The 115,343-nt window shown below is 42.3% G+C and carries 96 protein-coding genes and 1 tRNA gene (2 of these 97 running past the window's edge); 41 read left to right on the top strand and 56 right to left on the bottom strand.

Annotated features, from left to right (window positions below; genetic code table 11):
* Positions 1 to 251 carry the 3' portion of a putative glycosyltransferase family protein gene (locus tag G7092_RS19545; protein ID WP_166091567.1) on the top strand. The gene continues 2,227 nt to the left of window position 1, outside the view, so the window shows 251 of its 2,478 coding nt (coding positions 2,228-2,478); its start codon lies beyond the left edge, outside the window; the stop codon is at positions 249 to 251.
* Between the two features lie 69 nt (positions 252 to 320).
* On the opposite strand, the gene G7092_RS19540 is transcribed toward G7092_RS19545, so the two are convergent.
* The 5 genes from G7092_RS19540 to G7092_RS19520 form a co-directional block, all read right to left on the bottom strand.
* On the bottom strand, positions 321 to 1,073 hold the full coding sequence (locus G7092_RS19540) for a glycosyltransferase family 2 protein (RefSeq protein WP_166091566.1): 753 nt from the start codon (positions 1,071 to 1,073) through the stop codon (positions 321 to 323).
* Positions 1,066 to 2,349, bottom strand: a complete 1,284-nt coding sequence (locus G7092_RS19535; protein WP_202985360.1) for a glycosyltransferase — start codon at positions 2,347 to 2,349, stop codon at positions 1,066 to 1,068. The genes G7092_RS19540 and G7092_RS19535 overlap by 8 nt, the downstream gene beginning before the upstream one ends.
* Before the next feature lie 541 nt (positions 2,350 to 2,890).
* Positions 2,891 to 3,811, bottom strand: a complete 921-nt coding sequence (locus tag G7092_RS19530; protein ID WP_317170007.1) for a glycosyltransferase family protein — start codon at positions 3,809 to 3,811, stop codon at positions 2,891 to 2,893.
* Positions 3,812 to 3,929: 118 nt separating this feature from the next.
* Positions 3,930 to 4,703, bottom strand: a complete 774-nt coding sequence (locus tag G7092_RS19525; protein ID WP_166091564.1) for a class I SAM-dependent methyltransferase — start codon at positions 4,701 to 4,703, stop codon at positions 3,930 to 3,932.
* A gap of 212 nt (positions 4,704 to 4,915) precedes the next feature.
* Positions 4,916 to 5,926: a glycosyltransferase gene (locus G7092_RS19520; RefSeq protein ID WP_166091563.1), complete on the bottom strand. Its 1,011-nt coding sequence runs from the start codon at positions 5,924 to 5,926 to the stop codon at positions 4,916 to 4,918.
* Between the two features lie 50 nt (positions 5,927 to 5,976).
* Here G7092_RS19520 and G7092_RS19515 point away from each other — a divergent pair, with 50 nt between their 5' ends.
* Complete coding sequence (locus tag G7092_RS19515) at positions 5,977 to 7,476, top strand: lipopolysaccharide biosynthesis protein (protein WP_166091561.1); 1,500 nt, start codon at positions 5,977 to 5,979, stop codon at positions 7,474 to 7,476.
* Positions 7,477 to 7,967: 491 nt separating this feature from the next.
* Here the strand turns inward: G7092_RS19515 and G7092_RS19510 are convergent, their stop codons facing one another.
* The 3 genes from G7092_RS19510 to G7092_RS19500 form a co-directional block, all read right to left on the bottom strand.
* Complete coding sequence (locus G7092_RS19510) at positions 7,968 to 8,951, bottom strand: PLL family lectin (RefSeq protein WP_166091560.1); 984 nt, start codon at positions 8,949 to 8,951, stop codon at positions 7,968 to 7,970.
* Positions 8,952 to 9,270: 319 nt separating this feature from the next.
* The gene (gene typA / locus G7092_RS19505) at positions 9,271 to 11,082 is read right to left on the bottom strand and encodes a translational GTPase TypA (RefSeq protein WP_166091559.1); all 1,812 of its coding nucleotides are present in this window, start codon (positions 11,080 to 11,082) and stop codon (positions 9,271 to 9,273) included.
* Between the two features lie 159 nt (positions 11,083 to 11,241).
* On the bottom strand, positions 11,242 to 12,030 hold the full coding sequence (locus G7092_RS19500) for an alpha/beta hydrolase (protein WP_235953897.1): 789 nt from the start codon (positions 12,028 to 12,030) through the stop codon (positions 11,242 to 11,244).
* Between the two features lie 158 nt (positions 12,031 to 12,188).
* On the opposite strand from G7092_RS19500, the gene G7092_RS19495 reads away from it, so the two are divergent.
* The 7 genes from G7092_RS19495 to G7092_RS19465 all read left to right on the top strand — a co-directional run bounded on the left by G7092_RS19495 (position 12,189) and on the right by G7092_RS19465 (position 18,807).
* Positions 12,189 to 12,896, top strand: a complete 708-nt coding sequence (locus tag G7092_RS19495; RefSeq protein ID WP_166091557.1) for an esterase family protein — start codon at positions 12,189 to 12,191, stop codon at positions 12,894 to 12,896.
* Between the two features lie 98 nt (positions 12,897 to 12,994).
* Positions 12,995 to 14,149, top strand: coding sequence for an ATP-grasp domain-containing protein (locus tag G7092_RS19490; RefSeq protein WP_166091556.1), 1,155 nt, complete (start codon positions 12,995 to 12,997; stop codon positions 14,147 to 14,149).
* A 239-nt stretch (positions 14,150 to 14,388) separates the two neighbouring features.
* On the top strand, positions 14,389 to 15,486 hold the full coding sequence (locus tag G7092_RS19485) for a carboxylate-amine ligase (protein ID WP_166091555.1): 1,098 nt from the start codon (positions 14,389 to 14,391) through the stop codon (positions 15,484 to 15,486).
* Positions 15,487 to 15,696: 210 nt separating this feature from the next.
* The gene (locus G7092_RS19480) at positions 15,697 to 16,533 is read left to right on the top strand and encodes a type 1 glutamine amidotransferase (RefSeq protein WP_166091554.1); all 837 of its coding nucleotides are present in this window, start codon (positions 15,697 to 15,699) and stop codon (positions 16,531 to 16,533) included.
* 360 nt (positions 16,534 to 16,893) lie between these two features.
* Positions 16,894 to 17,547: a FadR/GntR family transcriptional regulator gene (locus tag G7092_RS19475; RefSeq protein ID WP_166091553.1), complete on the top strand. Its 654-nt coding sequence runs from the start codon at positions 16,894 to 16,896 to the stop codon at positions 17,545 to 17,547.
* A gap of 12 nt (positions 17,548 to 17,559) precedes the next feature.
* Positions 17,560 to 18,393 carry a sulfite exporter TauE/SafE family protein gene (locus G7092_RS19470; protein WP_166091552.1) on the top strand — a complete coding sequence of 278 codons (834 nt, stop codon included), beginning with the start codon at positions 17,560 to 17,562 and terminating at the stop codon, positions 18,391 to 18,393.
* 12 nt (positions 18,394 to 18,405) lie between these two features.
* A complete protein-coding gene (locus G7092_RS19465) occupies positions 18,406 to 18,807 on the top strand; it encodes a DUF1634 domain-containing protein (protein ID WP_166091551.1) in 402 nt (133 codons plus the stop codon).
* 79 nt (positions 18,808 to 18,886) lie between these two features.
* Here the strand turns inward: G7092_RS19465 and G7092_RS19460 are convergent, their stop codons facing one another.
* On the bottom strand, positions 18,887 to 20,221 hold the full coding sequence (locus G7092_RS19460; protein WP_166091550.1) for an efflux RND transporter periplasmic adaptor subunit: 1,335 nt from the start codon (positions 20,219 to 20,221) through the stop codon (positions 18,887 to 18,889).
* 52 nt (positions 20,222 to 20,273) lie between these two features.
* On the bottom strand, positions 20,274 to 21,719 hold the full coding sequence (locus G7092_RS19455; RefSeq protein WP_166091549.1) for a TolC family protein: 1,446 nt from the start codon (positions 21,717 to 21,719) through the stop codon (positions 20,274 to 20,276).
* A gap of 96 nt (positions 21,720 to 21,815) precedes the next feature.
* Between G7092_RS19455 and G7092_RS19450 the strand changes: the two genes are divergently transcribed.
* Positions 21,816 to 22,439, top strand: coding sequence for a polysaccharide deacetylase family protein (locus G7092_RS19450; protein WP_166091548.1), 624 nt, complete (start codon positions 21,816 to 21,818; stop codon positions 22,437 to 22,439).
* Between the two features lie 43 nt (positions 22,440 to 22,482).
* On the opposite strand, the gene G7092_RS19445 is transcribed toward G7092_RS19450, so the two are convergent.
* Together G7092_RS19445 and G7092_RS19440 are read right to left on the bottom strand one after the other, a co-directional pair.
* Positions 22,483 to 23,076, bottom strand: a complete 594-nt coding sequence (locus G7092_RS19445; protein ID WP_166091547.1) for a GrpB family protein — start codon at positions 23,074 to 23,076, stop codon at positions 22,483 to 22,485.
* 1 nt (position 23,077) lies between these two features.
* Complete coding sequence (locus G7092_RS19440) at positions 23,078 to 23,524, bottom strand: GNAT family N-acetyltransferase (protein WP_166091545.1); 447 nt, start codon at positions 23,522 to 23,524, stop codon at positions 23,078 to 23,080.
* Positions 23,525 to 23,766: 242 nt separating this feature from the next.
* On the opposite strand from G7092_RS19440, the gene G7092_RS19435 reads away from it, so the two are divergent.
* Positions 23,767 to 26,034 carry an aconitate hydratase gene (locus G7092_RS19435; protein WP_166091544.1) on the top strand — a complete coding sequence of 756 codons (2,268 nt, stop codon included), beginning with the start codon at positions 23,767 to 23,769 and terminating at the stop codon, positions 26,032 to 26,034.
* 222 nt (positions 26,035 to 26,256) lie between these two features.
* Positions 26,257 to 26,619 carry a hypothetical protein gene (locus tag G7092_RS19430; protein ID WP_166091543.1) on the top strand — a complete coding sequence of 121 codons (363 nt, stop codon included), beginning with the start codon at positions 26,257 to 26,259 and terminating at the stop codon, positions 26,617 to 26,619.
* A gap of 99 nt (positions 26,620 to 26,718) precedes the next feature.
* Here G7092_RS19430 and G7092_RS19425 read toward each other — a convergent pair whose 3' ends face one another.
* The 7 genes from G7092_RS19425 to G7092_RS19395 form a co-directional block, all read right to left on the bottom strand.
* Positions 26,719 to 27,480 (bottom strand): 5'-methylthioadenosine/adenosylhomocysteine nucleosidase, encoded by a 762-nt coding sequence (locus G7092_RS19425; protein ID WP_166091542.1) that lies wholly within the window; start codon positions 27,478 to 27,480, stop codon positions 26,719 to 26,721.
* A gap of 34 nt (positions 27,481 to 27,514) precedes the next feature.
* Positions 27,515 to 28,003, bottom strand: coding sequence for a cupin domain-containing protein (locus G7092_RS19420; protein ID WP_166091540.1), 489 nt, complete (start codon positions 28,001 to 28,003; stop codon positions 27,515 to 27,517).
* 50 nt (positions 28,004 to 28,053) lie between these two features.
* A complete protein-coding gene (locus tag G7092_RS19415) occupies positions 28,054 to 29,622 on the bottom strand; it encodes an ABC transporter substrate-binding protein (protein ID WP_235953896.1) in 1,569 nt (522 codons plus the stop codon).
* Positions 29,623 to 29,971: 349 nt separating this feature from the next.
* The gene (recA, locus tag G7092_RS19410; RefSeq protein WP_166091538.1) at positions 29,972 to 30,979 is read right to left on the bottom strand and encodes a recombinase RecA; all 1,008 of its coding nucleotides are present in this window, start codon (positions 30,977 to 30,979) and stop codon (positions 29,972 to 29,974) included.
* Positions 30,980 to 31,185: 206 nt separating this feature from the next.
* A complete protein-coding gene (gene nth, locus G7092_RS19405; RefSeq protein WP_166091536.1) occupies positions 31,186 to 31,947 on the bottom strand; it encodes an endonuclease III in 762 nt (253 codons plus the stop codon).
* 195 nt (positions 31,948 to 32,142) lie between these two features.
* Positions 32,143 to 32,337, bottom strand: coding sequence for a hypothetical protein (locus tag G7092_RS19400; protein ID WP_076375556.1), 195 nt, complete (start codon positions 32,335 to 32,337; stop codon positions 32,143 to 32,145).
* A gap of 212 nt (positions 32,338 to 32,549) precedes the next feature.
* Positions 32,550 to 33,134 (bottom strand): RNA polymerase sigma factor, encoded by a 585-nt coding sequence (locus G7092_RS19395; protein ID WP_076375554.1) that lies wholly within the window; start codon positions 33,132 to 33,134, stop codon positions 32,550 to 32,552.
* 481 nt (positions 33,135 to 33,615) lie between these two features.
* Here G7092_RS19395 and uvrA point away from each other — a divergent pair, with 481 nt between their 5' ends.
* Positions 33,616 to 36,522 carry an excinuclease ABC subunit UvrA gene (uvrA, locus tag G7092_RS19390; RefSeq protein WP_166091535.1) on the top strand — a complete coding sequence of 969 codons (2,907 nt, stop codon included), beginning with the start codon at positions 33,616 to 33,618 and terminating at the stop codon, positions 36,520 to 36,522.
* A gap of 215 nt (positions 36,523 to 36,737) precedes the next feature.
* On the top strand, positions 36,738 to 38,804 hold the full coding sequence (locus G7092_RS19385) for an IPT/TIG domain-containing protein (protein WP_166091534.1): 2,067 nt from the start codon (positions 36,738 to 36,740) through the stop codon (positions 38,802 to 38,804).
* A gap of 63 nt (positions 38,805 to 38,867) precedes the next feature.
* Here the strand turns inward: G7092_RS19385 and G7092_RS19380 are convergent, their stop codons facing one another.
* From G7092_RS19380 to tsaD, 3 genes are all read right to left on the bottom strand, one after another.
* Positions 38,868 to 39,266 (bottom strand): contact-dependent growth inhibition system immunity protein, encoded by a 399-nt coding sequence (locus G7092_RS19380; RefSeq protein WP_166091533.1) that lies wholly within the window; start codon positions 39,264 to 39,266, stop codon positions 38,868 to 38,870.
* A gap of 44 nt (positions 39,267 to 39,310) precedes the next feature.
* Entirely contained in the window at positions 39,311 to 39,481 is a 171-nt protein-coding gene (locus G7092_RS19375; protein ID WP_166091532.1) for a hypothetical protein, read from the bottom strand.
* A gap of 114 nt (positions 39,482 to 39,595) precedes the next feature.
* On the bottom strand, positions 39,596 to 40,597 hold the full coding sequence (gene tsaD / locus G7092_RS19370; protein WP_166091531.1) for a tRNA (adenosine(37)-N6)-threonylcarbamoyltransferase complex transferase subunit TsaD: 1,002 nt from the start codon (positions 40,595 to 40,597) through the stop codon (positions 39,596 to 39,598).
* Positions 40,598 to 40,779: 182 nt separating this feature from the next.
* Between tsaD and G7092_RS19365 the strand changes: the two genes are divergently transcribed.
* The gene (locus G7092_RS19365; RefSeq protein ID WP_166091530.1) at positions 40,780 to 45,261 is read left to right on the top strand and encodes a translocation/assembly module TamB domain-containing protein; all 4,482 of its coding nucleotides are present in this window, start codon (positions 40,780 to 40,782) and stop codon (positions 45,259 to 45,261) included.
* On the opposite strand, the gene G7092_RS19360 is transcribed toward G7092_RS19365, so the two are convergent.
* From G7092_RS19360 to G7092_RS19350, 3 genes are all read right to left on the bottom strand, one after another.
* Entirely contained in the window at positions 45,258 to 46,463 is a 1,206-nt protein-coding gene (locus G7092_RS19360; RefSeq protein ID WP_166091528.1) for a bifunctional 3,4-dihydroxy-2-butanone-4-phosphate synthase/GTP cyclohydrolase II, read from the bottom strand. The genes G7092_RS19365 and G7092_RS19360 overlap by 4 nt on opposite strands.
* Positions 46,464 to 46,634: 171 nt before the next feature.
* Positions 46,635 to 48,056 (bottom strand): LptF/LptG family permease, encoded by a 1,422-nt coding sequence (locus G7092_RS19355; protein WP_166091527.1) that lies wholly within the window; start codon positions 48,054 to 48,056, stop codon positions 46,635 to 46,637.
* Between the two features lie 104 nt (positions 48,057 to 48,160).
* Positions 48,161 to 48,541: an START-like domain-containing protein gene (locus G7092_RS19350; protein WP_076375546.1), complete on the bottom strand. Its 381-nt coding sequence runs from the start codon at positions 48,539 to 48,541 to the stop codon at positions 48,161 to 48,163.
* Positions 48,542 to 48,701: 160 nt separating this feature from the next.
* On the opposite strand from G7092_RS19350, the gene G7092_RS19345 reads away from it, so the two are divergent.
* The 3 genes from G7092_RS19345 to G7092_RS19335 all read left to right on the top strand — a co-directional run bounded on the left by G7092_RS19345 (position 48,702) and on the right by G7092_RS19335 (position 50,538).
* Positions 48,702 to 48,775, top strand: a tRNA-Met gene (locus tag G7092_RS19345).
* A gap of 156 nt (positions 48,776 to 48,931) precedes the next feature.
* Positions 48,932 to 49,369: a hypothetical protein gene (locus tag G7092_RS19340; RefSeq protein WP_166091526.1), complete on the top strand. Its 438-nt coding sequence runs from the start codon at positions 48,932 to 48,934 to the stop codon at positions 49,367 to 49,369.
* Positions 49,370 to 49,377: 8 nt separating this feature from the next.
* Positions 49,378 to 50,538: a glutathionylspermidine synthase family protein gene (locus G7092_RS19335; protein ID WP_166091525.1), complete on the top strand. Its 1,161-nt coding sequence runs from the start codon at positions 49,378 to 49,380 to the stop codon at positions 50,536 to 50,538.
* A 176-nt stretch (positions 50,539 to 50,714) separates the two neighbouring features.
* Here the strand turns inward: G7092_RS19335 and G7092_RS19330 are convergent, their stop codons facing one another.
* Together G7092_RS19330 and G7092_RS19325 are read right to left on the bottom strand one after the other, a co-directional pair.
* Positions 50,715 to 51,425 (bottom strand): LytR/AlgR family response regulator transcription factor, encoded by a 711-nt coding sequence (locus G7092_RS19330; protein WP_166091524.1) that lies wholly within the window; start codon positions 51,423 to 51,425, stop codon positions 50,715 to 50,717.
* Positions 51,422 to 52,435 carry a sensor histidine kinase gene (locus tag G7092_RS19325; protein ID WP_166091523.1) on the bottom strand — a complete coding sequence of 338 codons (1,014 nt, stop codon included), beginning with the start codon at positions 52,433 to 52,435 and terminating at the stop codon, positions 51,422 to 51,424. The genes G7092_RS19330 and G7092_RS19325 overlap by 4 nt, the downstream gene beginning before the upstream one ends.
* Before the next feature lie 221 nt (positions 52,436 to 52,656).
* Here G7092_RS19325 and G7092_RS19320 point away from each other — a divergent pair, with 221 nt between their 5' ends.
* The 4 genes from G7092_RS19320 to G7092_RS19305 all read left to right on the top strand — a co-directional run bounded on the left by G7092_RS19320 (position 52,657) and on the right by G7092_RS19305 (position 56,765).
* Positions 52,657 to 53,172, top strand: a complete 516-nt coding sequence (locus G7092_RS19320; RefSeq protein WP_166091522.1) for a DUF2911 domain-containing protein — start codon at positions 52,657 to 52,659, stop codon at positions 53,170 to 53,172.
* A 57-nt stretch (positions 53,173 to 53,229) separates the two neighbouring features.
* Complete coding sequence (locus tag G7092_RS19315; RefSeq protein WP_166091521.1) at positions 53,230 to 53,769, top strand: hypothetical protein; 540 nt, start codon at positions 53,230 to 53,232, stop codon at positions 53,767 to 53,769.
* Positions 53,759 to 54,052: a hypothetical protein gene (locus tag G7092_RS19310; RefSeq protein WP_166091519.1), complete on the top strand. Its 294-nt coding sequence runs from the start codon at positions 53,759 to 53,761 to the stop codon at positions 54,050 to 54,052. The genes G7092_RS19315 and G7092_RS19310 overlap by 11 nt, the downstream gene beginning before the upstream one ends.
* A gap of 235 nt (positions 54,053 to 54,287) precedes the next feature.
* Positions 54,288 to 56,765, top strand: coding sequence for a TonB-dependent receptor (locus tag G7092_RS19305; RefSeq protein WP_166091518.1), 2,478 nt, complete (start codon positions 54,288 to 54,290; stop codon positions 56,763 to 56,765).
* Positions 56,766 to 56,890: 125 nt separating this feature from the next.
* Here the strand turns inward: G7092_RS19305 and G7092_RS19300 are convergent, their stop codons facing one another.
* The 3 genes from G7092_RS19300 to G7092_RS19290 all read right to left on the bottom strand — a co-directional run bounded on the left by G7092_RS19300 (position 56,891) and on the right by G7092_RS19290 (position 62,284).
* Positions 56,891 to 58,981 carry a tetratricopeptide repeat-containing sensor histidine kinase gene (locus G7092_RS19300; protein WP_166091517.1) on the bottom strand — a complete coding sequence of 697 codons (2,091 nt, stop codon included), beginning with the start codon at positions 58,979 to 58,981 and terminating at the stop codon, positions 56,891 to 56,893.
* Positions 58,982 to 59,183: 202 nt separating this feature from the next.
* Entirely contained in the window at positions 59,184 to 61,472 is a 2,289-nt protein-coding gene (locus G7092_RS19295; protein WP_166091516.1) for a glycosyl hydrolase family 95 catalytic domain-containing protein, read from the bottom strand.
* A 71-nt stretch (positions 61,473 to 61,543) separates the two neighbouring features.
* A complete protein-coding gene (locus G7092_RS19290) occupies positions 61,544 to 62,284 on the bottom strand; it encodes a M17 family peptidase N-terminal domain-containing protein (protein ID WP_166091514.1) in 741 nt (246 codons plus the stop codon).
* A gap of 107 nt (positions 62,285 to 62,391) precedes the next feature.
* Here G7092_RS19290 and G7092_RS19285 point away from each other — a divergent pair, with 107 nt between their 5' ends.
* Positions 62,392 to 63,018 (top strand): LysE family translocator, encoded by a 627-nt coding sequence (locus G7092_RS19285; protein WP_166091513.1) that lies wholly within the window; start codon positions 62,392 to 62,394, stop codon positions 63,016 to 63,018.
* A gap of 547 nt (positions 63,019 to 63,565) precedes the next feature.
* Positions 63,566 to 65,119 carry an alginate lyase family protein gene (locus G7092_RS19280; RefSeq protein WP_166091512.1) on the top strand — a complete coding sequence of 518 codons (1,554 nt, stop codon included), beginning with the start codon at positions 63,566 to 63,568 and terminating at the stop codon, positions 65,117 to 65,119.
* Between the two features lie 207 nt (positions 65,120 to 65,326).
* On the opposite strand, the gene G7092_RS19275 is transcribed toward G7092_RS19280, so the two are convergent.
* The 4 genes from G7092_RS19275 to G7092_RS19260 form a co-directional block, all read right to left on the bottom strand.
* Positions 65,327 to 65,965 carry a DUF4291 domain-containing protein gene (locus G7092_RS19275; protein WP_166091511.1) on the bottom strand — a complete coding sequence of 213 codons (639 nt, stop codon included), beginning with the start codon at positions 65,963 to 65,965 and terminating at the stop codon, positions 65,327 to 65,329.
* Positions 65,962 to 66,441: a hypothetical protein gene (locus tag G7092_RS19270; RefSeq protein WP_166091509.1), complete on the bottom strand. Its 480-nt coding sequence runs from the start codon at positions 66,439 to 66,441 to the stop codon at positions 65,962 to 65,964. The genes G7092_RS19275 and G7092_RS19270 overlap by 4 nt, the downstream gene beginning before the upstream one ends.
* 40 nt (positions 66,442 to 66,481) lie before the next feature.
* Positions 66,482 to 67,519: a DUF6807 domain-containing protein gene (locus G7092_RS19265; protein WP_166091508.1), complete on the bottom strand. Its 1,038-nt coding sequence runs from the start codon at positions 67,517 to 67,519 to the stop codon at positions 66,482 to 66,484.
* 177 nt (positions 67,520 to 67,696) lie between these two features.
* Positions 67,697 to 69,052 (bottom strand): Gfo/Idh/MocA family protein, encoded by a 1,356-nt coding sequence (locus G7092_RS19260; protein WP_166091507.1) that lies wholly within the window; start codon positions 69,050 to 69,052, stop codon positions 67,697 to 67,699.
* Between the two features lie 244 nt (positions 69,053 to 69,296).
* Between G7092_RS19260 and G7092_RS19255 the strand changes: the two genes are divergently transcribed.
* Both G7092_RS19255 and G7092_RS19250 read left to right on the top strand, forming a co-directional pair.
* Positions 69,297 to 69,893, top strand: coding sequence for a Crp/Fnr family transcriptional regulator (locus tag G7092_RS19255; RefSeq protein ID WP_166091505.1), 597 nt, complete (start codon positions 69,297 to 69,299; stop codon positions 69,891 to 69,893).
* Between the two features lie 97 nt (positions 69,894 to 69,990).
* Positions 69,991 to 70,743 (top strand): SDR family oxidoreductase, encoded by a 753-nt coding sequence (locus tag G7092_RS19250; protein ID WP_166091504.1) that lies wholly within the window; start codon positions 69,991 to 69,993, stop codon positions 70,741 to 70,743.
* A gap of 78 nt (positions 70,744 to 70,821) precedes the next feature.
* Here G7092_RS19250 and G7092_RS19245 read toward each other — a convergent pair whose 3' ends face one another.
* Positions 70,822 to 71,700 (bottom strand): OmpA/MotB family protein, encoded by an 879-nt coding sequence (locus G7092_RS19245; RefSeq protein ID WP_166091503.1) that lies wholly within the window; start codon positions 71,698 to 71,700, stop codon positions 70,822 to 70,824.
* A gap of 188 nt (positions 71,701 to 71,888) precedes the next feature.
* On the opposite strand from G7092_RS19245, the gene G7092_RS19240 reads away from it, so the two are divergent.
* The gene (locus G7092_RS19240) at positions 71,889 to 72,521 is read left to right on the top strand and encodes a DUF1349 domain-containing protein (RefSeq protein WP_202985359.1); all 633 of its coding nucleotides are present in this window, start codon (positions 71,889 to 71,891) and stop codon (positions 72,519 to 72,521) included.
* Between the two features lie 609 nt (positions 72,522 to 73,130).
* On the opposite strand, the gene G7092_RS19235 is transcribed toward G7092_RS19240, so the two are convergent.
* Positions 73,131 to 74,126, bottom strand: coding sequence for a DUF3078 domain-containing protein (locus tag G7092_RS19235; RefSeq protein WP_235953895.1), 996 nt, complete (start codon positions 74,124 to 74,126; stop codon positions 73,131 to 73,133).
* 119 nt (positions 74,127 to 74,245) lie between these two features.
* Positions 74,246 to 75,196, bottom strand: coding sequence for an NADP-dependent oxidoreductase (locus tag G7092_RS19230; RefSeq protein WP_166091502.1), 951 nt, complete (start codon positions 75,194 to 75,196; stop codon positions 74,246 to 74,248).
* A gap of 88 nt (positions 75,197 to 75,284) precedes the next feature.
* Between G7092_RS19230 and G7092_RS19225 the strand changes: the two genes are divergently transcribed.
* The 5 genes from G7092_RS19225 (at position 75,285) to purD (ending at position 80,458) form a co-directional block, all read left to right on the top strand.
* A complete protein-coding gene (locus tag G7092_RS19225; protein WP_166091500.1) occupies positions 75,285 to 76,166 on the top strand; it encodes an AraC family transcriptional regulator in 882 nt (293 codons plus the stop codon).
* Positions 76,167 to 76,182: 16 nt separating this feature from the next.
* A complete protein-coding gene (locus G7092_RS19220) occupies positions 76,183 to 77,034 on the top strand; it encodes a helix-turn-helix domain-containing protein (RefSeq protein WP_166091499.1) in 852 nt (283 codons plus the stop codon).
* A gap of 278 nt (positions 77,035 to 77,312) precedes the next feature.
* The gene (locus G7092_RS19215; RefSeq protein ID WP_166091498.1) at positions 77,313 to 78,347 is read left to right on the top strand and encodes an alpha/beta hydrolase; all 1,035 of its coding nucleotides are present in this window, start codon (positions 77,313 to 77,315) and stop codon (positions 78,345 to 78,347) included.
* Positions 78,348 to 78,444: 97 nt separating this feature from the next.
* The gene (locus G7092_RS19210; RefSeq protein ID WP_076375478.1) at positions 78,445 to 78,861 is read left to right on the top strand and encodes an acyl-CoA thioesterase; all 417 of its coding nucleotides are present in this window, start codon (positions 78,445 to 78,447) and stop codon (positions 78,859 to 78,861) included.
* A gap of 322 nt (positions 78,862 to 79,183) precedes the next feature.
* Complete coding sequence (gene purD, locus G7092_RS19205; RefSeq protein WP_166091496.1) at positions 79,184 to 80,458, top strand: phosphoribosylamine--glycine ligase; 1,275 nt, start codon at positions 79,184 to 79,186, stop codon at positions 80,456 to 80,458.
* Positions 80,459 to 80,575: 117 nt separating this feature from the next.
* On the opposite strand, the gene G7092_RS19200 is transcribed toward purD, so the two are convergent.
* The 3 genes from G7092_RS19200 to G7092_RS19190 all read right to left on the bottom strand — a co-directional run bounded on the left by G7092_RS19200 (position 80,576) and on the right by G7092_RS19190 (position 84,242).
* Positions 80,576 to 81,721 (bottom strand): TlpA disulfide reductase family protein, encoded by a 1,146-nt coding sequence (locus G7092_RS19200; RefSeq protein WP_166091495.1) that lies wholly within the window; start codon positions 81,719 to 81,721, stop codon positions 80,576 to 80,578.
* Positions 81,722 to 81,829: 108 nt separating this feature from the next.
* Entirely contained in the window at positions 81,830 to 83,002 is a 1,173-nt protein-coding gene (locus tag G7092_RS19195; RefSeq protein WP_166091493.1) for a TlpA disulfide reductase family protein, read from the bottom strand.
* 58 nt (positions 83,003 to 83,060) lie between these two features.
* Complete coding sequence (locus G7092_RS19190; protein WP_166091492.1) at positions 83,061 to 84,242, bottom strand: formimidoylglutamase; 1,182 nt, start codon at positions 84,240 to 84,242, stop codon at positions 83,061 to 83,063.
* 222 nt (positions 84,243 to 84,464) lie between these two features.
* Between G7092_RS19190 and G7092_RS19185 the strand changes: the two genes are divergently transcribed.
* The 3 genes from G7092_RS19185 (at position 84,465) to G7092_RS19175 (ending at position 87,859) form a co-directional block, all read left to right on the top strand.
* Entirely contained in the window at positions 84,465 to 85,430 is a 966-nt protein-coding gene (locus G7092_RS19185; protein WP_166091491.1) for an NAD-dependent epimerase/dehydratase family protein, read from the top strand.
* A 55-nt stretch (positions 85,431 to 85,485) separates the two neighbouring features.
* The gene (locus tag G7092_RS19180; RefSeq protein WP_166091489.1) at positions 85,486 to 86,478 is read left to right on the top strand and encodes an acyltransferase family protein; all 993 of its coding nucleotides are present in this window, start codon (positions 85,486 to 85,488) and stop codon (positions 86,476 to 86,478) included.
* Between the two features lie 91 nt (positions 86,479 to 86,569).
* Complete coding sequence (locus G7092_RS19175; protein ID WP_166091488.1) at positions 86,570 to 87,859, top strand: HAD-IB family phosphatase; 1,290 nt, start codon at positions 86,570 to 86,572, stop codon at positions 87,857 to 87,859.
* Positions 87,860 to 87,920: 61 nt separating this feature from the next.
* On the opposite strand, the gene G7092_RS19170 is transcribed toward G7092_RS19175, so the two are convergent.
* On the bottom strand, positions 87,921 to 88,391 hold the full coding sequence (locus tag G7092_RS19170; protein WP_166091487.1) for a universal stress protein: 471 nt from the start codon (positions 88,389 to 88,391) through the stop codon (positions 87,921 to 87,923).
* Positions 88,392 to 88,607: 216 nt separating this feature from the next.
* Between G7092_RS19170 and G7092_RS19165 the strand changes: the two genes are divergently transcribed.
* Entirely contained in the window at positions 88,608 to 89,558 is a 951-nt protein-coding gene (locus G7092_RS19165) for a tryptophan 2,3-dioxygenase family protein (protein WP_235953894.1), read from the top strand.
* A 101-nt stretch (positions 89,559 to 89,659) separates the two neighbouring features.
* Here G7092_RS19165 and G7092_RS19160 read toward each other — a convergent pair whose 3' ends face one another.
* The 4 genes from G7092_RS19160 to G7092_RS19145 all read right to left on the bottom strand — a co-directional run bounded on the left by G7092_RS19160 (position 89,660) and on the right by G7092_RS19145 (position 95,259).
* Complete coding sequence (locus G7092_RS19160; RefSeq protein WP_166091486.1) at positions 89,660 to 90,826, bottom strand: aminotransferase class V-fold PLP-dependent enzyme; 1,167 nt, start codon at positions 90,824 to 90,826, stop codon at positions 89,660 to 89,662.
* Positions 90,827 to 90,936: 110 nt separating this feature from the next.
* Positions 90,937 to 92,988, bottom strand: coding sequence for a M13 family metallopeptidase (locus G7092_RS19155; protein WP_166091484.1), 2,052 nt, complete (start codon positions 92,986 to 92,988; stop codon positions 90,937 to 90,939).
* Between the two features lie 84 nt (positions 92,989 to 93,072).
* Positions 93,073 to 94,395 (bottom strand): MFS transporter, encoded by a 1,323-nt coding sequence (locus G7092_RS19150; protein WP_317170006.1) that lies wholly within the window; start codon positions 94,393 to 94,395, stop codon positions 93,073 to 93,075.
* A 261-nt stretch (positions 94,396 to 94,656) separates the two neighbouring features.
* Entirely contained in the window at positions 94,657 to 95,259 is a 603-nt protein-coding gene (locus G7092_RS19145; RefSeq protein ID WP_166091483.1) for an FMN-dependent NADH-azoreductase, read from the bottom strand.
* Positions 95,260 to 95,372: 113 nt separating this feature from the next.
* Here G7092_RS19145 and G7092_RS19140 point away from each other — a divergent pair, with 113 nt between their 5' ends.
* On the top strand, positions 95,373 to 95,756 hold the full coding sequence (locus G7092_RS19140; protein WP_166091482.1) for a winged helix-turn-helix transcriptional regulator: 384 nt from the start codon (positions 95,373 to 95,375) through the stop codon (positions 95,754 to 95,756).
* Between the two features lie 69 nt (positions 95,757 to 95,825).
* Here G7092_RS19140 and G7092_RS19135 read toward each other — a convergent pair whose 3' ends face one another.
* The 8 genes from G7092_RS19135 to G7092_RS19100 form a co-directional block, all read right to left on the bottom strand.
* Positions 95,826 to 96,401: a hypothetical protein gene (locus G7092_RS19135; protein ID WP_166091481.1), complete on the bottom strand. Its 576-nt coding sequence runs from the start codon at positions 96,399 to 96,401 to the stop codon at positions 95,826 to 95,828.
* Between the two features lie 194 nt (positions 96,402 to 96,595).
* Entirely contained in the window at positions 96,596 to 97,975 is a 1,380-nt protein-coding gene (locus tag G7092_RS19130) for a M20/M25/M40 family metallo-hydrolase (protein WP_166091480.1), read from the bottom strand.
* Positions 97,976 to 98,187: 212 nt separating this feature from the next.
* Positions 98,188 to 100,287: an ATP-dependent DNA helicase RecG gene (gene recG / locus G7092_RS19125; protein WP_166091479.1), complete on the bottom strand. Its 2,100-nt coding sequence runs from the start codon at positions 100,285 to 100,287 to the stop codon at positions 98,188 to 98,190.
* A gap of 105 nt (positions 100,288 to 100,392) precedes the next feature.
* The gene (locus G7092_RS19120; RefSeq protein ID WP_166091478.1) at positions 100,393 to 100,770 is read right to left on the bottom strand and encodes a RidA family protein; all 378 of its coding nucleotides are present in this window, start codon (positions 100,768 to 100,770) and stop codon (positions 100,393 to 100,395) included.
* Positions 100,767 to 100,910, bottom strand: a complete 144-nt coding sequence (locus G7092_RS19115) for a DUF6728 family protein (RefSeq protein ID WP_166091477.1) — start codon at positions 100,908 to 100,910, stop codon at positions 100,767 to 100,769. Before G7092_RS19115 ends, G7092_RS19120 begins: the two co-directional genes overlap by 4 nt.
* A 671-nt stretch (positions 100,911 to 101,581) precedes the next feature.
* Positions 101,582 to 102,928, bottom strand: coding sequence for a M28 family peptidase (locus G7092_RS19110; protein WP_166091476.1), 1,347 nt, complete (start codon positions 102,926 to 102,928; stop codon positions 101,582 to 101,584).
* Positions 102,929 to 103,026: 98 nt separating this feature from the next.
* A complete protein-coding gene (locus tag G7092_RS19105) occupies positions 103,027 to 103,608 on the bottom strand; it encodes a transposase (RefSeq protein ID WP_166091475.1) in 582 nt (193 codons plus the stop codon).
* Between the two features lie 55 nt (positions 103,609 to 103,663).
* Positions 103,664 to 106,834 carry an ATP-dependent helicase gene (locus G7092_RS19100; protein ID WP_166091474.1) on the bottom strand — a complete coding sequence of 1,057 codons (3,171 nt, stop codon included), beginning with the start codon at positions 106,832 to 106,834 and terminating at the stop codon, positions 103,664 to 103,666.
* Between the two features lie 168 nt (positions 106,835 to 107,002).
* Here G7092_RS19100 and G7092_RS19095 point away from each other — a divergent pair, with 168 nt between their 5' ends.
* Positions 107,003 to 107,575, top strand: a complete 573-nt coding sequence (locus G7092_RS19095) for a hypothetical protein (protein WP_166091473.1) — start codon at positions 107,003 to 107,005, stop codon at positions 107,573 to 107,575.
* A gap of 12 nt (positions 107,576 to 107,587) precedes the next feature.
* On the opposite strand, the gene G7092_RS19090 is transcribed toward G7092_RS19095, so the two are convergent.
* On the bottom strand, positions 107,588 to 109,315 hold the full coding sequence (locus tag G7092_RS19090) for a glycoside hydrolase family 3 protein (RefSeq protein WP_166091472.1): 1,728 nt from the start codon (positions 109,313 to 109,315) through the stop codon (positions 107,588 to 107,590).
* Between the two features lie 232 nt (positions 109,316 to 109,547).
* On the opposite strand from G7092_RS19090, the gene G7092_RS19085 reads away from it, so the two are divergent.
* From G7092_RS19085 to G7092_RS19075, 3 genes are all read left to right on the top strand, one after another.
* Positions 109,548 to 110,210, top strand: a complete 663-nt coding sequence (locus tag G7092_RS19085) for a porin family protein (protein WP_166091471.1) — start codon at positions 109,548 to 109,550, stop codon at positions 110,208 to 110,210.
* A gap of 447 nt (positions 110,211 to 110,657) precedes the next feature.
* Positions 110,658 to 111,860 carry a glycosyltransferase family 2 protein gene (locus G7092_RS19080; RefSeq protein WP_166091470.1) on the top strand — a complete coding sequence of 401 codons (1,203 nt, stop codon included), beginning with the start codon at positions 110,658 to 110,660 and terminating at the stop codon, positions 111,858 to 111,860.
* Positions 111,841 to 112,488: a glycosyltransferase gene (locus G7092_RS19075; protein ID WP_166091469.1), complete on the top strand. Its 648-nt coding sequence runs from the start codon at positions 111,841 to 111,843 to the stop codon at positions 112,486 to 112,488. Before G7092_RS19080 ends, G7092_RS19075 begins: the two co-directional genes overlap by 20 nt.
* Positions 112,489 to 112,527: 39 nt before the next feature.
* Here the strand turns inward: G7092_RS19075 and G7092_RS19070 are convergent, their stop codons facing one another.
* Both G7092_RS19070 and G7092_RS19065 read right to left on the bottom strand, forming a co-directional pair.
* Positions 112,528 to 113,469 carry a hypothetical protein gene (locus G7092_RS19070; RefSeq protein ID WP_166091468.1) on the bottom strand — a complete coding sequence of 314 codons (942 nt, stop codon included), beginning with the start codon at positions 113,467 to 113,469 and terminating at the stop codon, positions 112,528 to 112,530.
* 205 nt (positions 113,470 to 113,674) lie between these two features.
* Positions 113,675 to 115,343 carry the 3' portion of an ABC transporter ATP-binding protein gene (locus G7092_RS19065; protein WP_166091467.1) on the bottom strand. It continues 170 nt past the right edge of the window, so only the last 1,669 of its 1,839 coding nucleotides appear in the window; the start codon falls outside the window, past its right edge; its stop codon occupies positions 113,675 to 113,677.

Below are 115,343 nucleotides of genomic sequence, written 5' to 3'. Positions count from 1 at the left end.
ATAACAAAGGATGGAAAATGCTGATTGATGGAGTTGAAAAACCATATTTCCGTGCAAATTACCTTTTACGTGCTGCGCAGATACCGGTTGGTAACCACAAGATCGAGTTTATATTTCACCCAACATCATACTATGCCGGTGAAAATATCTCTTTAGCTGGCTCTATCCTGTTAGTGCTGGCACTGGGCGGTGCAATTTACACCGAAACCAAAAAGAAACCTGCAGTTAAGCCAGCCGCCAAAAAGGCATAAGGCTTAACTATATTAGTTAAGAGCGATGGGTTTAAATCCATCGCTTTTTTTATATGTATGAAAAATAGATTAGTCGTTTGTACGCTTGTTTTTGAGCCAGTACCAGCCCAGGTTAAAGGCAATTACGACGTGATTAAAAATAGTCGGGATCAATCCGTAATACCGTTTCATAATCTCAAAACGCTCCTGTAAACTTTGGCGATGTCTTTTTTTCGACATCCCCCCTACCAGATATTTGGCTACATACCGGTTTACGTTTACTATTTTTTGGCTCTTTTTGGCTGCGCGGATGATCCAATCAATATCGGCACTAAGCTGATAACGATTGTCATAGGGCTCGGCTAAACTACGCCTGATATAGATAGCCTGATGACTAATGCTCATGCCATATTTAAAATCGCGCCAGGTAAATGTGACTGGGGCATGGTGTCTGCGTTGGCCAAGGTTTTGTCTGCTATCATCCATCATCTCTGTTTCACCATAGTAAATGTCGGCGTCCTCTGCCGATGCAAAAACAGCGATCACGGTGTCGGCATCGTAAAATTCATCGCCGGAGTTCATAAAGATCACATAATCACCGGTAGCCATGGCCAAGCCCTTGTTCATGGCATCATAAATGCCTTTGTCTTTTTCGCTGATCAGTTTACTGATACGGTCGCGGTATTTATCGATCACATCTAACGTGCCATCCGTTGATAAACCATCTACAATAATATATTCTATATTCTTATACGTTTGTCCTAAAACGGAAAGCATAGTACGTTCAACGTCACGTACATTATTATACACAATGGTAATCACACTCAATGTAGGCTCAAACATCAGCATCCTCCTTTTGCAACAGACTTTCGTAAAGCCGGATATGCTTTTGGGCAATAACCTCTTCCGAAAATGTGTCCATGATGATTTGCCGAGCCTGTTGCTGTATTAACTTTTGTTCTGGATGTTTGATGATCCATTCCATACCATCTGTAAAGCTATCTTCCGATTTATAAGTGGCCAGATAGCCATTGTATCCATGCTGCACCATATCAGGTATCCCCCCCGTTGTAAAGGCTATTACAGGCGTTCCGCAAGCCAGGCTTTCCATTACTGTGTAGGGCAGATTATCCTCCAGCGATGGTATCAAAAAAGCGTCTGCGGCGGCATAGCATTGAGCAAGTAGTTCATCGTTATTGATCGTACCCAAAAAGCTGGTTTTGAACGGAAAATCGGGCACGCCTTCCGTTCCGCGGTTACCAAATATCACCAGCTCTATTTTATCTGCATCCGCTCCCAGACGCTGTTTTAGCAGTTCCAGGCTATTCAGCAGATATTGGGTACCCTTATGCAGATCTTTCCGCGATGGCATAAAACCACTCAGGAAAATAAATTTATCTGTGGGCAGTCCGGCCTTCTGTTTGGCTTGCTTTTTATCAGCAGGCTTAAAAATGTCGGTTTCCAGCGTATTAGGGATATGATTTATCGCCTTCCCACGCATCAGGCTGCTGTTTTTTACAGATGCCTGCATCCAGGAACTTGGTGCAGCTACGGTAAAGTCGAGCAGATCATACGCCTTGCGCTTTTGTTGCCATATTTTGTGCGAAATATCATTGTCTCCCTCATGGATCAGCAGCGGGCAATTGCCGCATTCCCTCATATAATGATCGCAGGCATAGCGTACATGGCAGCCGCCGGTGAATGCATTACTATCATGAAAGGTCCATACCACAGGTTTGTTCAGTTTGGCTATCTGGGCTATATGCTTCGGATCCAGAAAACCATGATTTATCCAGTGTAAGTGTATAATATCGGCGTTTTTCACGTCTGGCTGGCGGATAACCGACCGCCCGAACCAGGTAAAAGAAAATGGGGTGCGCGATAAGGGTTTCAGGTACCTTTTGGCCAGGATCCGCTCCAGGATAATGGTGGCTGCGGCATAGGCTTTTTGCACCGGATTACGGTTAAAAGTGCCTATCTGTGGATTTTTCCCGAACTTATAGTGCACGATGACCTTTGAATCAACATTTTGGCTGAGTAGTGCCCGGTTTAGCCGCATACAGGCCCGGCCCGCGCCGCCATTGCCATCATAGGTATTCAGATGCACTACTTTTAACATGCTCCAAAAATACATTTATTCGGGCCGAACCCAAATACCGGCTGGTGCTAAAAACTCGTTTTGTTTTTTCGGAATCTTCGGCGACCAGCTTTTTAACAATCCAGTCTTGATTAGCCTCGGGAAAAACTTTTTAAACCTTAAATTTTAACACTTTTCTGCTCAAAAACAGGGTAAAAACAGCCCAAAACTCATTCAAAAACCCTCATTTTAACACTTTTTAACAAATTTCAAAGCAGTTTTAACGTGTTTTTAAAACTTTAAAAAGTATTAATTTATTGATTATCAAATAACAACACACCAAACGATCGTTTTTTATTCTCTTTTTTCCTTTAACAAAACAGCCCGGTTATCCTTTTTAATCGGATAACCGGGCCGTGGTATATACAAATATACTGATTTTTTTGGTGGGATAAAAGCCCAGCGGGGTAAAACCAGATATGTCATTGCGAGCGTAGCAATCTCGCAGTTGTGTTTATCGAAGAGAACGCGAGGAGATTGCTTCGTCGTTCCTCCTCGCAATGACATATATAAATTGGGGGCTTTACCCTACCCTCTGCTTCACAAACCTTACCATTCGCTTAAACAGGTTGCCTTTGCGGTGGGCCAGGAAATGTTTGATGGCCTGGTAGGCTTTTTCGTTTTCCTCAATTACATCGGGGAATTTTTTGACGGGCTGCTGCGAGATGTGCACATCGTACATGTTTTCGCGGTTGGAGTGTACGCCAGTACCATCGTGCCCGATATTGTTGATAAGCGAACGCGCCGGGTTAAGCGTAAGACCATCTTTTAAAAAGATGGAGGCATACCAGCGGATGGCCCAGGAATTGTTTTTCCCGGCTTTAAATTCCTGTATCTGCCGCCAAAAGTTCATCTTGCCTTCTATCGAAAAGCGGATGATGCTGAGCGTATCAAATTGAGCTATCAGCTTGTCAATATCGGGTTCAAAATGGTTCCAGGAGCGGGCCCAGGTTGCCCAACCCCAGCTGCTGGCCGCCCGGTAAAAGAACGACTCGGGCAGGTCCTTATCCTTCAGGTTATACATGTAGGCACCGATATGCATCACCTTTTCCTGGCTGGCATAATAGGTTAGTGCCTCATTAAAATACTCCAATGTATAGGGCGACGACAGCAGATCATCCTCAAAAACAATCACCTTGCCGTACTCATACACCAATTGCGTTACCCCGCTGATGATGGACTCGGCCAAACCCAGGTTATGATCGCGCTCTATAACCCTTACCGATTTAAAGCCGGTAGTTTCGCGGGCTATCTGCCTTACCTGCTCCACCTTATCGCGATCGGCATCGGTTTTGGCAGCATCGCAAAAAATGTACAGCCTCGATTCCTCTGCCAATACATTTTTTTGTAAGTGGATTAAGGTACGGCGCGTATGATCGGGCCGGTTGTATACAAATAGCGCTATAGGGGCAAGCTGTTGCATAGTTATTTTACTGTTGGGCATTTGTTGGGTATCAAGTAGCTAGTATCAAGTATCAAGACTTTTTAAAACATAAGAGCTCCGTCTTGTGTAGCTGTCTTGATACTTGATACTAACTACTTGATACTAAAACTTGATACTATTAGAATAATTCTGGTTGATTGCTGGCTTTCTTACACAAAACGGTATAAGCGTTGGCAAATTGTTCTGTTACTTTTTTTCCGAAAATTTTTCCAAGACCTTGCTTCACGGTAAACTCCGCCGCTATCTTCAGATTTTTCACAAAGCTCTTGTTCTTTTTCTGATTTACGTAAGCGTTAAAGCGGGTTACTTCGGGTTCAATCATCGATGTCAGATCTTTTTCAATCTCAAAACCTTCGGTGCGCAGCAGGTAACGCAGCGATGTTGGCGTGTACACATTGATGTGGCCATAAGCCAAAAAGTGTTTAATACGGGCATCCACTCCGGTTTTATAATCGCGGGGCACTTCAATAACGCATTGTTTGCCTACACGTTTTAATTCGCGCAGTAACAGGCGCTCGTGCTCCACATGTTCCAGCACGTGCGACAGGATGATCAGATCAAAGCTATCATCGCCAAAAGGCAGCTTATAACCATCAAATACCTGTGCCGATGCCAGATTTTTAATACCGCGCGATTGAATATACTCCACCCCACTGCCTGATATTTCGACAGCATGGTATTCGGCCGCGAAGTTATTATCCGACAATATTTTGAGGATACTGCCATCGCCCGCGCCAACTTCGAGCACTTTGGTAAAAGTGAGTCCACGGCAAACCTCGATGATATGCTGGGCCTTGTATTTGGCGCTGAGCATACGCCAGGCCTCGTCGTGCTGTTGATAAAACTGATCGTACGCGGTTTTGTAGTTACCGCCAATAATTGATTCCTGCATGAGTTTACGAATGTAAAACTATCACTTTAATGTTTATGTTTTTTAGCAGGTAAAATTTTTAATAACATGAGGGAGACGCATGTGATGCGTCTCTACATTTTATTTCCTTGTAGAGACACATTACATGTGTCTCTTATTATAGGCGATACTCATCCCCCCTCTCCCCCTATAGCAGCATTTTCCCCTCCTCGCAATGACGCACGTAGAAGGATTTACCATTTCCCTGGCTCGGCCTTACCCATTTTGCCATTCAGCCCGTCGTTAACAGCGGTCAAAAACTTCCGGTACTCCTGCTGTTTGGAGCTCAGGATACTTATCATCCATAGATAAAACAGATATAGACTTTTGTTGATCGAAAAAATAAAAGATGAATCCACCGCATTGCGTGCGTAAAAATACATCCGGTTCCTGACTGCGTAATAGGTACGGAAGCTCCATTGATCGAGCAGGTGCGAGTGAAAAGCTTTGGGCTGATAAGTTAAGCCTTGCGACTGATCGATATCAACTACCTTGCATTCCGGGATCAGCCATATCGTTCCGCCGTTTTTGGTGATGCGATAGGTGTATTCCGAATCATCTACATACAGATAAAACTGTTCGTCGGGGAAACCGATCAGCCCGATCATAGCGCGATGCATCAACAAGCCGCCGTAAGGCACATAAGGCATAGCAGCCTTTGGCAAATACGCCGATGCGCCAGAAAACTTGTCGCGTGCTTTAGATAAACGGTTTTTAAAGATGTGGAATATGCTGAAACCCATAAAATTATTGGGCACCAGGTAATATCTGCCCGGATTCTCGCCCCGGGCTATTTTTACATGGGGCGGCCTGTCTTCGCGCAGGCAATACAACGCTTTTTGATCGTCGGCACCCTCCGTTTGTTCCCAGTTGCTTAGCAGGATATCCAGTGCGCTTGCATCGGGCAAATTATCATCATCCAGCAGCCAAACCATATCGGCATCGGTTTGCTGGTAAGCGTATTCCAAAGCTTGTTTATAACCGCTTGCTGAGCCCAGGTTTTCGGCATTGTATAAAACCTTTACACGGCTGTCGTTCAAGTGGCCGGCATATTCTTCTACATTATAAAGCGCGGCATTATTCACTACTACCACTTGTGTTACCGGGGCAAATGACAGCACACGTTTTAGTACCTGTTCCAGAAATTGCCACCTATTTGCATAGGTAAGCGTTAACACACACACTTTATATTTTATATTTGCCATTTGCATTTCAAAATTATCATTTTAACCCGTAAACACGGCCAACTAACTGAATGGGCATCATAAAAAAACAAACCATTAAAGGCACCATATATTCCTATCTGGGGGTGCTTATCGGTTTTTTATCTATCAATTACCTGATGCCCCATTCCTTAACTCCGGCGGAATTTGGTTTGATAGCCATGTTGACGTCGGCTCCTTTGGTGTTCGCGCAATTCTCTATACTGGGTTTTAACGGTACTGCCCGGTATTTTCCTTACTTCCGCAATGATGAAAAAAAGCATCACGGTTACCTATTCCTGGCCTGCATGGTGTCATTGGTGGGTACTATTTTATTTGTGCTGATAGCCTGGTTGTTTAAAGACCAGATAGTGAGCCATAATACTGATGGGGGCTCAGCCAAATCATCGGCCCTGTTTAGTGTATATTATTGGTATCTGGTGCCCCTTACTGTTTTCACCTTGTTTTTTAATGTATTCGACCTGTATGCTCGCATGCTTTATAACATGACTACAGGTCTTATACTGCGTGAGTTTACCAAAAGGGTGTTTATACTGGTACCCATTATGCTCATCTATTTAAGGCTCATCAGCTTTGAGAATTTTATGTGGCTATGGCTGGTGGCCAACCTGATACCTACCTTTTTTATCATAGCCCGGATAGTACGCGATGGCCAATTTTCGCTTAAGCCAGACATGGCGTTTTTAACCCGCAATATGGTTAACAAGCTCATAGGCATTTGCTTTTTTACCATACTAACAGGAATGGCGCCTGTTATAATTCAAAATGTAGATAATTACCTCATTTTTAAAAAACTCGGCCTCAGCGCAACTGCTATATATTCACTGGCCTTTAACTTTGGCCTCATTATCTCCTTACCTACACGTTCGCTGTACAGCATTGCTTATACCGTTGTATCTGAATCATGGAAAAGCAAGGATATTAAAAATATCCGTACCGTGTATGAAAAAAGCTGTGTAACCCAACTTATCGCCTCCTTGTTCCTGTTTATATTGATGTGGGCAAGTATCGATAATATTTTGGGTATTACCCCGCCAATATACAGTACAGGTAAATACGCTATATTTTTTGTAAGCCTGGGTTTTTTGATCGAGGCATCAACAGGTATCAATGGGGTGATTATGGCCACATCAAAATATTTCAGGTATGAGGCGCTGTTTAACCTGTTGTTGGTGGTAATTATTATTGTGGCCAATCTGCTGCTGATCCCGCGTTATGGTATTACCGGATCGGCCATAGCCTCGGCTATAACTTATTTTATTTTTAACCTGTTCAGGTATATATTTATCTGGATCACGTTTGGCATGCAGCCATTCACCATTCAATGCGTGTTGGCACTGGCAGCCGGTATACTGGCTTATTATTTATCGGTTTGGATACTACCGTTACACATCGGTAATTATTATGTGGATACTATTGTACGCACCGCTTTTATCACCGCGCTTTATTTACCGGCCGTTTACTTTTTGAAGCTGTCTGAGGATATCAACAGCATTATTGATGGTGCTATTGCGAAGTTGAAGGGTAGATAACATTTTCAGCTAAAAATTAGCGTTATAAACGCTCGGCCATGTTAAGCACTCGTTGCAAACGAGGGCCGGCATCAAACTCCCCTCTTGAGAGGGGGCGCGTTGGCTTGTGTAATGGCAGGGGTGTGTTCATTAAGCAGAATAACACACCCCTCCACCCCTCTCAAGAGGGGAATCGCACAGCCTTCCGCTTTTTTTGTATCCCCAACACCTATCGCTACAAATGAGCCAAAGCATACACGGCAGCAGGGCTTTTTCACTAAAAAAGTGGGTTTACATGGTTTACATTTTTCATGGTTAATATTATTACATATAGCTTATAATCAATTACTTATATTAATTTTTAGTAATAAATCACATAAAACATGTAAACCCACTTTTTGGCATTTTTTGTCTTCCCAACATTTGTGATTCCATGCCGGCGCAAATGAGGCAACAAAAAAGGCGGTACTATAAAAGCACCGCCCCCGTTAATTGACCAGTTAATTTATTTCTTATTGAGGCATGTTAAACCAGTTAACCCAGCCACCGGCCGAGGTCCAATAAATCTGCATCAGATTGGTATTGTTTAAAGCAAACACGTTAATGTTATTGGCATCTCTTGCAACTGCTGCCGGAGCCGAAGTAATAGAGCCATTCAGATCAGTCCAGGCCGACCAGCCAGCGCTTGCAGTCCAGTAAATTTGTTTCAGGGTGTTTGATGTGCCTTTGGCATATACATTTAGGTCATTAGCCGAACGGGTTATAGCGCTGGGTGCAGATGAAATGGTACCGCCCAGATCGGTCCAGGATGACCAGCTGCCCGAAACTGAATAAATTTGCACCAGGTTGTTGTTGGTGCCTTTAGCATAAACATTGGTGGTTGATGAGCTTCTGGATACAGCAGCAGGAGCCGAAGTAATATTGCCGCCCAGGCTTGACCACGAGCCCCATCCCGATCCGGCGTTCCAGGTAAGCACAACCAGGTTGTTATTTGCACCTTTTGCAAAAACAGAAAGGTCATTAGCTGTTTGTGATGTAGATGAAGGCGCGGAAGTGATGTTACCCCCCAGGTCGATCCATGGCGACCAGCCCTGGCCATCTACATAGTAAATCTGCATGAGGTGACCGCTTGGCCCCTGTGCAAATACATTGATGGCGTTTGATTGTCTGGAAGAAGCGCAAGGTGCAGAAATGATGTTACCGCCCAGATCTTCCCAGGCAGTCCAGCCGCCGGCGCTTGTCCAGGTTTTGTGTAACAGGGTGTTGGTGGTGCTTCTGCCAAACAGATCAAGGGTACCGCTGCTTTTTTTGCTCACAGCACCAACTTCTACAGCGGTATCAGGACCAGTTACGCTGTTTACATTTTTGGTTGAAGCTGATACTTTTTTTGAAGCTGGGTCAACGAGTTTGTCGTTACCTTTTTGGCATGAGGCGAGCGCGCCTGTTAACAGCATGCCAACTACAGCATGTGCAAGATTTTTTGTGAAGGTTGTCATAATGGTTGTATAGGTTTTTATTAATGGCAATCTACAACTATTATGTTTAATTTATATATTATATATATTAAATATATACCCGTCCGCATAAATACATAAACAACTGTATATCAAAACATAAACATCAAAAACATATCTAACAGTATACAAAATCAATTATTAAATGACATTATTTTGATAATTAACACACCTTAAAGATCAAAAAAAGCTACAAAAGCATATTATTTATCCAAATTCCATAAATACATTTATTAAAAGCATAAAAAAAGCCTCCAGGAAAATCCTGAAGGCTTTTGTATCAATTAAAGTCTGAAATCAATTATTGATTTACAAACCTTTTAGCGTTAATTCTTCTTTCGTTTTCATTCAGGAATATTTTACGCAAACGGATGCTTTGTGGTGTTACCTCAATGTATTCATCAGCCTGGATATACTCCATTGATTCTTCTAACGAGAACTTGATAGCAGGTGCAATACGCACGTTGGTATCGCTACCAGATGCACGCATGTTGGTTAATTGCTTGCCTTTGGTTAAGTTGATCACCAAATCGTTATCGCGGATGTGCTCACCCAAAACCTGTCCTTCGTAAATATCAACACCCGGATCAATAAAGAAACGGCCGCGATCCTGTAATTTATCTATAGCGAAAGCGGTAGTTTTACCAGTATCCATAGATACCAATACCCCGTTTGAACGACCAGGAATTACACCTTTCCATGGCTCGTAAGCCTTAAAGCGGTGTGCCATGATCGCTTCACCTGCAGTAGCGGTTAACACGTTATTACGTAAACCGATGATACCGCGTGATGGGATCTCGAACTCCAAGTGCTGTAAGTCGCCTTTTGGCTCCATGATCAGGAGGTCGCCTTTGCGTTGTGTTACCAGCTCAATTACTTTACCGGCAACATCGCCCGGTACGTCAACAATCAGCGACTCCACCGGCTCGCATTTAACACCGTCAATTTCTTTAACGATAACCTGTGGCTGACCTACCTGCAATTCGTAACCCTCGCGACGCATAGTCTCGATCAGTACTGACAAGTGAAGGATACCGCGGCCATACACCAGGTATGAATCTGGCGATTCGGTTTCAACAACCTTCAATGCCAGGTTTTTCTCCATCTCTTTAAACAAACGGTCGCGCAGGTGGCGTGAAGTAACAAATTTACCTTCTTTACCAAAGAAAGGTGAAGTATTGATGGTGAACATCATGTTCATGGTAGGCTCATCAATTTTGATTACTTCCAGTTGTTCAGGGTTTTCAAAATCGGCAATGGTATCGCCAATATCAAAACCTTCAATACCAACAACCGCGCAGATATCACCAGATTTTACTTCGGTAGCTTTAACCTTACCTAAGCCTTCAAAAGTGTAAAGCTCTTTGATGCGCGATTTAACAATTTTGCCATCGCGTTTTACCAAGGATACCGGCTGGTTTTCTTTGATGGTACCGCGGGCCACACGACCGATAGCGATACGACCTACGAAAGAGGAGTAATCCAAAGAGGTGATCTGCATTTGCAAAGTACCTTCAGCAATAGGCGCCGCCGGAATGTTTTCCAGGATGGCATCCATTAACGGGAAGATATCTTCTGTTGGTTTTTTATAGTCGGTACTCATCCAACCTTGTTTTGACGAACCGTAGATAACCGGGAAATCCAGTTGTTCTTCGGTAGCTTCCAGGTTGAAGAATAATTCAAATATCTGTTCGTAAACTTCTTCCGGGCGACAGTTTTCTTTATCTACCTTGTTTACAACCACAATAGGTTTTAAGCCTAAAGCCAAAGCCTTTTGGGTTACAAAGCGGGTTTGAGGCATAGCGCCTTCAAAAGCATCACAAAGTAATAATACACCATCGGCCATTTTTAATACGCGTTCCACCTCGCCACCAAAGTCGGCGTGACCCGGGGTATCAATAATGTTGATCTTAACGTCTTTATATCTAACAGAAACGTTTTTTGATACGATGGTGATACCACGTTCACGTTCCAGATCGTTATTGTCCAGTATCAGTTCACCGGTTGATTCGTTGTCCCTGAATATTGAACAGCTGTGCAATATTTTGTCAACCAATGTGGTTTTACCGTGGTCAACGTGTGCGATAATCGCGATGTTTCTTATTTTTTGCATGAAAATGCTCCCTAAAATTTGGCGCAAAGGTAAGCTTAATATATGGCATTTTAAAGGATTGTCAATTTATACACAAACTTTTATACAATTAAATTACCAAAACAGCATAAACGCCGATTCTTTTAACCTACTGATTAACTAAATTTTACATAGCAATCGTTACCGTCCAAAAGCCCAGATCAAAAACTTAGGCAGTGCTTTGGCCCAGGTGGCCGTGTCATGGGTGCCGCCAACCAGCTCCACATATTGTATATCATTGGGACGGGTATAACCTTTGTTTTCCAGCTCTTTGATCAGATCGATGGTGTCGTCAATAGCATCGATGATGCCATTCTTGTTGCGGTCGGTAGTTTCATCTCTGGTACCGGTTTGCAGCCAGAATTGAAGATCGGGTTTACCGGTAGTGTTCCTGATAACTGAATGCATGATCCGGTCGGCATCGGTATAGCCTTTAGCCAGATCTTTGCTCCGCCACCAGAATGATCCGGAAAACACGCCTACTTTATCAAACTCTTCGCTATTGTTCCATCCAATATCAAAAGCCGAAAGGCCTCCTAAGGAAAATCCGGCGAAAGTCGTGGTTTCAAAATCACTGATACCGGTTTGTTCTTTAACCTGCGGCAGCAGTTCGGTTTTTATAAATTCAGTATAAACATCAGCTTTGGAGCCACGCTTTTTAAAATCAGGTTTACCGGCTACGCCATATTCCTGTATACGATCTTCACCTGCATGTATAGCTACCACCAGCGCGGGTTTGATGCGATTGGTGTTATACAATTGCTCCAGCGTTGTCAATAACTGTAGATTTTCCAGCTCCTGCCCGTCGTTCAATAACAACAGGTTCAGTGGCTCGGTGAGTTCCTGCTCATCGGGCATAACCAGCGTGCAGGTAACCTCGCGGTTAAGTAATGCAGAATTTATAGTGATATTTTTTTCAATGATCGTCATTTCCGTTTCAGCCCAGCCCCAATACATCTTTATCTAAATTTTAAGGGTGCAAAAGTAAAAATACTTTTTGTTTTTACCCCTAACCTTTAATTTATCAGACTGTTGCCTTTTTCAATCAAACCACTTAACTTACCTTCTGAAACCAAAAATCTATTATTTTGACCGAAAAATATCACCGCTGGCATTCGCCAAATTTAAGTGCCGATCTGGAAATGCTGGTATTCGGCGATCGTGGTTATCCCGTGATCCTGTTCCCTACAACCAGGGGCCGTTATTATCAGAATAAGGATTTTGGATTGATAGAAAGCGTAAGATGGTTTATTGATCAGGGCTTGGTCAAGATCTACTGTCCCGACACTATCGACGACCGCAGCTGGTACGACAAAGGCATCTCCCCTGCCGACCGCGCCCGTAACTATACCTGGTACGATAAAATGCTGGTTGATGAACTGGTGCCCTGGGCCATGCACGAAACCGGCGTGGGTAAAGTAGTTATGGCAGGCTGCAGCTTCGGTGGTTACCATGCGGCCAACTTCGCGTTTAAACACCCCGAAAAGGTAAGCAATCTGTTTACCATGGGCGGCGCATTTGATATTAAAATGTTCACGGATGGTTTTTATGATGATGATATATTTTACAACAATCCCGTTGATTTTTTACCGGGCGACAATGCCCCGGATCTATGGAACATGAACATCATTTTAGGAACATCGGAGTACGACATCTGTAAAGAGTATAACCTGCAGCTATCGAACATCCTAAATCAAAAAAACATTAAACATTGGCTGGATATCCGCCCTTTTGCCCATCATGATTGGCCCATCTGGCGCGAAATGTTCCCGCATTATTTATCAACGATAAGATAGAAGCAAGAAATCAAGAACCAGGAATCAAGACAAATCATTAATTACAAAAGGCAAGCATGCCAACTGCAAACCGTTAACTGCAAACTAAATCTACCCCCATGAAAAAAATAGGCATCTTATTCGGACAGGAAAATTCATTTCCACAGGCATTTGTTGATCGGATCAACCAAAAGGCCGAAAAAAATATTTCGGCAGAGTTTGTACGCATAGATAAAGTTTTACAGGCCGAACCATTGGATTACGCGGTGATCGTCGACCGGATATCGCAGGATGTGCCCTTTTACCGGGCCGCCCTCAAAAACGCGGCTATCTGCGGTACCGCGGTCATCAATAACCCCTTCTGGTGGAGCGCCGACGAAAAATTCTTTAACAACGCCCTGGCCGTAAAGCTGAGCGTGCCCGTGCCCAAAACGGTGATACTGCCCTCCAAAGAGCTGCCGGACGATACTACCGACCGGTCATTCCGCAACCTGGCCTATCCTTTGGATTGGGACGGCATTTTTAACTATGTAGGTTTCCCAGCCTATATGAAACCTTTTGACGGCGGCGGCTGGAAAGAGGTTTACCAACTGCAAAACAGGGAAGATTTTTTTAATAAGTACGATCAAACCAAACAATATGTGATGATGCTGCAGGAAGAGGTTGTATTTGAAGATTATTTCCGCTGCTACTGCATCGGTGGCAAGCATGTACGCATTATGCAATACGAGCCGCGCAACCCGCATCACCTGCGTTATGAACATGGTAAAGCCCCGGCAGCTAAAAAACTATTGGATACAGTTAAAGATTATGTGATTAAGCTGAACCAATATTTGGGTTACGATTTTAACACGGTTGAATTTGCCGTTCGCAATGGTATTCCTTACGCCATTGATTTTTGCAACCCGGCTCCTGATGCCGAAGTAACCAGCGTGGGCCAGGAAAATTTTGACTGGGTGGTGGAAACCGCAGCCGATTATGCCATTGACCGCGCCAAAAAACAAAAGACAGGTTTGGATAACCTTACCTGGGGCGAATATGTAAAAACATCGGCAGCCAAAACACCGCTGATCAGCCCCAAGCCGGTAAAAAAGGAAATTTATATTGGCCGGGTAAACCCTCCTGTTGAAACGGAGAGTAAAGTAAAGAAAGTAGCGAAAGCACCTGCCCTGGCTAAAGAAGTCGCCCAACCTGTTAAGGTTAAGGCAGCAGAAAAACCAAAGAAAGAAAAAGAAGTAAAAAAAGCAGCTAAAAAGCCTGCTGCTAAGAAATAAAATTGAAGTCATCCCCAATTTATTTCGGGATCCCACATGCTTAGCCACTGGCTTGTATGGTGTATACCTTGCCCGTGGGATGCTGAAACAAGTTCAGCATGACATGGATAGTGAAAAACAGTTGTCATTTCGAACGGAGTGAGAAATCTTATACGCCCAGCATAACCCGTGTAAAAGATTTCTCACTCCGTTCGAAATGACATTACCTATGTATTAGAAGTACGATAACCTAACCAATTATGAACGAATTTACCCTAGGTGTTGAAGAAGAATTTATGGTGATTGATCCCGTAACCAGGGAGCTAAAATCGCACGAGCAGAAAATTGTGGATAGCGCCCAAAAGATCCATGAGGATCAGGTGAAGGCCGAAATGCACCAGGCCGTGGTGGAAGTTGGCACGCATATTTGCCATAACACCCAGGAGGCCCGCGAGGAGGTAAGTAAACTCCGTACTACGGTAGCCCAACTGGCCGGCGACATTGGTTTACGCATAGGTGCCGCGGGCACGCACCCTTTCTCGCATTGGCAGCACCAGCTGATCACCGATCATCCAAGGTATTTTGAAATTGTGGACGAAATGCAGGAAGCCGCCCGCTCCAACCTTATTTTTGGGTTGCATGTACACGTGGGCATCCAGTCGCGCGATATGGCTATTCACATCGCCAATCAGGTACGTTACTTTCTGCCTCACGTTTTCGCTTTATCAACCAACTCCCCTTTTTGGGAAGGGCGCAATACGGGGTTCAGATCCTTTCGCACTAAGGTGTTTGACAAGTTTCCGCGCACAGGCATCCCTGATACTTTCAGCAGCATTGAGGAGTATGATAGTTACATCAAACTACTGGTAAAAACCAATTGTATTGATAATGCCAAAAAGATCTGGTGGGATATCCGTGTGCACCCCTTCTTCGAAACCATTGAATTCCGGATTTGTGATTGCCCTATGCTGGTTGATGAAACCATCGCCTTTACCGCCCTTTTTCAGGCTCTGTGCGCTAAACTGTATAAACTGAGGCAGCAGAATATGAAGTTCATCACCTACTCACGCGCGCTCATCAACGAAAATAAATGGCGTGCGGCCCGTTACGGCATCGACGGTAAAATGATCGATTTTGGTAAAGAGATGGAAGTAAACACCCGTTCGCTGGTACTGGAATTATTGGATTTTGTGGATGATGTGGTGGATGAACTGGGCTCGCGCGACGATCTGCAATACGTACACAAAATACTGGAACATGGCACCGGCGCCGACAGGCAGTTAGCCGTTTACCAACAAAACAGTAGCTTTGTAGACGTAGTGGATTACATTACCTCACAAACTTTAAAGGGGTTATGACCCCACGGCCATAACAGAGCGTAATAGACTATAAAAAGGCATAACGAAAGAATAACACAAAGAGGGCTGTCACCCTGAGCCCCGTCGAAGGGTAGAGCGCAGAGGCCTGCCCACCATACTTCGACGGAGCTCAGTATGACATCCTTTTGGGAATAGCTGCCAATGGCTACTACATAAAGGAGAGGATTTAACAAACTATAAAAGAACAAAATGACAACAAAACCGGAAATCAGGGTAGCAATACTCGACTTATATGATGGGATAGCTAATGAGGGAATGCGTGGTTTCCAGGAAATTTTGAACCGATATAAAGCACAGCACGAGCTGAATTTAAATTACCAGATATTTGACGTGCGTAGGCGCTGTGAAATGCCGGGTGCTAATTTCGACATTTATATCTCCAGCGGTGGTCCCGGCGATCCGCTGATATCCGAAGGTACCGAGTGGGAGAAAAAATATTTCAGACTGATAGAAAAACTGGAAGACCATAATCTATCCAACACTACTGATAAAAAACATACGCTGTTTGTGTGCCACTCCTTCCAATTGATGTGCCGCCATTATAAGCTGGGCGATATCAACATGCGCCGTTCGCCATCATTTGGGGTACTGCCGGTTAATCAAACCCCGACTGGCGCCCATGAACCTGTTTTTGAGGGTTTAGGTGATCCTTTCTATGCCGTCGACTCCCGCAGCTGGCAGGTGATAAACCCGGATGAAAAGCGTTTTCAGGAACTGGGCATGCAACTGGTAGCTATTGAAAAAGAGCGCCCTCACATTGATCTGCCCCGCGCCATGATGGCCATCCGCTATAACGATTATTTTTTTGCCACCCAGTTTCATCCCGAGGCTGATGCAGGGGGAATGAAAGCTATGCTGCTACGAGATGAGAAAAAGGACGAAGTGATCAACGAGCACGGCGAAGTAAAATACCGCGAAATGCTTGATAGATTAGATGATCCGGACAAAATAACCCATACCCAACGCACGCTGATCCCCAATTTTCTTGATCAGGCGGTAATGAGTTTGCAGGGGGTGGTGGAGTAAATAATTTTCAAAACAATCATTCCATTTTGTCATTTCGAACGAGGTACGAGGAGAAATCTTGTACAATTGACATATCTTATGTATAAGATCTCTCCTCGTACCTCGTTCGAGATCACAGTTTAGCTTTTGCTGTGCTGGGGGACATATAATGTCCTAAAAGGCCTGTCACTCTGAGCCCGTCGAAGAGCGTGTGCAGAGGCCCTATCACCATGCTTCGACGAGCTCAGCATAATATCTTCTCTTAGACTCTGCCTCTCATCTGGAACCCACCATCTCTATCATATCAATGTCATAAATATTTTTAAACATCAGATGTTTTAATAAAAACATCATACCTTTACATATCAAATCATCAGCGATATGGATAAGAAAGAAACCCTCGGTAGCCGCGTCATCAGCCAAATCAGGAATGATATAGCGCAGGGCAAGTTCAAACTCAATGAAAAAATACCCGCCGAGCCCGAATTAATGCAGCTATACAGTGTAGGCCGTTCCACCATCCGGGAAGCCATTAAAACCCTGGCAACCGCCGGCATACTCAAAGTGCAGCAAGGTTCCGGAACATTTGTCAACTCCTTTGTAGGCGAGCAAACTATTGAGCAGCGTTTAAAAAACGCAGACTTTGACCAGATCAACGCCGTACGGGCATTACTGGAAGGAGAAATAGTAAGACTGGCGGCACAAAACCGATCCGAAGCAGATATAAATCAAATTGAGCTATCCCTCGAAAAAAGAAAACAAGCTATACAATCCGAACAGCGACAAGCCTGTGTTGATGCCGACATTGCTTTTCACATGGCCATAGCTCATGCCTCATTAAACAATGTACTGGCCGATCTTTATGAAAGTTTCACCCTCATTATCCGCGATTTCTTTTCCAAACGCGAGGCACAAGGCGTTAGTCATTTTGCCATGAGCCACCACCTGCATGAGCAGCTGTTTAAGGCTATCAAAGTCCAAAAAGTTAAACAAGCCGAGCAACTGATACAGCAAATTTTAAATAACAACTATTAATATCCTTATATCATGACCATTATAACATTCACCCTCATTTTGTTGGCAGGAGCCTACCTGGCCGGCCTGGTTGGCTCGCTCACCGGCTTAGGCGGTGGCGTAGTAGTAATTCCATTACTTACCCTTGTATTTCATGTAGATATACGCTACGCCATTGGCGCAGCTTTACTGGCTTCTATTGCCAATTCTTCGGGTGCTGCGAGCGCTTATATCAAAGAAGGTATCACCAATATCCGTTTAGGGATGTTCCTGGAAATAGCCACGACAGTTGGGGCCGTTGGCGGTGCCATCATCGCGGTGTATACACCAACCAATACCATCGCCATTCTTTTTGGCGCTATCCTTTTATTCTCGGCCGCCATGACCCTCCGCAAAAAGAACATGGAAGCTTTAACCGAAGGCAGTAAGCTATCCTACAAATTAAAACTCAACAGCAGCTATCCCACTAAAGATGGCGAAGTAGAATACAAATTAAAAAATGTAGGCGCAGGCTTCTCTATTATGACCCTGGCTGGTGTTCTGTCGGGTCTTTTAGGTATCGGCTCGGGGGCATTAAAAGTTCTGGCTATGGATTCGGCTATGCACATACCCTTTAAGGTAAGCACCACTACCAGCAATTTTATGATCGGCGTTACTGCAGCCGCCAGTGCTGTAGTGTATTTACAAAGGGGTTATATGGATCCGGGTATTGCTTTCCCGGTGATGCTGGGGGTACTGGGTGGGGCGTTCACAGGTTCTAAACTACTTACCCGTATGGATCCAAAAGTGTTAAAATATATCTTCTGCGTGGCCATCACCTTTGTTGCCGCCGAGATGATATTTAACGGTTATAACCACAAATTCTAAACAAACAAGATCATGAAAAAGATACTTTCAAAAGCCTTTACGGCTGATCAGGATATAGAAAAACTGATTGGTTATTTATTGAGATACGGGGTTATCACCGCAAGCCTTATTGTTTTTATCGGGGGTATTATCTATCTGCATCAATATCAACACAGCAGTATACCCGCGTATCATACGTTTGTGGGAGAACAGGCAGGCTTTACCACTATTAGTCAGATCATGAGCGGTGTTTGCTCATTTAACGCCAAAGGGATTATACAATTGGGTGTACTGGTATTAATTGCCACGCCTATTTTACGCATCTTTTTTTCGTTGATAGGTTTCATATTGGAAAAAGACAGGCTCTATATCCTCATCACTTTTGTAGTTTTAAGTGTGATGATGTTCAGCATTTTCGGGGGCTTAAAAGTTTAAGTCTTGCCGATAGTAAGCAAAAAGGGCTGCTTCAGAAATTTGAAGCAGCCCTTTTTTATGATTTTATTCCCGGCGGGGATTACTTGTTATCTGTATTAAATAGTTTTGATTTATCCACTTTTTGAACCATCATACCATCTGCCAATGTTTTTGATATGGCAGAATATGGGGCGGATACCACTTCTTCGCCGCCTTTTAAACCAGATAGGATCTGGATATAGGTATCATTCTGAATACCGGTAGTTACCTGCACTTGTTTTAATTTACCTGGGGCTGAGTAAACAAACACATACTCTTTAGCCGGAGCACTGATCTGCGACTTTTTATCATCCTTTGAAGCCGCTGCTGCACCAGTATCTTTCTTTTCATCGCGGGTAGTTACCGATTGAATAGGAACCGACAATGATTTTACATGATTGGTGTTGATATCAACCGTAGCGGTTAAACCCGGACGGAAGGGCGATGGGTTATCAACGGTCTTTTTCAACAATGCAGTATAAGAATCTGCATCAATACGAACTTTAACCGTAAAGTTGGTTACCTGATCGGCAGTGGTACCTAATACATTCGCCGAGCTTCCGATTTCGATTACCGAACCTGTAAACTTTTTACCAGAGAACGCATCAATTTCAATATTGGCAGGATCATTTATGGTTATGCGGTTAATATCATTTTCGTTCACATCAACATTCACATCCATTTTACTCAAATCAGATATGGTCATGATCTCGGTACCGGCAAACTGCTGGGTACCCAAAACACGCTCGCCTTTTTGAATTACTAGTTTTGAGATCACCCCATCAACCGGCGAATAAAGACTGGTTTTAGCCAGGTTATCCTGCGCTTCCTTAACAGAAGCTGATTGCTGTAAAAGACCATACTGTGCACCAACCAGGTTTTGTCTGGCGGCTTCTAAACTGGCCTTAGCCCCTTCGTAACTAGCTTTGGCATTGTCAAATTCAGATACAGTAAGCACTTTATTTTGAAAAAGTGTTTTGGTACGGTTAAAAGTAGCTTCCTGGTTGGCAAAAGTAGCCTCTGCCTGTTTAAGCAGTTGTGCCATATTGCCTATAGTTGCTTTTTGAGTACTGTAGCTTGCAACGGCCCTGTCATATCCAGACTTTAAGATGTCCGGACGCACACGGCAAACCAGCTGGCCTTTTTTAACCACGTCACCTTCTTTAACAGGTAGTTCAACAATCTCTCCTGATACCTCTGAGGTTATCTTTACTTCTACGTGTGGTTTTATTTTCCCGCTGGCAGATACCGTTTCATTAATTTCACGCACGTCGGCTTTTTCGGTGGCTATCTGGGTTAAAGACGGCTTACCAATAATGCCGGTAGCCTTTGCTAAAATAAGCAATACAATTATTGCCCCCAGAGCTATCAAAATATATTTAGTAGTTTTTCCCATGACTATGCGTTTCGATATTTTATTATATGTTTAAAAAATTAAGCTTGCGGTGTTACAGCGTTATTGGATTGCCCAGGTAATAATCAATTACCTTGCTTCTGAAAATGAGCTGGTACTGTGCCTCAATCATATCAAATTGTGATTTGTTGAGATTGGTTAAAGAAGTGTTGTAATCTAACGAGTTTACTAAACCAACTGTGAACCGTTGCTGCGTAATATTAAAGGCATCTTTATTAGCCTTATAAGTTTGTGTGGTCGACAGATATTTCTTCTCGGCAGCGCGCAGATCCCAAACCGCCTGATAAATAACTTTGCTTAGCGTGTTGCGGGCCAGTTGAGCCGTTACCTCGGCGTTTTGAGCCTGGATTTTTGCTTTGCGTACAGAAGTACGTGCCGAGAACCGGTTAAAAATAGGGATCTGTAAGCTCACCGCTACGGCCTGGTTAAAGTTGTTACCTATCTGGGTAAAAAATGGATTGCTTTTATATGTTTGTATAAAGCCAGGCTGTACAACAACTTGATTTGTAGCTTGTACAACACCTATAGGTGTCAATGTTCCGGTGGCTATTACCTGATCAATGGTATTTTTTGCATTTGAATAGTTAGAACCGGCCTGACCAACCAAAGTAATGGTTGGATAATAATTACCTTTGGCAACTTTTATGGCCTGTTCATATGATTTCTGCTGAACCTCGGCAAGCAGTACATCCGGGTTCACGTTCAACGCAGTTTTTAATATATCCTGCGGATCATATATTACTTTAATATCGCTCAATTTACCTATATCCGGTTTTTGCACCTCTATTTCGGTAGCCGGGTTCATCTCCATATATTGCTTTAAGGTAAGCATGGATGATTCCAGTTGATTTTGAGCATTGGTATAGTCAAGTTCCGAGGTTGAAAGCTGGGCTTTTGCCTGTGAAAGATCGGCCAGTGTTTGGTTGCCTACATTATAGTTTTGCTGTGCCCTATCCAGCGTTAGTTTGGATATTTCAATTTGCTGTTTCGACGCTTTTACCAGATCCTGGTTGGTTAACACTTGTAAAAAAGTAGTAACCACATTTAATATCAGGTCGTTTTTAACTTTGGACGTGGCTGTTTTATTGGCATCAAGCAATATCTTGTTTTGAATGATCTGATTTCGCAATTGCCCGCCCTGAAATAACGTGATCTGGGCGGTAGCCTGACCATATACCTGTAAAATACGCTGATTAATGAACTGATAGGTTGATTGATCGATATTACGGCCAAAGTTAAACCCACCTTGTGGCGCTGCCGTAAGGCTTGGCAGTTGGTTATTTTTTGACTGTTTCAGATCTTCATCAGACAAGGCCTCGATAAACTGCGATTGTTTAATGGTTAAATTTCGCTCAAGGGTAAGATCAATCGCTTTTTGTAAAGTAATTACTTCCTGCGCTTTAGCTTGAAAACCAAGTGCCGAAAATACAATAGCACCTATAAGAGTTGTTTTAATGGGTAGTGACAATGTTGGTTTCATAAGTTTTTATATGCAATTGTAAGCAACTGATGCTTACCTTGCATGTTCATTTTTGTTTATTTTTTTAAATAAAACATATAAGGCCCGTTTTGTAATATGTATCTGATTAAAACACCCTGGCTGCTAAAAAAGCTGTACCCCCAACTTATCTGGAATAAAAGCAAAGCTAATCGTTGCATTTATCTCACTTTTGACGATGGGCCTATACCAATTGTTACAACACACATATTAAATATTTTAAAACAATATAATGCCAAAGCCACCTTTTTCTGTATTGGGGATAATGTAGCAAAACACCCAGATATTTTCAAACAGGTGACCGACGACGGTCATGCCATCGGCAATCATACGTATAATCACCTTAAAGGTTGGAAAACAGATAACAAAATTTACCTGGATAATTTTTTACTGGCTGATAAAGTATTAGATACTCCCCTTTTTCGTCCGCCATATGGCAGGATCAAAAGGCAACAGATCCTTGATCTGCAAGCTGCCCGACCGGATATTAAAATTATGATGTGGGATGTATTAAGCGGTGATTTCGACATCAACCTAAAACCCGAAGCCTGCCTCGATAAGGTACTGAAACACACCCAGGCAGGATCGGTCATTGTATTTCACGACAGCCTGAAAGCTTATGATCGCGTTAAATACGCGTTACCGAGGGCATTGGAAGTTTGGAGTAAGGCGGGTTTTGAGTTTTGCCCCCTAACCCCCTAAAGCGGGAACGCAGTGGGCGGTTCGCATGAGGTGGAAAACCGAATCAATTTATACCGTGCAGCTCTTTATACCATGCAACCGCCTTTTGCTGAACATCTTTCACAAAATCATTCTTAGCATCATTATAGGCTATCATATTTTCATAGTCACTTTTTGATAGCTCTTTTTTAAGGCGGCAATAAGCATCACGTTCGTTGGGATGAGTGGCCAGATAATCACGGAAGGCAATATGCCTGATCCAATCTTCCGTATCCTTTACAAAAATATGGATATGAGTTAAAGATCTTAAGCCTTGCTTAACAGACGGCAAGTCATTTACATCAATGAGCGATGGAATGGCACCTCCTGTTTCACTTTTATATCTGCAAAAATATCGTCTTTCCGGCCAGTCGGGTTCATACATTCTAACATAAGTGTAATCCTCCTGCATGGGTTTGATGGTTTTATCCAGATCGTCTGCATTTTTTAATCCTACCTGTATATCAATGATGGGTTTGGCACAAAGCCCGGGTACAGATGTGCTGCCTATATGAACTATTGCCGGATCTAAAAACGCCAGTATCCTGCTGATGTTTTCCTGTTCCCGGGCAAACATTCCCGGCCAGTTTTCCTGGTAATCAGTTATCTTTATTTTCATCTCAAGCCTGTTCGGTTAATTCCATGGATAATATTGGATAGGGTTTCCCTGTACCGTCAACCTCAGACCGACCTATTACCACAAAACCCATATGCTGATAAAAACCCACAGCCTGTTGATTCTGTTCATTGACATCAACTTTTCTGATGCCTTTTTCTACAGCAAATTGGAGCAACGCTTTTCCAATGCCCAAACCTCTTGAGTCCGGATGAATAAAGAGCATCTGCACCATGCCATCGCTTAAACCCAAAAAGCCGGTAATCATGCCATCTGCTTTAGTGCAGTGCAGATCAACTGCATCCAGGTATTGATCCAATATCAGCGGCTTATAAAACTGAATATCAGCCTCTGTTAAAAAATGGTGTGTTGCCCTTACCGATGCTTCCCAAATTTCCATAATTCTGGGATAGTCGGTTTTATTAACCGGATAGATGTTTTCGTTTTTCATGATGAACCAACAAATATATAGCATCCCAACGTACCTTCCTAGCAACACATCCACGTCCCTGCAAACTGCTCTCCGCTAACTGCAAACTCCCCCACCTGTCACCCTATTTAGAATATCTCCAAATAACATTTACACAATTGACTGACAGCTTTTAGTAGTAATTTTTGTAAATTCGCCGCACTGAGCCCAGGTACTGGGTTTGGTATCAATTCGTTTACTTTTCACCTAAAAATCAAATACAAATGGCTTTTGATTTAGATATGATCAAAAAAGTTTACGATCGCTACAGCACCCGTGTGGATGCTGCCCGTAAAGCGACCGGTAAACATCTAACCTTAACCGAGAAAATTTTATATGCCCACCTTTCTGAGGGCGATGCTCAAAAAGCATTTGGCCGCGGAGTGGATTATGTTGATTTTGCACCAGACCGTGTAGCTATGCAGGATGCTACTGCTCAAATGGCCCTTTTGCAGTTTATGCAGGCTGGCCGTCCGCAGGTTGCTGTTCCTTCTACCGTACATTGCGATCACCTGATACAAGCAAAAGTTGGTGCAGTTGCCGATTTAAATACTGCTGTTGATGTAAACCGTGAGGTTTATGATTTCCTGGCCTCTGTTTCTGATAAGTATGGTATTGGTTTCTGGAAAGCAGGCGCTGGTATCATTCACCAGGTTGTTTTAGAGAACTACGCTTTTCCGGGTGGTATGATGATCGGTACCGACTCACACACGCCTAACGCGGGTGGTTTGGGTATGATTGCTATTGGTGTTGGTGGTGCTGATGCTTGCGATGTAATGGCAGGCTTACCATGGGAGCTTAAATTCCCTAAACTGATTGGTGTTAAATTAACCGGAAAACTTTCTGGCTGGACATCAGCAAAAGACGTAATATTAAAAGTGGCTGGTATCCTTACCGTAAAAGGTGGTACCGGTGCTATTGTTGAATATTTTGGCGAAGGTGCACGTTCACTATCAGCCACAGGTAAAGGTACCATCTGTAACATGGGTGCCGAAATTGGCGCTACTACTTCTATCTTCGGATATGACGAAAAAGCGGCTGCTTACCTAACCGGTACTAAACGCGGTGATATTGCCGAGCTTGCCAACGCAATTGCCCAGCACTTAACCGGCGACGAGGAAGTTTACGCTAACCCTGAGCAATATTTTGACCAGGTGATCGAAATCAACCTGTCTGAGCTGGAGCCACATGTAAACGGTCCGTTCACTCCGGATCTGGCATGGCCTATCTCTAAATTCGCAACAGCTGTTAAAGAAAACAACTGGCCTACCAAATTAGAGGTTGGTTTGATTGGTTCTTGCACCAACTCATCATACGAAGATATCACCCGTTCCGCTTCTATCGCGAAACAGGCTATCGATAAAAAATTAAAAACCAAAGCTGAGTTTACCATTACCCCGGGATCTGAGCTGGTACGCTACACGGTTGAACGTGATGGCTATCTGAATACTTTTGATCAAATGGGCGGCGTGGTATTGGCTAACGCTTGTGGTCCGTGTATTGGTCAGTGGGCCCGTCATACCGACGATCCTACACGCAAAAACTCTATCATCACTTCGTTTAACCGTAACTTCGCTAAACGTCAGGATGGTAACCCTAACACCCACGCTTTCGTGGCATCACCAGAGATCGTGACTGCTTTTGCTATCGCAGGTGATTTGACCTTTAATCCATTAACCGACACCCTGACCAACGAAAACGGTGAGCAGGTGAAATTTGATGAGCCACAAGGTATTGAAATGCCGGTAAAAGGTTACGCTGTAGAAGATGCAGGTTACCAGGCACCAGCCGAGGATGGCAGCACAGTTCAGGTTATTGTTGATCCAAAATCATCACGCCTGCAATTGCTGGAGCCATTTAAAGCATGGGAAGGTACCGATTTGAAAGGCTTAAAACTGTTGATCAAAGCTAAAGGTAAATGTACTACCGACCATATCTCTATGGCTGGTCCATGGTTAAAATTCCGTGGTCACCTGGATAACATATCCAACAATATGCTGATCGGTGCTATCAACTATTTTAACAACACTGCCGATAGCGTTAAAAACGAACTGACCGGCGAATATGGTCCGGTACCGGCTACCCAGCGCGATTACAAAGCAAACGGCATCGGCACCGTAGTAGTAGGCGACGAAAACTATGGCGAAGGCTCATCACGTGAGCATGCGGCTATGGAGCCACGTCACCTGGGTGTGCGTGCCATACTGGTAAAATCATTTGCCCGTATCCACGAAACCAATCTTAAGAAACAAGGTATGTTGGGTATCACTTTTGCCGACACCAACGATTACGATAAAATCCAGGAAGATGATGTGATCGATATTGACGGCTTAACAACCTTTGCTCCGGGCAAACAGTTAACCGTTGTATTACACCACAAAGATGGTTCTGTTGATTCGTTCCCGGTAAATCATACCTATAACGACCAGCAAATTGAATGGTTCAAAGCAGGTGGTGCGTTAAACATCATCCGCAAACAAATGGCATCTTAATAAGCTCAAAGCCGAAAGGCTAAAGCTGAAAGCTAATATAAAAGCCTCCCTTTTTGGGAGGCTTTTTTGTTGATTGTCTGTTGAGCAATATCTACTCCAAACCCCAGTACAACTATTATAGTGACCTTTAAAATTATTTGCTTACAGCATTCAGAAGACCTAACTTGGTTCTCAAATTTTACATTGTTCATGAAAAAAATAATAACTACATTTTGTATTTGTTTGATAACAACGCTAGCCTTTGCGCAGAGCCACAAAACGGCTCCGGTACTCACTACAGCCTTTACCGATTCTTTAGCACATCAAATAAAACGCATTGCGCCGCCTGATCTTAGTATATCCAAATTAGTTTACACCAGTACTATATCTGTCGATGGAGTACTAATCAAACCATTGATCATGCGTCAAATTGGTGGAGGTACCATTGCTGAAAATGATTTCGTAGTCGCGTTAAGATCTTTGATCATAGCAGCGCCAGCCTGGAGCCCGGCGCTCGATGCTGATACGGGTAAACCAGTAGAAGATAAAGTATCATTTACTATAGAAATCGATAAAAAAGAAATTAAGATTAAGCAAAACAAATAAGCCGCATTTTTGAAAAGAGCCTGTCATCCAGAGCTTGTCGAAGGATCGCGCGCAGAGGCCTACCCACCATGCTTCGACGGTGCTCAGCATGACAGCCCTCTATATCAACGCAAACATATTTCTAATGATCTCATAAGCATACTTACTGGAAACATTTTTGATAAAATCAGGAAAATCAATAGAGGAATTTTCATTGGATTCATCGGAGATAATCCTTAAAACCACAAAGGAAATCTCGTATTCATAGCAAACCTGGGCTACGGCGGCGCCTTCCATCTCCACACAGAGTATGTCTGGGATAGCAGCGTGTAATTGATCCTTATCGGCCTGATCGGCAAAGAATTTATCACCGCTGGCTATAGTACCGGTAAACACCCGGGTTTTGTGTAATAAAAAGCGTTCAACTTCATGCTCTTCGATAAACGAGTGGATATGATCGCCAACGATGGCATCTATAGCCTTTTTCGCTATGTTGATATAATTAGGATCCCCGTCAAAGTAGGTTACACTCAACAATGGAATTTCGTGCCTCGGCATCAGCGGGCGGGCATCCATATCATGCTGAATCAACCGATCGGCGATAACCACATCCCCTATTTTCAGTTCGGTGTGGATAGCTCCGGCAACACCAATAAATATCAGATCGGTAATGTTAAACCTGGTGATCAGACTGGTAACCGTTGTGGCCGCGGCCACCTTACCCCATCTGGAAAAAACCAGCACGGTCTTGACGCTGTTGATAGTGCCGGTATAATATGTTCTTCTGCCGAAGGAAATCTCTTCAATATCCGTCATCAGATGAAGGATGCTGTTAATTTCCTCGTGCATGGCACCCATGATGCCTATTATTTTTTCGCTCATATAGGTAGATATTAATAGTTAAAACAGGGATTATTTATCGACAAAGCCGGTTAAATAACTCGCTAAAACGAGGGTACGCAACGATCATATCTTCTTTAACCGCCATTTCAAATTCGCTGAAATCAAAGCCGGGAGCCACCGCGCAGCTTACCAGGCTAAAGTCTTGTTTTGACGGAATTTCGGATGCGAACCAGGATCCACCCGGTATAACAACGGAGAGATCACCTGTATCCAATGAAGAAAGCTCATATCGGTGATAATTGTCCAAAACATCGATTACGTGAATATAGAGTGGCGAGCCTGCGTGAAAATACCAAAGCTCATCGGATACCAGGCGGTGGAAACCCGAAAAATCTTCTCCTTCCAGCAAATAATAGATGGATGTACAGGCTTGTTTGATAGCTGCTTCACCAGCCCGGTTTACCTCTTGTTCTGACCGGAATACTTCTTTATAATATCCACCTTCGGGATGGGGTTGCAACGTTAATCGCTGAACCCAATAAGCTGCATTTTGTGTATTCATATAGATAGAAGATCAAATAAATAATACTATAAAGTTCCCCCTTCAGAGGATTAGGGGGCTTTCACCACCCTTTTCAACACTAATAAATTTTGCCCATTGAGGCTATATCCACTGATATTATTCTGATACAAATTCACCAGTTTATCATAATACAATACTACCACAGGCGATTGTTCCATCACCAAGCCATCCATTTGCTGATATAGTGCATAGCGGGCCGTATCGTTTTTTTCATGATAGGTTTGCTCAAACAGCGCGTCGAATTTTTTATTGTTAAAACCGGTATAATTAGGCCCGAAAGGGATCTTATTTTTGGAATAAAATACCGACAAATAATTTTCTCCATCGGGATAATCGGCTATCCATTGACCGTAAAAAAAATTGATCCCGTTTTTTGATACCAGCTCACGCAAGCTGGCACCCTGGGTAATTTCTACATTGGTTTTAATACCTATTCTATCTAATTGTCCCTGTACATATTCTATCAAACTGCGATAGCCTACCGTGGTGGCCAATGAAATTTCGGGTAAGTTTTTACCATCAGGAAAACCGGCTTCGGCCAATAGTTGCCGCGCCTTTTCAGGATCATAGGTATATCCTTTTACATTTTTGCTAAAACCGGGCATACCCTCCGGAATGAATCCTTCGTAACCTGGCGTGCCCATGCTATTGCGCAGGTATTTCATCATCTTCTGCCTGTCGATGGCATAATTAATGGCCTGCCTTACTTTCAATATTTTAAGCGGCGATTTTTTAACAATAGCCAGATTAGTATCTACCAGTATACCCAGGTACATGGTATTGAGATATGGGGCTGTATTTAAAACAAATTTGCCTTTATACTTTTGTGTCACTTTGCCCGATTTGGTCAGGATATCATCACGGTAACTCCCATCGATATCATTTAAAAAATCGAGTTTCTTCTTGATGAACTCCAGGAATGAGGTTTGCTTATCGGCAATAAAGCTGGCTTTAACGGCGTCGAGGTAAGGCAGGCGATTACCTTGACTATCTTTCTCCCAGTATTTTTCATTTTTAAGCAGCACCAACACTTCCCCTTCCTTCCAGTACTTAAACTTGAATGGGCCGGTACCTATAGGATGACTCCGGAAATCTTTGCCGTAAAACTCCACCACTTCTTTCGGCACCACCGAACAATATTGCGCGGTGAGCATACTCAAGAAAGGCGCGAACGGCTGTTTAAGGCGGATGTTAAAAGTACTATCATTTGGAGCGGTAAATGAATTTTTACCTTCTACCTTATCACTAAATATCCAGGAACCCGATGAGGCTACTTTAGGATCTATCAATCGCCCAAAGCTATACACAAAATCGGATGCTACGGCCTTGCGACCAACACCACCTGCAAAATGCGGATCATCATGAAAATACACGTCATTGCGCAAGTGAAAGGTATATAAAAGACCATCTGCAGATATGTCCCAGCTTCGGGCTATACATGGAATTACTTTAAGGCTGTCATTGATCTGCACCAGGCCATTAAAAACCTGATTATCCATCCAAATGGTATAATGATTACGGCAAAAGGCGGGATCAAGTGAGGTAAGGCCTTCCTCCAGGTTAATGTTAAAAACGGTTTTACCAGAATCAGGGGCCATACTCTGGCAGGCGCTAAGCTGAATTAACAGTACAGAAAATAGTATTAAGCCCCATTTATTCATATAGAGCCAATATATTAATTATTGAATTAGCGATTTAGTGAATTGGCGATTTATTACTTGTAGATGAAAATAATTACTCCGTCTTATTAATTAGACTCTTTGCCAAGTTTGTCATCCTGCGCGCAGTGAAGGATCTATTCATCAACCTGTATATCGTATAATAGATCCTTCACTACGTTCAGCATGACAAGAGCGTTTTAGTACAAACAAAAAGCCTCCTCAAATGAGAAGGCTTTTTTTAATATCGGTGAAACCACACCCTAATCGGTGAACTCCAAAATCGTTCTTATTCTTCAACCAAGCTTTCGCCGGTAACAGTTTCTTTAATTTTGGTTTCCAATTCTTCCTGTAGTTCAGGATTATCCAGAATCAATTGCTTAACTGCATCGCGACCCTGACCTAAACGGGTTTCGCCATAGCTAAACCATGAACCAGCTTTTTTAATGATGTTGTATTCAACCCCCAGGTCGATGATCTCGCCGGCTTTTGAAATACCTTCACCGAACATGATATCAAACTCTGCTACGCGGAACGGAGGAGCAACTTTATTTTTAACGATCTTCACTTTAACACGGTTACCAGAAACCTCATCGGTATCTTTAATTTGTGATATACGGCGTACATCCAAACGTACCGAAGCATAAAATTTCAGGGCATTACCACCGGTAGTGGTTTCCGGGTTACCAAACATTACACCAATCTTATCGCGCAATTGGTTGATAAATATACAGCAGCATCCGGTTTTGCTGATAGTACCTGTTAATTTACGCAAAGCCTGCGACATTAAACGTGCGTGTAAGCCCATTTTGGAGTCGCCCATTTCGCCTTCGATCTCCGCTTTGGGGACCAACGCTGCAACAGAGTCGACCACCAGAATATCTATAGCACCCGAGCGAATCAGGTTATCAGCAATTTCTAATGCCTGCTCACCATTATCTGGCTGGGATATTAGCAGATTCTCTACGTCAACACCTAATTTCTTAGCGTAAAAACGATCGAAAGCATGCTCAGCATCAATAAACGCGGCAATACCACCTTTTTTCTGCGACTCAGCAATAGCATGTATAGCCAGTGTGGTTTTACCTGATGATTCTGGTCCATATATTTCAATAACCCTTCCTTTAGGTAAGCCGCCAACACCTAACGCGATATCCAGGCCTAAAGAGCCGGTTGATATAACTTCTGTAGGTTCAATAACGGAATCACCTAATTTCATGATGGTGCCTTTTCCGTATGATTTTTCCAGCTTATCTAAAGTAAGCTGTAATGCCTTCAATTTATCTGTATTGCTCATCTTAAAAATTTCTAAAACAAATATATAAATGTTTTATTTAAAAATACTAATTTTTTTAGTAATTATTTATTCGCTTAAATATTTGTCATGCTGAACGGAGTGAAGTATCTATTATACGATATACAGGTTGATTAACGGATCCTTCGTTCCTCAGGATAACAAGTCTTAATAATAACAGATAAACTTACCTAACCGGTCAATAGCAATCAAATATCTTTATCCACACTGCGCTTCTTCAATTCCTTCGCAATGGTATTCAACGCTTTTTTCTTTTTGGCTTCTTTGGCTTTTTTGACCTTAGCAGCTTCAGCTTTTAGTAAGGCGGTTTCGGTATTGTTATGTTCATAATATTTACAGAACCAGGTTAGCGGGCATATCTCGCACTTAGGACTTCGTGCCAAACAAATATACCGGCCATGTAATATGAGCCAGTGATGGGCAACACCTATATATTCTTTCGGGATGTGCTTGATCAGCTGTTTTTCAACAGCCAGCGGTGTGGTTGCATTATGGGTAAGGCCGATCCTGTTGGATACCCTGAACACATGCGTATCTACAGCCATAGCCGGCTCTTCGAAAATTACAGATGCAATAACATTGGCGGTTTTACGACCAACACCCGGCATTTTTTGCAGGTTTTCGATACCGGCAGGCACCTCACTGTTAAAAACATCTACCAGCATTTTACCCATCCCAACTAAATGTTTGGCTTTATTATTAGGGTAACTAACACTCCGTATATAAGTAAAAACCTCTTCAGGAGTTGATGCCGCCAGATCTTCGGGCGTGGGAAAACGCTCAAATAACTTTGGGGTAACCTGGTTAATGCGCTTATCTGTACACTGTGCCGACAGGATCACGGCTACCAATAGTTGAAAAGGATTATCGTAATGCAGCTCGGTAACGGGATTGGGTTGGTTTTTTGAAAAATATTCAACAAAATGGCGGTAACGTTCGGCCTTAAGCATTTTTAAAATTAAGAAAATTTCAGGGTAAAGATGATGCGTTCATACATATTATAATATATATGAAATTATAATTAATTACACAATCTATATAAAAATAGAAAGGTTCATAAATCACGCTGCATTTTGGTTTCAGTTTTTTTCAAACATCCGCTTCAATCAACAATTATGATTTATGAACCAGCAAGTTCGGAATACTTAACGCAAGCTTTTAGAGTAGTCAAGTATCTGGTGTATAGTTTGTACCTTGGGTTTTTTGTTCAAAAGGTCCAAATCAGCACGAATTGAATTGTAAAATATCAAATCGTCAGCACCCAGATTATCTTGTCCGTTCTCGTCCATCAGAGCCTGGTTGGCAATTCCATTTAATGTTGTTGTAAAAGTTTCATCCATAAGCTTATTTTGTTGTAAATTTTATATGATTTATAACGGCGACTTAAAGATAATATTTTACTAAATGAAAATTAAATGAAATTTTTTTTGTGGGTTAATTTTTATCACCTAAAGTGAATAAGTTAAGTTACTGATCATAAAAAAATTGGGTTATTGATAAGCTTTGCTGTGTAACCAGCCAATTGCCCAGTCAATAACCCAACGTTTTTTGATTAATTTTTTAAACTCAACTCTTTACTCTGCATCATTTTGCGGAGGTTATTGAGTGCATATCGCATCCGGCCCAATGCCGTGTTGATGCTAACTTCGGTAATATCAGCAATTTCTTTAAAGCTCATATCGCCAAAATGGCGCATGATCAATACTTCTTTTTGCTCAGAAGGTAACAATTGTATCAGGGTTTTAAGATCTTTATGGGTTTGCTCACGTACCATACGGTCTTCGGTGCTTTCATCATAATTACCCAATACTTCAAAAATATCAAAATCGTCGCCATTGCTAATCATAGGCGCGCGTTTTTCACGACGGAAGTGGTCAATAACCAAGTTATGGGCAATTCGGGTTACCCAGGGTAAAAACTTACCCTCTTCGTTATACTTTCCAGCTTTCAGTGTATTGATAACTTTTATAAAGGTATCCTGAAAAATATCCTCGGCCAGATACTCGTCTTTTACAAGCAGGTAAATAGAGGTATATATTTTGGTCTGATATCGTCTGATCAATTCCACTAGTCCAGCTTCGTCACCGGCAATGTATAGATGGATTAGATCCTGATCACTTTTCAATTGAAAATCCATAGAAAGTACTACTTAAACTTAATTTTTAGTTAAAAACCTTTAAAGTAAAGTATATTCTATAGCGTGCTCCTTAGGGGTTAAGAAATTGTTACTTCAAATAAAACAAATTCCCAGCTAAAAAACAAATTATATTTTTTTACTTACTTCTGTTAATCAGGTTCATTGGGCTTATGGAGGGCTTTGCCATTCATAATTCTGATACCTATCCGGGGATTTGACATAGGTAATCTGCAATGGTTTAATCACCGCTTCAAAAAATTTGCAGGCACCTCTTTTCTATGCGATTAAATATTTAAAAGTCAGCAAACTGTAAACTCATAAATTTATTCAGGGTAAATCCCAAATCAAAGTAAAACCGATTTGGATTCTGCTAAATATTTTAGGATTTTTGCATTCCGGAAAAAAACCATGGTCAATAGTCCATAGACCATAGTTGCGTCTCAAATTACTATGGTCTATGGGCCATCGACTATCAACTATTATGACTAAAGAAGCAGAAAAAGATCCGCAGAAACATATCATTATTAAAGGGGCACGGGTACACAACCTTAAAAATATGGATGTGGCCATCCCCAAAAACAAGCTGGTTGTAGTTACGGGAATGTCAGGTTCTGGCAAATCGTCGCTTGCTTTTGATACTTTGTATGCCGAAGGTCAGCGCCGTTACGTAGAAAGCCTTTCTTCCTACGCACGCCAGTTTTTAGGGCGCATGAACAAGCCCGATGTTGATTACATTAAAGGTATTGCACCCGCTATTGCTATTGAGCAAAAAGTAATTACTTCCAATCCGCGTTCAACGGTAGGTACTTCCACCGAAATATATGATTATTTAAAATTGCTTTTCTCGCGCATTGGCAAGACCATCTCCCCGGTATCGGGCCAAATCGTGAAGAAAGATTCCGTTACCGATGTGGTAAACTTTATTCTATCGCTGCCCAACGAAAGCCAGGTAACTATTTTAGCGCCCTTATATCCGCATAATAACCGCAGCCTAAAAGAAGAGCTGGCTGTTTTAATGCAAAAAGGTTTTGTACGGGTAGAGTATCTGAACAAGCTGTCAAAAATTGAAGCTTTGCTGGAGGATGAATCCATTGACAATACCTCATTGGTGGCTGAGGTTCATGGGGATAAAAAAGCTAAAGGCAAAAAGCTTAAAGCCGAAAGCAACGAACCGGTAACTATCGAAGAGGAAACACCTACACATTACCCGGGTGTGCGGATAGTGATTGACAGGATCTCCAAAAATGAGGAAGATGAAACCGTAAGCCGCCTGGGCGATTCGGTACAAACCGCCTTTTTTGAAGGTAAGGGCGATTGCTACGTGCGTTACCAGGAGCCCGATGCAGATGGTGAGCAGGAACGTTTTTTCTGCGACAGGTTTGAACTTGATGGTATTAAATTCGAAGAGCCTTCTCCTAATTTTTTCAGTTTTAACAATCCTTACGGCGCCTGCAAAAAATGCGAAGGTTATGGCAAAGTGATTGGTATTGATGAAGACCTGGTGATTCCGGATAAAAGCAAAAGTATTTACGAGGGCGCTATTGCCCCATGGCGCGGCGAAAAAATGCGCGAGTGGAATGATACGTTGATCAAACATGCTTTACAGTTTGATTTCCCGATACACCGTCAGTACAATCAGCTAACCGAAAAACAACAACGCCTGTTATGGACAGGCAATAAATATTTCCGCGGACTGGATGAGTTTTTCCAGGAAATGGAAGCACAGACCTATAAAATTCAGTACCGGGTTATGTTGTCGCGCTATCGCGGTAAAACTACCTGTCCCGAGTGTAAAGGGAGCCGTTTGCGCCGTGATGCATCCTATGTGAAAATCAGTGAGCGTTCTATTACCGATGTGGTATTGATGCCGTTGGATAAAGCTCTTGAATTTTTTAAGGGGCTACAATTAAATGAAACTGATGCCAAAGTAGGTAAACGCCTATTGATGGAAATTACCAATCGCTTGTCTTTTTTAAATGATGTGGGATTGAGCTATCTAACGCTTAACCGCTTGTCAAATACCTTATCCGGTGGTGAATCGCAGCGTATTAACCTGGCTACATCATTGGGAAGCAGCCTGGTAGGTTCTGTATATGTATTAGATGAGCCCAGCATCGGGCTACACCCACGTGATACCCAACGCCTCATCAGTGTGCTTAAATCACTGCGCGATGTTGGCAATACCGTATTGGTGGTGGAGCACGAGGAGGAAATCATGAAAGCGGCCGATCATATTATTGATATTGGCCCGGAAGCCGGAACTCACGGCGGCGAACTGATCTTCACTGGCACATACAACGAAATTATTAAAGACGACAATAGCTTAACAGGTCGTTACCTGAGTGGAAAGGAAGAGATCGCTATTCCAGCACATCGTCGTAAATGGAATGATTATATTGAGATAAAAGGTGCCAGAGAGAACAACCTGCAGCATGTTACAGCTAAATTTCCTTTGGGCGTACTTACAGTTGTAACAGGCGTATCAGGCTCGGGTAAAACCAGCCTGGTAAAACGCATCCTGGCGCCTGCTTTACAAAAAGTACTGGGCAATTACTCCGGAGAGCAAACCGGCTCATACGACAGCATTGATGGGGATTACGCTAAAATAGAACAGGTTGAGCTGGTTGATCAAAATCCTATTGGCCGCTCATCACGCTCCAACCCGGTTACGTATGTAAAAGCCTGGGACGAGATCCGTAACCTGTATGCTTCACAGCCGGCAGCTAAAGCGGCTGGTTTAAAACCATCAGCATTCTCCTTTAACGTAGAGGGCGGCCGTTGTGATGTTTGCCAAGGCGAAGGTGAGGTAAAAATAGAGATGCAATTTATGGCCGACATCTTCCTGACCTGCGAAACCTGTGGCGGCAACCGCTTTAAGCAACATATACTGGATATCACCTACAATGAAAAAAACGTGGCCGAAGTGCTGCATATGACTATTGATGAGGCGTTGATATTTTTTGCCAAAGAACCCAAAATCATCGCCAAAATAAAACCTTTGGTTGACGTAGGTTTGGGTTATGTACAATTGGGACAATCGTCAAACACCCTTTCTGGTGGTGAGGCACAGCGTATTAAACTGGCTTCATTCCTGGTAAAAGGAAATAACACCCATAAAACACTCTTTATTTTTGATGAGCCTACTACCGGTCTGCATTTTGCCGATATTAAAAAACTCCTCAAATCTTTTGACGCCCTGTTGGAGCATGGCAACACCATTATTGTAATAGAACACAATATGGATGTGATTAAATGTGCCGACTGGATCATTGACATTGGCCCTGAAGGCGGTGATCGCGGCGGGAAAGTAGTATTTGAAGGCATTCCCGAAGATTTGATTAAAGAGAAAAAATCACATACAGGGCATTATTTAAAAGAGCGGTTTTAACCCTCAATTAAGTTAGCAAATATATTTGAACGGGAGATGTGTAATACACATCTCCCGCTTTTGTTGATACTAAGTATAATCAACCTGTCATTTTTACGCAAGCCGCTTTCACTTTGATTATCTTATAGTTAAGTTCAAATAACATTTAAAACAGCGGATATTTCTGCTATCTTTGCCCCGCCTTGAACTTTATTGCGCATATCCCCTGACTGAATATGATTACACACTTACAAAACACTTTTAAAGCAGTAGGCTTTATGCTGCTTATCATTACCTTTTTTTCCTGCTCAAAAAGTCAAAAAGGTCCTGACGTAACACCCGACAAAACCAAACCCGCTCTGACCGCAAAAATCAATGGCGCCGATTACAATCTGGCTGCTACAGATTTTACATCGACCTATTATACTGCAGATGGCGACGATATAAAAGCCCTGCAAACTACCGCCAACCTGGATGCCAGCGGCAGTAAACTGGTATTTTTCATCAGTGATCTTAAAGGCGGTTCGGTTAACCTCAGTAAAAAAGCAGGCACCTCTTTAAATCCGGGCAATCCTGCGCTAAAAGTAAACGCTACAACGGCTACAGCTACCCCGGTACAAACCTATGTACAGTATATTAATGGTGGTAATATCTATTTCGCCAATTCGGGTAGCATCACAGTCACCATCAATGCCAATACGGCTACGGTAAGCTGGGATATTGTTTTTAAAGATGCAGCGGGTAAAGATTTCATTTCAAACGGTTCCTATACGGCTGCCAACTTCACCAACAATGCCAAACCCAAAACGCAGATAGTTGACCCTACGCCGGTTTCGGCTAAACCTACTATCGAAAGTATTAGTCCACAACAAGGTAAATACAATGACACGGTAACCATAACCGGGGTTAATTATAGTTCGGTTTTAACAGAAAACATAGTGAAATTTAACGGTGTAGATGCCGCGGTGAAGACGGCCACCCCAACACGGCTTAGAGTGCTTGTACCCCTAACAGGTACCACTGGCAACATCAGTCTGAAAGTAAAAAACAGCGAAACTGTTAATGGCCCTGTATTTACTTATGGAGTTCCGCCAAATCTTATTGACGTTAAACCTACAGAAGGCAGAACCGGCGATTTAGTAACCATAACAGGTATCAACTTTAGCAACAACCCGGCCGATGTAGTGGTTAAATTTGGTACTGTTTCAGCAACTGTTGTAACTGCCACAACAACGCAAGTTACGGTTAAGGTTCCGGCGGGTTTAAAAACAGGCGGGTTTGTTCCTCTCACTATCAGCATCAAAGGAATTATATCAAGCTCGGTAAGCACTTACCTGGTTGATGCTCCCTACCCTAACCTGAATTGGGAAGACCTGGCATCAATCAATGGATTGCAGAATATTAACCAGATGGCGCATATGGGCCAAACTTTGCTCATTACCGGCGGCAATAATCCGGGCTACTTATACTATAGTGCAGATGGAAAAACATATAGCAATGTTTATAACAATCTCCCTTTCAACAAATCAAAAAAACTGGTGATCAATGTTTTAAAGGCTGATAAAAGCTCTTATTATATCAGCACCAACCAAGGCATCGCCAAATCAACCAATGGTATTTTCTGGACAAAGCTTACTCCAGAAAGCACCGAACCAGATTCCAGTTTTACAGGCATGGCTATTACCAGCGGTTATATTACAATTATGCGCTATACCAGTCTGTACCGGTCTTCCGATGGTGGTGCCTCCTGGAGGCATACTTATATTAACCTCCCCGGTTTAGCGCTTAATTATATAGCGGGCATATATGATGCTTACAGCAGCAATAATCTTTTTGCAGTAGATACGAGCAAAAACTATACATCGAAAGACGAAAAGTTATTTTACCGCTCAACAAATAAAGGAATTACCTGGGAGGCCACTAAGGGATATACCGGTATTTACTATTATAACCTGGGGTATAAAGATTTTATGGCCGCGGCCAGTTACAGCATATTTTGTGCGTTTAGCTATAAAGGGGCTGCCCAAACAGAAGGCAGTCAGCGCCTTTATCGGTCAACCAATAAGGGCGACTCCTGGACACAGGTTGGAACAGAGACTTGCAACGTGATTAAGGCAGATAGTGCAACCGTTACCTATGGCAGTAAAACCTTCAATCTATCTATTAACGACGGAGTTGATTTTAAAAGTTATCCTCTACCAGCTGGTTATACTCTGGGAGGTATTGAGATAACACCCTCATATTACTATATCACGGGCTTTAATACAGCCGGTGACAGGAAAATTTTTCGGGCAGCGAGGTAATTCTCAATATTGTTATCAAAAAAGCTCTTGAAAATTCAAGAGCTTTTTGTTTTTATACTTTATTCAGAGTGTGTCAAACGCTATTAGTGAAATATTCATTTCTGTTATTACGTCTCTATTTTCAGCAATGAGTTCATTTAACTTCACCCGCAGGTCAGGGTTTTGTTTCCAGAATGCGCGGTTAACTCTTAATACATTGGCTAGCAAGTCACCTTTGTATAGATCACCCTCCGCAAATAGATCGTTATTAAGTTTTTCAATGGCTAGAGGTATCAGGTATTGTAAACCCAGCCCCTGTCCTATCATAAGCCTTAAATCCTCAACAGAGTATTCATTAAGTGGGATTTTTATCAATTCGGCACAGCGGGCCACAAGCCTGGTCGGTGTTTCATTGGGATTATCCGGGTGCGTTTTCTGCAGATTGAAAAGAGACTTGTGTTTCCAGTTATTTTCAAGCTTCATAACAATCCTTTAATCCTACTAATCAAAGCTCCGGGAAAACAGATCTACTGTCCGCCCGTTTTAACGTACATATAAACTATGCCACCAATTACAATAATAGCCAATACAATAAGCCCGGTAACCCCTTTCTTCTTGTCCTGGCGCATTAGCCATATCAGAAAAGCAACCAGCGGCAGCACAAAAACTGCCCAAAAAATCAATGAAGGAATGTTCATATTTTTTAATTAATGATTTATTGAATTACTGAATTAGTGATTGTTACCAATTAATGAATTATTGAAAGATAAAATCTTTTCAATTCAGTAAATCACTAATTCAATAATTCGAAATTAAAATATCATTCTTGCCAACGGAGCAATCTCCTGGCCGGCAAATTCGCCTTTTAAATATTTATAGTATCCCGCAATAGCTATCATAGCTGCGTTATCAGTACAATACTCCATTTTGGGTATAAAACTTTCCCAGCCATTTTTTGCACAAAGATCTTGTAGCCCCAGGCGTAAACCTGTATTGGCCGATACTCCGCCGGCTAAAGCAATTTGTTTTATGTCGTGTTCCCGCGCTGCCTTTTGCAATTTATTAAGCAATATAGTAGCTATGCGTTTTTCAACTGATGCACAAATATCCGGCAGATTCTGACTGATAAAATCCGGGTTCTTAGCTACATTGTCCCGAATGAAATATAAAATAGATGTCTTCAGTCCGCTAAAGCTAAAATCCAAACCGGGTATTTGTGGTTCCGGAAACTTGTAAGCATCCGCATTACCCTGGCGCGCGTATTTATCAATCAGCGGTCCACCCGGATAAGGTAAGCCTAATATTTTGCTGGTTTTATCCATCGCTTCACCTGCGGCATCATCAAGCGTTTGACCTATCACCTGCATGTCAAAATAATCGTTAACCAAAACTATCTGCGTATGCCCACCAGATACGGTAAGACATAAAAACGGAAATGAAGGTTTATGATCACCAATAAAATGAGCCAATATATGTGCCTGCATATGATTTATATCAATAAGCGGCAAGCTTTTGGCCAGTGCAAACGCCTTAGCAAATGATACACCTACTAAAAGTGAGCCTAAAAGTCCGGGGCCGCGCGTAAAAGCTACTGCATCAATATCATTTTTGCTTACTTTTGCGTTCAATAATGCTTGTTGTACGGCAGGAACAATATTTTGCTGGTGAACCCTGGAGGCAAGCTCAGGGACAACGCCTCCGTATGCTTCGTGAATGGTTTGATTAGCAATTACATTGCTCAATATCTCTCCGTCAACACAAACAGATGCAGAGGTTTCATCACATGATGATTCGATTCCTAAAATTACAGGCACGGCGTTATTAATTATTGATTTAGTGAATTTGTGAATTAGTGATTTAATTGAACTGATTGCAAACCATCATCTAACTGAATTGTAGATGATGATAATTATTCACTAACTCACTAATTCATTAATTCATTAATTAAAGAGGCAAAGTTATTAAAAAAGTACTCAATATAGCGTTAGGGATAGTGTTGTTCATTTTATTGACACTGAGCATACTTTTACTGGCGTTTCAATATAAACCGGTACAAACCTGGGCCGCTAAAAAAGCCGCGGGTTATCTTTCGGATGAGCTGCATACCACAGTTAGCATCAAAAGCCTCTACATCAGACCCTTTACTTCTGTAGTATTGGAGGGCTTGTATGTGCTGGATAAAAAACGGGATACTTTACTGAATACTCCTAAGCTGGCTGTTGATATTGAAGGGTTTTCACTTGGCAGCATCATCAAAAACAGGATTGTCAATTTTATCTTTAATACCGATGACAAAAGCCGCACCATCAATTTTGAATCTATTGAGTTAGATAATGGTTCCTTTTATCTCAAAAAACAAAAGGACAGTACTACCAACCTCAAATTCATACTTGATTATTTTAGCTCCAGTGACACTACCAAAAAAACTACCAGCAAACCCTGGACGCTTAATTTTGATAAAATAACTATTAATAACTTTCATTTCAGATACAAGAACCAATTGGTTGACACCGTAGAAAACAAGGTTAACTTTGATGATATTGATGTGAGTCATTTCAGTACTATTGTAACCGGAATGGATATTAAAGACCACTTATTTAAAGGTAATGTCCAACATCTTACTTTACAGGAAAAAAGCGGTTTCTACGTAAAAAACTTTACGGCCCATACTACCATTGATACCAACCAGATCATACTGCAGCACCTTACCCTTCAAACCAAACACTCTGATCTGAAAGACTATTTCCGGATGAGATTTAAGTCATTTAATGATTTTGACAATTTTGAGAACCGGGTGAACATGGATGCCGATTTTAAATCGTCACGCATATCATCAACAGATATTGCCTACTTCACCAGCGGTATGGGTAAAACCACATTTGACCTGGGGATTGAAGGCCGCGTGAAAGGTTTGGTAAATAACCTGAAGGCCAAAAACGTTACCATCAGCGGCGGGCAGGCCACTTTTATCAAAGGCGATTTTAACTTACGCGGTTTGCCCGACTGGGACAATACTTTCCTTGACCTTAAGTTTGAGCAGATTGCATCCAATAAAAAAGATCTGGATTACCTGCTAAGCCATTTTTCAGGGAATGCTACCATGCAGGCACCTGCTATCTTAGGTAAATTTGGCAATATCAACTTTACCGGAAGGTTTAATGGCTTGCAAAATGATTTTGTTGCTTACGGTATTTTTAAAACAGGGCTGGGCAGGTTTGATACCGACATTAACCTTAAAATTGACAAGAAAAATATACCCAGCTATAGCGGTAAACTAAATGCCCTCAACTTTGACCTGGGTACCCTGCTTGACGAGAAATCACTCGGCCGTACTACTTTTAATGCTGATATACAAGGCAGTGGAGACGAACTGAAAAACCTGACCGAAAAGATTGATGCCCACATTAACAACATCAGCTACAACAATTATACCTATAATAATCTCACTATAAACGGCTCATTTGTTAAAAAACTAGCCAACGGCCATATTACCATCAACGATAAAAACGTTAAGCTCGACTTAAAGGGAAGTGTAAACTTAAACCATGCGCTACCTGCGTATGATCTGGTAGCCAATATTAAGGATGCTAACCTGAATAAGCTTAAACTCACTACCGATACCATCAGCATAAGTACTCAGTTGAAAACCAAATTTTCTGGTAATAGTCTGGCTAATATCGAAGGCAATATTTTATTTTCACCAGCCAGGGTTGTTGATCCGCGTAATAATTATGTGGTCGACTCTTTATATCTGTCCTCTACTGGTAAAGGAAACAACCGGGAAATAGACCTGCGATCTGATTTTGCCGATGGTAGCATCAAAGGCACTTTTGACCTGGCAACCCTTCCATCCTATTTTAAAACCATTGCCAAAAAGTATATTCCTTCCTTAAAAACCACTATTGTTACACCCAAACCTGAACAGTTTGCGTTTAACCTTACGCTTAAAAATACAGATCCGCTTACCGCTATATTTGTACCCGACTTGAAGATACCTGATCAGGGTACTCTAGTAGGGCAATTTGATTCGGAAAAGAAAACAGCTACCCTATCCGGCTATATTAAAACATTTAAATATGGGAAAATTGTATTTCACGATTTCATCATCGATGAAAACACTTCTGAAGATATGCTGGACCTCAGTTTATCGCTAAGAAAAATCGATCTTACCGATAGCCTGTTTATAAAAGACATTAACATTACCAACTTTTTGAAAAATGACAGCCTAAACTTTAACGTTAAATTGTCGGATAAAAACGCGGTAAATCAGCTCGATCTTTATGGGTTGGTTGAATTTGGGCGCGATACTACAGCCAAACTAAAGTTATTGCCCTCTGATGTTATCCTTGAAAAAGAAAAATGGCATATCCAGGAACAGGTTCGCATTCGTTTACTGGATGGTAAAACCCAGGTATCCGGCTTTGAGTTATCCAATGGCCCCCAAAAGGTACGTATCAATGGATTTATATCTGATAACCCTGCCGATGAGCTAAAACTCTCGTTCGAAAAATTCAATATGCGAACGCTTAACCAGTTGACCAGAACATCAGGTGTATATTTAAGAGGTGATTTAAATGGAGATGTTAAATTTACCTCTATTACCAAATCACCTGGCGTTGACGCGCATTTGAATATCGATTCACTAACAATGAACAAGACGTTGATTGGTGATCTGAAATTGGTATCAACCCTGGGTAACGACCGTAAACAGGCCGATGCCCAGTTAAATATCCTAAACCGTGGGCTTAAAACCATAAATATTGGAGGCACCTATTATTTTGGCCATGACACGGATGATAATCTGGACTTTGATATAAAAATGAACCAGACCGAGGCTATCATCTTTCAACCCTTTATTAAGGATCTGGTATCAAATGTAAAAGGTCATGTCTCTACCGATTTAAAACTTACCGGTAAACCATCAAATCCACAACTAAACGGCAGCGTTACATTGGAAAACACCGGACTTACTGTTAACTACTTAAAAACCGCCTACACAGTTAACAATAAGCTGGACGTAAACAATAGCGTTATTAACGTTAAGGATATGGTATTGAAAGATATTAAAGGTGGCACCGGTACAGCTAATGGTACCGTTGATTTGAACGATCTATCAAACCCTGACATAGAGGTAGTATTAAAGGCTACCAATCTGATGGCATTAAATACCACATTTAAAGACAATCACGTTTATTATGGCACCGCCTTTGGCACTGGTACATTTAGCTTTAAAGGTCCGGTTGATAACATGAAAATTGACATTACAGCCCGCACAGAAGCCGGTACTGTATTCAATATACCGCTCAATACTTCATCAACAGCCAGCGACTATGACTTTATCAGATTTGTTGGCCATAAGGATACGGCTAAAGTTGTAAATAAAGCCCGAGCTTTTAATGGTGTTACCTTAAATTTCGACCTGAGCGCCGACGAAAAAACCGTTGTTAAAATAACCACCGATTATGGTTTACTGGAGGGTAGCGGCGTTGCCAACAACCTAAAATTGAATATTAACAGCCTGGGCGATTTTGAGATGTATGGCGACTTTCTGATATCTACCGGTAAGTTTGAATTTACTGCCAAAAACTTCATCAGTAAAAACTTTACTGTAAACCAGGGTGGTACTATCCGATGGACAGGAAACCCTTCAAACGCCGAAATAAATCTGAAAGCCCTTTACGAGGTACGTACCAGTAAGGCACCGCTTTATGCTGCTGCCGGCTTACAAACGCCAACTTCATCACAGCAAACATTGGTACAGGCCCAGTTGATATTGACCAAATCATTATTACAACCTAATATTGATTTCGACTTTAACTTCCCTACCGATCCATCTGTAAAAGATGATCTTGCCACTTATCTGGCCGATAATAACAACCGCAGCCAACAGGCTATTAATATTATTGTGCGGCGCAGTTTTTCGGCAAACAATAATAATAACAACCTAATTGCGGGCACTGCCGAACAAATGATAAGTGAGTTTGCTTTTAACAAGCTCAACAACCTGATATCACAGTCGCACATCAAAAACTTTGATTTTGATTTGAACATTCGTTCGCTCAATGAGGCCAATGCTTCATTAAGATTTTTTAACAGCAGGCTATCATTCAACGGGAGTTTATATAACAATACTGGCTCGAATGATTTGTTCAACAATACCTCCAGCTTGTTTAATGGTAATTTAACCAAAGACTTTGAAGCGCTATACCAGATCAGGAAAGATGGAAACCTTACAGCGCGATATTCTTACAGGTTACTGAACAATACCACACTCAATCCCTTAAACAACCTCGATTTTCAATATGTAAACGGCTTTGGTTTAGTTTATTCACGCGACTTTGACACCTTTGGTGAGTTTATCAAATATATATTTAAGCGTAATCGCAGATATACAACACCCGCTACACCAACACCGGCGGCCCCGCCTGCTACTACAACAGGCGGAACACGGGCAACTAAACCAGAGGATGAGGATTAATGATCGCGCATAATAGCGTGATCCATTTTATCTCTTTTGGTACGTAAATATGATTCGTTATGGGGGTTTGATGCTATTTCGATGGGTACATTCTCCACAACCTCTAAACCATAACCTATCAGGCCTGCACGTTTCTTGGGGTTATTGGTCATCAAACGCATTTTGGAGATACCCAGGCTACGTAATATCTGCGCACCGATACCATAATCGCGCTGATCCATTTTAAAACCTAACTTAATATTAGCTTCTACGGTATCCAGACCATTTTCCTGCAGATGATAGGCTTTGAGTTTGTTGATCAAACCAATCCCTCGCCCTTCCTGATTCATGTATACTACAACGCCTTTCCCCTCATTGCTGATCATCTCCATGGCCTTATGTAACTGCGGGCCACAATCACAACGACAAGAGCCAAAAATATCACCGGTAACACATGAGCTGTGCACACGCACTAAAACCGGCTCATCGGGCTCCCAGGAGCCTTTAATAAGGGCCAGGTGATTTTCGCCGGTATCTAGCTGGGTGTAGCCTATCATTTCAAAATCGCCCCATTCCGTTGGCATTTTTACTGATACTTCTTTTCTTACCAGGGTCTCAGCATTTAAGCGGTAAGCTATCAGGTCTTTTATAGATACAATCTTTAAATTAAATTCCTTCGCCATCACCAACAGATCAGGCAAGCGGGCCATATCGCCATCTTCCTTCATGATCTCGCATATTACGCCGGCAGGTTCAAAGCCGGCCAAAACAGCCAGGTCAATAGCAGCTTCGGTGTGCCCCGTTCTGCGTAATACACCACCATCTTTGGCAATCAATGGGAAAATATGTCCGGGTCTGCCCAAATCTTCGGGCTTTGTAGCCGGATCAATTAGCGCCAGGGAAGTCTTTGATCTATCGGATGCAGAGATACCTGTTGTACAGCCATGTCCTAACAAATCAACAGAAACCGTAAAATTGGTTTCGTGCGAGGTAGTGTTATGGCTAACCATAGGCTCCAGCTCCAGTTCGCGGGCGCGCTGTTGTGTAATAGGCGCACAAACCAGTCCCCTGCCATAGCGTACCATAAAGTTGATAGCTTCGGGCGTGGCATTACGTGCAGCGGTTAAAAAATCACCTTCATTTTCCCGGTCTTCGTCATCAACAACGATGATCATTTTCCCGGCTTTTATATCTTCAATTGCTTCTTGTATCGTATTTAGCATTATATGAGTATTTGATAAGGCTTACATAAAAATAACCTAAGCCACAAAATATTTTAAAAGTTAAACAAATTTATGATATATAAAAATGTTTCTGGTCGGTACTGTGTAAAATCATTCTCAGCAGCAGGGCAAGCGCGCCTACTATAAATAGATACGGTGATTGGGGGTTAATTAGTTGCTTTTGCGTTTAATTAATTTATTAAAAAATCTTTTATAAAGTTCCACATCAAATATCACCGAATCCGTAGCAGCTTTGTATGAAAGAAAAAGCCCGATGGGCGTAAGCACAATGATAGCTACCCACATACCAAAACCAACAGATATACTACCCGCCCTTGCCGATTTTTCGCCAATGGTAGAGATAATATAATAGATAAGGAAAAATACAACCGAAATAACTACCGGTAAGCCAAGCCCTCCCTTACGGATGATAGCCCCTAGTGGAGCGCCGATCAGGAATAAAGCCAAACACGCCGCCGAAAGCGTAAATTTTTTCTGTACTTCCGATGCATAACGCCGTATGTTAAGGATGTCGTCGTTATAACGATCGGTACGGTTCTTTAATATATCTTTTATAGAACGGATCTCTGATGACGCGCTTGAAAGAGCTACCACCTGATCGGCCAGTTTCATACTTTTCAACACCCCTGCTTTATCGGCTGGTATATATTTAACCGCGGGCTTTGCCGGCATGTTAAAAAATTTCATATAGGGTGTAATAAGCCTATAATTCTGTACTATACTACCATCAACCTGGTGTTGTACAGAATCGACATAAGATCTTAACTGCTTCAGGTTCATCATTTGTGAGGCCGACTTAAATTCATTTTCATCGGTACGAGCCAGTTTAAAGCTAGATAGATCAAACTTTTGTTCGGTTTCTGTAAAGCGGAAGCGCGACAGGCGCTGCCTGAAATTATAGGTAGCATTATCAGGTGCCGACTCCTCGTATCTTACGCCATCCTTTAATTTCAACACCAGAAATTTATCACCCATAGTTCGGAACATAGTACCTTCACGGGCTATGGTAACTGTTGTATTATTGTTATCGGCACTTTTTTGGTATATCATGATACCATATAATCTTTGCCCATCCGGATCTTTGCTCTTTACACGAATAGTATAACCTGTAAAGCTGTTACTAAAAACCATCTGAGGCAACAAATCGGCCGACTTTTGCTTGCGGGCGTCATATAGTAATGAAAAATACTTAAGATTAGCTACTGGCAGCATATAGTCCGAAAAAAAGAATGCGGCCACACTCAGAATAGTCACTACCACAATCATAGGGTACATGGCCCGGCGCAGGGAGATGCCAGCAGCCTTAATGGCTACCAATTCGTAGTTTTCGCCCAGTGAGCCGTAGGTCATGATGGTTGACAGCAATACGGATAAAGGTAACGCCATGGCCACATTAGTAGCCGAATTATACAGCATCAGTTCCAGAATGGTGTACCAGGCAAAACCCTTACCTATCAGATCGTCGATGTATTTAAATAAAAATAACATCAACAATACAAACATTACGATGAAAAGCGTACTTACAAAAGGTCTTATAAACGATTTAAGGAGTAAAAGATGTATCTTTTTCATTAACGCAATTTGTACAACAGGATATAACGCACCAAATGCCTGTTAATTTTCATTAACGCACAAATAGCGTTTCACGATACAAAATTAGCTAAAATTAAGTTTCTTTAAGCACCTAATACACTGATGAGATATTCGATCTGATTATCCCAGATCAGTTTGCGCTCGGCGATGGCATCTTCGGTTGCAAAATCGGTAACACTGAGTGCAACATCATTGGTTAGCTCATCCTGCAGAATTTCCATTTCGAAATAAAATTGCGGATCGTCATCTACCCATTTAAATCTAACCAGCTTATTTTCTTTTACGGTAAGCAACTTTGCTTTTTGGGCATCGTTATCCCAGGTAAATGTATAAACCTGGTCCTTGATGTTCACATCATCGGCAAACCATTGCGCTAATCCATTGGGCTCACTCAGAAAGGAAAACAGTATACGTGGAGACGATTTTATCTCATATTCAATGGTAAATTTCTTTTTTTCGGACATTGGGGTTTATACTTGTAAGCTCTAAAAGCTGTAAATGTTAACATTTTTTCTAAAGAAAACGAATTTCTGCTATATTTGCAAACCTTTTTAAGGAAGGCCACTGATTTATTAAGGGCCACTCTTTTACAAAACCATTATAAAAGAGCAAGATACATAAAAAGGCGGGGTAGCTCAGATGGTTAGAGCGTAGGATTCATAACCCTAAGGTCGGCAGTTCGATCCTGCTCCCCGCTACATTTCAAGTAAAAAGCCTCAAGTCGAAAGATTTGAGGCTTTTGTTTTTGTAATAGGCGTTCATTTTACTTGAGTGTACATACTCGTAATTGTTTTTCGCTTTCAAAAACTAAAAGCATAACAATTTCTATTATTTTAGTGCCCATAAAAACCTAAATGAAAAAACGCAATTCACTGGCCCTTATAGCATTTGCTACAATAGTTTTAAGCTCATGTGATCAGGATGAGCAGCATCAAACTGTTGGCACCTGGGACGGTACAGACTATAACACCGGAAAAGACACCATAATTAATCAGCATTCATACCACTACAGCAGCTATGGCTACTGGTATTGGTATAATAGTGGCCAGGTTACCCGTTACTACCCTCGTACAGGCTATTCCCAAACTTTGTCTGCAGATGAGCACCGCAGTGGCGCGTTTCTTTCCTCCTCAGCACACACCGGGAACGGCGGAGCCGGTGAAGATCCGGCTCATTTCAGCAGCGGTCACGGTGGCACGGTGGAGGGTTTTGGCAGAACAGCGCATGGGGTTCCATCAGGTGAAGGCTTTGGAGGCTCGGCCCATGCAGGCGGCGAGGGCGGCGGAGAATAAATTCCCATATGCAAAGGATTAGAATTACACCACGCCAGCAATGGCAGGAGTTGGTCGAGAAACAGGGATTTCTTTACCATACCCTGAATGACGTACCCTACTGGGACGAATCCGCATGTTATAAATTTTCCGAAAAGGAAATACTCATGCTTGAATCAGCAACACAGGAGCTTCACGCCATGTGTGTCGAAGCGGCCCAATATGTTATTGACAATAATCTTTTTGCTTTATTTGGTATTCCCAAGGCGGTCGTGCCCCTTATTCGTCATGCCTGGAACGAAAGTGATACCGGCTTTTGGTCACTGTACGGCAGGTTTGATCTGGCTTATGATGGTATTAATCCCCCAAAAATGCTTGAATTCAACGCAGATACACCAACCTCACTGTTTGAAGCAAGTATTGTACAATGGTTTTGGTTAAAAGATTATAAACCATCAGCCAACCAATTCAACTCCATCGACGAAAAGCTCAGGGTGGCCTGGGAGTGGATACACGGTCAGTATCATTCATCGCTTTATCATTTTGCCTGTCTGAAAGTGGCAAAAGGCAACATTCCTACGCTTCAGCTTCGCGAAGATATTACCAACACAGCGTATATTCTCGATACTGCCTCTACGGTAAAGGATCTTAAATATCATTTTACAGATATTAGTAATATTATTTGGGACGGCGTCCGGTTTGTAGACGAGCATAAAAACCCGATAGAAACACTCTTTAAATTGTACCCATGGGAGTGGATGATTAACGAGGTGGACACGGCCAGTTTTGGAAAAAGCACAGTTAACTGGATTGAGCCCATTTGGAAAATGCTATGGTCAAACAAGGCTCTGCTTCCCGTCCTATGGCAGCTCTATCCCAATCATCCCAACCTGCTTCCTGCTTATTTTGAGCCGCAGTCGGCAACTTATATAAAAAAGCCAAAGCTTTCCCGTGAAGGTGCAAATATAGAAGTGGTACAAAACGGACAGGTAGTATTGAGTACCGGTGGCGATTACGGAACAGAGGGATTTGTATACCAGGATATAGCCAATATACCTGATATGGATGGCAATTATCCGGTTATCGGGTCATGGATAATTGGCGGCGAGGCGGCAGGCATAGGTATCAGGGAGAGTAACTCCATTATAACTGATAACGTAAGCCGATTTGTGCCGCACTATTTTGAATAGCAAACATCCCCAAATAAGTGCCGCCCTTGTTGTTTAATATCTCAATTACGATATAGTTATTGTAAATATTTTTTATTCGCCCGACTAAAACTTCTTGTTTCCCATTTTACTATTCCTTTGATTAAAAGGAACGGCGATGATTTTACAGGATAAATATTCAGCCGGTTTCCAGGGAATTAAAATTTCTTTTTATCGATAATCTCCATAAAACCGCTTCTGAACTTTTCACTTACCGGGAGACGTTTTTCACCGATAAAAATATGGTTATCTTCTATTTTAACCAGCTGCTCTGTATTGATAATATAAGAATTATGAACCCTGATAAATGGCTGCAACAATTGTTGTTCAATATCTTTCAGTCTACGGTAAATGAGTAACTGCTCCTGCAAGGTCACTAATCTTACATAATCCTTTTCTCCTTCAAAATACAGGATATCTTTCAATGATATTTTCCGGAATGCCTTGCCAGATTTTACAAAAAAATAATCCTTGTCCGCTTCGGCGCTTATAGGTCTTTCCGGTTCACGTCTCGAAAAATAGGGTTCTATTTTTTGCACCGATGATAAAAAACGCTTTAACGTGATGGGTTTTAGCAGATAGTCTATAGTTTGAAAAGTATAACTTTCTACAGCATATTCAGAATAAGCTGTGGTAAAAACAATTTTGGTTTGAGGCGGCAATAAAGTCGCCAATTCCATACCGGTAAGCTGCGGCATATTAATATCCAGAAAAATAAAATCAACATGATTCTTTTTCAAAAAGGCCAGGGCCTCCAGCGCATCATAACACTTGGCCTTTAGCTCCCATTCCGTACTTTGTTTTATCAACAACTCCAGCAGGTCAACCGCATCCGGCTCATCATCAATAATTATACAGCTTAAGTTCATGCAAGTGGTATTTTTAAATAAGCATGGTATAGTTCCTCGTCTTTCCTGGTAGCTAACTCAAAATTTGAGCCATATAACATCGATAGCCTTTTTGTTAAGTTTGCTATCCCAAATCCGTTTGAATCTTTTGATCCGGCCGAGTTAAACCAGCGGTTACTTGTGCTGAAAAGCAGGTGGCCTTCTTTTTGAATCAACGATATATCTATCTGGTTTTGCTTACTCGATTTATTGATCCCGTGTTTGAAAATATTTTCGACAAAGGTCATCAGTAACATTGGCGGGATGCGTAATTCTGTCTGATACGATTTTTCGAAGTTAATAGACACACCATACCTGATACGGATTCGTTCAAGCGCCATATAGTTTTCAATAAAGGCAACCTCCGTTGTTAACGGCACTACATCTTTTGGACTTTCATCAACAAAATAACGCATGATATCAGACAAACGCTCTATCAGATTTGCCGAAGGAGGATCAACTTTGTAAACTTTGTAATATATGTTATTCAAGGTATTAAACAAAAAATGAGGCTGTACCTGCGATTTAAGTAAGTTGAGCTCGGCCTGACTTTTTTGCAGCATGATCTCTTCGGTTTGCTGTTTTAAAGTAAAGTAAGCAATGGAAATACGAAAAATAAGGCTGAGAATATAGATCAGGATCCCGCTTGGGACATAATAAAGCAAATTCAAAAACTTGATATGAATTGGCTTTATAATTGAAAAATGCTGATAAAGCACCAGGGATATATAACCTCGCAGCATCCCGACAACGACAAGAAGAAGTATCACCAGGATGCCATACCAAACAAACTTCTTTTTTTGATAAAACATCGGGTACAGGATCAGGATGTTCCCATAAATAATAATTGCGTAGGAAAACGTGCTGATTAGGGTAGATATTACTGATTTCCTGGCGCCATCCATCGGCAATGCTGAAAAAAAGATCAACAATAATACAGCAACCCAGATGAGCAGTTGAAGCAGCGTAGTACCGGGTCTCTTTATTTTCATATTCAAAAATACCAAGCTTTTATGTTTTAAGATACTCTTTTACGTGATTGAGCCATTATTCTATACAATTACCTTTAAAATTTAGATGGATGGGCAAAATAGCAGCAAAAGCCAGATTGTCGAATAAACAGCCCTTTTCATTAAGAATCAAATAGAGTGGGTCGAAAAGATTCGCAAAGATTATTTACAAAAAGCAGTTTTGATCATCAAAAATCAAAGCCATGAAATCAATCAAAAACACTTGTCTGCTTTTAATCGCGGTAATCCTGTCGGCTTCGGCCTATGCACAAACTCCTAAACCACGGGTAAGCCCGGCCGAATCCGTAACCGGAAAAATAGGGGATGCTACCATTGCCATTCATTACAGCAGCCCATCAGTAAAGGGTAGAAAAATCTGGGGTGGATTGGTGCCTTATGATACAGTTTGGCGTGCAGGTGCTAATGAAGCCACCACTTTTGAAACCGATAAAGATATTAAAATAGGGCATAAACAATTACCTGCTGGCAAGTACGGTTTTTTTCTGGTACCGAAAGAAAAAGATAAATGGATAGCTGTTTTTAATACAGTACCCAACCAGTGGGGTGCGTTTAAATATGATGCAACCAAAGATCAACTCCGGGTTGAAGTAAAAACCACCGCCCTGCCAGATGACCAGGAAATGCTCGTTTATAAGATAACCCCAAAAGGATTTTTATTAAACTGGGAAAAGCAGTCTGTTTTTATTCCGGTAAAATAATCTCATCAACCGAATTAAGACTTTTCTACCATTAACCAATTAAAAATCAATCAACATATGAAAAGGATTTCATTAATCACAGCAATATGCTTATTAATCATTAGCGTATCTTCCTGCAGTAAAAAAAAGGATACCCCCCCACCAGTTACCAATAGCGACACCAATTGGAAATTTGGAGCTTATACCTATACCAAAGGCACCTCATCACAAGGGAATAATGGTGTTTATAGCACAATAGTTGATGGCACCACCGATACCGAAAATTACGGCGCTTATTCGGGCAGTGGCTTAATTTTCTCTTGGAACCCTCTTGGCGCCGGTAAGTATACCATAACAACCTCCAACCTTGTCTTAAACAGCCTCGGTACTAAACTCATAAGCATTCAATGCCAAATTGGTACAGCAGTTAACACGGGCTCTACCAAGTATTCTTCAACGGCTAATACTAATGCTACTGCAGATGTAACCGTAGATGCAAATGGCAAATATCATATCAACATAACACAACCAGTGGTTTTAACTAAAGACGCTATTATTGGAGGTGGTGTACAAGGTGCTGCCGATACCTATCCATTAACGGTGAACAATGCCTATTAAGCCATTCCCAATCATCAACCAATTAAAAGCCATCAAAATGAAAAATATTCTTTCATTAACCTCTCTTTTCATATTTGCTTTTATCGTGCTTTCGTACGACAAAAGCGGGAGGAACAAGATTTTCTCCCCTCCTACAAATGGTCATAGCTTAAAACTTAAAACAAAGATTACAGGAATCGTATCCACAGGTAATTCAGCATTAATAAATCTGGCATTTAATGGAGCAGAAACTGCCGATCCCGCAACTAAAACGCTTTGGAAAATAAATAGTGCTTCGCAATAAAATCAATCACTTGAGTATTCAACGCGACGGCTTTTCCGCAAGGTAAAACAACCTCTGTCACGGTAGAATCAATGGTATTTTTATTCTCCTATGCTAAGTTATATTTTACAGATACAGAGCTGCTATATTACCGGAGTCAATAATGATGTCTACTAACAATGTGAATCGTTAGTAATGACTGGTACCTAAAGTCATAGAGCTCTTTTACTTTCCATTTATTAAAAAATCCATACAGATGAAACTGTTTAAGTTTAAATTATTAATAACCATGTTCATGCTTTCGGGGATGTGCAACAATCTATATGCTCAAAATAATGGAAAGATAACAGGTCAGGCAAAAGACGCTCAAACCCATGAAGCCATATCCTTTGCTACCGTGGCTTTAACAAATCCTACTACTAAAGCTAATATCCAGGCAACGCAAACAGATGCCAACGGTAATTTCACAATGGTGAATTTACCGTCCGGGACATTTACACTCCGGTTAAGCTATTTGGGTTATAACGCAGTTGTTAAAGAAAACATCAACATCAGTTCATCGGCCGATGTTGTAAACCTGGGCGAAGTGCCAATGAGCTCATCTCCTAATAAAGTGTTAAATGAGGTAACCATTACCGCCAAGAAACCAACTCTGCAAAACAAAGACGGAAAAAAAGTTTTCGCTGTAAATCAAAGCCTGGTAAGCCAGGGGGGTACCGCTGCCGATCTGTTACAAAATGTACCCACGCTCCAAATTGATGTAAATGGGAATGTGAGTTTACGGGGTTCAACCGGGGTAAAAGTATTGATCGATGGTAAACCGTCGCTTATTGCAGGCGGCGACGTTACACAAATTTTGCAGTCCATTCCAGCCAGTTCTATTGAAAATGTGGAAGTAATTGCCAATCCATCTGCCAAATATGATGCCGAGGGCCAGGGTATCATCAATATTATTTTAAAGAAGAACAGCAAAGCAGGGTTTAATGGCTCGGTGACCGCTTCGGCAGGCACACGCAATAATTATAATGGTAGCGGCGCTTTAAGTTATCAAACAGGCAAAGTAAATGTTTATGGAAATTACAGCTTGCGCGATGGGGACACCTATAGCAACGGTTTCCAGTATCTTACCTTTTTACAGCCAACAGATGCTACCGTTTATTCCAATGAAACCTTCCCTTCTACTACGCATAACAGAATACAAAATGTAAAAGCAGGTGTTGATTATTCACTAGCACCCAAAAGTATCCTGAGTGTTTCGGGTAGTCTCAACCTACGCAACACCCACCGCGATGAATTATTAGAAATCAATAACCTGGATGCCAACAACGCACTCCTGCAATTAAGCCATCAAAACAACACAACGAACAGTAATGGAAAAAGTTATGAACTGGATCTGGATTATAGCCAGCACTTTAAAAAGCCCAAAGAGGAATTAACCTTCAATTTTTCCTATTCTCATGGCACTTCCCGTAATCTTCAGGTTTATCAAAACCATTCAACCACTATAAGCATCCGTGGGCCAATACCTCCGGATCCGGATCCTTTAGAAAGTGATATATGGAACAATGGGAATAATTACAATATACAGGCCGATTATATATTACCCACAGGTAAAACCGGACAAATATCTGCCGGTTATCGTAGCCAGATCAGCCTGGGCAACAATAACCAGTACGCGTATGATTTAAACCATGGAACTCCCAGCCCAATTTATCCGTTTACTAACCTTTTCAACAGCAATAAGCAGATCCATGCCATCTACTTAAACTACCAGAACCAGATCAGGAACTTTAATTATGAAATAGGTTTAAGGGCTGAGGACTCTCATTTAAACGCAACCTATACAGGCTACGATGCCAACAACACATTATATAATACACCGATAAGAGTACCCAGTAAAGGTTTGTATCCCAGTGTGTTTTTAACGCAGAAATTGAGCGGCGATCAACAATTGCAATTTAGCTTTACCAACCGGGTAACAAGGCCTACCCCAAGAGAGCTTAATCCATCCACAGATTTTTCTGACCCTACAAATTATGAAACGGGTAACCCGAATTTGATACCGGAAAGCATCAACTCTTTGGAACTGGGGTATAACAAAAACTGGAAAAACATTTCATTTACATCAAGCCTCTACTACAGCAGGCTTAATAATGTCATTAAACATATTGAGAGTGCGCCGGTTAACGGGGTTATTACTACAACCGCCCAAAATTTAAAGCATTCTAATACCACAGGACTAGAGTTGATAGGGCATTTTGATTTAATTAAAGCCTGGGATTTTACCGCCAATGCGAACATTTTTGAGCGACAAAATGATGCAGCGCCTCAATTTGGGATAGCGGCAAACAGTGGCTTAAGCTGGAATGCGAATATTACCAACAATATCACCATTGTAAAAAGTCTTGCCGTACAAATACGGGCAGATTATCGCGCCGCTGATTTTATTATTCAGGATAGGAACCGCCCGGCATTTGGCCTTGATGCAGGCGCCAAATACGATTTTTGGAGTAATAGAGCATCCTTAAGTTTTAATAGCGTTGATATTTTCAATAGCCGTAAATGGGCGTTTTTAAGAAGCAGCGATGCTTTACTCCTGGATTTTCAGCGACGGACCCTTGGCTCAAGAGCCACCTTAAGCTTTACCTATCATTTTGGCAAAAGCACTGGAGTTCACAAACCAGCTAAGAAAAAAGAAGATAATCCGGACAAGCGCATTGATGATGCTTCCTAGGTAGAAAAAAAATATGTTTTCAGTCAATACTACAATTCTTCACTCGTTCTTTAGATCAGTTAGTAGAAATTAGGCATTCAGAAGAAAATGCCTAATTTATTAGGTCGGTTAATAAAGTACTCCAGTTATTTAGGTAGTTCCACGTAGAAAAATGTCCCATTGTTTTGCTTGCTTTCAAACCAGATTTGTCCTCCATGGGCCTCCACAATCTGTTTGGAAATGGCCAGCCCCATACCAAAGGGTTGTTCACCGGCAGTTCCGGGTCTTTTGGCTTCGGTGAACATATCAAATATTTTATCGTGCATTTCTGTGGGTATACCTATGCCGTGATCTTCGATGGTTATCAATACGCTATCTTCCTTACTGACCATCTGTACATTGACAACAGCACCGCTGGGACTGAATTTAATAGCATTTGCGATCAGGTTACTGATCACGCGCCACATTTTTTCCCGGTTAACACTGATGGTGAGATGGTCGGCAGTTAACATGATCTGCTGTCCCTTTGCTTCGGCTTTAAAATATAAAAGCTCCACACAGTAATGCAGCAGGGTAAACATATCAACCGGTTCCAGTTTAAGCTCTTCGAGCCGGGTATGAATTTGCAAAAGGTCATCAATCAGGTTCAGAGAATTCTTTCCGGAAGTTTTGATTAGTTCCAGCATGGTGCGGTCATCACCGGGTCCGCGTTTATTGTCAAGCATCATGGTAGCCACAGTCATCATGGCGCCTACGGGATTGCGCAGGTCATGTGCCACCATTTTCATCATACGGGTATTGTCTTCCTGGCTTTGCTCTAACGCAGTAAGCGTTTTTTGCATCTGCGTATTATATTCACTGATCTTTTGATTCAGTTTGGTTAGTTCTTTGACGCTATTCCGGTAACGCTTCAGGTTATACCATACCAATAGTAAAATAATAATCGTCATTACCGCAAAAACAATGATCGCAGCCAAATAAGTGCTTTTTAACTGATCATTTTTAGCTAATAATGTTAACCGGTATTCCTGTTCTATGTTCTTAAAACCCTGGTCTATATCAGCAATCTTTAACCCCTTGGTGACCTCATCAAGCGAGTCGCTCATCTGATCATATTGCTGAATATACTGGTACGCCTGAGCAATCTGGTGGGTCTTATCGTAATATTTCCATTTTAATTTTTTCCATTTCAGACGATTATCTGCATTACTCTCACTTTTTCCACGCCCTGTAAGCAAATCATGCTCAATTTCGCCCAGTAAAGAATCAGCTGCCGCATACCGTGAAAACTGAATATACAAGCTTGCCAGTTTAAGTTGGGCCGTTTGTGCGTCTTCGATAGCGTAACCCTGACGATTATTGATACGAATACTTTCCTTCAAGTATTTTTCAGATTCAGGGTAGTTACCCATCAAAGCATAAACACCACCTAAATTCCCGTATACTACTGCTCGCGCCGTCTCTGCAAACTGCTTCTTATCCGGAAAACGCCCGGCATTACTGTCAATAAAGTTTAGCGCGCTTTTATAATAATAAACAGCACTATCAGGAACACCTGCCTGTTCAAAACATAAAGCGATGGTATTAAGATGTGACTGCGGATAAATAAACAAATTGCTAAAGCCCGCACCAGCCTTACAATGGCTACTTTCGGCAAAAGCCTCTTTAAAATATGGAATAGCTTTCAAATAGTTACCCTGCTTATAACGCACCATCCCTAATTGATAAGTGATCTGGCAATAACTGCAGCTATCCAGGTTTTTTTGAGCAAAAAGCTTACCATCATAATAACATTTAAAGGCATCAGCATATTTTTTTTCAACCATCAAAACATCGCCTTTGGCAAATATGGCACCGGCATATTCTTTTTTGTACTGCAGCTCCTTACCACTCAATATCGACAACATGCTATCAGCATATAACTTTTCCTTAACCAGGTTTTTGTTGTAGTACAGGTAATAATTAGCTTTCTGATTATATTTTTTCCAGAGATCAGTAACACCCGGATTAGGAAAAACCTGGTATGCCGAGTCGAGATAAATAATGGATCGTTCCAATTGTCCGGTATTGAGCAAAGTACTGGCTTTATCGATAATGGAATCGGCAAGCGCCGGATGATTGGGATTTTTTGTGGATACCTGTTTGCAGGCAAATAAAAACAGAATACAAGTTAACAGGAGCCTCCAATAGCTCCATTTTATTAATTTAGCAGGATATAAGCATAATGGCAAAGGCATAAGCTAAACATTTGATAGCAATTATAAAAGGTATACGGACACGGCTTTAGTAAAGTTAAAATTTGTCTTTTACAAGCAATTAAGTTACTCAATTGCTTTTGCCGAAAAAAATTAAAGTAGATTATTAGATAAAAGGGGTATTTATCTGTAACTAATTTTTTAAGAAGTATATGCCAAAGTACTTTATTTTCGTCAGGTTTTTTTATTCATATCCATTTTTTAAAACGAGCATCGCACCGGGTTGAAAGTCAAGATCAATAAGGCCATCTTTAAGGGTACCTATTTCAACATCCTTTTGGCTTTGGGCAAACCAGGTTTTGAATGGAAGTTTCAATTTAGTTTTCCCTCCTTTTTCTGATACAATTTTAACTTCATCAATTTGGCCGCCTTCTTTCTTAATACTGACCAGGAAAGCCCCTTCGGTGCGTAAATTTTCAAACGAAAGATTTTTCCATTCAGCTGGTACGGCCGGTGTTATCTCGATAAAGCCTGCATAACTTTGCAGCAGCATTTCCTGCAAACCCGAAGCAAACGCGAAGTTGCCCTCCAATGTAAAAGGACGATATTGAAATTTGGAATAGCCCGATTTGGTTTGGTCGCCATTTAAATGAAAACTATTGATAGAGCAAAAAGCCCTGGCAAAAATGGTTAGGTCTTTAGCCGCACCCTGGCCATCTTTTGCCCGGGCTTTCATATTGGCCAACCAGGAATAGGAATAGCCGCACCAATACGCGGGTCCCACGCTATCCAGCAAATGGATAGAGTTTTTGATAACTGACTGCGTTTTTTCGCCGTCTTCCCATTTCAACAAGCCCAGCGGATAAATACTTAACATATTAGAAAAATGCCTGTGCGATTGATTGTACGCCATGGAAGGCGCAAACATCAGCTCATTGGCTGGCGTAACTGCGAAATCATCAAACTGGTCATATATCTTTTGCCAATGTGCAGCTTCGGTTTTTTGATCCAGTTCTGTAGCCAGCTCTGCTGCTGCTTTGAAGGTAAATTTCATCAATGCCAGGTCGTAGTTGGTATTTTGATGAAACCAGGCCGTGATATCGTTATCATTGATCTCGGGACTGGAACTGATAGGTAATTTACGATGGCCATTATTATCCAAACTTGTCAGACTTTCAATAAATTGGGCTGTTGATTTTATCCATGGATAGGCGCGGGTACGCAAAAAGTTTTTATCCATACTGTAGCGCCATTGCAAATAGTAATGCTGCCCCAGCCATGAAGATACCGTTGGCGAAAGTGAATACTGTATCCATCCTCCCATTTCTGTACCATTCATCGTGGTAACACCCGGTACGGCCAAGCCGCTCTTACCAAAATACATTTTGGTATACCGCTCGTAATTAGCTTTATTGGCATCCAGATGGTTCAGGTAGGCCATACCCTCATCCAGGTGATTGGCGCTATAGCTGGGCCAATAGCTTAATTGGGTATTCAAATCGTGATGGAAGTCGCCTTTCCAGGGTGGGAGGCGGCCATTATCTGCCGTCCATACGGCTTGCAGGGAGATCGGCGGTGCACCTACTCTTGATGCCGAACCAAATTTGTATTGCTCCAGGTACCACTGTTTTTCTAACAGGGCATCCGGTATGTGGATAGCCGATTTGCTCCAGAAATTATCCCACCAGTTTTCGTGTGAGTCATAATCGGTCTGAAATCCCCGTTTTAGTGCGTTTGTGGAAACTACAGCAGCCGTTGGATTAATTTTTTTAGCAGGATACTGTGACGAGATAGTCCACACGCCCTCTATAGTACTTGTATTTACTTTACGCCAGCTTACATTGATCTGGTAAGTAAACCCACCCCAGCCTTTTTGTTTGTAAGTAATGCTATTGCCTTGCTGGCTGATTGTTCCGGCCGGATAGCCCAGACGCGACAGGTCATCACCACCTACAGGATCACCAGATATCTTTACTTCTCCCTGGTACTTTGGAGCGATCAACTTGGGTTCAAAACCGGTTTTGATATTTTCAAACCTAAACCAACCTACCGGTGCTGTGGCATGTACAAAGGTTTTCAGTACCACTCCGTTTTCCCACTTAACCGTGCATAAGGCATTGGGCAGATGCAGATTGACAGACTTTACATTACCCCAGTCCTTGGTATCAAATTCCAATGCACCGCCAGGAATTTTGGAAGGCGCAGGTTCATGGTCGTAAGGTTCGTCCAGATACTTTTGCACGGGTGCATAATCTTTTTTATTGACCTGGTTAATTACCCATTGATAGCTAAATTCTTTACGGTGCAGCCCCTTCATGGGGCGTAAGTCCCAAAGATCGGCTCTATCCAGCGAAAACCGTAAATGATCGGCCCGTTGCCATACCAAAGCCCCTAGCATACCGTTACCCAGCGGAATAGCTTCATCCCATCGCCTGGCCAGAGTATCAAATTGCAGGTCATGGTTTACCGCATTTTGTGCCGATACACTGTTATAAAATAGAATGCAGGTGATGATCAGGATTACTTTTTTCATAGGTATAATAGTTACAAACCAGGTACATCATCGCCCGGGGTTAGCGACTTTGTTTTTTGATGACAAGATAATTAATTACTCAGGGTTTTGATATATGCCGATACAGCCTTTGCCGTAATAGTATAAAATGCAGGCCCTGCCAACAATGTTATTCTTTTTACAGGTGCAAGGTTGCTATATTTTTTTTGTTTCAGAAAGAGTTCTGTTTGGTAAGCTTCTACCGCTCCTTTAATAACATTGGTGGCGATAAGCCCGGTGGGAGAATCCAAACCGCCATCCTTCAGATCACTGGCGTGTGCATAGCTGCTTACACCCAAACGCAGGGCTTCCCTCATACCTGTATTGCCAACACTCACCATCAGGTCGGGCTTAAAATCGGCCTTATTGCCCAATCCAATCAGCAGTAACTTTTTTGCGGGGATAGTACCAGGAGGCGGACTCAATAATAAAGTTTCTAAAGCATGGCCTTTAAATTTTCCGCTTTTGCGCAGTTCGGTAATTAAGCCGTTTAGCTGGCGGTCGATATGAACCAATCCGTTTAATGCCGGCGGCAAGGCAGGCGGAGATTTATAAATATCCCCTTCCTCATATTCAAATACGCATACAATTTGCAAGGGTGTTTCTTCGGCAGAAGGGCTTTGAACTGTTGCGGCTATGGTTATACCGTTTACCTGTCCCAACGCCGATGTTGTACCAATTGCCGGTAAAGTATCTTTAGCTAATTTGGTTTCCTGGGCATTTAAACGTGTACCGCACAGCGCCAGTATCAGTAATGGAGTAACAAACAAGCAAGATGGATAGATTTTTCTCATAGGGATACCGGTTAAAATGGTGGTCATAAAGTTAAAAACTTATCTATTAAATTATCACCCAATACATCATCATATTGGCTATTCCGGATAATCCCTATCTTTGAAATATGGGTATCATTAACTACGCTACTTTTATTGTCGCCTCTTTTCTGTTCATTATTTCGCCGGGGATAGACACCGTATTTATTTTGAACAAATCCATTGCCCAGGGGCATAAAGCCGGCCTATACGCTACGCTGGGTATCACCACCGGTGTGCTGGTACATACTACTTTGGCTGCTTTTGGTTTGTCGCTGATCCTGGCACAATCGGCTATGGCTTTCAGTATCATCAAGTATGCCGGAGCTGCCTACCTGATTGGCATGGGTATCACCAAATTATTTGCCGGTGGAAACATGATTAAACAGGATGGACAAACACCATTGGTTTCTACCCGGAAAACCTATGTTTCAGCGGTATTTACCAATGTACTTAACCCCAAGGTGGCCATTTTTTTCCTGGCATTTTTCCCACAATTTATACGGCCGGAATATATTCATAGCGCCAGGCCATTTATTTTCCTGGGGATAACCTATGCCGTTATGGGTTTGCTGTGGCTTTTGGTATTAACTTTTTTCGCGGGTTCATTTTCGGTCAAACTCAAAAACAGTCCGCTGATAGGTACCTGGCTGAATAAATTTTCGGCTATAGCGTTTGTGCTGATGGGGATTAAAATTGCTTTTACCAAGAGATAACCATCATTATTAATTTAGGTTGACACAGCAAAAAGTGGGTTTACATGGGTTTACACTTTTTGGTATAAAATTCAACTCAAATTATTGATAATCAATTAATTAAATTTATTTTAGTGAAAAAAGTGTAAACCCACTTTTTCATCGTAAAGCGTTTCTCTGATATACTCGACAGAATGCCACAACGAAAACGTTATCGTAAATAAATACCTGAAGATAAGGTTTTTATAAACCCGAATAAATAAATTTGAGTAAACCACTAATTAACCTATACTTTATAAACCCAATTTTTTCGCGACAACCGCCCGGGCTGTTTGTTGCTATTCCTATGCATTTTATAAACCAATTAATAACATAAACCAATTTTAAAATGACGAAAAACCATCTCCTAAAATCCGGATGATCACGCTGCTATTTGCAGCACAGGTATATCTATACAAAAAGCAAGGCATTTCGGAGTGCTGCAGCTACACCCTATTAGGGTGTTTATCATAGATATACAGATCAAAGAATTAACTAAACCAAACCTATAAACCAAATTTCTTGAGCTATGAGAAAGAAAACCACCTACTGGCTGTCCTTTGCCTGCCTGTTTATCCTGTGCGCGTTCCTGTGCCAGTGTAAAAAATCAACCATTAAAGGCAACACACCAGATGCCACACCACAAACCAGCCCTCGTGCGGTAACTACTTTTATCCATCCCGGCGTAATCAACACGCAGGCTAATCTCGACCTGATTGCCTCGCAGGTAAACAGTGGCGATGCCACCCGCACGGCTGCTTACCAAAAAGTACTTGATTTTATCAGCAACAATGCCTTACCTACTCAGTTTTACGCTACGGTTTATGTAGGATCAAACGGGCATACCAGTCCCTCAAAAAGTCAGATCCGGAAGGATGCCGAGCTGGCCTATGCACTGGCCCTTCGTTTTGCCAAAACAGCCGATATCACCTATGCCAACCAATGTATCGCGATACTAAACGGCTGGTCTTACACCTTCCAGAATTACGCCCCTATTGATGCCTCTGATAACCCTAATCAGCCTGCCCTGGAAGCCTCCTGGACCACTCCCAGCTTTGTAGCAGCCGCCGAAATTATCAGGTATTATAAACCTAATGGCGTATCGGCAAACTGGTCAGCTACGGATATTAACAAGTTTAACGACTATCTGAACAATGTCAAAAACAACTACATCAACAACGTACCCGCCTATAACAACAACTGGAACGTATCTGCCGGTTATGCTAAAATGGCCATTGGTGTTTTCCTGAACAGTGCCAGCGTTTTCCAGGCAGGCGAGGATATGATCAATGCTGTTATGCCGCAGGTTATACAAAGCAATGGCACCATGCCCGAGCTTTGCGACCGCCAGGATTGCGTACACTACCAATATTCACTAACCGGCCTTACCTATGCAGCCGAAATTGCGAACATGCAGGGCGATGGCTCGCTTTATACCGCGCTCTCCAACCGCATCAGCGCTGGATATGATTTTGAGCGCAGCGCCTATAACCAAAGTACCGGTTGTAACTATTGCTCCACTTCGAGCCCTATTTTCCCGGGTGTTGAAGTGGCGTACTATCATTATGGCACTGCCAATATGCTGTCATTAAGAAATCAGCAGGCCCCGTTGGGTGTACCTAATGATAATACCTTTTTAGGCTTTACCTCTTATACCCACTTTAATCTGGGTGGCAGCACTACGCCGCCAACAGGTTCCAATCCACCTATTGGTTCGGTTATATCCCTTAAAGGCTTTAACAATGCTTATGTAAGCGGCGAAAATGGTACCCAGGCCATGACCTGTACCCGTACTACCGCAGGCGATTGGGAGCATTTTACTGTAATTGATGCCGGCGGTGGTAAAATATCCCTGCGCAGCATGGCTAAATATGTATCCTCAGAAAACGGCACCATGGCTATTACCTGTAACCGCGCAACTGCCGGCGATTGGGAAAAGTTTGACTGGGTACCAACCTCTGATGGTAAAGTTACCCTGCGGGGCAACAATGGCTTATTTATCAGCAGCGAGAATGGTACCCAGGCCATGACCTGCAACCGGGCCACTGCCTCGGGGTGGGAATCATTCACCGTTGGGAATTAGTATGAAAATATTAATAACAAAGCCCCTGACTCAGAAGTCGGGGGCTTTGAACAAAACTTTTTAAAGTTCTATTTTAACATTTTGCCGCCCGGAAAGCCACTCAAAATGCACCAAAAAAGTTCAAATTTTAGTCAAAACCATCGATTTTAACACGTTTCTAAAAATTCTTGACAGGATTTTTAGAATTTAAAAAGTATTAAATAACTATTACTCTACCCCAATTTTATCCTTTAGCTGCTGGTTTTTTGAATCGAAAACCGTTTCGACCGGGATAGCTAAATGATTGATATGACCATCATCTAAAAGCACTTTTTGCTCCTTCACAAAACCGGTAACATCTTCAATCAGCCTGATCTGTTTTTTACCGAAACCAGCCAAAGCTTCTCCTTTTAATCCAATCTGGATGGCTCGGCGCTGCAGTTTATTTCCATAAGGGTTATGGTCCGGATCCCATTGCAGCCTGACCTCCTTTGTGGCCAGGTCACTTTTCCATTGTTCATGGCTTTCATGGTATAGGGAGTTAAATGATGATAAAACCGCCTGCTCAAGTATGTTTTCGAAATCAGACTTCTGTATCCAAAGCGCCAGCACCCGTTCCTGATTTTCCTTTTCGGCCCAGCCGCAACGGTACATCATCCATAAAAAACCTGGCTTTATCCACGACATCCGGCTATAACTAAAATCGGGGCCGCCCAGGTACTGGTTCGCTACCGCGAAATCGGCAATGCCGTGTTTGTATGCCTGGTAAACTACTATCAGATCATCCTTCTGGTGCGCCAATATCCTTTGCCCGGCATCAGGGAGCCTTTTCAGGCTATCCTGGTATAGTTCTGTATCTATTTTCATATAAACCAGAGCTTTGTTTGAGGTGAAAAATATTCGGCGAGCTCTTCCGGATCTGGTGAAAACCACTCTTTGATATACTCCAGGGCCTTCTGGGCCGAGTCGTTAGTTTGTGTCTCCAAAAACTGTATGGTTTCATGTAGTCCGGCAAACATCACCAGTTGGGTATCAAAACCACAGTAAGTATCAAAATCGGCATACTTTGCTTCCCATATCTTCAAACAATCCTCTATATGGCCATGCAAGCCTAAAATATAAGATGCCAGCATCAGATCCTCTGCAGGCATATCGCCGTTGGGCTGTTTTCGTATTTCGATAAAAGTATCCAGAAGTTTTATGGCAAACTCCCGATCATGTTGTTGTTTGAAATAATTAACTAAAGCAGCTCTTAATTCGGGGTCATTCTTAATATGATTGATCGTTTCTTCACCAATATTATTGGTTTGGTGAAAATCGTTTAAAATTGTGTCTATATTCATTAACTATAATATACACAAAATCTTACACTTTTACAATACCTTACTTCTTCCCAAAACTCCCGGCCAGCTCATTCAATTTTGCCGGGCTGATGGTTTGTGCGCCATTACTAATCACGATACGATAGCGGAAAGTTACCGATTCCCCTTTTTTAAGTGTCAGGTTCTTTTCTGATTTGCCGTTGGTAAATATTTTTTCGCCAAGGGGATTGGCGGCGAACAGTCCATAACCCCTGGCATGCCAGAAGGTGGGGTAATTTATGTTTTTAGGATGATCGATGATAGCGATGCTTACCGAGTCGGCACCCATTTTGCCGTAAACCTTGCACCATACGCCCCGGGTGCTCCAGGCATCGTTACCGGTTTTGCCCGCGCTGGTGAGGTAAGTGCCGTTGGCGATATGATCTTTACCACCTTTTACCACGGTTACGTTGCCCTTGTCGTCGGTATATTTTTGGTCGGCCGTGTCTGGGATTTGCAGTTCATGGGCAAAACGTAAACCAAGCAGGCCGTCTTTGGCATCTTTAAAAAGAGCATCTTTATCGGCGGTCAGCGTAGTATACCTGTCTATAACGCGCTGGTTGGCATCGCCGCTAAATTCAAAGCGGGTGGTTTCTTCCAGGATCACCTCTTTTTGCTGGTTGGTCCAGTTGGCGTGGTAGCTCAATACGCCTGTGCTTCCACTCTTGGTTTCCAGGATCTTATCCGTACGGATCCAGCCATAAGCGTGCTTTTTGCTTTGAGGGATAGCGTAGGAATTGTTCCAGAAATCGAGCCCGTTAAGGTTTTCGAAATTGAACCAGATACCGATGTGATGCGGATGATCAACCGGATCACCTGGCCGTGGCATCAGCGGGAAACCACGGGTTACCACGGTACCTTCAGCGGTATACAAAGGATATAACACAGGCTTTTCCAGTGTATCGGGAAACAGGAAACTGGTAAAAGGTTTACCGCCGATAGAAATATCTATTTTGTCCTTTGATACTTTGACGATCTTTACCGATTCAGTCTTTTGAGCCTGGGCTAATGAGGATATCGTTGTAAGGATGGCGATGCTTAAAATTTTTATGGTTCTCATAGTATGGTTTATTTTTTAACACAGCCTGTTCAATTCCCTCCCCACGGGAGGGGTGCGCAGGGTCGTGTAGTGGCAGGGAGGGATTTATGCGCCCTGTAAAAACTTATCCGATTCGCTAAACCCCTACCTCCCCTTCCCCAAGGAAGGAATCGCACTTTCCTCCGCTTTTATTTCTATTTAATACGTAAACACCTTCCCGTTAGCCATTACTTCCTGCGATGCCTCGTCAAAAGTAGCTTTGTAGCCGGTATGTACGGCGGCGTTAGTCATGATATTGGCTATAGAATGACTGTAGCCAGCTTCAACAGGTGCATGCGGCTCTTTACGACTGCGTACACATTCCATCCAGTTGCGTACGTGGTTGGAGGTGAGTACGTCGCCGCCCGTATTGGCTGATGCCACTACTTTTTCGGTATTGGCCAGGTTAATCTCGGGCAGCAGGTTAGCCTGCATGTGCATGGCATCGGCCATTTTTTGTGTCAGGCCGCCTTCGGGCGAAACTTTGTTGGTGTTCAGGTTCAACTCGCCGCCGTTGGAGTAATAGATCTCGGCCGGGTGCTCATCGCCATTGTGCATGCGCGAGCCAAAAGTTACCTGGAAACCTGTAGAAGGATCATCCAGCGGACCATAATCAAAAGCTGCTAAAATGGTATCCCAATTTCTGCGGCCATCCTTCCACATGTATATCCCTCCGTTGGCTACCACACTGCGCGGATGTTTCAATCCGGTAAACCAGTGTACGGTATCAATCTGGTGACTCATCCATTGCCCGGGCAAACCAGAAGAATATGGCCAGAACAAGCGGTATTCCAAATATTTACGCGGATCAAAAGCCTCATAAGGACGGTTCATGATAAAGCGTTTCCAATCGGTATCTTCCTCTTTGAGCAAGCCCAGCAGCTCCGGCCTGCGCCAGCGACCTGGTTGGTTTACATTCCAGGTAAGCTCTACCATGGTGATAGGGCCAAATTTGCCCGAGCGTATAAAATCATTAGCCGCATGGTAATTGGCCCCGCTGCGGCGTTGCGAGCCTATCTGTACAATTTTGCCCGATTCCTTTACCGCTTTGAGCGCCGCACGGTTATCTTCCATGGTTTCGGCAAAAGGTTTTTCTACATAAGCATCACAACCTGCCTTTACTGCCTCAATGGCATGGCGGGCGTGCTGAAAATCGGCCGTGCTGATAAACACAGCGTCGACCGTTTTGCTGTCGTACATTTCCTCGTTATTGCGATAGGCTTTTACATTGTTCTGCATCTTCTCTTTCCAGATAGCCGATCCTTCCTCACGCCTTCTTTTCCAGATATCAGATACAGCCACCACCTCAAAATTGAGTTCCTTGTAATGGTTCATAAAGCTGGGGATATGTGAGCTGCGGTGCCTGTCTGAAAAGCCTACTACACCAACCCGCACACGGTCGTTAGCACCAATGATGCGTTTATAACTTTTGGCGCTCCAGCTGTTTTTGGCAAGCATTACACCGGCACCCGCCAATGCGGCCTGCCTGATAAAAGTACGGCGTGATTTTTCCATGAAGAATAGGTAAATTGGTTAAAAATGACCGGTCCGTTCAACCAGCTCAATCAAATATCGAAGAAAACTTATAGAAAAGCCAACATTTTAACTGTTAATGCTACAAGAATATACGGAAACGATTGCGTAAACTGGTTGTTACAAAAATAAAGTTTATGCCTATCGCTATCGCCAGCGAAAATCCACAACCCGGATGTTAAAAGAATTTGAATTAAATTCGCCTTTATAAAAGTCTGCATGATTAATGGCTACAACCACATTTGATTCTCTTATTCAACACGTACAAAAACGGGTTAGCTTAACGGAAGCAGAACTTGCCGAAATGCTTTCCTATTTCAGTGTTAAGAATATCAAAAAGAAACAGTTCATCATTCAACCCGACTTTGTAGCCCGGCACCGCAACTATATTGTTGAAGGCGCTTTTCGTGCCTATGTGATAGACGAAAAAGGTGAAGAGCGCACCATCCAGTTCGCCATTGAAGACTGGTGGATATCTGATTATAACAGTTACATTTATCAGCAACCCGCTACCATGTTTGTGCTGGCCCTGGAAGACAGTGTTGTTTTACGCATAGATCATGATCAGGAACAAAGGCTTAAAGCCGCCAATCATAAATTCGAAACCTTTTTCCGCATCATGGCCGAACGCTCTTCTGCTTTTATGCAGCGGCGCATCATATCTAATCTTACCCAATCGGCCGAAGAGCGTTATACCGATTTTTTAGAAAAATACCCGCTGGTTGCACAGCGCCTGCCGCAGTATGCCCTTGCCTCCTATCTGGGCATGACCACAGAGTTCCTTTCCAAGATCCGCAACAACAAGGTGCGCCGTAAAAGTTGAACTACTTCAACCATATTTCCTAATCTGGTTCATCGTTAAAAAATGGCGGCCTAAGCAACTTTGCTGTATTCAATAATGAATTTAAAAAGCAAAGATCATGACACAGAAATTGAAAAATAAAGTAGCCGTTGTTACCGGCGGCAGCAGCGGGATAGGATTAGCAACTGCCAAATTATTTGCGCAACAGGGTGCACAGGTAGTCATTACCGGTCGTAATACCACAAACCTGGATAACGCGATTGTCGAAATAGGCGCCAACAGTTTGGCCATACCCGGCGATGTAGCCAACCTGGCCGATCTGGACCGTATATATCAAACAGTTAGCGATAAACTGGGCAAAATTGATGTACTCATTATTAATGCCGCTGTTTATGTACTGGCTCCTTTAGCCAATTTTACCGAAGAACAGTTTGACAAATTAAGCGACATTAACTTTAAAGGCACCTTTTTTAGCGTGCAAAAGGCTTTGCCTTATTTAAATGATGGCGCTTCTATAGTGCTTACCTCATCGGTAGTGGCCGAAAAGGGTGTGCCTAACCACTCGGCATATGCTGCAACAAAGGCAGCCGTACGTTCATTGGCCCGCAGTTTTTCGGCTGAGTTACTTGATCGCAGGATACGCGTTAACGTGTTAACCCCTGGCCCGGTTGATACACCGGTTTTTGAAACTATCACCAGCACCAAAGCAGAAGCCGAAGCCGCCAAAGCCGGCATGGGTAATTTTACTCCGGCCAAGCGTGTAGCCTCTGCCCATGAAATAGCCGAAGCCAACCTGTACCTGGCGTCAGACGATTCGGCGTTTATGATAGGTGGTGAGATATTAATCGATGGCGGTATCAGGTCGTTGTAAGGATGATGAATAGTCAAAACAAAAAAGCGGCGGCCATTTTCATGACCGCCGCTTTTATTTAATTACTTATTCTTTTTATTATTTCTGAGGCGCTATCGGCTGTTGTTCCGGTGCTTTGCCTATCAGGTCCATAAACTGATCCAGTTTTGGCGTGATGATAATTTGTGTACGCCTGTTTTGCGCTTTACCGGTTGGAGTGCTATTATCGGCAATTGGGTTGTATTCACCACGACCGCCAGCTGTTAAGCGTTTAGGATCAACCTGGTAAGTATTTTGCAGGGCCTGTACAACTGACGATGCACGCAGCGCACTCAGATCCCAGTTGTTGCGGATATTTTTCTGCGAGATAGGCACATTATCGGTATTACCTTCTATCAGCACATCATAATTGCTGTAATCGGTAATGATCTTGGCAATTTTGCTTAGGGTTGCACCTGCTTTATCAGATATTTCATAGCTGCCAGATTTGTACAGCATGTTATCAGAAAGCGAAATGTAAACCACGCCTTTCAATACCTTCACATCAACATCCTGTGTTTCCTGCGGACTTAATGAACGGGTAAGGTTGTTGGTTAACACCATATTAAGCGAATCGCTTTTGCTTTTGGCATTTACCAATTGCTGTATGTAACGGTTGGAAGCGTTGATCTCATCAACCAGTTTAGAGATGTTTACGCTACCCTGGTTGCTGGAATTTAAACATTTGTCCAGCGCATCCTGTAAAGCTTTTACGTTTGAACGTTCAGATTTTAACTGATCTTCCAAACTGCTTACACGGCCATTGGCTACGGCCAGTGCCTGGGCGGTGGTTTGGTACTTCACGCTCAGATCGCGGGTGCTGTTCTGAAGCTGGGTATAGTTGGCATCCAGCTCTTTGTATTTTTTGGTGCTTACGCAACTTTGTCCAAGAACTGCTACTACAAGCAGCCCCAGGATGGATATTCGATATTTCATCATTTGATTTTTTTTATGCTTAAATATAGTACAATAAAGAATAACTAATCAGTTGCCGTAAAGTTTGTTTATATATAAATGGCAACAGCTTGTTAACGCTCATTTATGCGGGAAAGTACATATATCTGTTACAAAGCCATAAACTTATTTCCTATCTTGGCGGCACATTTATCTAATTATCTATCTAACAAATGAAAACATCTTTTAACAAAAAAATTAAACTAACCGCTATGATCTGCCTGTTTGCCGCTACCGGCGCTTTTGCGCAAAGTAATCCCGAGATGAAATGGTTTAACAAGCCAACAAAAGCGGCAGAAGGTAATGCCCAAAAGTTCACTTTCACGGTTGATCCGGGTACCGATTACTGGCAGGTGACGCACTATGGTTTTAAGCGCGATAATGGTCCGTTTTACTTCCAGGAAGCGGAGGGTAATTTCGAGGCCAGCGTAAAGATCACCGGCAGCTATCATGAACTGTTTCACCAGGCCGGACTGATGATCCGCATCGACGAAAAAAACTGGATCAAAACCGGTATTGAGTATGTTGACGGTGTGCAGAATGTAAGCGCTGTGGTAACCCGCGAAGTGTCAGACTGGTCGGTAGTGCCGCGTCATGACAGTCCGAAATCGGTGTGGTTAAAGCTGCTGCGCAAAGGCGATTATGTAGAGATCAAATATTCTTTTGACGGACAAAAATTTGATATGCTGCGTCTGGCCTACTTCCCGCCCAATGTAAAGGCCGAAATTGGTATGGTAGCCGCCGCTCCGGGCAAGCTGAGCTTCCCGGTAACTTTCGAAAATTTTAAGGTTGAAGCCGTAAAATAGGTAAAAGCTTTTAATAAGAAAGCCCCTTGACCAGTAAGTTAAGGGGCTTTTCTGTTTTTACAATTTTGTCCCCTCCCGACCTACTAAAAGGGTACCGGAGATTGCATAAACTATTCTCTAACTCAAGGTTTTTTGTGATTTTTAAGCTAACACACAAAATACCAACCTGAATTTCCATAGGAGGCACCTACGGAGCCTATTAATTCACACTTTGGGACTATAAACACGGGGCCCCGCTGGGGCCGGCAATTGTTTTATCCTATAAATCAGTATGCCTAACGCGCTGTTCGGCCTCAGAGAGGCTACGTGTTTATAGAAAAAATTGAAGAAATTGTGGACTCCAGCGGAGTCTCCTTTTTTGCCCTCTCCAGATCCCTTTCAGGAGACCCTGAGGTTGCATAAACCTGTCGTCTATAAGCCAGTCTATAACTCCGGGTCCTCTGCGAGAGACCCGGAGTGGACATTTTTTTCCATTCATTGCCGTTTGGCTTCAGCCAACGGCTAATCCGAATGATAAAAGGCTTTAGCCCAATTGAATTTGAGCATAAAACAGAAGCCCCTTAACTTAATGGTTAAGGGGCTTCTGTTTTATGACGAATATCGAGCGGCTTAAAACTTATACGTTAAACCCGCGCCAAAAATCTGTTTAACCTGTAAGGCTATTTTGGAAGTTCCATCTCCATTGGGTATCCGGGTTTTACCATCATAAATCAACTGCGCACCGGCATTTACGGTTACAAATTTATTTACTTTCATAAACAGGTTAATGGTATAATCGGTATAAATATCCCCGGGTTTGTGCAGGTAATCTGAATATAGTTTCAGGATGTTTTCCAGGCTGATGTTTTGTACCAGGTTAACCTTGTAGTAGGCATCCAACGAAGCGCCAAACTGGAACAGGCTTTTATGATCGGGTGTAACACCAAAAGCCCCAACATGTGAAAGTGAATCATTCTGAACAATAATGATACGTGCCGCGGCAGGCGAAATATTGACCCTGAAATTATCCGAACGTTTATACGCAAAACCCGGGCCGAAGGTAAGATATGCCGGAGCCAGGAAATTGGATATTAATGTTTTTGGCGTGGTATTATAATCATAGCCTTTGGTAAACTGTGATTGGAAGTTCATATAAAATGTATACAGCCAGTATTTGGATGCCTGGCGGCCAAGCAAGCTATTCAGGATGATACGGTCGTCGTTTTTGCGCCAGCCTGCATCCTGCTGTTTGCTTAAGCCATAGCCCAGGATCACTTTATTGTCCCAGCTCCAAACGTCTTTTTTATAATTAAAGTCGTAATTAAATATCAGGTTACCGGCAAAGGCATTTACACCACCAGCCGACCAGTTTTTGTACGAGCTTTGGCTGATCAGAAAAGTGTTTTCGCCGTGAATCTTCCACCTTTTGGCGGTATCGGGCGTTGGTGTGGGGGTTTGCGCATAGCTGATGGCTGCCATGCATAGTGCGGCTAATAATAGGGAAAGCTTTTTCATAAAGGTAAAATGTTTAATGGTTTTTAAAATATACCTGCCATTCATCCTACCCGCTGTAATAAGGTTTCCCTCATTAACTATCCGTTCTTTCGGATGCGATATTACTATCATTATCCTGACAGATACATGACAAATATCGCATTTATTATTTATTATTACTTTTAAATTAATAAGAGCCAACGTAAAGCCGGCTCTTATTATTTATCGAAATATTATATAATCCATTGCAATCATAAGGCAATCACCACTTTACCCCGGGTTTTGCCACCATCTACTTTATCCTGTGCTTTGGGGATATCTTCAAAGTTGTAAACTTCAGAAACATGTGATTTTAACTTTCCATCGGCCATCAGTTTGGCTATCGATTTCATATCCTCCCCATTTGATTCCACAGCTATGCGGTAAGTAAGCAAGTCTTTAGCTTTAGCCTTTTCGGCAATTTCACCCTCAAAAAAGGCCAACAGGCTTACCAGACGACCGCCGGGTTTTACGGCTTTAATAGAGCGCAGGATATGATCGCCTGGAATAGAATCGAACACGATGTCGGCATCCTGTACTTTGTCTTCAAATTTTTCCTGGCCGTAGTCAATAAACTCATCGGCGCCCTGGCTCAATATAAAATCCTTGCTTGCTGCCGATCCTGTACCTATTACATAAGCCCCAAAATGTTTGGCTATCTGGATAGCATAATGCCCCACACCACCTGCTGCCGCGTGGATCAGCACCTTATCGCCGGGCTGTATTTTGGCGTAGGTAACCAGTCCCTGCCAGGCGGTTAAGGCAGCCAGGGTAGCAGCAGCCGCATCGTTAAATGAGGTAGCAGCAGGTTTTTGGGCCAGATGACCGGCCGGGGCGGCCACGTACTCGGCATAAGCTTTGGCATGGCCCGGAAATTTAACCATCCCAAACACTTCATCACCATTTTTAAAATCGCTTACTTCGCTGCCAGTTTCTACTACCGTGCCAGCAACATCCCAGCCCAGTATCATTTCTTCGCCTAGCTGTGGCAACAGTTTCTTTTTGGTGTAGATCTCATTTTGCCGTACAAAACCGTCAACCGGGTTAATGCTAAGGGCTTTGGTTTGTATCAGCACTTCATTTGGTGCGATAACAGGTTTGCTGATCTCTTTTAAAATGAGTTTATCGGTACCACCGTTTTCACTTAATATTATAGCTTTCATATCTTTACTTTTGTATACCCCAAAGGTCGGGCCTGGCACAAGGCTAATTCCGGTACATTTTTGGGATAAAAAGGTAGTTTTTTAGGATATGCAGACCCGCCATATATTTAACCCCTTCGAGATCCTGTTTCTGCGGCTGGACGAATGCCCTATACGCACGCACAAACATTCGTTTTTTGAACTGGCCTATATTATGGATGGTGAGGGTACGCACAATATCAACGGTAACGATTTTAGGTACAAACCCGGCAGTCTTTACCTGCTCGGTCCGCTCACCACGCACCATTTTACCGTTGAAAAAACCACCTCTTTTGTATTTGTATGTTTTAACAACATCTACCTGAAAGGGATAACCACCGGCAACGAAGAACAGCATAGCCCCGAAAACTGGATGCACAAACTGGAATATATTTTTCAGAGCAAGCAGGATCAGGGCGAAATCATCCGCAATGAGCGCGATAAACCCCTGGTGGCGGCCATTATCGCCGGGCTCGCGGCCGAGCACGAACAAGGCCCAAACATGCAAAAGGAGCTGGTACAGCAACTCATCAATACGCTCATCACCATAGTGGCCCGCAACATCACCATCAAATGCGACGCCAAAACCGGGGGCGATACCATTGCCTTACAGATCATCAACTATGTGCACCTGAACATTTACGATGCCGAAAAGTTGAAGGCCGAGAACATTGCCGAGCATTTCAATATCTCCACCAATTACATCAGCGAGTATTTTAAAAAACAAACCGGCGAAAACCTGCAGCAGTTTATCATCAATTACAAACTATCGCTGGCCGAAACGCGGCTGCGCCACAGCAATATGCGCCTGAACGAAATTGCCTATGAACTGGGCTTTACCGACGAAAGCCATCTCACCAAAACATTTAAAAAATACAAGGGAGAATCACCGGCACAATTCAGGAAAAACATACGGGGAAATGATCAAACCCCGAAATTTAAAGTAGCTTAAAACCGTATCTTTTACTATGGCCCACTTCAAGCAGTTTGCTTTTAAAAAATTTGGCTTCTTTGATTTTCAGCATGATATTCTGCAAAAGCTTCAGCAGGACGATTATAGCGGCTTTATCAAAATAGTTTTTGTAAAAGCTGGTGGCAAAGTAGTGATCGATTTTACCGATTACCAGCTGGAGCAGGATGCCTTGTTTTTTATCAATGTGGGCCAATATCACCAGTTCTCGGAAAATTGCGTGGGTACGATGATCTATTATAACCGCGATTTTTATTGCGTGGAGATACATGATAAGGAAGTAGCCTGCGATGGCATTCTGTTTCATAATGTGTATGAAATTCCGGTGGTTTTGCTGAGCGCCCAATCGTCACTTACGGCGCAGCACCTCATTGGCGAAGTAAAAAGTGAATTTGAGCGCGATGATAGCTCCATGGAAGAAATGCTGCGGATATTGCTCAAACAGCTCATCATTAAATCGACCCGCTTGTGGAAACAAAGACATCAGCAAACCAGCGAGGATGCCGGTGCCGAGGCGGAGTTTACCCGTACGTTCAGTCAGCTGGTAGAGTGGCACTATACCCGGCACCATACCGTAGCCGACTATGCCGATCTGCTCAACATCACCCCCAAAGCGTTGAACAAACGCATTACCCGTTATAGCAATACCTCGCCCAATGACCTCATCAAAAACCGCATCATCATGGAGGCTAAAAGGCTGCTGGCGCATACCAACCTGAGTGTAAAAGAGATCGGTTACAAGTTAGGTTATGATGATCCATCCTATTTTATCCGCCTGTTTACCAAGCAGGCCAATACCTCGCCGCAAAGTTTCAGGCAGCTTTATGCCCCCCAGCCCCAATTAAAATAAAAATAATGAACATTGAATAGCCAATGTCGAATAATGAAGTAAAACCTCGATGTTGGATATTAAAATAGAATAATGAATATCGAATAATGAAGTAAAACTTCGATGTTCGGCATTCAAAATTCGATGTTCATTATTAAATCTCTTCGTTTTTACCTTTATAAGCCCTCCGGGGAAAAACGTCCTATACATGTCTACATCTGTGCATTGAGTGGCCTTTGTTAGCGCTATACCTTTGTTATGTCAAAAGAAAGAAATACAAAACATTAAAACATAACATCATGAAAACACAAGCCAACATCAGCAAACCAGCTTCAGTTATCCTTACTTTAACTACAGGCGTTCAACCTATTGATCCAGCACAGGATCCGCACATCGAAAGCAATGTTAAAGCGTTTTTAAATGTGCTTAACTCAGGCGACGGTAAACCGCTCGAAGAACTTTCACCCGTTGATGCCCGCGCGGTACTCACCGGCGCGCAGGAATCGGTACAGTTTGATTATACAGACATCACCGTTACCGAAAAAACTATTACTGCCGATGGTCAGCCCCTTTTATTACATGTTGTAAAACCTGCCGGTGCAACAGGTGTGTTACCGGTGTTCATGTTTTTTCACGGTGGTGGTTGGGTACTGGGCGATTTCCCTACACACAAACGCCTGGTTCGCGACCTGGTAGTAGCATCAGGCGCAGCCGCGGTATTTGTAAACTATACGCCATCGCCAGAAGCGCAATACCCAACTGCTATTAACCAGGCTTACGCCGCCACCAAATGGGTAGCCGAAAACGGTGCCGAAATTGGTGTAGATGGTAAAAACCTGGCTGTTGCCGGTAATAGTGTTGGCGGTAATATGACTGCGATAGTTTCCTTAATGGCCAAAAACAATAACGGTCCTAAAATTAAATTACAGGTACTGTTATGGCCAGTTACTGATGCCAATTTTGAAACCGGCTCATACAATCAATATGCAACAGATCGTTTCCTGACCAAAAACATGATGAAATGGTTCTGGGATAACTATACCACCGATGCCAACAAACGCAAAGAAATTTATGCATCACCCTTACAGGCTACACTTGAACAATTGAAAGATTTGCCTCCAGCTATAGTTCAGGTTGCCGAAAACGATGTATTGCGTGATGAAGGCGAAGCTTATGCCCGCAAACTGGATGAAGCCGGTGTGCCTGTAAAATCCCTGCGTTTTAATGGTATGATACATGATTGGGGTCTGCTTAACCCGCTGGCACACGTTCCCGGCGTTAAAGCCGCTATGCTGCAAGCCGGTACCGAACTGAAAAACGCATTAGCCAAATAAGTTTTATAAAATACCTGTAATAAAAGTCCTGGCTGTAATATAGCCGGGATTTTTTAGTTTATATATTTGCCGCATTACCCTATTAAAATACATACTTATGGAATATTCTAAAAATTACGTTGCCAAAGAAGAACACATCGATGTTCAGGAAATTATGGATGGCTTGTATTACCCCTTTTATATGGAGTACTGCAGGCATGATTACATCCGCGAGGTGCTGGGTTTCGATTTTGAGATCGAAGCCAAAAATGGTGTGTATATGGTACTGTCAAACTATAGCATCAGCTTTTTACGGTCGCTGAAAAAAGGCGATAACTTCAGCGTTACCTGCGAGCTTTTTGCCGATAAAGGCGGAGCGCCAAAATTGCATTTTAAACAATCCATCATCCTCAATAACAAGGTGATGACCAAGGCCGTATTTACCGGCACCTGCGTACCTGCCACCGGCGGCAGACCTTATTTACCGGCATCTGTTTTGGAAAAAATAAAGGATGCGCCGGTATTGGAGGTGTAATTGGTATTAGTAAAACTTTACAAACGTCCCTGGGATTAACCCCAGGGACGTTTGCGTTTATTGAAGGTGCGTTTTATTTCAACTGCGTCAGGAGACTCCTACAGAGTCAAAACTTTTGTAATTAATTCTCTATAAACAGGGTGCTCCTATGGAGCAAGAAGTTCCCATAGCAAAGTAAAAGCTCCATAGGAGCACCCTGTTTATAGCCTAACGTAAAAAACCTTTTGACTCCTTAGGAGTCTCCTTATTAAGCAACTTTCTTTATTTCGTGGTTCATAACCGCACATCCCAAACTTAATGTCAAATAACTATCTTTGCCGCCATGAATATTCTGATCCTCGGTTCGGGCGGAAGGGAAAGCGCCTTCGCCTGGAAAATTGCTCAAAGCCCAAAGTGTCAAAATCTTTTTATTGCGCCCGGTAATGCCGGCACCACGCAATATGGCACCAATGTTAACCTTAAAGTTACCGACTTTGATGGTATTAAAACTTTTGTGCTCGGCAACGGCATCAACCTGGTATTGGTTGGCCCTGAAGAACCGCTGGTAAAAGGCGTGCATGATTTTTTCCTGAACGATGAGCAACTGAAAAACATCCCGGTTGTTGGTCCGCAGCAGGAGGCAGCCCAGCTGGAAGGCAGCAAGGATTTTTCTAAACAGTTTATGCAAAAGCATAACATCCCTACTGCGGCCTACAAAACTTTCACCAAAGATACTTTACAGGAAGGCCTAACCTACCTGGCTACCGCGGGTTTACCTGTGGTATTAAAGGCCGATGGACTGGCAGCCGGAAAGGGTGTATTGATATGTACTACGCTTGAAGAAGCCCAGCAGGAACTTAAAGAAATGCTGGCCGAAGCCAAATTTGGTGAAGCCAGTTCGCGTGTGGTGATAGAGCAATTTTTAACCGGTATCGAGCTTTCGGTTTTTGTAATGACCGATGGTAACAGCTATAAAATATTACCCGAAGCCAAAGATTACAAACGTATTGGCGAAGGTGATACCGGCTTGAATACCGGTGGCATGGGCTCCGTTTCGCCGGTACCATTTGCCGATGCTGCCTATATGAAAAAGGTAGAGGAGAAAGTGATCATCCCAACCATTGAAGGTTTAAAGAAGGATGGCATCCCTTACAAAGGCTTTATTTTTATTGGCCTGATGAACAGCGATGGCGAGCCTTGGGTTATTGAATACAACTGCCGCATGGGCGATCCGGAAACAGAAAGCGTAATGCGCCGCATCGACTCAGACTTTGTTGATCTGCTGCAAGGCGTTGCCGAAGGCAATCTGAATGAAAAAGAATTAATCATCAGCCCTAAAACCGCGGCTACCGTAGTGATGGTGGCAGGAGGATACCCTGGCGAGTACCTCAAAAACAAGGTGATCACCGGAACCGAGAACATCCATGAATCTATTGTTTTCCATGCCGGCACCTCAACCGATGGCGATAATGTGATCACCACCGGTGGTCGCGTTTTGGCGATTACTACCCTGCAGGACGATATGTTCAAAGCCCTGCAACAAGCCACCGCAGATGCCAGCCGTATTTATTACGATGGCATGTATTTCAGAAGAGACATTGGGTTTGATCTTCTTTAACAGTCATTGAGTCATTGAATAAAATATAAATAAGAAAGGCGTAATAATTAATTATTACGCCTTTCTTTATAATCTATCAGGTCAATGACTTAATGACCCAATGCCTCAATGACCTAACTAAATCTTCCCAAAAATTTCGGCCAGTTTATTTTCCAGGTCTTCGCCTCTCAGGTTTTTGGCGATGATCTTACCGTTGGGATCCAGTAAAAAATTTTGCGGGATGCCACGCACGGCATATAAGGCAGCAGCTTTGCTATCCCAGAATTTTAAGTCGGATACATGGTTCCAGGTCAGGCCATCTTTGTGGATTGCCGCGATCCATTTTTCTTTAGCGTTTGGCCTGTCTAAAGACACACCCAGGATGGTGAATTTCTTGTTTTTGTATTTATTATACGCCACTACCACGTTAGGGTTTTCCCTACGGCATGGGCCACACCAGGAGGCCCAAAAATCAATCAGCACATATTTACCACGGAATGACGACAAGCTGATCTCCTTACCACTGGTATCCGCTTCGGTAAACTCAGGGGCGGTAGCACCCAAGGCCACTGCTTTGAGTTTTGGTAAACGTTCGGCAAATTTTTTACCCGCTTCTGTTTGTTTTACAGCAGGTGTAAAGGCATTGAATAAAGGCTCAATATCCACATAATCGGCACTGTAAGCATAACCCTCCAGCGCATTCAGGCTGATGTAGGAATCTGGATTGTCTTTAATAAATTGTTTATCAACAAGCGTGCTCTTATCATCAATAGCTTTTTCCTCGGCAGATAGTTGTTTGGCAAACGCAGGATCGGCTTGTTGCTCGGGAGTTGCCGCCTTACGCTTTGCTGCCAGGGCCTCGTAAGCATCATTTATTGGCTTTTGGGCCAATTTATATTTTTCGTTATCCTTATTAGTTTTGGGGCCATCAACTTTGGCATTAGCCAGCAAATCTGCTGTCGTCACGTTAACGGTTCCGGGCTCAATATATATAGAGCGATAATCTTCGGCGTTGCTGGCACCATTACCTTTGTCATTGAATAATAGGTAAGCATTAACAGGATCGTTACCTGTTACACCTGTAAACTGAAACTTGCCGCCATTCAAAGCAACCGAATCAATAATGGTTTTCCCTTCTTTACGATATTCCAGGTACACTTTGGCAGGCGCATTATTATCACCTATTTTACCCTGAATGGTGTATTTTGTATCCTGTGCAAAACTTATTGTTGGCGCTGCTGCCAAGGCTAATAACAATATTTTTTTTATAGCGATATGATTCATAAACGCAATATAAAAAAATAGTCTATTAAACTAGTAGTCTACTAATTATTTTTAAGCAGGTAACTGATTTGTTACCAAAATACCCCACTTATTCAGCCACCTATCAAATTATATCTTCCCAAACAGCTCTTGCAGTTTAGCATCCAGATCTTCACCGCGCAGGTTTTTAGCGATGATCTTGCCATCCGGACCTATCAGGAAGTTTTGTGGGATAGAACTTACCTGATAAAGCGCTGCAACCTCGTTGTTCCAGAATTTAAGGTCGGATACCTGTGTCCATTCCAGTCCGTCGCTTTTTATAGCAGCCAGCCAGGCCGATTTACCTTCCGGTTTATCCAGCGACACGCCCAATACCGTAAAGTTTTTGGTTTTGTATTTATTGTAGTTACGTACCACGTTCGGGTTTTCCTGCCTGCACGGGCCGCACCAGGAAGCCCAGAAATCTATCAATACATATTTGCCCCGGAAAGATGACAACTTAACCGGCGTGCCATTTACATCGTTCTGGATAAAATCTGGCGCCAAGGCACCTATGGCAGTAACCTTTAGGGCATCGATACCATGTTTTAAGTTCTTGCCGCTTTCTGAATCTTTTAAGCCCTGGGACAAGCCATTAAATAAGGGTTCAATTTCAGATGGATCAGGTGCCGGACCGGCTACGGAGTTAATAGCCAGCAAGCTCAGGTAACTATTAGGATTATTGGTAATAAAATTCTTGAGTACCGCCTTTTGCTCGGCCTGTATATTTTTATAACGAGCCTGCATACGGCTTTGAAAATCAGGAGCTTTTTGCTGATCAGGGGTAGCTGCTTTTGCTTCGGCCATCAGCGCCTGCGCTTTTTTATTGATAGCGGCCAGTTGCCCGGTAAGCCTGCGGTTATCGTCATTTAAAACCGAACCCGAAATAAGGGATTTGGAAAGCGAATCTTTACTATTAACGGTTATAGTCCCTTTTTCTAAAAAAAGATTCAGATCATCTGCAGTGTTTGACGGACCGCCATCGGGATAGTTCTGCTGAATAAATTTGTTTAGCCCAATACCTTTATAATCCAGGGCCAGGGTTGCATTCACCGGGTTTAATATGGAGCCTTTAAAACTATAACTACCGGCAGTTACGCTTGATGAATCGACCACGTTATTAGAGCCCAACTGATATATGAGGTACACTTTGGCTGGTGCGCCAATAGCGCCTACTTTACCGTTAATAGTAAAAGTGTCAGAAGTTTGGGCAAATGCCATTATGGGCAACATAGCTGCCACAGTGAAAATCAATTTCTTCATCAGAGTATCAAAACTATAAGCATTCATAACGCAAGAATGCCGGTTGAATTATAATTAACTAATTTAATTTTTGATAAGTACGCCACCAAAGATCGGGTAATTCTCCAGAAGCCGCCATTTTATAATCGGCATAGCTGCAGGGCACCAGGTGAAAACGTTCATTCCTTGATCCGCCTGTAGGGTATGGAACCTGCATCCACCACCTGTCGGATTTTTTGCTTTTCACAAATACCACTTCCTGATCTTCGTGTTTTAAGCTGGTTTTATAAATGAGGTACTGGCTTTTCGGGTTAAGCGGAAAATCGCGTTTACGATTATAAACCCCTTCAATAAAATACCAGATCATTTGTGCCAGCTGCGTAGCGGTTTGCCCGTTGCTATCATAAGCAGGGTTAAATTCATAAAACCCTATAGAAGTTAACTTATCATTAAAACCCGCATAGCGGCAAAGCTGGCAGGCTTCTTCGCCATAAAAACCGTTTGGTGTAGCATTGGCATTCCCCATGGCATCGGCTGATCGAATAGCTCCCACATCAAAACTGATCATGCTGGCATTCCGGATGGCCGGTTCCGTTACCGCCACATTACCCGTTAGCTCGCCCAGGCGATGTACATCAAAATAAAGCTTATCCATCACCCGCAGGCTCTCCTGGCTTACAAAGTAAGTTTGAAAGCCCAGGTTACTGAAATTGAACAGGAAATTGGGCTCGTGTAAAAATATTTTATTAAGATATGAGGTGGAAGTGGTTTCAATACCACCCTGCATGTCGTCTTCGTCAAGGTCAAAGTGCGAGTCGATCACTACCAAGTCAACCTTTTGCTCCAGGTCTTCATAACCCAGGTATTGCGCATAAGTTAAATCCTGACCGCCGCCTAATATGATGGGAATAATATCCTTTTTGATGAGCTCGGCCACTACGGTTTTAAGCGCGAAATAGGTATCGGTAACCGTGGCTCCGGCGCGTATATTACCCAGATCGGCTATTTTTACGCTGTAGCTACCTTCATAAAGCTGGTAAAGCTTTTCGCGGATATAATCCGGGCCAAGGGCGCAGCCAGGGTTATCGGTGGCGTTACGATCGTCCATAACACCAATGATGGCCAGGTCGGTTTTCTCCTCCAGATCCGGAAAATCGACAGAATAATGCACAATTTTATCGCCAAGCTGGCTGGTATAATACCCCTTTTTAGGAGTGATCTTTTTTAGATCAATGGGTGTAAAAAAATCAGCTAAGGACATAATGATACAGATGTGCGGATTTCAGATGTGCAAATGTGCAGATTTTTTGTCTGAACCCGAATTTTCAGAATTAATGAATTATCAGAATTGAAGTTCATTTATATACCAGAAAATCATTTTCCACATCTGCACATTTGCATATCTACACATCTGCACATCCGAAATCACATCTGCACATCCGCACATTTGCACATCTGCACATCTATCTGCACATTTGCACATATGATATTAGTTACCGGCGCAACAGGTTTTTTAGGAGCTGAACTGGCAAAATTGCTGGTAAACACGGGCCAACGCATCCGTTGCACAAAAAGGAACAATTCCAGGGTACCTGCTCTGTTAATAGCTTATCAAACACAGATAGAATGGGTTGATGCCGATATGCTTGACATATTTGCCCTTGCTGATGCGCTGGAAGGCATTACACAGGTTTATCATTGTGCGGCATGGGTATCCTTAAAACAGGCGGATAAAGCGCCCATGATCAACACCAACGTTACAGGTACGGCTAATGTGGTTAACCTGTGCACCGAACGCGGCATTCGCATGGTTCATGTAAGCTCCATAGCCGCTATTGGTATTGCTAAACCGGATGAATTGATTACCGAAAATCATCACCTGGAACAATCAACAGAAAATGATGGCTATGCCATATCCAAGCTGGAAAGCGAAATGGAAGTATGGCGCGGTATTGCCGAAGGTCTGGATGCCGTAATTGTTAATCCATCCCTCATTTTAGGTGCCAGCGCGGGCACATCCGGTACGGGCGCATTATTCAAAACCGTACAAAAAGGACTTAAATATTATACCGGCGGCAGCGGCGGTTTTGTTGATGTGGAAGATGTAGCCAAATGTATGGTAGCCCTCATGAACAGCGATATTACCGCGGAACGCTATATCATCAGCGCCCAAAATTATACTTATCAAAATATGACCACCGAAATTGCCCATAATTTCGGCATAAAACCACCAGCCAAATTAGCCAAACCCTGGATGATGGGCCTGGCCTGGCGAGGCTCAGCAATCATCGCTGCCTTAACAGGGGGATCCCCAGCTATCGATAAAACATCTGCTAAGGCTGCTTCTGAGATCCGGAGTTTTGATAATTCAAAGATCAAAGACGCTATCGGTATTGAATTTAAACCGGTGATTGAAACTATTGCAGAGGTTTGCAAAGCATTGAAATAAGTCATTTTCTTATGTTTAAGCTAATAGTTTTTTATATTACGGCTTATAAGTTTATATGCATCCCAACAGCCGCAATCATTTAATTGATTTGCTCAGAATATTAGCTGCCTCATGGGTAGTTATATTCCATCTTAACCCTATAGGAAAGCATGCTGGTAATTGGTACCTCCTTATTTGTAGCTACGGCTATTTGGGAGTACCTGTTTTTTTTATTGTAAGTGGTTATTGTATATTAATTGCTTTACAACACGCAAAAAAACCTGCTGAATTTATAATCAGGCGCTTGTTCAGGATATTCCCGCCATATTGGTTCAGCCTCATGATTACTTGTGTGGCCATATTGTTTTCTAAACTATCAACCGGGACAAACTCCGCGGCCATATTACCTAAGAGCATATCGGCCATTGGCGCTACCATTGCTTTGCTAACTACCCCTGTTACCAAGGTTGCAACTATTAACTGGGTTTACTGGACATTACCTTTTGAGGTATTTTTTTACCTGGTAACCTGCGCCTGCTCATTTTTAAAAAAACAATATTTTACCCTTGCCATCATTGGTATAACTTTATTAAGTGTTTTTTTACCCATACCAAAATCAGGACCTCTCTTCTTTTTGGCATTTTGGCCTCTGTTTACTTTAGGCATGGTTCTTTACAAATTCAGATACGATCCATCAGGGCAAAAATGGTATAACCTGGCTTTATTGGCCGTCACCTTATTAGGTTTTTATACTACAAAACAAAATCAACCATACATTATTGCTTGTTTTATTACAGCTGTTTTAATTATAATTGACCACTTTAAACCCATAAAAAACAACTTCATTAGCAAATACGGCGACGTTTCTTACTCCCTCTATTTGATACACGTGCCACTGGGTATTTATTTTTGGAATCTTATTCAAAAACGGGAAACTTTAGAACAACATCTCGTTTTAAACATCACAACAGATTTTTGTTTACTGGTTATTCTGATATGTCTTTCTGGTCTTATGCATAAATACGTTGAGATCCCTTCCATTAATTATGGCAAAAAGCTGAGTCGTTAGTTTGTAATTACCAAGATTCCATTAATTCTATAGAATCAATATATTATTACCTCATCTCATCAGCAAAAAATTTCGCACATTTGCACCCAAGATGGAGCAGTACTTTATTATTGATTTCGACAGCACGTTTACACAGGTAGAGGCCCTTGACGAACTGGCCCGCATTTCTCTCAAAAACCACCCCAACCGGGAAGCTATCTATCAGCAGATAGAAGACCTAACCAACGCTTCGATGGAAGGCCGGTTATCCTTCACCCAGAGTCTGGAAAACCGGGTTAAACTGTTAGAGGCCAACCGCGATCATTTAAAGCAGCTCATCAGTCATCTCAAGAAAAAAGTATCCACTTCTTTTTCGCGCAATACCATATTTTTTAAAAACCACCAGGATGAAGTACTCATCGTATCCGGTGGATTCAAAGAATTTATTACCCCGGTAGTTACCGAATACCATATCAAAAAAGAAAACATCTACGCCAATACTTTTGTATTTGACGAACAAGGCAAAATCATCGGTTACGATCGGGAAAACCCGCTTTCACAGGAAGGTGGCAAGGTTAAATTACTGAAAGAACTGCAACTGCCAGGTGATATTTATGGTATTGGCGACGGTTATTCCGATTTTCAGCTCAAGGAATCGGGCATGATCAAAAAATTCTTCGCCTTTACCGAAAACATCGAACGCAAATCAGTAGCCGAAAAAGCCGATCATATAACCCCCAGTTTCGACGAGTTTTTATATCTCAATAAACTGCCACGCGCCATATCGTACCCTAAAAACCGCATCAAATGTCTCATTGTAGGCAATGTGGATGATGACGCGCTGGCCCAGATGAAAAAGGAAGGTTATAACCTGCGTCACCGCGAAAGCATCGAAGAAAAATACCTGGAAGAAGCCGGTGTTTTGTTTTGCGATGAAGCCAATCAGCCTAGTCCTGAGCAGGTACAAAATGCAGGCAGATTAAAAGTTATCGGTATTTTTGGCAAATGTAACCGTAAACTAGCCGACGCGGCCACCGAAAGTGGCATCATCATATTTGACGATCCGAAGCATAATCCGCACAATAACGATTTTATACCCCGCCGGGTAATGGCCTTTATGAACGAGGGTAAAACACATACCAGCTGCAACTTCCCCGATCTGCAGCCGCCTCGTGTAAGTAATGCCCACCGGTTAATACACATCCACAAAAATATACCCGGTATACTGGCCAAGATCAACGAGGTATTTGCCAGCCACAACATCAATATAGTAGGTGAGTTTTTGGTGACCAATGCCCAGATAGGCTATGTAATTACCGATGTTAATACGGGATATGATCCGCAGGTACTCAACGAGCTAAAAGCTATTGAACATACTATTAAGTTCAGATTACTGTATTAGGGTTTTACGTTATACGTAGTAAGTTTTACATTTTAAGATCAAAACACGTAAAACATTAAAACTATTCCGCAAACGGTACCACCAGCACGGGAACTGCAGAATGGCGTACCACATGTTCGGCTACGCTACCGATAAGCAGACGATCGATACCTGAGCGTTTGTGCGTACCAATTACAATCATATCGGCATTAAACTCTTTGCAGCAATCAATTATCCCTTCGGCACGGAAGCCGTATTGTTTAAAGGCAGTAATCTCCAATCCGTCTCCAAACTCTTTAATGGTGCTGTTTATAAGCGCTTCTGTCTGATTAGTTTGCACCTCGCTTAACTCCACCTCCTGAATACCGAATGTGCTATCCATAGGTATCCCGGTTACATTATCTGCCGGCGTTGAAGGAATTACCATGGGTTCGATAATATGCACCAGCCCTACAGCGGCTTTATAATCGCGGGCCATATCAAAACCATATGCAGCGGCATTGCGCGCGTAAGCGCTGTCATCGATACCTATAAGTATTTTACTGATCTTCATGAAGTTTGTTGTTAGTTTGTCTGAACCGGAATTTATCGAATTAAAGAATTAGATAAATTTTTATATCTGCATTCAGAATTGAAAATTAATTCTGACAATTCCTAAATTCGATAAATTCCGGCTCAGACATCTATAAAGACATTTACATTTTAAAAATGTTTCCGTTTTTTACAGATATCACATCAATTTGGTGATATCTCATTTTTATTACCTTTGATGATGCATTTCCATCCTGAAATTGAAGATCGCCTGGCACGTTTGCAGGAAAAATATGAAGCCATGGGGCAGGATATGACCTCCTACCTTGACGGCTTGCTGCATGCCGATTTTTTAACCTACTGGGACTATATCCACCTGGATACACTCCTGAGCCTGCAGAGCCCTAAAACACCATTCCCCGACGAGGAGATATTCATCATGTATCACCAGATCACCGAGCTATATTTTAAACTGGCGCTGCATGAGTGCCGGCAAATTGCCGAAGCACAACCACTTACGGTGGAATTTTTTACCGCACGGCTAAAACGCATCAACCGGTATTTCGGCGCCTTGACCCAATCGTTCGAGATCATGGTTGACGGGATGGAGAAGGAGCAGTTCCTGCAATTCCGGATGTCATTACTACCGGCCAGCGGATTTCAGTCGGGCCAATACCGGATGATCGAGATATATGCTACTGATTTTATTAACCTGGTTGACAAGGATAAACGCCAGGAGCTGAGTAATGCCTCTATTGAGGACCAGTTTGAATACCTGTACTGGAAATTTGGCGCAACTGAATTATCCACCGGCAAAAAAACACTCACGCTTAAACAATTTGAGAAAAAATATTCCAAAACATTTATTGAGCTGGGTAAAGCCAGCGTCAATCATAATTTCAACGCACTGGCCCGCCAATTTGAAGTCGCCGGGCAATTAACACCGGAGCTGAAACTGGAGTTGAAACAGCTGGATGTGAATGTGAATATCAACTGGCCATTATCGCACTATAAATCGGCTGTAAGATACCTGAACCGTGAGCCCGAGGAGATCAAAGCAACCGGCGGCACCAACTGGCAAAAATACCTGCCTCCCCGTTTTCAGAAACGCATATTTTATCCAACCTTATGGACTGCCGACGAGCTCGATAACTGGGGTAAAGCTTGGGTAGAGAGTGTGTTGGGATAAAATATTTGTTTGTTATTCTGAGGAACAAAGAATCTATTCTTGGCAATAAATATCTGCAGAATAGATTCTTCGCTACGCTCGGAACGACAATGTTATTTTTATTACAGCATGATACTATCTTTTAATAAGCCCGCTAGTTTAACTCGATCGCTGTTCTTCATGTTCACATACATGGGTAAATAAACAAGGTTATCCAATAAAAGATCATTCTTGTCTATCATTCCCGAAGCAAGCTTTATTAAACTTGATGCCTTTTGTGTAGCATCGAAACCATTTGACCTGAGATGATTGATCAATTTATCGGGGTCATTTACTTGTATGGGCAATACCCAATAAGAATGGCGCTTATTTAAATTACCGATCTGCATATCAGCAAGGACATCTTTTAAAATATCAGTCGCGAACTTTTTCCTTTTATCAATAGCATCTGACTTGAAATTCTTTAATCTTCTGGCAAGTAAATTCAGATTTGGTACGCACGGCCTATACCTGATTTTTTGGATAATATTCTGACCCGGAAAACCCCTGGTAAACCCTGAAAGTACCTGGTCAATATCCTTTCCTTTCTTCACACAAATTTTATAGAACAACGTATAAATAACTTTTGTGGTGAGCAATTTCATGAACACAACTTTCCATAGTTTTTTAAAAAAAATGATCCTGGACTGTACCGGGTAATCCAGGCTAAGCTCAATTACATCATGATAAACAGTGTCATTATTTATCCGAAGGAATGCCCCTGTTAGCGAGGTGTTGGTTTTAATTAACCCAAAACTAAACATGACCACATCGCTCTGGCTGTTGCCTTTATATACATCGCCAACATAGGCCTGAGCACAATCCTCAATAAGCGTCAGGTTATTATTTTTCGCTATAGCTATTATTTCATCTGTATCCATAATGCCTCCAAACAAATGAGTAACCAATATAGCTTTGGTATTTGGAGTGATAGCTTCTGCTAATTGTTGAACATTAATATTCAAGGACTGCCGGTTAACGCGTAAAGGCACTGCTATTAATTGATGAGCTGCTATAATATTAAACATATCCGGAATGTTAATATCGGTAACCAGTATTTCGCTACCAGCCGGAAAATTTAATGCGCTTAAAACCAGATCGAACCCGGTACGTACAGAAAGACAGCTAAACTCGTGCTTATTTTCTGATTTCTTCTGATCTCGCCCTACCTTAAAAAAATCAGCGATGCAATAATAAATACCCGCGAAAATATCGGTGTAAGCGATGTCTATTTTACCTCTTGGAATCATTTATTACCCATGGTTTGTGATTAAAGATATCTATAATAAAAATGCCACCTGAAATCAGGTGGCATTTTATTTTTTCCATTGCCTATGTCCTCACAGGCAATAATTGTGTTTTACCAAACCTTCACACGTTCGTTTTCAGGACGGTAAAGTTTGTCGCCTGGTTTTACATCAAATGCTTTGTAAAATGCCGGGGTGTTTGACAGCGGACCGTTAACGCGATACATCTCTGGCGAATGCGGGTCTACACTGATACGCATCCGCATGGTTTCATCGCGGGTTTTGATGCGCCATACCTGACCAAACGACAGGAAGAAACGCTGATCTGGCGTAAAACCATCAATCTTCGTATCACCTTTACCTTGTTCTGTTCTTTTAAACGCTTCATAAGCAATAGCCACACCACCAATATCGGCCAGGTTTTCGCCCTGGGTAAGGCTGCCATTTACGTGCAGGTTGTTCAATACGGTAAATTTGTTGTATTGCTCAATCATCAAACCAACACGGCTTTTAAATTTATCGGCATCTGCCTTTGTCCACCAATCCTTCAGGTTACCGTCTTTATCATACTGGCGGCCCTGATCGTCAAAACCGTGGGTCATTTCGTGACCGATAACCGCGCCTATAGCACCGTAGTTAATAGCATCATCGGCATCCTTATCAAAGAAAGGGAACTGCAATATGCCCGCCGGGAAAACGATTTCGTTAAAAGTTGGGTTATAGTAGGCGTTAACTGTTGGCGGCGTCATACCCCATTCTGTCTTATCAACCGGTTTGCCGGCCTTTTTGATCATCTCGTTGTATCTATGACGCGCAATTGATTCCTGGTTTTTGTAATAAGCATCCTTACTGATCTCCACGTCATCATAAGTTTTCCACTTATCAGGATAACCTATTTTTTTGGTGAAAGCAGCCAGTTTAGCTAATGCTTTAGACTTAGTTTCGGGGCTCATCCAATCCAGCTTTTCAATCCGGTCTTTATATACGCTTTGCAGATTGTTTACTAGTGTAAGCATACGTTGTTTGGCATCCGGGGTAAAGTATTTCTCTACATAAAGCTGCCCTAACAATTCACCTATACCACCATCAACAGTTTCGATAACGGTTTTCCAGCGCTCCTGTTCTTGTTTTTTACCACTCAGGGTTTTGCCGTTAAACTCAAAATTGGCATCCCGGAAAGCTTTGCTTAATGCTGTTGAAGCATTATCAAGGGCAGTAAAAGTGGCTTTATCTTTCCAAACCTCAATAGGCTCAGATTTCAGCAGGCCATCCAGCGCTTTAAAATAAGCAGGCTGGCCAACTAAAACAGTATCGGCATTTAGCTCCATGCGTTTAAAGGCATCTTTCAGGTCGATATCCGGGATTTGCTTTTGCAGATCGGCCACCGCAAATTTATTGTAGTTTTTAACCGGATCGCGCAGCTCAGTTGGTGTCAGGTGCGATTTAGCTATCAACGTTTCCAGCTTCAGGATACTTTCGGCTTTTTTAGTAGCTGTGGCCTCATCAACACCGGTAAGGGTAAACAGTTTGGTAATGTATTTTACATAAGCTGCACGTATTTTAACAGTAGCCGAGTCGCTGTTAAAATAATAGTCGCGGTTAGGTAAACCTAAACCCGCCTGGTCAAAGTGACCTATGTTTTTTGTGCTGATACGATCATCAGGGGCTACATAAAATCCTAATAGAAAGCCACCTCCTTCTTTGTAGCTATCGGCCGCCAGGCTTACCAATCCTTTATAATCCTTTACTGCAGCAATTTTTGCCAATACGGGTTTAACAGGTTCGTAGCCTAACTTTTCGATACCAACGGTATCCATTCCGCTGATGTAAAGATCAGCCACCTTTTGCTCCTTGCTACCTGCCGGATTATCTTTTTTGGTGATTTCTTCTAATATTTTGTGCAGGTTTTTCTGGTTATCGTCATACAAGGTATAAAACGAACCCCATCCGCGCTGGGATGCCGGTATTTCGGTTTTCTTTAACCAGGCGCCACTGGCGTACAAATAAAAATTGTCGCCGGGTTTTACCGTGGTATCCATACCTGTTTTATCAAAAAATACGGTGCGTTTTGGAACATCGTCTGTTGATGACGACTCTTTTTTTTGGCCGCATGACGCTAAAATGGCGACAGGGATAGCCGCCAAAGCCCATTTTGTGATTCTCATAATTGTTTTTTAAATGTCAGTCGTAAAAAATCTAAGTTATAAAGTTCAATTGATAATAACTAAGACGCGGCTGACATATATCTGTTACACCACAGATTTAACTTCGGCTACAGGTGGCTGTATCTGGTTAAGCGACAATGGGATGAGTTTTTTGGTTTTGAGATAAGTGATACCTACAATAAGCATGGTCATACTACCACCAAATATCACAGCAGGCACTGTGCCCAACAAGCGGGCCGCAGTTCCGGATTCAAAAGCGCCAATCTCGTTAGACGAACCAATGAACATCTGGTTTACGGCAGATACCCGGCCGCGCATATGATCGGGGGTTAACAACTGCATAATGGTACCACGGATGATTACGCTGATGCTATCAAAAGCACCCTCGGTAAATATGAAGAATAATGACAAGTAGAAACTGCGCGATAAACCAAAACAAATGATGCTTAAACCAAAGCCGGTAACCGCTATCAACAGGTTACGCCATGGTTTACCCATGGGCGAAAAACGCGTCATAGCCAGCATGGTGAGCACCGCGCCCAAGGATGCTGTGGCACGCATAATACCTAAACCTTCGGCACCCACTTTGAGAATCTCATTAGCAAATACAGGCAGCAAAGCTACTGCGCCGCCAAAAAATACCGAGAAAAGATCGAGGCTCATGGCGCCAATCATCATTTTATTATGAAACACAAAGTGAATCCCTTCTGACAAACTTTTCCAGATACTTTCTTTAGGTACAAAAACCGGCGGATATTTGCGCAGGAAGAAAACCAGCACTAATGATATCAACAGAAAAAATATGATGACGGAGAATGTGGCCGTAATACCACTTAAGCCGGGCATTATTTTACCGGCATAACCATAAATCAATCCTCCGGCCGCCGGACCAACAATAGAAGCCACCTGCCAGCTGGAACTGCTCCAGGTACTGCCATTAGGGTAAACCTCTTTAGGAATACTATGTGCGTAAACCGTAAAGGTGGCCGGGCCGTAAAATGCACGGGCAACACCATTGCAAAATATCATGGCAAAAATAATGGGCACTATCCAGTCTTTATGAATAATCCCGCTCATGCTGTTGAGCGTAACGGTAAACATCACCGATGAGGTAAGGATCACCATAGCAAATATGATGAGCAGCATCTTGCGCTTTTCAGATTTATCGGCAATATAGCCTCCGTACAATGCTATACCAATGGCAGGTATGGCTTCGCACAGGCCAACTAAACCCAGTGCAAAAACACTTTTGGTGAGCTGATAAATATAAAAGCCGATAACAACGGCCTGCATTTGGTAAGCAAAGGTAAAACAAAAGCGCATGCCTACGTAAGACCTAAAATCTTTGTATCGCAATGCTGCAAAGGAATCTACTTTATGGGGTTTACTATCTCCTTCTTCGGCCACAGTGTTGTTTTAGATGTACTGCAAATTTACAATACCATTTTGGGAATATTAAATCCGGCGGCATGTTTTTTATTGGACAAATAAGGGTATTTGTTGGGGAGATATGGCGTTCCCCTCCTACCGTCGGGTCAGGCTATACGCTCATACTGCATGGGCTTTAGCCACAGGCCGGTATCCGCTGCTACCCTTAACGCAAGCTACGGGTAAGCAAAAGGCCTGCCAGGAAAAACCTGACAAGCCTTTTAGTGGTATTTGAAGATTTTAATCAATTTTTATACTTTCAATCGCTTTCTTCATAGCGTGTTCTTTTACTCCAGGCACTTTTAATCCCTCAACACGGAACACCGTCAGATCTGTCATCCCTAAAAAACCAAGAAACGCCTTCAAATAAGGAGCAACAAAATCGTTAGCTTTGCCCGGGCCTTCAGAATAAACACCACCGGAAGACATAGCTACATAAACCTTTTTTCCTGTTACCTTTCCGACAGGGCCATTTTCTCCATACCCAAACGTGATTCCGGCCCTGGTAATATGATCAATCCAAGCCTTTAACGCGGAATGAATGGTAAAATTAATCAGCGGTGCTCCAATAACTAAGATGTCTGCGGCAAACAATTGTTTAACCAGCTCGTCAGAAAGGTGAATGGATTCTTTTTCTGCTGCTGTTTGCTGATCTTTAGGAATAAAGAATGCGCGAAGAACAGCAGGATTAAGATGCGGCATTTCAATATCCGCCAGATTTAATTCGTCCAGGGTACTGTCTGGATACTTTCCCTGAATTTTTTCGACAATTGTGTGCCCCAACTTAACGCTGTATGATGCTTCACCTTGTATGCTTGACTTCAAATGAAGGATGTGTTTCATAAAATTTGTTTAATTAATTAACAAGGGCAAAACTATGTTTACTGGTTGATAAAAAGCTTGTACTTACCCAAAGGAAAGTGGTTACATTGAGGTAAGTGATTACCTTTACATTTATGAAAGTCATTAAAAATGAACTACTACCGAGCCCTGCAGAATGCGCAGTATCGCTCAAAAACGTCATTGATGCGTTGTATGTTCTTAATGGAAAGTGGAAACTGGCTTTGATCCTCTCGCTGGTGCAAGCATCAAAGCGTTTTAATGAAATTCAGAACGAGATCACCGGTATCTCCTCCAAAGTGTTAGCTAAAGAATTAAAAGACCTGGAATTAAATGATTTCATTAAACGTAATGTATACCCAACCTCCCCGGTAAGCATCATTTATGAAGCAACCGAATACAGCCGCACGTTAAAAAGTGTGCTAGCCGAACTAAGTGCCTGGGGTGAACAGCACAGGGAAAAAATTAAGCAAAGCATGCGGGAACAATCTTCATTATGAAAAGGAACATCTCCAAATTGATTCCTTAAATTGGAACCACTATGCCAGTTTCTCCAGCCTAAATGAGCGTTAATGAAGTGGCACAGAAAAACTCCCCTCGGTAACATCAACAAAACTTGATCCGCCAAGCAATTGCAGATGTCCGGTAAATGTTCCGGCAACTTTTTTATCATCAATGTAAGTAACAACCAAAGTATAGGTACCCGCGTTTGACGTTGTGCCGCCAGATCCGGTTGATGCGTTAAATATGGTGGTTCCCGTAACTTTACCGTTGACCACATTTTGGTGGGCATACCGGGTTATCATATTAGGCGTGCCGGGTACGCCGTAAGTTCCGGTGGTTACAACAGCCGGAGCATGAAATATTTCAAAGTCATAACTATCAGATAATGGGTCGCTGGTTAAATGGCCCCCCACAACAATATGCGTTTTATCGGACGATAGCTGCGCAGAAAGATTGTTGCTAAATTGCATTTTTACACCCCCTATTTTTGCTTCCATAAAACCATCGCTATTATTACTATTGTTACCCCCGCTCTTGCTGTTCTTGCATGAAGTAAGTACAATAACTATCAGGGCAATGCCCATAAATAATTTACAACAGCTAAATATGGCAGGATGCCTTTCAATTATGTTATTTGTCATAGGATGCGCCAATTAAATAACTTACGTTAGATGCTAACGCAAATCAATCGAATAGCGCAAGCCTGTACAATACCAGGTTATCAGTAAATTCTTCTACTTGTTTTCAGGTATTTTTAATAAAAAAGGCGATTTCATGAATATGAAACCGCCTTTCAAAAAAATCCTGTTGATCCTATAGACTCCTTTAATCTTGTTTACAACCCATGCTGATCTATCAGGTAAATAAAGGCCGCCATGCCAGCAGCGCCCAATTCCAGCTCGCGTTTGTTCACATTCTCAAACACATCGTTAGGCGTATGATGGATATCAAAATAACGTTGCGAATCTGGACGATAACCGATCAGCACCACGCCCGGGAGTTTTTCTTTCATCGGCTCGATATCAGTACCACTACCGCCTATGGTCAGCTTGTCAACTTCGTAGGGTTCCAGGATCGCTTTATATTTATCGTTGATATTTTTAATGAAATCTTTGGATACCCCATCAAAGCTAAATCCGCGAGGGGTAAAACCACCCTCGTCTGTTTCTATAGCAGCAATATGTTGTTCTTTATTCTGCGCGGCCAGTTCGGCATATTTGGTGCCGCCTTTGTGACCGTTCTCCTCGTTCATAAAAAACACAGCCCGTACCGAATTTTTAGGTCGATAACCTATCGCTTTAAATAAGCGCAGCACCTCGGCAGATTGCATGACACCCGTGCCATCATCGTGCGCACCTTCGGCCAGATCCCAGGAATCCAGGTGACCACCTACGCTGATAAATTTGTCCGGATTTTCTGTGCCAGTCAGCTCGCCAATTACGTTATAGGATAATACATCGGGCAATAGCTGACAGCTTTGCTTAAAGTAAAATTTTATCAGAGGCAGCTTGCGCAGGCGCAGCATATTGCTCAATTTATCGGCGGCCTTGGTTGATATAGCAGCGGCAGGTATCTGCTGCGTACCCGAGCCAGATAAAGTAGCTCCTGTATGTGGGTAATCGTCAATACTTCCGGTTAGGGAGCGTACAATAACACCTACAGCACCATATTTAGCTGCTGCGGCAGGTCCCATAAAACGCTGATCGCCGGCCATTCCGTAAGCATGCCCGGTTTCAATAAAGCGCTGATCAAACGGGCGGTTAAAGAAAACGATTTTTCCTTTGATCACGCTTTCACCTAAAGTTTCCAGTTCTTTTAAACTTCGTACCTCCACCACGTTGGCGGTGATACCTTCTTTGGGGGTAGCTATCGTCATGCCCAATGCAGCTATAGGTACGGGGATACGGGTTTTGCCGTCAATAATAAAAGCGGTTTCCTTTTCGCCACGTACCCAATGTGGCACCATTACCTCCTGCAGATAAACCTTATCAAAACCATAGTTCTCCATTAACTTTTTGCTCCACTCCACTGCTTTTTGCGCGTTGGCTGACCCGCTTAAACGACCGCCAATGTTTTTACACAAGTAACGCAGGTTTTCATAAGCTTTGCCATTTACCAGGGCCTCGTCATAAATTTTTCGGATAGTTAAGGAGTCCTGCGCATGGAGCAGGGAAGCTGTAAAAAGCGCAGCCAGCAATAGGGAGAATTTCTTCATGTGGATATTAAGATCAGTTTTAACAAATGTAATGTTTTGGAGGAAAGAATGATTGTTCAAATATTATTTGACATCTCGCGCTTTTCACCTTGCGCTCGTTTGCAACGAGTGCTTAATATGGCCCGGCGATTGCATCGCCATAGCGTTTTAAACGCAAACCCAAGTTAAGCACTCGTTGCAAACGAGCGCAAGGAGCTTTGCTGTTTATCCTATCACGAGATCTTATCCCAACTCAAACCTGCGTTTTTTGTTTCGAAGGCATGGTGCAGTACCTGGTTTTCGGGTAGGGCCAGTTGGGGGTCTTTTTCAAAGATTTGCTCCACGGTTTTACGTACCTTAAATAACAATTCCTGATCGGTAGCCAGGTTGGCAACTTTCAGATCGAGCACACCACTTTGCTGGGTACCTTCCAGGTTGCCGGGCCCGCGCAATTGCAGATCGATCTCTGATATTTCAAAACCGTTATTGGTTTTCACCATCGTATCCAGTCTGATCTTACCGTCGTGACTCAGCTTATGGCTGCTCATCAAAATACAATACGATTGTTCGGCCCCGCGCCCTACCCTGCCACGCAGTTGGTGCAATTGCGAAAGACCGAACCGCTCGGCATTTTCAATGATCATTACCGAAGCATTGGGCACGTTTACTCCCACCTCAATTACGGTAGTGGCCACCATGATCTGCGTTTGGCCTTTAATAAAACGCTGCATTTCAAATTCCTTGTCCACCGGCTTCATTTTGCCATGAACAATACTTACCCGGTAATCGGGCAGCGGGAATTCCCGCGACATCACCTCGATGCCATCTTCCAGGTTCTTCAGATCGAGCTTTTCACTTTCCTGTATCAGCGGGTATACCACATAGATCTGCCGGCCCAAGGCTATCTCTCTTTTCATAAAACCAAACACCCGCAAGCGCTGATTTTCATAAAAATGCAGCGTTTGGATAGGTTTACGACCAGCCGGTAATTCGTCAATAACGGATACATCCAGATCGCCATATAAGGTCATCGCCAATGTACGCGGAATAGGCGTGGCCGTCATCACCAACACATGTGGCGGTATTATATTTTTGCGCCATAGTTTGGCCCTTTGTTCCACCCCAAAGCGGTGCTGCTCATCAATTACCACAAAACCCAGGTTTTTGAACTGTACTTTATCCTCGATGAGCGCATGCGTGCCAATGAGTATTTTAAGATCGCCGCTCTCCAGTCTTTCGTGTAGTATTTTACGATCCTTTTGTTTGGTGGAGCCGGTAAGTAGTGCCACTTCAATAAAATCGTCGCCAACCAAATTTTTTACGGTTTGGTAATGCTGGGTTGCCAGAATCTCAGTAGGCGCCATGATGCAGGTTTGGAAACCGTTATCAACGGCTATCAGCATACTCATGAGGGCCACCACGGTTTTGCCACTACCCACATCGCCCTGCAGCAGGCGGTTCATCTGTACACCACGCTGGGTATCCTGCCTTATCTCTTTCAATACCCGCTTTTGCGGAGTGGTGAGTTCAAAAGGTAATTTATGATGATAGAAATCATTAAAATAATGTCCCACTGTACCAAAAACATTGCCTTTGAATTTTTGAGTATGGAGCAGTTTATTGCGCAGTAACTTGAGCTGCAGCAAAAACAATTCTTCAAATTTTAAACGCAGGATAGCTTCATTCAGTAAACGCGCATTTGCCGGGAAATGGATATTTCGGTAGGCTTCGGCCCTACTAATGAGCTTAAACTTTTGGATAATGTAAAGCGGCAAATTCTCGCGAATATCACGTGCATGCAGTTCCAGCAAAGTAGAAGTGATCTTCTGAATGCCCTTACTATCCAGCTGAAACTGTTTGAGTTTTTCAGTGGAGTTATATACCGGTTGCAGGCTGGCATTACCCTGCCTTTGCGCGCCCGGCGAGTACACCTCCATTTCGGGGTGAGCCATCTGCGCCTGGCCATTAAAAAAACCGGGCTTGCCAAAAACAATATAAACCTGTCCGGGCACAATCGTTTTTTCGATCCAGTTGATGCCTTTAAACCATACCAGCTCCAGCAATCCGGTATCGTCTTTTGCCATAACCACCAGGCGCTTGGTGTGTTTTTCACCAACCACCTGTTTGTTTACGATACGGGCCAATACCTGTACATAGGGCAAATCGGCCTGAATATCTTTGATCTTATAGAAACGGGTACGGTCGATATACCGGAACGGGAAATGCCGCAGAAGATCCTCGAAATTAGCGAGCGCCAATTCTTTTTTCAACACCTCGGCGCGGGACTGGCCCACTCCTTTCAGATATACAAGCGGCGTTTGAAAAGGATCCATAGATAAGTAGCCCCTCTAAATCTCCCCTAAAGGGGAGACTTTTATAAGCATGGTTAAAATTTTATTCAAAAGCCCTCTCCTTCAGGAGAGGGTTGGGTGAGGCTCTTACTTTACAGCAATAACCGAAATCTCCACATTGACGCCTTTGGGTAATGCAGATACCTGTACCGTTTCGCGGGCAGGGAAATTGGCGGTAAAATATTTTCCGTATACCTCGTTCACCTGACCAAAATTGCCCATATCGGTTAAAAATATGCTGGTTTTTACAATGTTTTCAAAACCGATACCGGCCTCGGTTAAAATGGCTTTGATGTTTTCCATCACCATTACCGCTTCGTCGGTAATACCGGTAGTTACCAGTTCACCGGTAACCGGGTTAAGGGGGATCTGGCCCGATACAAATACAAAATTTCCAGCTGCGGTAGCCTGGCTATATGGCCCGATAGGAGCCGGTGCATTATGGGTGTTTATTATTGTCATCATTTTTTAAGTATGAACACTTGTATCAGTTTGTAGATGATCCCCGCCAAAAACATAATAATGGCCAGCGCATTGATAAAATGCATAATACGCAGGTTGATGTTTGTGGGTCTGTTAGGATCTTTCTTTCTGAAAAAATACATATCACAAAACTAATAAAATTCTTTTTGTCATGCTGAACGATAGTGAAGCATCTAATTGCCGATATGCATAGTTCACTAACAGATCCTTCGCTCCGCTCAGGATGACAAAATTATTTATGCAAGTTTTAGCTGCCTTTTCTTGTTATTTAAAATAAAATAGGTGATTACCAGGATAGTGATATAAATTAAAGAATCGGTTAGGAAGTTACCCCATATGTTAAATACAATACCCATGCTAAAATCGCGAAGTGATAATAACAACATTATTAAATTTATCATACGGAGGATAACCCAGATCCCAACTATTATCACCGGGCATTTAAGCGACTTTCGAAAACGTTTCACCCATAAAATTTGAGGCAGGAGTATCCGATTAATAACCGCTGTGGCAGCAAAAAACCAGAACGAGCCGGCAAAAACATATTGTTCATATTCTGCGCCTAAAAAAATTGCCGAATAAATCCTTAACAGCCACATTATGATATATAATACCGATCCCAAAAGCAGCACAGTATTTAAGCTCTGTATCAGCACAAGTCTATTAATCCTGTAAGTACTGATCTTAAGAAAATGAATAATCACTAAACAGGGAACAAGAACCATCGTACCCGAAAAGATAGAGCCGGCAATGGAATCGATTACACTATGGATACTCATGGTACAATTGCTATTTATCTCACCGGCTTCGGAAATACCGGCAAACTCTCATGCCCATCGGCATCAACAGCTTGTACGGCAAAAAAGTAATTATCTTTTGAATAGGCTAGCGTAGCGGTGGTATCGGTTACATAAAATTTGCGTTCCCAAAAGGCGCTGGTGGTTTCGCGCATGAGCACATAGTAGCCTGCCGGTTTTTTGCCTGTAGCCGGGGCTTCCCAGGTTAGTTTGGTTTTATTGGTAAGGTCTGTGGTGATAATGCCTACGTTTTGCGGTCGAGCCGGAGCCGATGCCAGGTTGGCCAGAACAGACAGGTTCATGCGGGCCACTTTTTGCACATAGTTAAAATCAACAAAATCGGGCAGGTCGCCATAATCTACGCCATTTTCGGTGCGGATATTTTGGTGCTGACGGTTGAAATCCTCGTTCATTTCGGTAAACCTTACCGCAGTAAAACCCTGCTCTAAAAATGGCAGGTGATCGCCGCCACGCAGGTACCGGTCGCGCCGGTAGATGAGTTTTACATCCAGCTGGTCAACATAGCGTTCGCCGGTCTCTTTGGCATAACGAGCCAGCTCACGGGAGGGACTATCATTTTCGCCCCCTAATGATTTCAACGCCGCTACCTGTTTATCGGTAGCATTGGTAGGGATACCGTCACTAAAAACACGTACACTGCGATTATCTTTCAGGTCGGTTTCCATACCGTGGGTGTTGCCTACAATATCGTTATTCAGCATGGCGTCCACATTCCAGTTTTCGGCTTTGGCGCGTTTGGCCAGGTTGGCCGATCCATAAAGACCCTGTTCCTCGCCCACTACCGCCGCAAAAATAATAGTAGCCGGGAAAGATCGTTTAGCCATCACCCGGGCCAATTCCATAGATAAAGCAGTACCAGAGGCATCGTCATTAGCGCCCGGCTCAACGCCATTGGCATCCATCACATCATTAATGCGCGAATCATAATGACCCGATACGATATATACCCGGGTATCGGTTGGGTCTGTTCCTTTCAGAATAGCCAATACGTTTTTCAGTTTTACAGGCTGATCAATACGTGTACCCTTTGGCTGTGTAAACGTGTCAAACTGTACGGTCATACGTCCGCCAGATGCTGCGGCATATTTTTCCATTTCGGCCTTGATCCAGTTGCGTGCCGCTCCGCTGCCGGTTGTTTTGCTGGTAGTATCGCTCAGGGTATGTCGACTTTTAAAAGTCACCAGTTTGCGGATCGTGGCCTCGATATTTTTGGATGATACTTCATCAACCATTTGTTTAATACCCGCATCGGGTTTAATGATGGTTTGTGCTGCGGCGGGGAAGGTTAAGATGAGAAGGATGAATAGTTTTAGGTGTTTCATGTGTTGGTGATGTCTGAATAATGGGAGACGCAAATATGCGTCTCTACGGTTTGTTTTTATTGTAGAGACACATATTTGTGTCTCATTATTGAATTAAATTATAAATATAAATTCTCAAATCCGTCTTTGTTCACAAGCCAATTATCTGGATTATCATAGATATATTGTTGTACGTTTTCATACTCACGTTGATCTCTTATCACTCTATCATAATAACGAGGTTGCCAGCCAAATTCAATATCTTTTTCATTAGCGTATTTTTTTACAGAAGCTTTATATCCACGTAAAATAGCCGCAAGATTATCTTTTTGCACACCAAATTTATTGATCTCCCATGAGGTTTTATCAGGCTTATCGATAAACAATATAGCGTGTAAATGGTCGGGCATCAAAACAAAATCATCAAGCTTAACATAAGTGTAAAAATCAGGTAACTGCAACCAATACTTCTCAGCGATTAATCCAATCCCCGAGTGTTTGAAGAAAGCCTTGCTCTCATTAGGTAATTGACTAATTTCGCCAAGATATGGCACACGATCTTTTGTACAAATGGTCACAAAATATAATCCATGGGAACCATAATCCCATCCCGGCAACCGCGGTGAGGATACACGGTATTTCTTCTGAAATTTATCTTCCACTTTCTTTTTATTGTAGAGACGCATATTTGCGTCTCCCATATGATGATTTTCAATATTGAGAAAGACGCAAATATGCATCTCTACAGGGAATCTACTATTCCTCCTCCTCCTCACTCGCAGTTTGCAACATTTCGTCGGCCTGTTTAAAATTACTTTTTACAAAATGGCACCAGTCGCATTCTTTTTTGCCGCAACCTGTGTTAAAATCGTGCGCCATTATTTTGGCATAGGTATCTTTGATCTGTTCGGTCACTACGTCCATATCATCGGGGGTGATCACAAATTTTTCGCTGTGGTATTCGCCTTCACTTACGGGTTCTACAAAATCAAAAACGGTGCTTACTACTTCCCAATCGTTGGTGCGGTCATGGTCCACCAGTATTTTATAAAACACACCCTGTCGCCAGTAATCGCCACCGTTGGGGAAATCGTTGGTAGGTCGTAGCAGCTTGTCTTTGGCATTTTTGAGTTTACCGGTTTTATAATCCACCACGGTTACGTGCTTGCTATCAAATTCCATTTTATCCAGGTTACCTTTGATGGGCACGCCTCCTATTTCGATGTTTTTGATGGTGCGCTCGGTGATGGCTATCTTATTCCAATGGTCTACATTCTTTTCGTAGTAGGCAGGTAATATTTTTTCGCCGTAGGCTACGCGCAATTTATATTCATCCTTGGTAAATGAATCTTTGTTACGGGCCATGTACCAGCGAAATTCGTTCATAAACTGCTCAGTCGACAGGAACTCGTTATCATTATCTTTCAATAATTTATACGTTTTGTTCAACGCCCAATGCACGGCCTGTCCAAACGTAGCCGACGGACTTTTACCCGATGGCACCCTGATCAGACACTGGAAATAAAACCTCAACGGGCAATCCAGATAACTGCTCAGGTGTGTTACCGACAGCGTATAATTTTGCAGCAGCAGGTTAATGTAATTTTTATCCAGTAGCTCCACCTTTGGTTTTTCGGCCTCGCTAAACTGGGTGGCGTAAAAGCCCAGCATGGCTTCTTCGGTCACTTTTGGATAATGTACCTGTAAATCGGTGCTGGCCAGTATTTCGCCTACAAACTGGCTTGCTTCCTGATCTTTGGCTTTTTTATCTTTGTTCGCATATGAGATATACAGATGCTGTTTAGCACGGGTGATGGCTACATAAAACAGGCGCCGCCCCTCCTCTTTTTGGGCAATATCATCAGATGCGGCCTGGGTTAAAGTATCGGGGTAACTGAAACCGGTATTGCGGCCCTTACTATCCCAGGTGCGTTTATCACAGCCTATAAAAAATACATGTTCAAATTCAAGTCCCTTGGAACCATGTGCGGTTAAAAAATTAACACCATTATCAGAAAAGATCACCTGGTTCAAATCGAGCCGGATGCCATTCTTCTTCATCAACTCAATGGTGGCTATTAACTCATCCAGTTTAATTTCGGGGTTCTTGCGACTTTCATCTTTCAGGAAATCAAAAAAGCTGGTGAGCATTTGCATATGCCCGCCTTTGTCCGCTTGCTGCATAATGTACCGCAGGATACCCATTTTGGCTATCACATCCTGGAAAAGTGCCTGCAAAGTTTTACTCACTGCCGATTGCAGCAACTCATCAATATCATTAATGAGATACTTCATGGCGGTAAACTTATCCGGAGCAAAAAGATCAGTTTGAGCAGGTGGCCGCAACTCGCTCACATAACGACGGATAGAGGTTTTGGGTTTATTACCGGTTACCGCGCCATAATTTTCTTTAGCTACCGCGATGCTGGCCTTGGCAATTTCAATGGGGGCGATGTTAAAGAAATCATAATGCATGATCTCGAACAATAGCTCGTCACCACTATACGGCGAATCCAGTTCCATAGCCAGGTAACGCAGGATGTTGATGATCTTTTCGCCAAAGGGCTGCGTCAGGATATCGATCTTTCGTTTGGTATTTACCGCTATTTTCTCAACATCAAGGTATTTGATCATTTCCTCTACCTGGCTGTGGTTGCGATAGATCACCGCTATCTCACCCGGCGGCGTACCCTGGTCAATCAATGCTTTGATTTGGGACGATACATCTACCAGTTCCTGATCGGGATTCTCATATTCATTGATCACAGGCTCAACCGTGAGCTGGGTAAAGCGTGGATGCGATGCCCGCAGGTCCTTATCCAGTTTGAGCTGACTGGTGAGCCTCTCAAAATTGTTGTTGATGAGCGCCCTTGAAATATCGAGGATATTTTGATTGGATCGATAGTTATGTTTCAGTACAACAGTCTGCAGGGTATCTACATAATCGGTAGCAAAATCCAAGATGTTTTTCATGTTGGCACCCTGAAATTTAAAGATCGACTGGTCATCATCGCCCACCACAAACACGTTAGGTACATCCCAATAGCTCAGCAAAAACCTAAGCAATTCATTTTGCGAACCACTGGTATCCTGAAATTCATCCACCAAAATATACTGATAGCGCTCCTGGTATTTACGCAGTATCTCTTCATTATCGCGGAAAGCTTTCAGCACCCAGATGATCATGTCGTCATAATCATACCGGCCGCGGGCTTTCATCTTGGCATCGTAGTTTTTGTATTCGCCTACCGCTGCCAGCAATTTGCTCATGGTTTCATGAGCGGCATCAATATCTTTTTGTTTAGGGTCGCCAACTTTGATGCCTGTTTTGGCATTGGCGCGTTTGTATACAAATTCTTCCCGGTTAGGGATATCGTCCAGGTAATCCTGAACCGCTTTGGTAATCAGGTCGATGTCCCAGTTCTCCCGTTTCATGGTCGAGAACAGATCTTTCAAACGTTTGGTATCGTAATAAATATCTCCGGTAAAACGCTTGAGCAAATGATCGTTGCCAAACTCATCAACCAGTTCGCGGAACAGCATTGCCGATTCCAGATCAGACAATGACTCCAGGTTCAGCTTACCAAAATATTCCAGGTTCTCCTGGATAATCTCGTTACAAAAAGCATGAAAGGTATATATATTGATACGGTAAGCATCGGGACCAATAAACTCAAACAGACGCTTGCGCATAGCTACCGCACCGGCATCGGTATAGGTAAGACACAGTATTTCGTTTGGTAGTGCATCTGTATCGGTTAATATTTTACCTATACGGGCCGCCAGTATCTGTGTTTTACCCGTACCCGGTCCGGCCACTACCAAAACCGGCCCATCCATTTTATTAACAGCGGCCAATTGCTCGGGGTTTAACCCGGCCAAAGCCGCCTGAAATTTATCGTTATACTTATGAAGATTTGATTGCATATTGTTTAGTAAAGATAAGAAATAGCCCTCTCTAAACCTTCCTTAAAGGAGGAGATTCCAAAAAGAAAGCGCTTAAAGCCTTCTTCTTTGGAGAGGGTTGGGTGAGGCTTTATCAATATAATTTGCAAACATCATAATTTATAGCATCTTTAAGCCAGACATTTAAAGATGGAATTACCGTATCAGGGCAGAGCAATTATCGAGGATAATTTTGACTCTGTAAGAATCACTATACCTTCAAGAAAGAATTACTTTATTATCCTTTTCATGTGTGCGTGGCTTTGTGGTTGGTTCTTGGGTGAAGCATCAGCTATAAGAGAAATTCTTAGCGCTACAAACAAAGGTGCCGATCTGTTTAAGATATTCTGGCTGGCCGGCTGGACAATCGGTGGCCTGTTTGCCCTTAAAACAATTTGCTGGCAATTATTGGGTAAAGAATGCATCGAGATTGGCAAAGGTGTGCTGATCATGAAAAGACAGGGCGACCCTTTCAGCAAAACCACTTTCTATGATCTTAACTCATGCAATAGTTTCAGGGTACAAAACGACCAAATAAATGCCGGATTTGGTAGGTATAATGCGCTCCGGTCACTTAACGAAATCAACAATACCGGCACCATTGCATTTGATTATGGCATGAAAACCATACGGTTTGGCGAAAGTATTGATGAAGCAGAAGGCAAATACCTCTTAAACCTGCTAAGCAAAAAAAAGATCCTCGCCGATAAGAATTTCGCTTAAAAACTTTTATTGCTATTGCAGCCCTAAACCTGTTCCTGTTGGGAAAGAGGTATTAACACTTACCGGTAATTTACCGGTTGGCTTTAACGTACCGGCAATTACTTTGGCAGCCGATTTTTGCAGTTCCGCGCTCATTTGATAACACACCAGCAAGGCATTACTTTTTTCGATACCGGGCAAACCAGCTATAGTGTAGGCATTGGCAAAAACACTCATTACCACACCCTTGCGAATGGCCAGATCAGCTATCATCTGGCGCACATCAGCGCTGTAATCCAGTTTACTTTGAGGGCGCAGGCGGGTATCATGTATCCCCACAATTACCTGGGTGTATTGCTTTACCCAGTTCATGATATTTCTAACCTCAATAGCCGGGGCATTTTTGGCTACCATAAATATGCGGCAGTTAGGAAAGCTTTTGGCCATCTCCTGCTGAAAAACGGTAGGAGCATCTACCCCAATACTCACAATGGCCGTTTTAAGGAAGGGGTTCAATTTCAACGTGGCCGAATTACCTTTTAATAAAGTTACCGCTGCATCGCTCAACTGCTGTACAAGGTCTTTAGCCGTTTGACGGTTCAGGTCTTCATTCAAATTCACCGGCGAAATATTTTGACGGCGGTTAAGTCCGGCCCAATATTTGGCGGCCAGTACTTTCTTCACTTTGGTCTGAAATTCTTCAGGGCTGATTAAACCTTTACGAATAGCCCTACGGATAAGTTTAATGGCACGATCGGAGTTTTCTGATAATTCAATAACATCAATGCCGGCCAAAAATGCTTTTACATCAGCCTCCCCATTTGGAAAATATTTAGTCACACCTTTCATCTCCATAGCATCAGATACTACTAATCCTTTAAACTTCAACGAATCTTTCAAAACACCTGTTACGATAGGGCGCGACAAGGTTGAAGGCAAACGTTTGGTACTATCCAACGCGGGTATGTTCATGTGCGCTATCATGATGCCACTGATACCGGCATTAATAGCCTCCCGGAAAGGATATTCTTCGAGCGAGTCCAGACGGGCACGGCTGTATGGCAGCAAAGGCAAATCAAAGTGCGAATCTACATTGGTATCACCATGACCCGGAAAATGCTTGGCTGTGGTTAACAAACCGGCATCTTGCATCCCCTTAAAATAAGCTATACCTTTTTTGGCCACGTTATACATATTATCGCCAAAGGAACGATAATTGATCACCGGGTTGTTGGGGTTGTTGTTGATATCCATATCAGGCCCAAAGTTTATCTGGATACCCAGGCGCTTAAAGTCATACGCTACCTGTTGCCCCATTTTGTATATCAGGTTATTATCCTGTATAGCGCCGAGTGTCATCTGGTAGGGGTATGATATGGTCGAATCCAGACGCATACCCAGGCCCCATTCACCATCCATTGAAATAAGCAAAGGTACCTCTGCAAGTTTCTGATATTTATTAACCAATATAGCCTGCCTGCCTGGACCACCCTGAAAAAAAACCAGGCCGCCCACCTGCTCTTCTTTAATTACCCGGGCAACAGAATCTTCATAAGCTTTGCCTTTGTTGGTATGCGCTCTTACAAAAAGCAACTGGGCTATCCGTTGCTTGCGACTTAGTTTATTATAAACAGAATCAACCCAACGATTTTTTGTGTTCAGGCTTTGTACATAGCTTTCCCTTTGTGCAAAAGCATTTACTGCAATAAAATTAAGTGCTATAATTAAAGCACGGCAAATACCGTTATTGAATTTTGGCATGGTCAAATGTAGTATAAAATGGTATCAGGTAATGAGTAACAAGTATCGGGATTTTTGAAGATTTGATGAAGAAATTTAATTGACACGAATTATTGAATATTTTAAATAAACCTTTTCCTTAATTTTTACTCTATGCCTATATAAATCAAAATAATCAAGGAAGGATTGCAGCCCCGTACTTAAAAAGTAAATGCATGCGATTCGTTCCGCTACCGTTAAAAACAAATAAAAAATGAAAAAATTTATCTTTTTTGCAATATGTCTATTTGCAGCAGGTGCAGTAAGTGCACAAACTTATTATGGCCCCAACAGGCCGCAACGCCGTTATGTACACCAGCGCAGGCCGTATAATGACAATCAGATCAAAGTAGGTTTTACGGCCGGTCTCAACGTAGCCAATTCACTTGATGCTTATGATTCCCGTTTTAGCTCAAGCAGTATTGCAGCCTTCAATGTCGGGCTTACACTGGATGTTCCTGTTAGCTACTCTTTTTCTTTCGCCCCAGAAGTACTGTTTTCGCAAAAAGGCTTTAGTGCCGATCTTGAAAATTCCCATTTTACCGAACGTACTAATTATATTGATATTCCTTTACTGGCAAAATTCAAGATTGTACCCGGGTTTAATTTTTTAATTGGCCCTCAGCTTACCTTTTTAACTTCGCAAAGAGATACTTACCGTGACTTTGGCACCAACGTAGAAACCCGTTATGACGGGCACCAGGGCGACCAGAGTTATGTTGCAGGTGTGGTAGGTGTAAGCTTTGATATTAACCGTAATGTAGAGATCAGGGGTCGCTACAACATCGACCTTTCCAGAAACAGCTCCAATGAGGCTGACCTGCCCGACTTCCGCAACCAGGTTTGGCAAATTGGATTAGGATTTAAGTTTCAGTAAACAACCTGTTATAAAAATAAAGAGGGGTACTTTTAAAAGCGCTCCTCTTTGTTTTTATTATCATTGATCAATAAGTATAAAAGCAAATATCCGCCAAAATACAGCTGTTAAAACCCAGGTAAAGTTTATGCTGCCCTTTATACTAAAAAAGGAATAAACTTTCTTTCAGGAGCTTATTTTTATTTTTCACAAAACGACGTAATAAGATTAAATAATTATAATATTCCATTTAATAAACCACAACTTTGCGGTTCATTTTAAAATCTGTTAAAAATTCATAATACAGTACATCAATAAACGCCGGGTGGTAAAATGTGCAAAACTGCGCCCGTAATTTAAAGTGTCAGTAATTTTATTTTACCAACAGCGTTTATATCTATAGCTGGTACTAATATGTTTCCAGAACAGCAGACATATTTATTTTTACCAGTACAAACAGCAGAAATAATGAATAATAACATTTCAATATTAGTAGGATTAAAAAATAATTTAGATTACAGCAAATACTTCTACCAAACCACCCGCAGCTTATATCCTACCGTTGAAATTGTGTTCGTTAGTTATAATAGTACGGATGGTACTAATGAATGGCTGGATAGTTTGCAGGATGATCATATAAAATATTATTATTCACCCCAAAGCAAAACACTTGCCCACACCTATAATAAGTGCACCGAATTGGCCACAAAAGATTATGTTGTATTTGCCCATAATGATATGGTGCTAACGCCAGGTTTTATAGAGGGATTACAAAAACATTTGTCGCAAAAAAGTCTCCTTTATTATACAACGGTCGAACCTCCCATTTTTGCTGATGACCACAGACCCTGGAAAATTGTTAAAGATTTTGGGACAGATATAGCTTCGTTCAAAAAAGATGATCTGTATTCATTTACTAATAAAATACTAAAGGATAATACTGAGCCTAAAAGGGACGTACAGGGGGCCTCATTTTTTTTATGCGTAAACAGGGATGCCCTTTTAAAGGTAGGAGGGCTTGATACCTTATTTAATCCCATGTTTTGTGAAGATGATGATCTGATATTACGACTCAGCCTGTTAAACCTGAAAAAGATAGTTATACCTGATGTATTATGCTATCATTTTATCAGCAAAACCTCCAGATTTTCTGCCGAATATCAGAATAAAACGCAACAAATTGAACTAAACTCCAACAGGAACTTTGTCAGAAAATGGGGCTTCAAAAGCTCATCAAGCGTAAAAAAGAAATACGACATCGGGTTAATTATTAAAAACTGTGATGAAAAATTATTATTTCAGTTAGAACCCTGGTGTTCTACAATTTATACAGATTGCGACCCTGAACCTTACATAGCCCGTGAACAGTTTAATACCGCTATCGATTTGGCTGAAAGAATAAAACCTATAGAGTCATCTAAACAAAATGGGGTTCTCATATCAATTGATGGCAAAAACTTCAATGAGCTGGCCTATAATAAAATACAACAGCTCAGTGAATTTATTACATGGCGAATTAATACCCCCCTTTCGCTTTTGCAGAAAATGCTCCTAAAAAATTCTGCGGTGTTCAAATGGAAAATGTTTAAGTTTGAATTTATTGATACGCAAACTTACGAACACCAACTTATCCATATCAAAATCACCTGCGATGCTTTTCAACCTGTTTAATAATACTAAAATCACTTATGGTATTACGGTATGTAATGAAGCCACTGAACTCGACCTGTTACTTACCACACTGATCCCGATTATTGATAAGCAAGATGAGTTAATTATACTTCAGGATGTAACCTCCAAAGACATAGCTGTTAGCGCTGTAATAGAAAAACATAAAGACCGGGCAATTGTAATAGAAGCAAAACTCAATGGTGATTTTGCTACTTTTAAAAATACATTGATAACAAAGGCATCTGGCAATTACCTGTTCCAGATAGATGCAGATGAAGTGCCGCAACAATCACTCATCAAAAAGTTAAAATGGGTACTCCGGAAAAACAGGAAAAGCGACTGCTTTTTTGTACCACGAATAAATATTGTGAACGGATATACCGACGAGCATATCAACAAATGGAACTGGAATATCAACGATAAAAACTATATTAATTTTCCGGATTATCAGCCCCGGTTAATCAAACTCAATGGGGCTATTAAATGGAAAAATAAAGTTCATGAGGTACTTACAGGCTATAAAAGGGGGCTTAATCTGCCTACAAAAAACTACGATTACTGCCTTATCCACATTAAGGATATTAAAAGACAGGAAAAACAAAACGATTTTTATGACAAACTGGCTTAAAGCTGGCCAGATACCCCTGTTTAAATCTATAAAAGCTCTTTACTTGTTATAAAGCTCTTTAACCAACGACTCGAAATGATCCTGAAAAAGAAAATCATAACCATTTTCACCTTCAGGTATCACATTGATCACCTCTAAAGATACCTCCAATATCCTGGGAACTTTCAATGCTTCGGCAATAGAAAACGGGAACGACTGATTACCGATAAAAAATTTGCAACCGGCAATTATCTGTGCCATTTGTAAAAAGTCGGTCACCTGAATCCACTCAATATGGGGTATCTGTTTTCTGATATCTTTATACTCCGATTCTACACCTATAAACTTCAATCTATCATAATTTTTTAAAAATTTATAGTTGATCAAAATATTGCGGTATCGTTCGCTTCGGGCAATCACAACGTCATCTTTAAATGATAAATTGGGTTCCACAGTTAACCACTTTTGCCATAAAACCGGGTTAACGCCGGTAATGTATGCACACCAGTGCGCAATATTACCTTTATCCTGAGGTACCAGACCAGCCCTGAAATAATCTAAATCAATATCAATAGACTCATTGGTTAGTGTCCCGTATTCATGAATATAAGGTTGTGAGCTAAGCAAGGGCTCAAGCATCTTAATCATCTTTTCATTAAGCATTACATTGCCCAAAGGATGCGTTTTATCTGCAGCTATCATTAATGGCTGATTGGGCCTTAAATATAAATTTGTTGGCACATTAACCGTTTCGGCTATTTTTTTAATAGTTGGCAAAGCATAAATAATGTCTCCCGCATTGCCGCTATGGTTAAAATTAATCTGATGGTTAATATCCGCAAGCCTTTTTATTTTAGCTGGGGTATTTAATTGGGCGTAGGACGTTAAAAAGCTGGCAAACTCGTTTGATTTATAATTAGCCAGTTCCCACTTATACTTTTTATAACCTGCTCTATCCGTATACTTAAGCCAATATTTACTTATAAAACCCTTTTTTTCCATCTTCAATTATTTACTCCTCTTACGTATGATTTACAGTTAAAATAACAAATGGTGTTAATAAATTTTATAAACCGCAGACTATGAGATATCTATTTTAAAATCAATTAAGTACTGACATAGCTCTTTGTTTTACAGGTACAAGTCGCAAAGAGATTGTATCAGCGGTTTCCGATAAGATACATCTATTTATTAATGGTGCAAGCTATTATTCGGCGTTAAAAGTTTGCATATCTATTAAACGCTTGTACACACCATTATGATTAATTAGCTCCTGGTGTGTGCCCTGTTCTGCTACCTTTCCGTTATCAAGTACAATAATCAGATCGGCGTTTTGGATAGTACTCAAACGGTGGGCAATAATAAGCGAAGTACGGTTTTTCATGAGGTTGTTTAAAGCTTCCTGAACCAGCTTCTCTGATTCTGTATCCAGAGCCGAAGTAGCTTCATCAAGCAACATGATTGGCGGGTTACTTAATACAGCCCTTGCTATACATATCCTTTGCCTTTGCCCTCCTGATAATTTCGTGCCGCGGTCGCCGATATTGGTTTGATATCCATTATCAGTTTCCATGATAAAATTATGCGCGTTGGCAATACGTGCGGCAGCTTCTACCTGTTCCTGAGTTACATTGGTTTTGCCAAAAGCTATATTATTAAATATCGTATCATTAAATAATATAGAATCCTGATTAACAAAGCCCATTAAGCTGCGTAACGAAAGGGTTTGTAAGTTTTGTATATCCTGGCCATCAACCAATATGCGGCCGCTTTGAGGTTCCATAAATCTGGGCAGCAGATCCATCAATGTTGATTTACCACCGCCTGATGGACCAACCAACGCAATAGTTTTACCTTTTGGAAAAAACAGATTCACATCTTTTAGCACCAGTTTTTCATTATAAGCAAATGAAACATCTTCAAGTCTGATACCATCTTTAAATTCATTTACAGGAACAGCGTCAGGGGCATCCTGTATCTGTGGTTTTTCGTCAATCAGGGCCAGTATGCGCTCGCCGGCTACTAATCCCGAATGAATATTACTGAAAGCATCGCCAATGGCTTTAGCCGGACGCATTAACTGTGAAAATAGAGCAATGTAAGCAATAAACTCTCCTGCAGTCAGATCTGATCGTTTATTAAATATAAGATAACCGCCATAAAGTACAATGAAAGAAATCATGGTTACCGACAACGTTTCAGAAACCGGGGATGCCAGTTGTTGCCGTTTTGACATTGACCGGGTAATTTTTGAATAGCGTACATTTTCATCGTCAAACCGCTTAATAATAAAATCGGTGGCGTTGAAAGCCTTAATGATCTTGATACCCGATAATGCTTCATCCAGGTAACTGATCATGTTGGCATAAGAGTTTTGTGCGGCAACTGCCTGTGAACGCAATTTTTTTACTATACGGGAGATTAAAAAGCCAGCCACCGGAATAATGAGCAACGAAATTAAAGTAAGCTTAACCGATATAATAAAAAGCCAAACTAAATAACCTATTAACATCAATGGCTCCTTGAAAACCACCTGCAAAGTGCCCGTTACCGAAAACTGTACCGTTTGAACTTCGGATGCTATTTTAGACATAATATCGCCTTTGCGCTCATTACTAAAATACCCCATATGCAGTTTCATTACATTATCAAATACTGCTTTTCTTATTTTGAGCAGGGTATGTATTCTCAGGCTTTCCATAATCCGCTGAGATAGATAGCGGCATATATTCCCTAAAAATACAGCTATCACAATCACCGTACATACAAACTTTAACGCTCCCCACTCGCCATAAACCGTAATAAAATGATGGGTGTAATATTTAAACCAGGCCGACACATCATAGGTAGGAATATCCTTTGCATTTACAACAGCC

Origin of the sequence: Mucilaginibacter inviolabilis, from assembly GCF_011089895.1 — a bacterium.
In the GTDB taxonomy this organism is placed as follows: domain Bacteria; phylum Bacteroidota; class Bacteroidia; order Sphingobacteriales; family Sphingobacteriaceae; genus Mucilaginibacter; species Mucilaginibacter inviolabilis.
The sequence above is the reverse complement of the archived record's forward strand: the minus strand, read 5'-3'. Positions and strand labels throughout refer to the sequence as shown.

Coding starts and splice junctions, on each gene's coding strand:
- G7092_RS19540 (WP_166091566.1), bottom strand. CDS start 1,073: ATGTTTGAGCCTACATTGAGTGTGATTACCATTGTGTATAATAATGTA.
- G7092_RS19535 (WP_202985360.1), bottom strand. CDS start 2,349: ATGTTAAAAGTAGTGCATCTGAATACCTATGATGGCAATGGCGGCGCG.
- G7092_RS19530 (WP_317170007.1), bottom strand. CDS start 3,811: ATGCCCAACAGTAAAATAACTATGCAACAGCTTGCCCCTATAGCGCTA.
- G7092_RS19525 (WP_166091564.1), bottom strand. CDS start 4,703: ATGCAGGAATCAATTATTGGCGGTAACTACAAAACCGCGTACGATCAG.
- G7092_RS19520 (WP_166091563.1), bottom strand. CDS start 5,926: ATGGCAAATATAAAATATAAAGTGTGTGTGTTAACGCTTACCTATGCA.
- G7092_RS19515 (WP_166091561.1), top strand. CDS start 5,977: ATGGGCATCATAAAAAAACAAACCATTAAAGGCACCATATATTCCTAT.
- G7092_RS19510 (WP_166091560.1), bottom strand. CDS start 8,951: ATGACAACCTTCACAAAAAATCTTGCACATGCTGTAGTTGGCATGCTG.
- typA (WP_166091559.1), bottom strand. CDS start 11,082: ATGCAAAAAATAAGAAACATCGCGATTATCGCACACGTTGACCACGGT.
- G7092_RS19500 (WP_235953897.1), bottom strand. CDS start 12,030: ATGACGATCATTGAAAAAAATATCACTATAAATTCTGCATTACTTAAC.
- G7092_RS19490 (WP_166091556.1), top strand. CDS start 12,995: ATGAAAAAAATAGGCATCTTATTCGGACAGGAAAATTCATTTCCACAG.
- G7092_RS19485 (WP_166091555.1), top strand. CDS start 14,389: ATGAACGAATTTACCCTAGGTGTTGAAGAAGAATTTATGGTGATTGAT.
- G7092_RS19480 (WP_166091554.1), top strand. CDS start 15,697: ATGACAACAAAACCGGAAATCAGGGTAGCAATACTCGACTTATATGAT.
- G7092_RS19475 (WP_166091553.1), top strand. CDS start 16,894: ATGGATAAGAAAGAAACCCTCGGTAGCCGCGTCATCAGCCAAATCAGG.
- G7092_RS19470 (WP_166091552.1), top strand. CDS start 17,560: ATGACCATTATAACATTCACCCTCATTTTGTTGGCAGGAGCCTACCTG.
- G7092_RS19465 (WP_166091551.1), top strand. CDS start 18,406: ATGAAAAAGATACTTTCAAAAGCCTTTACGGCTGATCAGGATATAGAA.
- G7092_RS19460 (WP_166091550.1), bottom strand. CDS start 20,221: ATGGGAAAAACTACTAAATATATTTTGATAGCTCTGGGGGCAATAATT.
- G7092_RS19455 (WP_166091549.1), bottom strand. CDS start 21,719: ATGAAACCAACATTGTCACTACCCATTAAAACAACTCTTATAGGTGCT.
- G7092_RS19450 (WP_166091548.1), top strand. CDS start 21,816: ATGTATCTGATTAAAACACCCTGGCTGCTAAAAAAGCTGTACCCCCAA.
- G7092_RS19445 (WP_166091547.1), bottom strand. CDS start 23,076: ATGAAAATAAAGATAACTGATTACCAGGAAAACTGGCCGGGAATGTTT.
- G7092_RS19440 (WP_166091545.1), bottom strand. CDS start 23,524: ATGAAAAACGAAAACATCTATCCGGTTAATAAAACCGACTATCCCAGA.
- G7092_RS19435 (WP_166091544.1), top strand. CDS start 23,767: ATGGCTTTTGATTTAGATATGATCAAAAAAGTTTACGATCGCTACAGC.
- G7092_RS19425 (WP_166091542.1), bottom strand. CDS start 27,480: ATGAGCGAAAAAATAATAGGCATCATGGGTGCCATGCACGAGGAAATT.
- G7092_RS19420 (WP_166091540.1), bottom strand. CDS start 28,003: ATGAATACACAAAATGCAGCTTATTGGGTTCAGCGATTAACGTTGCAA.
- G7092_RS19415 (WP_235953896.1), bottom strand. CDS start 29,622: ATGGCCCCTGATTCTGGTAAAACCGTTTTTAACATTAACCTGGAGGAA.
- recA (WP_166091538.1), bottom strand. CDS start 30,979: ATGAGCAATACAGATAAATTGAAGGCATTACAGCTTACTTTAGATAAG.
- nth (WP_166091536.1), bottom strand. CDS start 31,947: ATGCTTAAGGCCGAACGTTACCGCCATTTTGTTGAATATTTTTCAAAA.
- G7092_RS19400 (WP_076375556.1), bottom strand. CDS start 32,337: ATGGATGAAACTTTTACAACAACATTAAATGGAATTGCCAACCAGGCT.
- G7092_RS19395 (WP_076375554.1), bottom strand. CDS start 33,134: ATGGATTTTCAATTGAAAAGTGATCAGGATCTAATCCATCTATACATT.
- uvrA (WP_166091535.1), top strand. CDS start 33,616: ATGACTAAAGAAGCAGAAAAAGATCCGCAGAAACATATCATTATTAAA.
- G7092_RS19385 (WP_166091534.1), top strand. CDS start 36,738: ATGATTACACACTTACAAAACACTTTTAAAGCAGTAGGCTTTATGCTG.
- G7092_RS19380 (WP_166091533.1), bottom strand. CDS start 39,266: ATGAAGCTTGAAAATAACTGGAAACACAAGTCTCTTTTCAATCTGCAG.
- G7092_RS19375 (WP_166091532.1), bottom strand. CDS start 39,481: ATGAACATTCCTTCATTGATTTTTTGGGCAGTTTTTGTGCTGCCGCTG.
- G7092_RS19360 (WP_166091528.1), bottom strand. CDS start 46,463: ATGCTAAATACGATACAAGAAGCAATTGAAGATATAAAAGCCGGGAAA.
- G7092_RS19355 (WP_166091527.1), bottom strand. CDS start 48,056: ATGAAAAAGATACATCTTTTACTCCTTAAATCGTTTATAAGACCTTTT.
- G7092_RS19350 (WP_076375546.1), bottom strand. CDS start 48,541: ATGTCCGAAAAAAAGAAATTTACCATTGAATATGAGATAAAATCGTCT.
- G7092_RS19340 (WP_166091526.1), top strand. CDS start 48,932: ATGAAAAAACGCAATTCACTGGCCCTTATAGCATTTGCTACAATAGTT.
- G7092_RS19335 (WP_166091525.1), top strand. CDS start 49,378: ATGCAAAGGATTAGAATTACACCACGCCAGCAATGGCAGGAGTTGGTC.
- G7092_RS19330 (WP_166091524.1), bottom strand. CDS start 51,425: ATGAACTTAAGCTGTATAATTATTGATGATGAGCCGGATGCGGTTGAC.
- G7092_RS19325 (WP_166091523.1), bottom strand. CDS start 52,435: ATGAAAATAAAGAGACCCGGTACTACGCTGCTTCAACTGCTCATCTGG.
- G7092_RS19320 (WP_166091522.1), top strand. CDS start 52,657: ATGAAATCAATCAAAAACACTTGTCTGCTTTTAATCGCGGTAATCCTG.
- G7092_RS19315 (WP_166091521.1), top strand. CDS start 53,230: ATGAAAAGGATTTCATTAATCACAGCAATATGCTTATTAATCATTAGC.
- G7092_RS19310 (WP_166091519.1), top strand. CDS start 53,759: ATGCCTATTAAGCCATTCCCAATCATCAACCAATTAAAAGCCATCAAA.
- G7092_RS19305 (WP_166091518.1), top strand. CDS start 54,288: ATGAAACTGTTTAAGTTTAAATTATTAATAACCATGTTCATGCTTTCG.
- G7092_RS19300 (WP_166091517.1), bottom strand. CDS start 58,981: ATGCCTTTGCCATTATGCTTATATCCTGCTAAATTAATAAAATGGAGC.
- G7092_RS19295 (WP_166091516.1), bottom strand. CDS start 61,472: ATGAAAAAAGTAATCCTGATCATCACCTGCATTCTATTTTATAACAGT.
- G7092_RS19290 (WP_166091514.1), bottom strand. CDS start 62,284: ATGAGAAAAATCTATCCATCTTGCTTGTTTGTTACTCCATTACTGATA.
- G7092_RS19285 (WP_166091513.1), top strand. CDS start 62,392: ATGGGTATCATTAACTACGCTACTTTTATTGTCGCCTCTTTTCTGTTC.
- G7092_RS19280 (WP_166091512.1), top strand. CDS start 63,566: ATGAGAAAGAAAACCACCTACTGGCTGTCCTTTGCCTGCCTGTTTATC.
- G7092_RS19275 (WP_166091511.1), bottom strand. CDS start 65,965: ATGAAAATAGATACAGAACTATACCAGGATAGCCTGAAAAGGCTCCCT.
- G7092_RS19270 (WP_166091509.1), bottom strand. CDS start 66,441: ATGAATATAGACACAATTTTAAACGATTTTCACCAAACCAATAATATT.
- G7092_RS19265 (WP_166091508.1), bottom strand. CDS start 67,519: ATGAGAACCATAAAAATTTTAAGCATCGCCATCCTTACAACGATATCC.
- G7092_RS19260 (WP_166091507.1), bottom strand. CDS start 69,052: ATGGAAAAATCACGCCGTACTTTTATCAGGCAGGCCGCATTGGCGGGT.
- G7092_RS19255 (WP_166091505.1), top strand. CDS start 69,297: ATGGCTACAACCACATTTGATTCTCTTATTCAACACGTACAAAAACGG.
- G7092_RS19250 (WP_166091504.1), top strand. CDS start 69,991: ATGACACAGAAATTGAAAAATAAAGTAGCCGTTGTTACCGGCGGCAGC.
- G7092_RS19245 (WP_166091503.1), bottom strand. CDS start 71,700: ATGATGAAATATCGAATATCCATCCTGGGGCTGCTTGTAGTAGCAGTT.
- G7092_RS19240 (WP_202985359.1), top strand. CDS start 71,889: ATGAAAACATCTTTTAACAAAAAAATTAAACTAACCGCTATGATCTGC.
- G7092_RS19235 (WP_235953895.1), bottom strand. CDS start 74,126: ATGATAGTAATATCGCATCCGAAAGAACGGATAGTTAATGAGGGAAAC.
- G7092_RS19230 (WP_166091502.1), bottom strand. CDS start 75,196: ATGAAAGCTATAATATTAAGTGAAAACGGTGGTACCGATAAACTCATT.
- G7092_RS19225 (WP_166091500.1), top strand. CDS start 75,285: ATGCAGACCCGCCATATATTTAACCCCTTCGAGATCCTGTTTCTGCGG.
- G7092_RS19220 (WP_166091499.1), top strand. CDS start 76,183: ATGGCCCACTTCAAGCAGTTTGCTTTTAAAAAATTTGGCTTCTTTGAT.
- G7092_RS19215 (WP_166091498.1), top strand. CDS start 77,313: ATGAAAACACAAGCCAACATCAGCAAACCAGCTTCAGTTATCCTTACT.
- G7092_RS19210 (WP_076375478.1), top strand. CDS start 78,445: ATGGAATATTCTAAAAATTACGTTGCCAAAGAAGAACACATCGATGTT.
- purD (WP_166091496.1), top strand. CDS start 79,184: ATGAATATTCTGATCCTCGGTTCGGGCGGAAGGGAAAGCGCCTTCGCC.
- G7092_RS19200 (WP_166091495.1), bottom strand. CDS start 81,721: ATGAATCATATCGCTATAAAAAAAATATTGTTATTAGCCTTGGCAGCA.
- G7092_RS19195 (WP_166091493.1), bottom strand. CDS start 83,002: ATGAAGAAATTGATTTTCACTGTGGCAGCTATGTTGCCCATAATGGCA.
- G7092_RS19190 (WP_166091492.1), bottom strand. CDS start 84,242: ATGTCCTTAGCTGATTTTTTTACACCCATTGATCTAAAAAAGATCACT.
- G7092_RS19185 (WP_166091491.1), top strand. CDS start 84,465: ATGATATTAGTTACCGGCGCAACAGGTTTTTTAGGAGCTGAACTGGCA.
- G7092_RS19180 (WP_166091489.1), top strand. CDS start 85,486: ATGCATCCCAACAGCCGCAATCATTTAATTGATTTGCTCAGAATATTA.
- G7092_RS19175 (WP_166091488.1), top strand. CDS start 86,570: ATGGAGCAGTACTTTATTATTGATTTCGACAGCACGTTTACACAGGTA.
- G7092_RS19170 (WP_166091487.1), bottom strand. CDS start 88,391: ATGAAGATCAGTAAAATACTTATAGGTATCGATGACAGCGCTTACGCG.
- G7092_RS19165 (WP_235953894.1), top strand. CDS start 88,608: ATGATGCATTTCCATCCTGAAATTGAAGATCGCCTGGCACGTTTGCAG.
- G7092_RS19160 (WP_166091486.1), bottom strand. CDS start 90,826: ATGATTCCAAGAGGTAAAATAGACATCGCTTACACCGATATTTTCGCG.
- G7092_RS19155 (WP_166091484.1), bottom strand. CDS start 92,988: ATGAGAATCACAAAATGGGCTTTGGCGGCTATCCCTGTCGCCATTTTA.
- G7092_RS19145 (WP_166091483.1), bottom strand. CDS start 95,259: ATGAAACACATCCTTCATTTGAAGTCAAGCATACAAGGTGAAGCATCA.
- G7092_RS19140 (WP_166091482.1), top strand. CDS start 95,373: ATGAAAGTCATTAAAAATGAACTACTACCGAGCCCTGCAGAATGCGCA.
- G7092_RS19135 (WP_166091481.1), bottom strand. CDS start 96,401: ATGACAAATAACATAATTGAAAGGCATCCTGCCATATTTAGCTGTTGT.
- G7092_RS19130 (WP_166091480.1), bottom strand. CDS start 97,975: ATGAAGAAATTCTCCCTATTGCTGGCTGCGCTTTTTACAGCTTCCCTG.
- recG (WP_166091479.1), bottom strand. CDS start 100,287: ATGGATCCTTTTCAAACGCCGCTTGTATATCTGAAAGGAGTGGGCCAG.
- G7092_RS19120 (WP_166091478.1), bottom strand. CDS start 100,770: ATGATGACAATAATAAACACCCATAATGCACCGGCTCCTATCGGGCCA.
- G7092_RS19115 (WP_166091477.1), bottom strand. CDS start 100,910: ATGTATTTTTTCAGAAAGAAAGATCCTAACAGACCCACAAACATCAAC.
- G7092_RS19110 (WP_166091476.1), bottom strand. CDS start 102,928: ATGAAACACCTAAAACTATTCATCCTTCTCATCTTAACCTTCCCCGCC.
- G7092_RS19105 (WP_166091475.1), bottom strand. CDS start 103,608: ATGGGAGACGCAAATATGCGTCTCTACAATAAAAAGAAAGTGGAAGAT.
- G7092_RS19100 (WP_166091474.1), bottom strand. CDS start 106,834: ATGCAATCAAATCTTCATAAGTATAACGATAAATTTCAGGCGGCTTTG.
- G7092_RS19095 (WP_166091473.1), top strand. CDS start 107,003: ATGGAATTACCGTATCAGGGCAGAGCAATTATCGAGGATAATTTTGAC.
- G7092_RS19090 (WP_166091472.1), bottom strand. CDS start 109,315: ATGCCAAAATTCAATAACGGTATTTGCCGTGCTTTAATTATAGCACTT.
- G7092_RS19085 (WP_166091471.1), top strand. CDS start 109,548: ATGAAAAAATTTATCTTTTTTGCAATATGTCTATTTGCAGCAGGTGCA.
- G7092_RS19080 (WP_166091470.1), top strand. CDS start 110,658: ATGAATAATAACATTTCAATATTAGTAGGATTAAAAAATAATTTAGAT.
- G7092_RS19075 (WP_166091469.1), top strand. CDS start 111,841: ATGCTTTTCAACCTGTTTAATAATACTAAAATCACTTATGGTATTACG.
- G7092_RS19070 (WP_166091468.1), bottom strand. CDS start 113,469: ATGGAAAAAAAGGGTTTTATAAGTAAATATTGGCTTAAGTATACGGAT.